Annotated in this window: 109 protein-coding genes and 1 pseudogene (1 of these 110 cut by a window edge); 46 read left to right on the top strand and 64 right to left on the bottom strand. The window is 68.2% G+C overall.

All coding sequences use genetic code 11. The annotated features are described in order from the left end of the window. On the top strand, positions 1 to 756 hold the 3' portion of the coding sequence (locus tag ACSQ3N_RS24670; RefSeq protein ID WP_436147721.1) for a phosphatase PAP2 family protein. The gene continues 9 nt to the left of window position 1, outside the view; the window shows 756 of its 765 coding nt (coding positions 10-765); the start codon falls outside the window, past its left edge; its stop codon occupies positions 754 to 756. A 120-nt stretch (positions 757 to 876) separates the two neighbouring features. On the opposite strand, the gene pyk is transcribed toward ACSQ3N_RS24670, so the two are convergent. From pyk to ACSQ3N_RS24685, 3 genes are all read right to left on the bottom strand, one after another. Beyond that, positions 877 to 2,316, bottom strand: a complete 1,440-nt coding sequence (pyk, locus tag ACSQ3N_RS24675) for a pyruvate kinase (protein WP_056170863.1) — start codon at positions 2,314 to 2,316, stop codon at positions 877 to 879. Positions 2,317 to 2,422: 106 nt separating this feature from the next. Next, entirely contained in the window at positions 2,423 to 3,229 is an 807-nt protein-coding gene (locus ACSQ3N_RS24680; protein ID WP_235507437.1) for a CPBP family glutamic-type intramembrane protease, read from the bottom strand. After that, the gene (locus ACSQ3N_RS24685; RefSeq protein ID WP_056170866.1) at positions 3,226 to 4,629 is read right to left on the bottom strand and encodes an aminopeptidase P N-terminal domain-containing protein; all 1,404 of its coding nucleotides are present in this window, start codon (positions 4,627 to 4,629) and stop codon (positions 3,226 to 3,228) included. The genes ACSQ3N_RS24680 and ACSQ3N_RS24685 overlap by 4 nt, the downstream gene beginning before the upstream one ends. A gap of 150 nt (positions 4,630 to 4,779) precedes the next feature. Here ACSQ3N_RS24685 and ACSQ3N_RS24690 point away from each other — a divergent pair, with 150 nt between their 5' ends. The 5 genes from ACSQ3N_RS24690 (at position 4,780) to ACSQ3N_RS24710 (ending at position 9,265) form a co-directional block, all read left to right on the top strand. Next, positions 4,780 to 5,292 carry a hypothetical protein gene (locus ACSQ3N_RS24690; RefSeq protein ID WP_056170869.1) on the top strand — a complete coding sequence of 171 codons (513 nt, stop codon included), beginning with the start codon at positions 4,780 to 4,782 and terminating at the stop codon, positions 5,290 to 5,292. Position 5,293: 1 nt separating this feature from the next. Further along, entirely contained in the window at positions 5,294 to 5,965 is a 672-nt protein-coding gene (locus ACSQ3N_RS24695; RefSeq protein ID WP_056170873.1) for a PspA/IM30 family protein, read from the top strand. After that, complete coding sequence (locus ACSQ3N_RS24700; RefSeq protein ID WP_056170875.1) at positions 5,962 to 6,594, top strand: YqiJ family protein; 633 nt, start codon at positions 5,962 to 5,964, stop codon at positions 6,592 to 6,594. The genes ACSQ3N_RS24695 and ACSQ3N_RS24700 overlap by 4 nt, the downstream gene beginning before the upstream one ends. A 52-nt stretch (positions 6,595 to 6,646) precedes the next feature. After that, positions 6,647 to 8,356 (top strand): flotillin family protein, encoded by a 1,710-nt coding sequence (locus ACSQ3N_RS24705; RefSeq protein WP_056170878.1) that lies wholly within the window; start codon positions 6,647 to 6,649, stop codon positions 8,354 to 8,356. Between the two features lie 150 nt (positions 8,357 to 8,506). Then, positions 8,507 to 9,265, top strand: coding sequence for a hypothetical protein (locus tag ACSQ3N_RS24710; RefSeq protein WP_056170881.1), 759 nt, complete (start codon positions 8,507 to 8,509; stop codon positions 9,263 to 9,265). A gap of 19 nt (positions 9,266 to 9,284) precedes the next feature. Here ACSQ3N_RS24710 and ACSQ3N_RS24715 read toward each other — a convergent pair whose 3' ends face one another. Further along, complete coding sequence (locus tag ACSQ3N_RS24715) at positions 9,285 to 10,046, bottom strand: nucleotidyltransferase family protein (protein WP_156372154.1); 762 nt, start codon at positions 10,044 to 10,046, stop codon at positions 9,285 to 9,287. A 5-nt stretch (positions 10,047 to 10,051) separates the two neighbouring features. Next, positions 10,052 to 10,441: an S-adenosylmethionine decarboxylase family protein gene (locus ACSQ3N_RS24720; RefSeq protein ID WP_056170887.1), complete on the bottom strand. Its 390-nt coding sequence runs from the start codon at positions 10,439 to 10,441 to the stop codon at positions 10,052 to 10,054. Between the two features lie 143 nt (positions 10,442 to 10,584). Here ACSQ3N_RS24720 and tkt point away from each other — a divergent pair, with 143 nt between their 5' ends. The 3 genes from tkt (at position 10,585) to ACSQ3N_RS24735 (ending at position 14,384) form a co-directional block, all read left to right on the top strand. Continuing rightward, positions 10,585 to 12,669, top strand: coding sequence for a transketolase (gene tkt, locus ACSQ3N_RS24725; RefSeq protein ID WP_436147722.1), 2,085 nt, complete (start codon positions 10,585 to 10,587; stop codon positions 12,667 to 12,669). 93 nt (positions 12,670 to 12,762) lie between these two features. Further along, positions 12,763 to 13,761 (top strand): type I glyceraldehyde-3-phosphate dehydrogenase, encoded by a 999-nt coding sequence (gene gap / locus ACSQ3N_RS24730; protein WP_056170891.1) that lies wholly within the window; start codon positions 12,763 to 12,765, stop codon positions 13,759 to 13,761. Positions 13,762 to 13,913: 152 nt separating this feature from the next. Beyond that, positions 13,914 to 14,384, top strand: a complete 471-nt coding sequence (locus ACSQ3N_RS24735) for a hypothetical protein (RefSeq protein WP_056170894.1) — start codon at positions 13,914 to 13,916, stop codon at positions 14,382 to 14,384. Here the strand turns inward: ACSQ3N_RS24735 and ACSQ3N_RS24740 are convergent. Continuing rightward, a complete protein-coding gene (locus ACSQ3N_RS24740; protein WP_082517028.1) occupies positions 14,356 to 15,543 on the bottom strand; it encodes a mechanosensitive ion channel family protein in 1,188 nt (395 codons plus the stop codon). The two genes, ACSQ3N_RS24735 and ACSQ3N_RS24740, sit on opposite strands and share 29 nt — an antisense overlap. Positions 15,544 to 16,271: 728 nt before the next feature. On the opposite strand from ACSQ3N_RS24740, the gene ACSQ3N_RS24745 reads away from it, so the two are divergent. Continuing rightward, a complete protein-coding gene (locus tag ACSQ3N_RS24745; protein WP_056170897.1) occupies positions 16,272 to 16,649 on the top strand; it encodes a DUF4398 domain-containing protein in 378 nt (125 codons plus the stop codon). A gap of 71 nt (positions 16,650 to 16,720) precedes the next feature. After that, positions 16,721 to 17,641, top strand: coding sequence for an OmpA family protein (locus ACSQ3N_RS24750; RefSeq protein ID WP_056170900.1), 921 nt, complete (start codon positions 16,721 to 16,723; stop codon positions 17,639 to 17,641). A 105-nt stretch (positions 17,642 to 17,746) separates the two neighbouring features. Here the strand turns inward: ACSQ3N_RS24750 and ACSQ3N_RS24755 are convergent, their stop codons facing one another. From ACSQ3N_RS24755 to ACSQ3N_RS24770, 4 genes are all read right to left on the bottom strand, one after another. Further along, on the bottom strand, positions 17,747 to 18,232 hold the full coding sequence (locus ACSQ3N_RS24755; protein ID WP_162241090.1) for a DUF4279 domain-containing protein: 486 nt from the start codon (positions 18,230 to 18,232) through the stop codon (positions 17,747 to 17,749). 78 nt (positions 18,233 to 18,310) lie between these two features. Beyond that, positions 18,311 to 19,330 (bottom strand): aldo/keto reductase, encoded by a 1,020-nt coding sequence (locus ACSQ3N_RS24760; RefSeq protein ID WP_056170907.1) that lies wholly within the window; start codon positions 19,328 to 19,330, stop codon positions 18,311 to 18,313. 57 nt (positions 19,331 to 19,387) lie between these two features. Then, positions 19,388 to 19,771 carry an iron chaperone gene (locus ACSQ3N_RS24765; protein ID WP_056170909.1) on the bottom strand — a complete coding sequence of 128 codons (384 nt, stop codon included), beginning with the start codon at positions 19,769 to 19,771 and terminating at the stop codon, positions 19,388 to 19,390. A 73-nt stretch (positions 19,772 to 19,844) separates the two neighbouring features. Beyond that, positions 19,845 to 20,477 carry a YdeI/OmpD-associated family protein gene (locus ACSQ3N_RS24770; protein WP_436147723.1) on the bottom strand — a complete coding sequence of 211 codons (633 nt, stop codon included), beginning with the start codon at positions 20,475 to 20,477 and terminating at the stop codon, positions 19,845 to 19,847. Positions 20,478 to 20,671: 194 nt separating this feature from the next. Between ACSQ3N_RS24770 and ACSQ3N_RS24775 the strand changes: the two genes are divergently transcribed. After that, on the top strand, positions 20,672 to 21,196 hold the full coding sequence (locus ACSQ3N_RS24775; protein ID WP_436147724.1) for a hypothetical protein: 525 nt from the start codon (positions 20,672 to 20,674) through the stop codon (positions 21,194 to 21,196). Here ACSQ3N_RS24775 and ACSQ3N_RS24780 read toward each other — a convergent pair. Beyond that, on the bottom strand, positions 21,102 to 22,130 hold the full coding sequence (locus ACSQ3N_RS24780) for an N-acetyltransferase family protein (protein ID WP_436147725.1): 1,029 nt from the start codon (positions 22,128 to 22,130) through the stop codon (positions 21,102 to 21,104). The genes ACSQ3N_RS24775 and ACSQ3N_RS24780 overlap by 95 nt on opposite strands. 156 nt (positions 22,131 to 22,286) lie before the next feature. On the opposite strand from ACSQ3N_RS24780, the gene ACSQ3N_RS24785 reads away from it, so the two are divergent. Both ACSQ3N_RS24785 and map read left to right on the top strand, forming a co-directional pair. Beyond that, on the top strand, positions 22,287 to 22,541 hold the full coding sequence (locus ACSQ3N_RS24785; protein ID WP_396505716.1) for a ParD-like family protein: 255 nt from the start codon (positions 22,287 to 22,289) through the stop codon (positions 22,539 to 22,541). Further along, a complete protein-coding gene (gene map / locus ACSQ3N_RS24790) occupies positions 22,541 to 23,332 on the top strand; it encodes a type I methionyl aminopeptidase (RefSeq protein WP_436147726.1) in 792 nt (263 codons plus the stop codon). Before ACSQ3N_RS24785 ends, map begins: the two co-directional genes overlap by 1 nt. Before the next feature lie 232 nt (positions 23,333 to 23,564). On the opposite strand, the gene ACSQ3N_RS24795 is transcribed toward map, so the two are convergent. The 10 genes and pseudogenes from ACSQ3N_RS24795 to ACSQ3N_RS24840 form a co-directional block, all read right to left on the bottom strand. Further along, a complete protein-coding gene (locus tag ACSQ3N_RS24795; protein ID WP_255354975.1) occupies positions 23,565 to 24,164 on the bottom strand; it encodes a PDDEXK nuclease domain-containing protein in 600 nt (199 codons plus the stop codon). Then, positions 24,153 to 24,614, bottom strand: a pseudogene (locus tag ACSQ3N_RS24800) (DUF1016 N-terminal domain-containing protein); the annotation flags it as partial. The pseudogene ACSQ3N_RS24800 and the gene ACSQ3N_RS24795, both read right to left, overlap by 12 nt. Before the next feature lie 311 nt (positions 24,615 to 24,925). After that, positions 24,926 to 25,876, bottom strand: coding sequence for a Gfo/Idh/MocA family oxidoreductase (locus ACSQ3N_RS24805; protein WP_436147727.1), 951 nt, complete (start codon positions 25,874 to 25,876; stop codon positions 24,926 to 24,928). Positions 25,877 to 25,892: 16 nt separating this feature from the next. Further along, positions 25,893 to 26,750 (bottom strand): class III extradiol dioxygenase subunit beta, encoded by an 858-nt coding sequence (locus tag ACSQ3N_RS24810; RefSeq protein WP_436147728.1) that lies wholly within the window; start codon positions 26,748 to 26,750, stop codon positions 25,893 to 25,895. Position 26,751: 1 nt separating this feature from the next. Continuing rightward, on the bottom strand, positions 26,752 to 27,198 hold the full coding sequence (gene ligA / locus ACSQ3N_RS24815; RefSeq protein ID WP_436147729.1) for a protocatechuate 4,5-dioxygenase subunit alpha: 447 nt from the start codon (positions 27,196 to 27,198) through the stop codon (positions 26,752 to 26,754). 11 nt (positions 27,199 to 27,209) lie between these two features. Beyond that, positions 27,210 to 28,148, bottom strand: a complete 939-nt coding sequence (locus ACSQ3N_RS24820; protein ID WP_436147730.1) for an amidohydrolase family protein — start codon at positions 28,146 to 28,148, stop codon at positions 27,210 to 27,212. Between the two features lie 31 nt (positions 28,149 to 28,179). Then, positions 28,180 to 29,196, bottom strand: coding sequence for a Bug family tripartite tricarboxylate transporter substrate binding protein (locus tag ACSQ3N_RS24825; protein WP_436147731.1), 1,017 nt, complete (start codon positions 29,194 to 29,196; stop codon positions 28,180 to 28,182). 103 nt (positions 29,197 to 29,299) lie between these two features. Beyond that, positions 29,300 to 29,983: a 4-carboxy-4-hydroxy-2-oxoadipate aldolase/oxaloacetate decarboxylase gene (gene ligK / locus ACSQ3N_RS24830; RefSeq protein ID WP_436147732.1), complete on the bottom strand. Its 684-nt coding sequence runs from the start codon at positions 29,981 to 29,983 to the stop codon at positions 29,300 to 29,302. 162 nt (positions 29,984 to 30,145) lie between these two features. Then, entirely contained in the window at positions 30,146 to 31,180 is a 1,035-nt protein-coding gene (locus ACSQ3N_RS24835; RefSeq protein ID WP_056170941.1) for an amidohydrolase family protein, read from the bottom strand. A 58-nt stretch (positions 31,181 to 31,238) separates the two neighbouring features. Next, entirely contained in the window at positions 31,239 to 31,928 is a 690-nt protein-coding gene (locus tag ACSQ3N_RS24840) for a substrate-binding domain-containing protein (protein WP_436147733.1), read from the bottom strand. Positions 31,929 to 32,113: 185 nt separating this feature from the next. On the opposite strand from ACSQ3N_RS24840, the gene ACSQ3N_RS24845 reads away from it, so the two are divergent. After that, positions 32,114 to 33,034, top strand: a complete 921-nt coding sequence (locus ACSQ3N_RS24845; RefSeq protein WP_436147734.1) for a LysR substrate-binding domain-containing protein — start codon at positions 32,114 to 32,116, stop codon at positions 33,032 to 33,034. 152 nt (positions 33,035 to 33,186) lie between these two features. On the opposite strand, the gene ACSQ3N_RS24850 is transcribed toward ACSQ3N_RS24845, so the two are convergent. From ACSQ3N_RS24850 to ACSQ3N_RS24880, 7 genes are all read right to left on the bottom strand, one after another. After that, on the bottom strand, positions 33,187 to 34,167 hold the full coding sequence (locus tag ACSQ3N_RS24850) for a tripartite tricarboxylate transporter substrate binding protein (protein ID WP_436147735.1): 981 nt from the start codon (positions 34,165 to 34,167) through the stop codon (positions 33,187 to 33,189). Positions 34,168 to 34,186: 19 nt separating this feature from the next. Continuing rightward, complete coding sequence (locus ACSQ3N_RS24855) at positions 34,187 to 34,918, bottom strand: ABC transporter ATP-binding protein (protein WP_436147736.1); 732 nt, start codon at positions 34,916 to 34,918, stop codon at positions 34,187 to 34,189. Beyond that, positions 34,911 to 35,771, bottom strand: a complete 861-nt coding sequence (locus ACSQ3N_RS24860) for an ABC transporter ATP-binding protein (protein WP_235507438.1) — start codon at positions 35,769 to 35,771, stop codon at positions 34,911 to 34,913. Before ACSQ3N_RS24860 ends, ACSQ3N_RS24855 begins: the two co-directional genes overlap by 8 nt. Position 35,772: 1 nt before the next feature. Further along, entirely contained in the window at positions 35,773 to 36,768 is a 996-nt protein-coding gene (locus ACSQ3N_RS24865) for a branched-chain amino acid ABC transporter permease (protein WP_436136666.1), read from the bottom strand. Between the two features lies 1 nt (position 36,769). Further along, positions 36,770 to 37,642 (bottom strand): branched-chain amino acid ABC transporter permease, encoded by an 873-nt coding sequence (locus tag ACSQ3N_RS24870; protein ID WP_436147737.1) that lies wholly within the window; start codon positions 37,640 to 37,642, stop codon positions 36,770 to 36,772. Positions 37,643 to 38,027: 385 nt separating this feature from the next. Beyond that, a complete protein-coding gene (locus ACSQ3N_RS24875) occupies positions 38,028 to 39,218 on the bottom strand; it encodes an ABC transporter substrate-binding protein (RefSeq protein WP_436147738.1) in 1,191 nt (396 codons plus the stop codon). Positions 39,219 to 39,511: 293 nt separating this feature from the next. Then, complete coding sequence (locus ACSQ3N_RS24880; protein ID WP_436147739.1) at positions 39,512 to 40,291, bottom strand: GntR family transcriptional regulator; 780 nt, start codon at positions 40,289 to 40,291, stop codon at positions 39,512 to 39,514. A gap of 278 nt (positions 40,292 to 40,569) precedes the next feature. On the opposite strand from ACSQ3N_RS24880, the gene ACSQ3N_RS24885 reads away from it, so the two are divergent. Both ACSQ3N_RS24885 and ACSQ3N_RS24890 read left to right on the top strand, forming a co-directional pair. Further along, entirely contained in the window at positions 40,570 to 41,628 is a 1,059-nt protein-coding gene (locus ACSQ3N_RS24885) for an aromatic ring-hydroxylating dioxygenase subunit alpha (protein WP_056170965.1), read from the top strand. After that, positions 41,625 to 42,590 carry a PDR/VanB family oxidoreductase gene (locus ACSQ3N_RS24890; protein ID WP_056170967.1) on the top strand — a complete coding sequence of 322 codons (966 nt, stop codon included), beginning with the start codon at positions 41,625 to 41,627 and terminating at the stop codon, positions 42,588 to 42,590. Before ACSQ3N_RS24885 ends, ACSQ3N_RS24890 begins: the two co-directional genes overlap by 4 nt. 215 nt (positions 42,591 to 42,805) lie before the next feature. On the opposite strand, the gene ACSQ3N_RS24895 is transcribed toward ACSQ3N_RS24890, so the two are convergent. Further along, positions 42,806 to 43,174 carry an HPF/RaiA family ribosome-associated protein gene (locus ACSQ3N_RS24895; protein ID WP_056170970.1) on the bottom strand — a complete coding sequence of 123 codons (369 nt, stop codon included), beginning with the start codon at positions 43,172 to 43,174 and terminating at the stop codon, positions 42,806 to 42,808. Between the two features lie 420 nt (positions 43,175 to 43,594). Here ACSQ3N_RS24895 and ACSQ3N_RS24900 point away from each other — a divergent pair, with 420 nt between their 5' ends. Further along, positions 43,595 to 44,485, top strand: coding sequence for a gamma-glutamyl-gamma-aminobutyrate hydrolase family protein (locus ACSQ3N_RS24900; RefSeq protein WP_056170973.1), 891 nt, complete (start codon positions 43,595 to 43,597; stop codon positions 44,483 to 44,485). A gap of 134 nt (positions 44,486 to 44,619) precedes the next feature. Here ACSQ3N_RS24900 and ACSQ3N_RS24905 read toward each other — a convergent pair whose 3' ends face one another. Continuing rightward, positions 44,620 to 44,781 carry a hypothetical protein gene (locus ACSQ3N_RS24905; protein ID WP_156372136.1) on the bottom strand — a complete coding sequence of 54 codons (162 nt, stop codon included), beginning with the start codon at positions 44,779 to 44,781 and terminating at the stop codon, positions 44,620 to 44,622. A 279-nt stretch (positions 44,782 to 45,060) separates the two neighbouring features. On the opposite strand from ACSQ3N_RS24905, the gene ACSQ3N_RS24910 reads away from it, so the two are divergent. Both ACSQ3N_RS24910 and ACSQ3N_RS24915 read left to right on the top strand, forming a co-directional pair. Then, positions 45,061 to 46,344, top strand: a complete 1,284-nt coding sequence (locus ACSQ3N_RS24910) for a putative DNA modification/repair radical SAM protein (RefSeq protein ID WP_436147740.1) — start codon at positions 45,061 to 45,063, stop codon at positions 46,342 to 46,344. Positions 46,345 to 46,357: 13 nt separating this feature from the next. Beyond that, positions 46,358 to 47,257: a TIGR03915 family putative DNA repair protein gene (locus ACSQ3N_RS24915; protein WP_436147741.1), complete on the top strand. Its 900-nt coding sequence runs from the start codon at positions 46,358 to 46,360 to the stop codon at positions 47,255 to 47,257. A 51-nt stretch (positions 47,258 to 47,308) separates the two neighbouring features. Here the strand turns inward: ACSQ3N_RS24915 and ACSQ3N_RS24920 are convergent, their stop codons facing one another. From ACSQ3N_RS24920 to ACSQ3N_RS24935, 4 genes are all read right to left on the bottom strand, one after another. Beyond that, the gene (locus ACSQ3N_RS24920; protein WP_436147742.1) at positions 47,309 to 47,797 is read right to left on the bottom strand and encodes a hypothetical protein; all 489 of its coding nucleotides are present in this window, start codon (positions 47,795 to 47,797) and stop codon (positions 47,309 to 47,311) included. Positions 47,798 to 47,845: 48 nt separating this feature from the next. Continuing rightward, the gene (locus tag ACSQ3N_RS24925; protein ID WP_436147743.1) at positions 47,846 to 48,334 is read right to left on the bottom strand and encodes a YcxB family protein; all 489 of its coding nucleotides are present in this window, start codon (positions 48,332 to 48,334) and stop codon (positions 47,846 to 47,848) included. A gap of 230 nt (positions 48,335 to 48,564) precedes the next feature. Further along, complete coding sequence (locus ACSQ3N_RS24930) at positions 48,565 to 49,551, bottom strand: flavin-nucleotide-binding protein (protein WP_436147744.1); 987 nt, start codon at positions 49,549 to 49,551, stop codon at positions 48,565 to 48,567. Next, positions 49,548 to 50,192 carry a glutathione S-transferase family protein gene (locus ACSQ3N_RS24935; protein ID WP_436147745.1) on the bottom strand — a complete coding sequence of 215 codons (645 nt, stop codon included), beginning with the start codon at positions 50,190 to 50,192 and terminating at the stop codon, positions 49,548 to 49,550. Before ACSQ3N_RS24935 ends, ACSQ3N_RS24930 begins: the two co-directional genes overlap by 4 nt. Positions 50,193 to 50,300: 108 nt before the next feature. On the opposite strand from ACSQ3N_RS24935, the gene ACSQ3N_RS24940 reads away from it, so the two are divergent. Further along, entirely contained in the window at positions 50,301 to 51,254 is a 954-nt protein-coding gene (locus ACSQ3N_RS24940) for a LysR family transcriptional regulator (protein ID WP_436147746.1), read from the top strand. Between the two features lie 81 nt (positions 51,255 to 51,335). Here ACSQ3N_RS24940 and ACSQ3N_RS24945 read toward each other — a convergent pair whose 3' ends face one another. From ACSQ3N_RS24945 to ACSQ3N_RS25010, 14 genes are all read right to left on the bottom strand, one after another. Continuing rightward, a complete protein-coding gene (locus ACSQ3N_RS24945; protein ID WP_436147747.1) occupies positions 51,336 to 52,628 on the bottom strand; it encodes an MFS transporter in 1,293 nt (430 codons plus the stop codon). Further along, entirely contained in the window at positions 52,621 to 53,169 is a 549-nt protein-coding gene (locus ACSQ3N_RS24950) for a hypothetical protein (protein WP_436147748.1), read from the bottom strand. Before ACSQ3N_RS24950 ends, ACSQ3N_RS24945 begins: the two co-directional genes overlap by 8 nt. 118 nt (positions 53,170 to 53,287) lie before the next feature. Continuing rightward, positions 53,288 to 54,256, bottom strand: coding sequence for a hypothetical protein (locus tag ACSQ3N_RS24955; RefSeq protein ID WP_436147749.1), 969 nt, complete (start codon positions 54,254 to 54,256; stop codon positions 53,288 to 53,290). Between the two features lie 181 nt (positions 54,257 to 54,437). Continuing rightward, positions 54,438 to 55,610 (bottom strand): SLC13 family permease, encoded by a 1,173-nt coding sequence (locus tag ACSQ3N_RS24960; protein WP_436147750.1) that lies wholly within the window; start codon positions 55,608 to 55,610, stop codon positions 54,438 to 54,440. A gap of 376 nt (positions 55,611 to 55,986) precedes the next feature. Further along, on the bottom strand, positions 55,987 to 57,393 hold the full coding sequence (locus tag ACSQ3N_RS24965; protein WP_436147751.1) for a sigma-54-dependent transcriptional regulator: 1,407 nt from the start codon (positions 57,391 to 57,393) through the stop codon (positions 55,987 to 55,989). Beyond that, the gene (locus ACSQ3N_RS24970) at positions 57,378 to 58,955 is read right to left on the bottom strand and encodes a sensor histidine kinase (protein WP_436147752.1); all 1,578 of its coding nucleotides are present in this window, start codon (positions 58,953 to 58,955) and stop codon (positions 57,378 to 57,380) included. Before ACSQ3N_RS24970 ends, ACSQ3N_RS24965 begins: the two co-directional genes overlap by 16 nt. 340 nt (positions 58,956 to 59,295) lie before the next feature. Continuing rightward, positions 59,296 to 60,936: an S-layer protein gene (locus ACSQ3N_RS24975; protein ID WP_436147753.1), complete on the bottom strand. Its 1,641-nt coding sequence runs from the start codon at positions 60,934 to 60,936 to the stop codon at positions 59,296 to 59,298. Positions 60,937 to 61,275: 339 nt separating this feature from the next. Continuing rightward, complete coding sequence (locus tag ACSQ3N_RS24980; protein ID WP_436147754.1) at positions 61,276 to 61,812, bottom strand: prolyl hydroxylase family protein; 537 nt, start codon at positions 61,810 to 61,812, stop codon at positions 61,276 to 61,278. Between the two features lie 45 nt (positions 61,813 to 61,857). Then, positions 61,858 to 62,331, bottom strand: a complete 474-nt coding sequence (locus tag ACSQ3N_RS24985) for an FKBP-type peptidyl-prolyl cis-trans isomerase (RefSeq protein ID WP_436147755.1) — start codon at positions 62,329 to 62,331, stop codon at positions 61,858 to 61,860. 166 nt (positions 62,332 to 62,497) lie between these two features. Next, positions 62,498 to 63,583: a pirin family protein gene (locus tag ACSQ3N_RS24990; protein ID WP_436147756.1), complete on the bottom strand. Its 1,086-nt coding sequence runs from the start codon at positions 63,581 to 63,583 to the stop codon at positions 62,498 to 62,500. Between the two features lie 295 nt (positions 63,584 to 63,878). Further along, positions 63,879 to 64,247, bottom strand: a complete 369-nt coding sequence (locus ACSQ3N_RS24995; RefSeq protein WP_056171024.1) for a DUF1428 domain-containing protein — start codon at positions 64,245 to 64,247, stop codon at positions 63,879 to 63,881. A gap of 95 nt (positions 64,248 to 64,342) precedes the next feature. Beyond that, on the bottom strand, positions 64,343 to 64,828 hold the full coding sequence (locus ACSQ3N_RS25000) for a DUF1579 domain-containing protein (protein ID WP_436147757.1): 486 nt from the start codon (positions 64,826 to 64,828) through the stop codon (positions 64,343 to 64,345). A 54-nt stretch (positions 64,829 to 64,882) separates the two neighbouring features. Next, positions 64,883 to 65,542, bottom strand: coding sequence for a glutathione S-transferase family protein (locus ACSQ3N_RS25005; protein WP_436147758.1), 660 nt, complete (start codon positions 65,540 to 65,542; stop codon positions 64,883 to 64,885). Positions 65,543 to 65,550: 8 nt separating this feature from the next. Further along, positions 65,551 to 65,979: a VOC family protein gene (locus ACSQ3N_RS25010; RefSeq protein ID WP_056411656.1), complete on the bottom strand. Its 429-nt coding sequence runs from the start codon at positions 65,977 to 65,979 to the stop codon at positions 65,551 to 65,553. 100 nt (positions 65,980 to 66,079) lie between these two features. Between ACSQ3N_RS25010 and ACSQ3N_RS25015 the strand changes: the two genes are divergently transcribed. Both ACSQ3N_RS25015 and ACSQ3N_RS25020 read left to right on the top strand, forming a co-directional pair. Next, the gene (locus tag ACSQ3N_RS25015) at positions 66,080 to 66,727 is read left to right on the top strand and encodes a TetR/AcrR family transcriptional regulator (protein WP_056411284.1); all 648 of its coding nucleotides are present in this window, start codon (positions 66,080 to 66,082) and stop codon (positions 66,725 to 66,727) included. A 305-nt stretch (positions 66,728 to 67,032) separates the two neighbouring features. Beyond that, positions 67,033 to 68,652 carry a methyl-accepting chemotaxis protein gene (locus tag ACSQ3N_RS25020; protein ID WP_156372137.1) on the top strand — a complete coding sequence of 540 codons (1,620 nt, stop codon included), beginning with the start codon at positions 67,033 to 67,035 and terminating at the stop codon, positions 68,650 to 68,652. 70 nt (positions 68,653 to 68,722) lie between these two features. Here the strand turns inward: ACSQ3N_RS25020 and ACSQ3N_RS25025 are convergent, their stop codons facing one another. Then, the gene (locus ACSQ3N_RS25025; protein ID WP_056171038.1) at positions 68,723 to 69,793 is read right to left on the bottom strand and encodes a helix-turn-helix transcriptional regulator; all 1,071 of its coding nucleotides are present in this window, start codon (positions 69,791 to 69,793) and stop codon (positions 68,723 to 68,725) included. A gap of 167 nt (positions 69,794 to 69,960) precedes the next feature. Between ACSQ3N_RS25025 and ACSQ3N_RS25030 the strand changes: the two genes are divergently transcribed. Continuing rightward, the gene (locus ACSQ3N_RS25030; protein WP_436147759.1) at positions 69,961 to 70,779 is read left to right on the top strand and encodes an NIPSNAP family protein; all 819 of its coding nucleotides are present in this window, start codon (positions 69,961 to 69,963) and stop codon (positions 70,777 to 70,779) included. 21 nt (positions 70,780 to 70,800) lie between these two features. Next, entirely contained in the window at positions 70,801 to 71,337 is a 537-nt protein-coding gene (locus ACSQ3N_RS25035; RefSeq protein ID WP_056171041.1) for a hypothetical protein, read from the top strand. Positions 71,338 to 71,436: 99 nt separating this feature from the next. Here the strand turns inward: ACSQ3N_RS25035 and ACSQ3N_RS25040 are convergent, their stop codons facing one another. Both ACSQ3N_RS25040 and ACSQ3N_RS25045 read right to left on the bottom strand, forming a co-directional pair. After that, on the bottom strand, positions 71,437 to 72,441 hold the full coding sequence (locus ACSQ3N_RS25040) for an SDR family oxidoreductase (RefSeq protein ID WP_056171044.1): 1,005 nt from the start codon (positions 72,439 to 72,441) through the stop codon (positions 71,437 to 71,439). A 170-nt stretch (positions 72,442 to 72,611) separates the two neighbouring features. Beyond that, the gene (locus tag ACSQ3N_RS25045; RefSeq protein WP_436147760.1) at positions 72,612 to 73,517 is read right to left on the bottom strand and encodes an oxidoreductase; all 906 of its coding nucleotides are present in this window, start codon (positions 73,515 to 73,517) and stop codon (positions 72,612 to 72,614) included. 169 nt (positions 73,518 to 73,686) lie between these two features. Between ACSQ3N_RS25045 and ACSQ3N_RS25050 the strand changes: the two genes are divergently transcribed. Next, the gene (locus tag ACSQ3N_RS25050) at positions 73,687 to 74,670 is read left to right on the top strand and encodes a LysR family transcriptional regulator (RefSeq protein ID WP_436147761.1); all 984 of its coding nucleotides are present in this window, start codon (positions 73,687 to 73,689) and stop codon (positions 74,668 to 74,670) included. 30 nt (positions 74,671 to 74,700) lie between these two features. On the opposite strand, the gene ACSQ3N_RS25055 is transcribed toward ACSQ3N_RS25050, so the two are convergent. Beyond that, positions 74,701 to 75,513: an SDR family oxidoreductase gene (locus ACSQ3N_RS25055; RefSeq protein ID WP_436147762.1), complete on the bottom strand. Its 813-nt coding sequence runs from the start codon at positions 75,511 to 75,513 to the stop codon at positions 74,701 to 74,703. 156 nt (positions 75,514 to 75,669) lie between these two features. On the opposite strand from ACSQ3N_RS25055, the gene ACSQ3N_RS25060 reads away from it, so the two are divergent. Then, on the top strand, positions 75,670 to 76,593 hold the full coding sequence (locus ACSQ3N_RS25060) for a LysR family transcriptional regulator (RefSeq protein WP_056411267.1): 924 nt from the start codon (positions 75,670 to 75,672) through the stop codon (positions 76,591 to 76,593). A gap of 158 nt (positions 76,594 to 76,751) precedes the next feature. Here ACSQ3N_RS25060 and ACSQ3N_RS25065 read toward each other — a convergent pair whose 3' ends face one another. Continuing rightward, positions 76,752 to 77,393, bottom strand: coding sequence for an exopolysaccharide biosynthesis protein (locus ACSQ3N_RS25065; protein WP_436147763.1), 642 nt, complete (start codon positions 77,391 to 77,393; stop codon positions 76,752 to 76,754). Between the two features lie 151 nt (positions 77,394 to 77,544). Here ACSQ3N_RS25065 and ACSQ3N_RS25070 point away from each other — a divergent pair, with 151 nt between their 5' ends. Together ACSQ3N_RS25070 and ACSQ3N_RS25075 are read left to right on the top strand one after the other, a co-directional pair. Beyond that, positions 77,545 to 78,261, top strand: a complete 717-nt coding sequence (locus tag ACSQ3N_RS25070) for an aspartate/glutamate racemase family protein (RefSeq protein WP_436147764.1) — start codon at positions 77,545 to 77,547, stop codon at positions 78,259 to 78,261. Positions 78,262 to 78,405: 144 nt separating this feature from the next. Next, positions 78,406 to 79,476 carry a serine hydrolase domain-containing protein gene (locus ACSQ3N_RS25075; RefSeq protein WP_056171062.1) on the top strand — a complete coding sequence of 357 codons (1,071 nt, stop codon included), beginning with the start codon at positions 78,406 to 78,408 and terminating at the stop codon, positions 79,474 to 79,476. Between the two features lie 156 nt (positions 79,477 to 79,632). Here the strand turns inward: ACSQ3N_RS25075 and ACSQ3N_RS25080 are convergent, their stop codons facing one another. Further along, a complete protein-coding gene (locus ACSQ3N_RS25080; protein WP_056171065.1) occupies positions 79,633 to 80,211 on the bottom strand; it encodes a hypothetical protein in 579 nt (192 codons plus the stop codon). A gap of 177 nt (positions 80,212 to 80,388) precedes the next feature. Here ACSQ3N_RS25080 and yjjJ point away from each other — a divergent pair, with 177 nt between their 5' ends. Further along, a complete protein-coding gene (gene yjjJ / locus ACSQ3N_RS25085) occupies positions 80,389 to 81,729 on the top strand; it encodes a type II toxin-antitoxin system HipA family toxin YjjJ (RefSeq protein WP_056171068.1) in 1,341 nt (446 codons plus the stop codon). Positions 81,730 to 81,903: 174 nt separating this feature from the next. Here yjjJ and ACSQ3N_RS25090 read toward each other — a convergent pair whose 3' ends face one another. Continuing rightward, positions 81,904 to 82,155, bottom strand: coding sequence for a hypothetical protein (locus ACSQ3N_RS25090; protein WP_056171071.1), 252 nt, complete (start codon positions 82,153 to 82,155; stop codon positions 81,904 to 81,906). A gap of 157 nt (positions 82,156 to 82,312) precedes the next feature. Next, the gene (locus tag ACSQ3N_RS25095) at positions 82,313 to 82,813 is read right to left on the bottom strand and encodes a GNAT family N-acetyltransferase (protein ID WP_056171074.1); all 501 of its coding nucleotides are present in this window, start codon (positions 82,811 to 82,813) and stop codon (positions 82,313 to 82,315) included. Between the two features lie 406 nt (positions 82,814 to 83,219). Between ACSQ3N_RS25095 and ACSQ3N_RS25100 the strand changes: the two genes are divergently transcribed. Next, a complete protein-coding gene (locus ACSQ3N_RS25100) occupies positions 83,220 to 83,882 on the top strand; it encodes a DNA-3-methyladenine glycosylase (RefSeq protein ID WP_082517035.1) in 663 nt (220 codons plus the stop codon). A 44-nt stretch (positions 83,883 to 83,926) separates the two neighbouring features. Here ACSQ3N_RS25100 and ACSQ3N_RS25105 read toward each other — a convergent pair whose 3' ends face one another. Genes ACSQ3N_RS25105 through ACSQ3N_RS25115 form a run of 3 tightly spaced genes read right to left on the bottom strand, consistent with a single transcriptional unit; the run spans position 83,927 to position 86,228 of the window. Further along, positions 83,927 to 84,802 carry a PA4780 family RIO1-like protein kinase gene (locus ACSQ3N_RS25105; protein WP_056171078.1) on the bottom strand — a complete coding sequence of 292 codons (876 nt, stop codon included), beginning with the start codon at positions 84,800 to 84,802 and terminating at the stop codon, positions 83,927 to 83,929. A 60-nt stretch (positions 84,803 to 84,862) separates the two neighbouring features. Beyond that, on the bottom strand, positions 84,863 to 85,630 hold the full coding sequence (locus ACSQ3N_RS25110) for a tRNA-uridine aminocarboxypropyltransferase (RefSeq protein WP_235507440.1): 768 nt from the start codon (positions 85,628 to 85,630) through the stop codon (positions 84,863 to 84,865). Then, entirely contained in the window at positions 85,623 to 86,228 is a 606-nt protein-coding gene (locus ACSQ3N_RS25115) for a class I SAM-dependent methyltransferase (RefSeq protein WP_056171694.1), read from the bottom strand. The genes ACSQ3N_RS25110 and ACSQ3N_RS25115 overlap by 8 nt, the downstream gene beginning before the upstream one ends. A gap of 122 nt (positions 86,229 to 86,350) precedes the next feature. Between ACSQ3N_RS25115 and ACSQ3N_RS25120 the strand changes: the two genes are divergently transcribed. Then, positions 86,351 to 87,586 carry a helix-turn-helix domain-containing protein gene (locus tag ACSQ3N_RS25120; protein ID WP_436147765.1) on the top strand — a complete coding sequence of 412 codons (1,236 nt, stop codon included), beginning with the start codon at positions 86,351 to 86,353 and terminating at the stop codon, positions 87,584 to 87,586. Between the two features lie 57 nt (positions 87,587 to 87,643). Next, on the top strand, positions 87,644 to 88,429 hold the full coding sequence (locus ACSQ3N_RS25125; RefSeq protein WP_436147766.1) for a Vgb family protein: 786 nt from the start codon (positions 87,644 to 87,646) through the stop codon (positions 88,427 to 88,429). A gap of 31 nt (positions 88,430 to 88,460) precedes the next feature. On the opposite strand, the gene ACSQ3N_RS25130 is transcribed toward ACSQ3N_RS25125, so the two are convergent. Further along, positions 88,461 to 88,853: a VOC family protein gene (locus tag ACSQ3N_RS25130; protein ID WP_436147767.1), complete on the bottom strand. Its 393-nt coding sequence runs from the start codon at positions 88,851 to 88,853 to the stop codon at positions 88,461 to 88,463. 356 nt (positions 88,854 to 89,209) lie between these two features. Between ACSQ3N_RS25130 and ACSQ3N_RS25135 the strand changes: the two genes are divergently transcribed. The 11 genes from ACSQ3N_RS25135 (at position 89,210) to ACSQ3N_RS25185 (ending at position 104,230) form a co-directional block, all read left to right on the top strand. Further along, positions 89,210 to 90,838 carry an ABC transporter substrate-binding protein gene (locus tag ACSQ3N_RS25135; protein WP_056411253.1) on the top strand — a complete coding sequence of 543 codons (1,629 nt, stop codon included), beginning with the start codon at positions 89,210 to 89,212 and terminating at the stop codon, positions 90,836 to 90,838. A 390-nt stretch (positions 90,839 to 91,228) separates the two neighbouring features. Further along, the gene (locus ACSQ3N_RS25140) at positions 91,229 to 92,203 is read left to right on the top strand and encodes an ABC transporter permease (RefSeq protein WP_436147768.1); all 975 of its coding nucleotides are present in this window, start codon (positions 91,229 to 91,231) and stop codon (positions 92,201 to 92,203) included. 18 nt (positions 92,204 to 92,221) lie between these two features. Beyond that, positions 92,222 to 93,190, top strand: coding sequence for an ABC transporter permease (locus ACSQ3N_RS25145; protein ID WP_436147769.1), 969 nt, complete (start codon positions 92,222 to 92,224; stop codon positions 93,188 to 93,190). Continuing rightward, a complete protein-coding gene (locus ACSQ3N_RS25150; protein WP_436147770.1) occupies positions 93,190 to 94,197 on the top strand; it encodes an ABC transporter ATP-binding protein in 1,008 nt (335 codons plus the stop codon). The genes ACSQ3N_RS25145 and ACSQ3N_RS25150 overlap by 1 nt, the downstream gene beginning before the upstream one ends. Then, positions 94,194 to 95,204 (top strand): ABC transporter ATP-binding protein, encoded by a 1,011-nt coding sequence (locus ACSQ3N_RS25155; protein WP_436147771.1) that lies wholly within the window; start codon positions 94,194 to 94,196, stop codon positions 95,202 to 95,204. Before ACSQ3N_RS25150 ends, ACSQ3N_RS25155 begins: the two co-directional genes overlap by 4 nt. Positions 95,205 to 95,252: 48 nt before the next feature. Further along, the gene (locus ACSQ3N_RS25160; protein WP_436147772.1) at positions 95,253 to 96,185 is read left to right on the top strand and encodes an alpha/beta hydrolase; all 933 of its coding nucleotides are present in this window, start codon (positions 95,253 to 95,255) and stop codon (positions 96,183 to 96,185) included. Positions 96,186 to 96,260: 75 nt separating this feature from the next. Beyond that, positions 96,261 to 97,388, top strand: coding sequence for a M20 family metallopeptidase (locus tag ACSQ3N_RS25165; protein WP_056171102.1), 1,128 nt, complete (start codon positions 96,261 to 96,263; stop codon positions 97,386 to 97,388). 41 nt (positions 97,389 to 97,429) lie between these two features. Beyond that, entirely contained in the window at positions 97,430 to 98,053 is a 624-nt protein-coding gene (locus ACSQ3N_RS25170) for a flavin reductase family protein (protein ID WP_436147773.1), read from the top strand. 139 nt (positions 98,054 to 98,192) lie between these two features. Then, on the top strand, positions 98,193 to 99,323 hold the full coding sequence (locus tag ACSQ3N_RS25175; protein WP_056171107.1) for a PDDEXK nuclease domain-containing protein: 1,131 nt from the start codon (positions 98,193 to 98,195) through the stop codon (positions 99,321 to 99,323). 87 nt (positions 99,324 to 99,410) lie between these two features. Further along, complete coding sequence (gene sbcD / locus ACSQ3N_RS25180; RefSeq protein ID WP_436147774.1) at positions 99,411 to 100,652, top strand: exonuclease subunit SbcD; 1,242 nt, start codon at positions 99,411 to 99,413, stop codon at positions 100,650 to 100,652. Further along, positions 100,649 to 104,230, top strand: a complete 3,582-nt coding sequence (locus tag ACSQ3N_RS25185; protein WP_436147775.1) for an AAA family ATPase — start codon at positions 100,649 to 100,651, stop codon at positions 104,228 to 104,230. The genes sbcD and ACSQ3N_RS25185 overlap by 4 nt, the downstream gene beginning before the upstream one ends. A 99-nt stretch (positions 104,231 to 104,329) precedes the next feature. On the opposite strand, the gene ACSQ3N_RS25190 is transcribed toward ACSQ3N_RS25185, so the two are convergent. Continuing rightward, entirely contained in the window at positions 104,330 to 105,250 is a 921-nt protein-coding gene (locus ACSQ3N_RS25190; RefSeq protein ID WP_436147776.1) for a LysR family transcriptional regulator, read from the bottom strand. A 136-nt stretch (positions 105,251 to 105,386) separates the two neighbouring features. Between ACSQ3N_RS25190 and ACSQ3N_RS25195 the strand changes: the two genes are divergently transcribed. Next, a complete protein-coding gene (locus tag ACSQ3N_RS25195) occupies positions 105,387 to 106,223 on the top strand; it encodes a pirin family protein (protein ID WP_056171119.1) in 837 nt (278 codons plus the stop codon). A gap of 119 nt (positions 106,224 to 106,342) precedes the next feature. Next, positions 106,343 to 106,987, top strand: coding sequence for an NADPH-dependent F420 reductase (locus tag ACSQ3N_RS25200; protein WP_056171126.1), 645 nt, complete (start codon positions 106,343 to 106,345; stop codon positions 106,985 to 106,987). Between the two features lie 45 nt (positions 106,988 to 107,032). Here ACSQ3N_RS25200 and ACSQ3N_RS25205 read toward each other — a convergent pair whose 3' ends face one another. The 3 genes from ACSQ3N_RS25205 to ACSQ3N_RS25215 form a co-directional block, all read right to left on the bottom strand. Beyond that, on the bottom strand, positions 107,033 to 107,977 hold the full coding sequence (locus tag ACSQ3N_RS25205) for a hypothetical protein (protein ID WP_156372139.1): 945 nt from the start codon (positions 107,975 to 107,977) through the stop codon (positions 107,033 to 107,035). 440 nt (positions 107,978 to 108,417) lie between these two features. Continuing rightward, the gene (locus ACSQ3N_RS25210) at positions 108,418 to 108,654 is read right to left on the bottom strand and encodes a hypothetical protein (RefSeq protein ID WP_056171129.1); all 237 of its coding nucleotides are present in this window, start codon (positions 108,652 to 108,654) and stop codon (positions 108,418 to 108,420) included. A gap of 376 nt (positions 108,655 to 109,030) precedes the next feature. Then, on the bottom strand, positions 109,031 to 109,498 hold the full coding sequence (locus ACSQ3N_RS25215; protein WP_369817178.1) for an STY0301 family protein: 468 nt from the start codon (positions 109,496 to 109,498) through the stop codon (positions 109,031 to 109,033). Between the last annotated feature and the right edge of the window lie 116 nt (positions 109,499 to 109,614).

Here is a 109,614-nt window from a genome sequence, read left to right on the forward strand (position 1 = left end):
GCCACGCCCCCTTCCTATTCCGCTTCCCCGTTCTCGTCCTCTTCAGACGCTGCCCGCCACCGCGCCACCTTGTGGTGGACGCTCGGGGCCCTGGCGTGCGTGGTGGCCTGGGACGCAGCCGGGCAGGACCTGCAGGCGGCCCACCTGTTCGGCACGGGCTCCGGCTTTCCGCTGCGCGACCATTGGCTGCTGGTGCAGGTGCTGCACGAAGGCGCACGCTACCTGGCGTGGCTGGTGGCATTGCTGCTGGCGCTGGGCGTGTGGTGGCCCTGGGGCATGCTGCGGCGACTGGACACGGCCGGGCGGCTGCAGATCGCGGCGAGCGCGCTGCTGGCGCTGGCGGTGGTCAGCGTGATGAAGAACCTCAGCACCACCAGCTGCCCGTGGGATCTGGCGGAGTTCGGCGGCGTGGCACGCCATGCCTCGCACTGGGCGCTGGGCACGCTCGACGGCGGCAGCGGACGGTGCTTTCCGGCGGGCCACGCGTCGGCAGGTTTTGCGTTTGTCGGCGGCTACTTTGCGCTGCGGCGCACGGAGCCTGGCGCGGCCCGCTGGTGGCTGGGCGCCGCCATGGCTGCGGGTTTCGTGCTGGGCGCCGCGCAGCAGATGCGGGGCGCCCACTTCATGAGCCACACCCTGTGGACGGGCTGGCTGTGCTGGACCACCGGCTGGATCTGTGACATGGCGGCCACCGCGCTGCGCCAGCGCCTGTCGGCCTGGGTGGGCGGGCCCGTCGGCATCGGGGCGGCGTCTTAGCCGCGGGGTAGCTGCCCGGACTGGGCCGGCTGGACGGTAAGCGCTAGGACAGATGGCTCGCCACCAACCGATCTGCCGCAGGCTTGCAGCCCCCGGCCATCCATCGGCCGTCGGCGGGGATCAACCGGCCACGCAGATCTTCAGCATGTTGGTGCCGCCCGGCGCGCCCATGGGCTCGCCGCAGGTGATCGCGTACACGTCGCCCTTTTGCACGATGTTGCGGCTCTTCAAGTGCCGCTCGGCCTGCTCCAACGCGGTGTCGCGGTCTGCGCTGGTGTCCATGAGCAGCGGGCGCACGTTGCGGTACATGGCCATCTTGCGCTGCGTGGCCACCTTGGGCGTCAGGGCGTAGATCGGGATGTCGATGCTGTGGCGGCTCATCCACAGCGCCGTGGCGCCGCTGTCCGTCATGGCCACGATGGCCTTGGCGCCCAGGTGGTGGGCGGTGAACAGCGCGCCCATGGCGATGGACTGGTCGATGCGGCCGAAGGTCTGGCCCGTGAAGTCGGCGTCGAGCTGGTGGTCTTCGGCCGCTTCAGCGGCAGCGCAGATGGTGGCCATTTCTTCCACGGTTTCGAGCGGGTAACGGCCGGCAGCCGTCTCGGCGCTCAGCATCACGGCGTCGGTGCCGTCCAGCACCGCATTGGCCACGTCGCTCACCTCGGCGCGCGTGGGCACGGGGTTGGTGATCATGCTTTCCATCATCTGCGTGGCGGTGATCACAACCTTGTCCAGCTCGCGCGCCATGCGGATCATTTTCTTTTGCAGCGCAGGCACCGCTGCGTTGCCCACCTCCACCGCCAGGTCGCCACGGGCCACCATGATGCCGTCGCTCACGCGCAGGATGGACTCCAGGTGCGGGATGGCCTCGGCACGCTCGATCTTGGCGATCAGGCCCGGCTTGTGGCGGTACTCGGACGCGGCCACGTTGCACAGCTGGCGCGCCATCTCCATGTCGGTCGCGTTCTTCGGAAAGCTCACGGCCACGTAGTCGGCCTGAAAGCTCATCGCCGTGCGGATGTCCTCCATGTCCTTGGCCGTGAGGGCCGGCGCCGTGAGGCCCCCGCCCTTCTTGTTGATGCCCTTGTTGTTGGACAGCTCGCCGCCCACCTTCACGGTGGTGTGGACTTCTTCGCCGCGCACCGCATCCACCGTGAGGACGATGAGGCCGTCGTTGAGCAGCAGCAGGTCACCCGCTTTCACATCGCGCGGCAGCTCCTTGTAATCGAGGCCCACGCCTTCGATATCGCCCGGCTCGGTGCGCGATGCGTCCAGCACGAACTTGGCGCCGTGCTCGAGCTGCACCTTGCCCTCGGCGAACTTGCCCACGCGGATCTTGGGGCCCTGCAGGTCGGCCATGATGGCGACCTCGCGGCCTGCGCGCTGGGCGGCAGCGCGCACCGTAGCGGCGCGGTCGATGTGGTCTTGCGCCTTGCCATGGCTGAAGTTCAGCCGCACCACGTTCACGCCCGCGCGGATCATGGCCTCCAGCAGTGCCGGGTCGCTCGATGCGGGGCCCAGGGTGGCAACAATCTTGGTGGCGCGGCGGGTACTGGGCATGGTTTTGTCTCTTTCTTTGTGTGGCGGATGTAATCGAATTTCAATTCTCACACGAAGCGGTTACGGGCCGGTTACCTCTCGGAAACCCCTGCTGAGCGGTGCGGAGTTACAGCAACGGTTGCGAGAGCAGATGGGCCAGCACGTGTGCGATGACGGCAGCCTCCAGGCCCTGGCGCGCAAAGAGCCAGCCCGCCACCAGCCCGAACGCCGTGTTGCCCACCAGCACAAAGGCGATGACCGGCACCGTCAGCACGCCCGCCATGGCCTGCGCCGCCGGCAGGTGCCCCAGCGCAAACAGCAGTGCGCTGACCAAAACCGCAACGCCCACCACGCCGCCGCCCGGACGACCCAGGCCGCGCTGCGCGATGCGCCAGCCCAGCCACAGCAGCAGCGTCATCACCCCCCAGCGCACCAGCAGCTCTTCGGTCACACCGCCGTACAGCAGCTTGACCACCAGGGGCATCGCGCTGCCCGGGTCCGACGGTTTCAGCGCTTCCGGCGCCAGCCGCGACAGCGCCCAGAGCCAGGCGGCGCCGGCCACACCGCCCAGCACGCCCGGCAGCCACTGCGCGCGCAGCACCGGGCCCACGGGCTGCCCGGCCAGCCATGCCGATACCGCCGGTGCCGTGAGCCCGACACGCGGCGCCAGCCACACGCCCACGCCCACGGCCAACGCCAGCAGCACCGCGGTCTGCAGCCCGCTGAGCAGCACGATGGCCCACAGCGGCAGCGGAAACATCGCCGCGTTGGCGGCCAGGGGCGGCAGCAGCGCCCACACCACGGCCACTACGCCGGGTAGGCCCAGCAGCCACAGGGCCCCGGCCAGCCGCCACCTGGAGACTTTCGAAGACGGCTCCGGCGGGCTCGCCGGCACGTCGTCGCGCGCGGTGCTGCCGAGCGGTTGCGGGTTCAAGCGCTGTCGCGCATCAGCGCTTCGATCTCGTCGGCCTTCACGGGCACGCCGCGGGTGATCAGCTCGCAGCCCGCGTCATTGACGATCGCATCGTCCTCGATGCGGATGCCGATGTTGTGGAACTGCGCGGGCACCCCGTCGGCCGGGCGCACGTAGATGCCGGGCTCGATGGTGAGCACCATGCCCGGGCGCAGCACGCGGCTCGGGCGGTTGGTGATGGTCTCGCCGGACAGCGGGTCCCTGCGCTCGCTCACCTGGCCCACCTCGCCGGGCTCCACGTAGCTGCCGCAGTCGTGCACGTCCATGCCCAGCCAGTGGCCGGTGCGGTGCATGTAGAACTGGAAGTACGCGCGCGTGTCGATCACGTCCTGCGCGCTGCCCACCTGGTTGCGGTCCAGCAGGCCCAGGTCCAGCATGCCCTGCGCCAGCACGGCCACGGTGGCGTCGTGCGGGTCATTGAAGCGCGCGCCCGCCTTGGTGGCCGCCACGGCCGCGTCCTGGCTGGCCAGCACCAGGTCGTACAGCGCGCGCTGCGGCCCGGTGAAGCGGCCGTTGGCCGGGAAGGTGCGTGTGATGTCGCTGGCGTAGCCGTCGAGCTCGCAACCCGCGTCGATGAGCACCAGCTCGCCGTCGCGCACCGGGGCGGCGTCAGCGCGGTAGTGCAGCACGCAGGCGTTGGCCCCGGCCGCCACGATGGAGCTGTACGCCGGGTACTGCGAGCCCTCGTCGCGGAATGCGTGCAGCAGCTCGGCATCCAGGTGGTATTCGCGCACGTCCTGCCCGGCGCGCAGCATGCGGGCCGAGCGCTGCATGGCGCGGATGTGCGCCCGGGCACTGATGTCGCTGGCGCGGCGCATGATGTCCTGCTCGTGCGCATCCTTGATGAGCCGCATCTCGTCGAGCAGCGTGCACACATCGTTCTGCTCGGCCGGGCACAGCGCGCCGTAGCGCACCCGCGCCCGCACCGCGTTCAGCCAGCCCTCCACCCGCGCCGCCAGGCCGGCGTGCGTGGCAAAGGGGTACCACACGCAACTGCGGTTCTCCAGCAGCCGGGGCAGCTTGGCATCGAGCTCGGCGATGGAATGCGCCGCATCCACCCCCAGGCCGCCCGGTGCCGCCGCGGGGCCTAGCCGGTAGCCGTCCCAGATCTCGCGCTCCAGGTCCTTGGGTTGGCAAAACAGCGTGCTGCGGCCGTCCGCCGCCACCACCAGGCAGGCGCCGGGCTCGATGAAACCGGTCAGGTAATAGAAATAGCTGTCGTGCCGGAACAAAAAGTCCGTGTCCCGGTTGCGCGGCCGCTCGGGCGCGGTGGGGATGATGGCGATGCCCCCGGCGCCCAACTGGGCAGCAAGGCGCGCGCGGCGCTGGGCGTAGATGGAATGCGAGGACGTTGAGCTCATCCGCTATTTTTATCGCGAAACCATGGCCGGACGCGGGGCAGTGACATCTGCCGATCCAACAATTCCAAAAATCCCTCCGCACCCCTCCTGTCTGTTGACAAACGAATTCAAATGAATACCATCGCATTCAACACTGCATGAGGTTCACACATGTCCGCCACGCCCACCACCACCATGGAGCCCCTTTCCGCCCGGATACCGAGCGACCTTTACCTGTGGCTGGCCCAGCTGCAGGTCGAGGGCGCCACCACGAACAGCGACAAGCTGCGCGTGCTGCTGGGCCAGCTCAAGCGCCACCACGACGGTGCGCTGGACTATGTCGCCGCGCATGCCTGGGCGCGGGACATCACCGGGCGGCTGCGCGAATCGCTGGTGCGCACCGAAGGCCAGACGGGGCGGCATTCCGATGTGCTCAACGCCATGCTGGACCATGTCACCACCTGCCTGGCGATCATCGTGAGCAACGCCCCCGCCTCCGAGCAGGAGGCCTCCCGGCTGGAAGACCTGCTGGTGCGCCGGGGCTTCGCGCTCAGTGAGATGCTGCTGCGCCAGGCGACCACCAGCCAGGCGAGCGCCTACGATCCGGCCGTCGTGCAGCGGCATGCGGCAGCGACACTGGAGCTGGCCCGCACCATTCACCCCCCTGTTTCAAAAGGAGCTTGAGATGGCAGATTCCCTGAAGACCCGCGTTGGACGCGTGATCACCGGCAGCGTCCACGCGCTGGTGGACCACCTGGAGAACCAGGCCCCCGTGGCCGTGATGGAGCAGTCGCTGCGCGAGGCCGATGCCGTCATCGGCGAGGTCCGCCACGAACTGGGCCTGGCCAGCGCCAACCGGCACCTGGCCCAGCAGCAGCACGCCAACCTCAACGGCCAGCACGGCAAGCTCGGCGAGCAGATCGAGCAGGCCCTGGCCGCAGGCCGCGAGGATCTGGCACGCGCTGCGGTGGCCCGCCAGCTCGACATCGAGGCGCAGATCCCCGTGCTGGAGACCACGCTGGCAGAGCTGGCGCGGCAGGAGAGCGAGCTCACCGGCTACGTGGCCGCGCTGCTGGCCAAGCAGCGCGAAATGGCCGAAGCGCTCGAAGCCTTCCGCAAGAGCCGCGCCAGCGCCGTGCCATCCGCTGCTGCGCAGCCTGGCGGTGCCAACCCGGCGCAGCGCATGGAGGCGGTGGCTGGCGCGTTCGACCGCGTCTACGCCCGCCAGACCGGCCTGTCGGGCACGGACCGCAGCAATACGCTGGACCAGGCCGCCAAGCTCAAGGAGCTCGATGACCTGGTGCGCGACAACAAGATCGCCGAGCGCATGGCACAACTGAGGGCCGTCAAGTCGTGATCGTCGGCCTGTTCACCGCCCCGGAGACCTGGCCCTTCGGCGTGGCCTTTGCGCTCATCGTCGGCATTGCGCTGATCGAGGGCCTGGGCATGCTGATCTCGCTGAGCCCCAGCAACTGGATCGACGACCTGCTGCCCGACGTGCATGGAGAAAGCGGCCTGGACCGGGTGCTGGGCTGGCTGCACCTGGGCAAGGTGCCTTCGCTGGTGCTGATGGTGCTGTTCCTTGCGGGCTACGCCGTGTTCGGCTACAGCCTGCAGAAGGTCGCGCACGGCCTGCTGGGGTTTTACCTGCCGGTGTGGGTCGCAGGCCTTGCGGCCGTGGCCCCGGGTATGGCCACGGTACGCAGCCTGGGCGCGCTCATCGCCCACATCATCCCGCGCGACGAGACCTCGGCCGTGAGCGAGATGTCGCTCATCGGCCGCCCGGGCGTCGTCTCCGCCGGTGCGGCGCGCCGCGGCCTGGCCGCGCAGGCCCGCGTGCGCGACACGCATGGCCGCACCCACTACCTGATGGTGGAGCCCGATGTGGATGACGAGGTCTTCGACGAAGGCGCGCAGATCCTCATCGTGCGCAAGGTGGGCGCCTTCTACCGCTGCATCGCCAACCCGCATCCAGCGCTGATGTAGCCCCGCTGATCACCCAAATCCAACAGACATCCAAAGAGGGAGAACCTAGAAAATGACCAACCTGATCGAAATGGGCACCATCGCAGGCATTGCCCTGCTGGCCCTGCTGACCATCGGCATCGTGTTTTCGCGCCTGTACAAGCGCTCCACCAAAGAGACGGCCTTCGTGCGCACGGGCCTGGGCGGCCAGAAGGTCATCATGGACGGCGGCGCCATCCTGCTGCCGGTGTTTCACGAGCGCGTGCTGGTGAACATGAACACCCTGAAGCTCGAAGTGGTGCGCCGCGCCAAGGAAAGCCTGATCACCAAGGACCGCATGCGCGTGGACGTGACCGCCGCCTTCTTCGTGCGCGTCAAGCAGACCGAAGAGGCCGTGAGCATCGCCGCCCAGACGCTGGGCGCCCGCACCATGAGCCCCGAGGAGCTCAAGGCGCTGGTGGAAGACAAGTTCGTCGACTCGCTGCGCGCCACCGCCGCCACCATGACCATCCAGGAGCTGCAGGACAAGCGCCGCGACTTCGTGCAGGCCGTGCAGAACGCCGTGGCCGAAGACCTGGAGAAGAACGGCCTGGAGCTTGAATCCGTCTCGCTTACCAGCCTGGACCAGACCGAAAAGCAGTTTTTCAACCCCAACAACGCCTTCGACGCCGAGGGCCTGACGCGCCTGACCGAGCAGACCGAGGCACGCCGCAAGCAGCGCAACGACGTGGAGCAGGACACCGAAGTGCAGGTGCGTACCAAGGACCTGGAAGCCACCCGCCAGAAGCTCACCATTGAGAAGGACCAGGAGTTCGCGTCGCTGTCGCAAAAGCGCGAGATCGAGAACTCCCGCGCCGAGCAGGCCGCCCTCATCGCCACGCAACAGGCCGAGCGCAACCGCGAGGCCGAGGCCGCCAAGATCGAAGCCGAGCGCCAGGTGAGCCAAAAGCGCATCGAGGCCGAGCGCGAGATCAAGGCTGCCGAGATCGAAAAGAACCTGGTCATCCAGACCCGCGAGATCGAACTGGAACGCCACACCGAGACCAAGCGCGCCGAGCAGCGCAAGCAGGTGGAAATCGCCCGCCAGGACACGCAGATCGCCATTGCCACCAAGTCGCGCGAGCAATCGGATGCGGACGCCGCCGCCAACCTGGCCCGCGCAGAGGCCGTGAAAGCCGAAGAAGCCGTGAACACCGCGCGCCAGGTGGCCGTGGCCGAGCGTGACAAGAGCATCCAGCTGATCGAGGCGTCGAAAGACGCCGAGCAGAACGCCATTTCCGTTCGCGTGTCCGCGTCGGCCGAAAAGGAAGCGGCGATGGACCGCGCCGAAGCGATCACCATCGAGGCCCGCGCCCGCCAGGCGGCGGCCCTGGCCGAGGCCGAAGGCAAGCGCGCTCTGAACGAAGCGCTCAACACCTTGTCTGCAGCGCAGGTGGACCTGCAGGTGCGCAGCCTGCTGCTGCAGCAACTGCCGCAGATCATCGAGCAGGCCGTGCGCCCCATGGAGAAGATCGACTCGATCCGCATCGTTCAGGTGGGCGGCATGCCCGGCAGCCAAGGCGGCCAGGGCCCAGCGGCAGGCGGCAATGGAGCGCAGGGCACCTTCCCGGAGCAGGTCATGAACTCGGCCCTGCAGTACCAGATCGCCAAGCCCATCGTCGATGCGGTGATGAAGGACGCAGGCTTGTCCAACGAAGGCATCACCGGCATGGCGCAGAGCCTGGCAGGCATGCTGGGCGGACAGCCGACGGCCGAGCGCGCTGCCGCCCGGCCCGCAGAGTAAGCGGCAAGGTCAGAAGCCGCGGACGCTGCCCGCCGCCGACCGAGCAGGCCGGGCGGCCCGCGGCTCATGGCAGACTCGACGCCTCACGATGCGCCGCCGCCCCGGGCGATGGTCTCGAAGGCGCCCTGCTCTGCCACTTTCCCTGCAACCATGCTCAACCTGCTCAATGCCCTGCTGCACCTCATCGTGGCCGTCCTGCTGCCGCTGCTCGGCCTGCTGCTGACCAGTGCGCTGCTGATCTATGCGATGTATGTGCGCTGGGTCGACATCCCGAACAAGTGGCTGCTCACCCGCCGGGGCCTGGTGATCGCCTGCGCGGTGGCGGCAGCCTGCAACCTGCTGCTGATAGCACAGCTCTTCCTGTCGCACAGCGCCAAGCAGGCGCGGCAGGATGGCGCGGTGGTGCGTGCGAGCCGGGAGAAGTTTGTGCTGCCGCAGGACTTTCAGTACGGCGAACTGCTGATCCCTGCGGGCAGCCTCATCAACCGCAACGACCCGTTCGACAAGGGCGCGCCGGGCCGTCCTTTGGCGCTCTACGGGCTGGAGGCCGTGCGGTTCGCGGAACCGGTGCAGGTGGCCTCCGTCTGGGCCAGCGCGCTGCAGGTGGTGCCGATGCGCGTGGAGCTGGCCCAGGACCAGCAGATCGGGCCGCTGTACCGGTACGACAACGCGAGCCAGGCATGGGTGCCCCACAAGCTCATTCCGGCCATGGCGTGCAAGAAGGGCCAACTGGCCCTTTTCCAGGTGCCGCACATCCCCTACGACGTGCAGGCGGAGGTGGGCAAGCCCGCGCCCGACGGCCCGGATGCGCGCTTCATGCCCAGCCAGTGGCTGTTTCGCGGGTGTGAAAATGGCCCTGCCATTGCGGTGCAGCCTGCCTACTCCGGCCCCGCCACGGCCACGCAGTGACCGCGCCTGCGCCGCCGCGTCAGCGGTTGAGCTCTGCCAGCCGCTCGGGCGTGCCCACGTCGGTCCAGCGGCCGGTGTAGATCTCTGCGCTGACACGGCCCTGGTCCATGGCGCGGCGCAGCAGCGGGGCCAGCGGCGCCTGAATGCCGTGCGGGTTGCCGGCCGGAATGTCGCACCAGGGCTCGGCGAACAGCTCTGCACGCAGCAGGGCGATGGTGCTGTAGGTGTAGCGGGGGGCTGGGTCGCCGGGTGCGAGGTTCAACGCCAGCCCCTCTGGCGACAAGCCGAAGTCGCCGCGCGGGTTGTGCGCCGGGTTGGGCACCAGCCACAGGTGGGCCAGGCGGTCGCTGGCGGCAAAAGCCTGCACCGCGGCGCTGTCGAACACGAAGTCGGGCGCAAACACATCGCCCGCCGCCAGCCAGAACACGGGGCCCAGCTGGGGTAGCGCGCGGGCGATGCCGCCGGCGGTTTCAAGCGCCCCGCCAAAGTCCACACCCTCGTGGGAGTATGAAATTGATAGCTGCTCGCGTTTGTCTATCAAGCGGTGGAGGCCAAAAACATCTGCAAACCGCTCGCTGATCTGCGACCCGAGCCAGGCGGTGTTGATGACAGCCCGCTGCACGCCCGCATCCTGCAACGCCTGCAGGTGCCACTCCAGCAGCGGCAGCCCCTGCACCGCGAGCAGCGGCTTGGGGGTGCTGTCGGTCAGCGGGCGCATGCGCTCGCCGCGGCCGGCGGCGAGCAGCAGCGCCGGGACCTGGGTAGGGATGGCAGGGTTCATCGCGCTCATGCCGCCAGCTCCGGCACGGCGCCCCGCTGCAGCGCATGGCGCTGCACCGAAGACGGCTCGAACAAGGCCAGCAGTGCATCCATCAGCGACCGTGCCTTGTCCGAATGGTCGGCGCCGAAATTGCACACGTAGACATCGAGCGTGACGGCGCGCTGCTCGGGCCAGGTGTGCACGCACAGGTGCGACTCCGCTAGCAAAATAGTAGCTGTCACCCCGCCCGGGCCGTGCGCTGTGGCAGGGAATTCATGAAACACCTGGCCCACGGGTTGCAGCCCGGCGTGGCGCACGGCGTCGGCGCAGGCCTGGCCCAGCGCGGCGGCGTCCAGCAGCCACACGGGGGCGCAGCGGCAGTCTCGGAGATCGGCGGTGAGGTGCAGTCCTTGCATGGCCCGCACTGTAGTGCATCGCAGTGCCGGCGCCGCTTCGCCAAGGGTTCGACCCTGCCGGTTCGGGCGCGGGAAAGCAGGGCCGGTAAAATGCCGGGTTTCCCCCTGAAATCCCACCCCTCCCACCCGAACCCGCACACCCCATGGCCCATACCCCGCAGCAATCCCAACAGATGGCAAATGCAATCCGCGCATTGGCCATGGACGCAGTTCAACAAGCCAACTCCGGCCACCCCGGCGCCCCCATGGGCATGGCCGACATGGCGGCGGCACTGTGGGGCCGCCACCTCAAGCACAACCCCGCCAACCCCCAGTGGTTCGACCGCGACCGCTTCGTGCTCTCCAACGGCCACGGCTCGATGCTGCTGTACGCGCTGCTGCACCTCACCGGCTACGACCTGCCGATCGAAGAACTCAAGAACTTCCGCCAGCTGCACAGCAAGACCCCTGGCCACCCCGAAGTGGGCTACACCGCCGGCGTCGAGACCACCACCGGCCCGCTGGGCCAGGGCATCACCAACGCCGTGGGCTTTGCGCTGGCTGAAAAGCTGCTGGCCAGCGAGTTCAACCGCGAAGGCCACGCGGTGGTGGACCACAACACCTACGTGTTCCTGGGCGACGGCTGCCTGATGGAAGGCATCAGCCACGAGGCCGTGTCCCTGGCCGGCGCCTGGAAACTCAACAAGCTGATCGCCCTGTACGACGACAACGGCATCAGCATCGACGGCCAGGTCGCCCCCTGGTTTGCCGACAACACCCCCTTGCGCTTTGTGGCCAGCGGCTGGAACGTGATCGGCCCCATCGACGGCCACGACGCCGACAAGGTGGCCGCCGCGATTGCCGAGGCCAAGAAGCAGACCGAGCGCCCCACCCTCATCGTGTGCAAGACGCACATTGGCAAGGGCAGCCCCAACCGCGCCAACACCGCCAAGGCCCACGGCGAGCCGCTGGGCGCCGAAGAAATCAAGCTCACGCGCGAAGCCTTGGGCTGGAGCAGCGAGCCCTTCGTCGTGCCGCAAGACGTGTACGCCGACTGGGACGGCAAGGCCAACGGCCAGAACGTCGAAGCCGAATGGAACGAGCGCTTTGCCGCGTACACCGCCGCCTTCCCCGAGCTGTCGGCAGAACTGACGCGCCGCATGGAGGGCAACCTGCCCGCCAACTTCGCACAAGTGGCTGTGGACACCGTGGTCGCCGCCCACACCAAGGGCGAAACCGTGGCCAGCCGCAAGGCCAGCCAACTGGCGCTGGAAGCCTTCACCGCGGCCCTGCCCGAGCTGCTGGGCGGCAGCGCCGACCTGACCGGCTCCAACCTCACCAACACCAAGAGCACGCCCAACCTGCGCTTTGACATGCAGGGCAACGTGGTGCAGACCGAAGTCGAAGGCGGCCAAAAAATCGGCGGCCGCCACATCAACTACGGCGTGCGCGAATTCGGCATGGCCGCGATCATGAACGGCATCGCGCTGCACGGCGGCTTCATCCCCTACGGCGGCACGTTCCTGACCTTCAGCGACTACAGCCGCAACGCCATTCGCATGGCTGCGCTGATGAAGCAGCGCGTGATCCACGTGTTCACGCATGACTCCATCGGCCTGGGCGAAGACGGCCCCACCCACCAGTCCATCGAACACGCCGCCAGCCTGCGTCTGATCCCCAACCTCGATGTGTGGCGCCCCGGTGACACGGCCGAAACCGCCGTGGCCTGGAGCGTGGCCCTGTCCAACCGCAACAAGCCCACCGCCCTGCTGCTGTCGCGCCAGAACCTGCCCTACGCCCCCAAGCGCGACCTGGGCGACATCAGCCGCGGCGCGTACGTGCTGTCCGAGCCCGCCGACGTGGGCCTGAACAAGAAGGCCGTGGCTGTGATCATCGCCACCGGCTCCGAAGTGCAGCTGGCCCTGAAGGCCCAGCGCCTGCTGGCCGACAAGAAAGTTGCGGTGCGCGTGGTCTCCATGCCCAGCACGACCACGTTCGACCGCGAAGACGCCAAGTACAAGAGCAGCGTGCTGCCCGCCGGCGTGCCCCGCGTGGCGGTGGAAATGGGCGTGACCGACGGCTGGTGGAAGTACGGCTGCGCCGCCGTGGTCGGTATCGACACTTATGGCGAATCGGCTCCCGCGCCCGTGCTGTTCAAGCACTTCGGCTTTACCGAAGAGAACGTCGCCGACGCCGTACTGGTTGCCATCGGCGCCGCACGGCTCAAGCCCGCCAAGAAGGCACGCTGACCCGTCCAGCCCGCCGCGCGCCCTGCCGCCGGCGGGCGCGTTGCGGCAGATTCCTGATTTTTCGACTTTGCAACCTTGGAGAGATGACAAGCTATGACGATCAAGATTGGTATCAACGGCTTCGGCCGCATCGGCCGCAACGTGCTGCGCTCCGCCGTCCAGAACTTCAGCGACATCGAAGTCGTGGGCATCAACGACCTGCTGGAGCCTGACTACCTGGCGTACATGCTGCAGTACGACTCGGTGCACGGCCGCTTCCAGGGCACCGTGTCGGTCGAGGGCAATACCCTGATCGTCAACGGCAAGAAGATCCGCCTGACGCAAGAGCGCGACCCCGCCAACCTGAAGTGGAACGAAGTCGGCGCCGATGTGGTGATCGAATCCACCGGCCTGTTCCTGGACAAGGTCACCGCGCAAAAGCACATCGATGCCGGCGCCAAGAAGGTCATCCTGTCGGCTCCGTCCAAGGACGACACGCCCATGTTCGTGTTCGGCGTGAACCACGACACCTACGCTGGCCAGGCCATCGTGTCCAACGCATCGTGCACCACCAACTGCCTGGCCCCCGTGGCCAAGGTGCTCAACGACAAGTGGGGCATCAAGCGCGGCCTGATGACGACGGTGCACGCTGCCACCGCCACGCAAAAGACCGTGGACGGCCCGTCCAACAAAGACTGGCGCGGCGGCCGCGGCATTCTGGAAAACATCATCCCTTCGAGCACCGGCGCTGCCAAGGCTGTGGGCGTGGTGATTCCGGCGCTGAACAAGAAACTGACCGGCATGTCCTTCCGCGTGCCCACCTCCGACGTGTCGGTGGTCGACCTGACGGTGGAGCTGGAAAACGCCGCCACGTATGATGAGATCAAGGCCGAGATGAAGGCACAGTCCGAAGGCGCTCTGAAGGGCGTGCTGGGCTATACCGAAGACAAGGTGGTGGCCACCGACTTCCGTGGCGACACCCGCACGTCGATCTTCGACGCGGACGCCGGCATTGCGCTGGATGGCACCTTCGTGAAGATCGTGTCTTGGTACGACAATGAGTGGGGCTACTCGAACAAGTGCCTGGAGATGGTGCGCGTCGTCGCCAAGTGATGATGAAGTGATGGATGATCAGTGGTCCGTCACCAGTGATGGACACAGGATTTAGAAAGAAGCGATAAGTCTGCAACTACCCGTTCAGGCCGGCTGTCCGCAAGGGTCGCCGGCCTTTTTTTTTGACACCCTGCAGCTGCTCGTGCCCCGTAATGAATGACCAAATACCGAACCCACCAGCATGGGTGAAGGGCCTCGTTCTCGCGGGCCTGATCCTCCCGCCGACCGCCCTGCTGGGCCTGTGGATGCTGTTCGAAGTCGGCGATGTCAGGCCCGGATGGCCGCTGTACTACATCGGCGTGCCTCAAAGCATCCGCGATGCCACGCCCACCTTTGCAGAATGCCGCCCAGCGCGCTTTCACTGGAAGGGGCGCGATGGCGAAGGCGTGCCGTATGTCGCCATGGACTACGGCAGCTACATGAATCCCGATGTGGCGTTGCTGAAACACGCTGCCGCCATGGCGCCCCTGGCTTGTAGCGGCGACCGGGCCCAGGTTTCGGGCGCCGGGACTCACTTTCGCCACATGCGCTGCGAGCACGCCGATGTGTGGAGCGCCGACATCAGCGTGGAAGAACGCGGCCCCTGCCGTGAGGTCAAGGTTGGCTTTGTGTTGAACGACTGAGGTCTTCACCCGCGACCGCCTGTTTCACCGGGTCTGCTTCTTCCACCGGCTGGCCTCCTGCTGCCGTTCTGGCCGCTGCAGCAGGCCGGTCTCTCGCAATGTGGACCGTGCTCGTCGGGAACGCAAACTCCACCCCCATGGCCTTGAACTCGCGCATCAGCGCCAGATTGACGGATTGCTGCAAATCCATGTAGAGATTGAAGGCCGGGTCTTGCACGATGTAGACGACTTCATAGTCGAGCGAACTCTCGCCGAACGACTTGAAATGCGCCCGGTCCAGGCGCAGCTCCGGGTGCGCTTCGATGAGCCTGCGCACCACGCCGGGGATGGCCTCGGCCTGCTCAGGGGTGGTGGCGTACGACACGCCGAATTGGAAGACGATGCGCCGCTTCTCCAGCATGCGGTAGTTGCTGATGGTCTGCTTGAGCAGATCGGTGTTGGACATCACGATCTGCTCGCCCTGCAAGCTGCGGATGCGCGTGGTCTTGAGGCCGATGACCTGCACCGTGCCCGACACGTTGCCCACCACGATGAAGTCGCCCACCTCGAAGGGCTTGTCGACCGCGATGGCCAGCGACGCGAACAGATCGCCCAGAATGTTCTGCACCGCAAGCGCCACCGCAATGCCGCCCACGCCCAGGCTGGCGATGAAGGCGGTGATATTGACCCCGACGTTGGACAGGATGGCCAGCAGCACCACGCTCCACAGCAGCGTGCGCAGGCCCCAGGACAGCAGCGTGGCCGAGGCGCTGACCTGCGTCATGCCGCTGGAGCTGTGCCGCTGCACGTAGCGGCCCACGCCAAGGCCGATGGCGCGCATGCCCCACAGCCCCATCTGCAGGGCCACGGCCACGAACCACAGCTGGCTCAACCGCGTTTCCCAGCGCGGGGGCAGGTCCAGGAAGTTGGCCCCCACCAGCACCGCGACCAGCAACACCAGCAGCCGGCTGGTGCCGGCCAGCACGTCGGCTGCTGTGTGCGCGGTGGCGCTACCTGAGCGGCTGGCCCAGCTGCGGGCGCGCCGAGTGAGCAGGTGCAGCACCACCATGATCGCAAAGTAGGTGGTGACGGCTGCGGCCAGTGCCAGCAGCAGGCTCCACAACGGAATGCCGATGACGGTGGTCTCGCGGACCCAGGTCATGAAGGGGAAATCTTGCATGCTCAACGCTGCTCCTTGCATTGGATCGGCACAGGGCCCGCGCTGCACGCGCTGCACCCGGCCGATGTTCACGAAAAGCGAAGAGCGCCCGCTACTGCCAGCGCGACGACCACGCCGCACATGGCGCCAGCGCAGGCTGGCACAGCCGATCTACCGGATGGCCAGCAAGCAAAAACCCAGGCGCAGCCACAAGGTGCTGGCGTGCAGAACAAGCCCGTTTGACAAGCCGCTTCAACAATCTTTGGAGCCTGCTTGCAAGGCTTTGAGCGTGGTCCGCACACGCTTGCGTGTGGGCACGTCGCTGGTCGCCCGCACAGCACCACACTACACACGCTGCACTGCGGGCCCTCGCAGTTGCGCCGGTAACAACCCACCGCTGCGTTCACGCAATACGCCGAGGCACCCCGAGCATCACGGGCCCTTTCGCTGCCAAGTACCTAGCGTGCCACGTTGATGTCCGCAGAGCCGTAGGACTCAGCCGCGCACACCTGCTCCGCCCTCTAATGCAAAGCTGCCAATGCAAGAGCGAATGCAATTGCAAGAGTTCGTAAGACTTCGCCCACAGGAATACAGAGGCAGTACCTACGCCCCCTCCACGGTCCGCCGCCAACAATGCATACACACCAGGGCCACCCCTGGTCTCCGGTGCCAGCACCGCACAACGTGCCCTCGCGGCACAGCCGCTGGCCACCGTCACTACACCACTTTCAGCAGGAGTTCACTACACCATGCACTCGACCGCACTCATCCGAACCACCGCTGCAGCCCTTGCGCTGGGCACCCTGGCGGCATGCTCTTCCACCCCCGCGCCCACCGAGCAGATGGCCGTGACCCGCACCACGGTGAACCGCGTTGCGGCTGCACCCGCAACGGCCGCCAATGCACCGGTCGACCTGCAGCGCGCGCAGGAAAAGCTCATCCAGGCCGAGAAGTCGATGACCCAGGGCGACTACAAGAACGCCCGCCGCCTGGCAGCCGAAGCCGAGGTCGATGCCCGCGTGGCCGAGACCCGTGCCGATGCGGCCCGCAACGCCACCAACCTGGCCCAGGTGCAGGACAGCATCCGTGCGCTGCAGGAAGAAATCAACCGCCGGTCTCCGCGCTGAGCGCTGTCGCACCCTCTGCGCCGCGCCTCACCTACTGACCGCCTGAACGACATTTGAAGGGACATCCCACCATGCGCCAATTGATCCACCGTACCACCGCCCTGTGCTCCAGCCTGATCGCCGTGGGCCTGCTCGCCGCCTGCGCTAGCACCGCCCCCCTGCCCGCCCTGGAACAAGCCCGCTCTGCCGTCACCGCCGCGGCGGGCGACCCTACCGTGAACCAGTACGCCGCTGTGGAGCTCAAGCAAGCCACCGACGCCCTGGCCCGCGCCGACCGTGAATGGGCCGACGACCACGACGAATCGGAAACCAACCACCTGGCATACATCGCCCGCCAGCGCGCCGAGATCGCGACCAACACGGCCCGCGCACGCCAGCTCGATGCCAACATCCAGCAAGCCGGCAGCGAGGCCGACCGCATCCGCCTGCAGGCCCGCACCCAGGAGGCCGACCAGGCCCGCCTGCGCGCCCAGCAGGCCCAGGCCCAGGCCATGAGCGCCGAGCAACGCGCCGCCCAGCAGCAGGCCAACGCCACCGCTGCCATGGCCCAGGCCAACGCCGCCCAGGACCGCGTGCGTGCGCTGGAAGCCCAGTTGCGCGACATGGAAGCGCAGCAAACCGAGCGCGGCCTGCTGGTCACGCTGGGCGACGTGCTGTTCGCCTTCAACAAGGCCGAGCTGTCGCCCCAGGCCGCACCGCGCCTGGAAAAGCTCGCCAACTTCCTCAAGCAGTTCCCGGACCGCAAGCTGCTGATCGAGGGCTATACCGACAGCGTGGGCTCCGACAGCTACAACCAGGACCTGTCCGACCGCCGCGCGCAGGCCGTGCGCGACGCGCTGGTGGTGCGCGGTGTTGACACCAGCCGCATCACCGCCCGCGGCTACGGCAAGGTCTACCCGGTGGCGGACAACGCATCGCCGGAAGGCCGCGCCATGAACCGGCGCGTGGAGATCGTGATTGCGGATGACAAGGGGAATCTGCGCGGCCGTTGAGTCTTGCGATGAACCCACAAAAAGGCCCTGGAGCTTCATTGCTCCAGGGCCTTTTCTTTTCAGTGCAAGTAAACGCAGCCAGTCAATCGAGCGCGAGCCCAGCTTCTATACGCAGGTGAAGTTGAATGAAACGCCCACGCCCAGGTTCATGAGAAGACGCAACGGCTCATTCTTCACGGTGAAGTACGGGTAGGGGCTTTCCGAGAAGCATCCAAGAACGATGTCAGTGCTCGTGGACTGGAGAATGACCTCTCGAAAGTAATCTTGGTGGGGAGCGATGGTGTCCCAAAGCCATTGGACATGCTCATCCAGAGAGGCATCGCCACCCAACGGCGATGCCAGCAGCCACACGTCCTCGGACCACAGTTTCTCCGCTGCCCGTAGTTCGCCCTTGCGAGTCGTACGAGTGGGCAGGATTCCCGTCTTCAATGAAACGATGTCGTGGAGCAGACCAACACCAGCAATCCGCAGCGATGCATCAAAGCTGTAGAAACGAGGCCTGCCTCGATAGGCAGGATTGCCATTGATCTTTTTCTGCCGACGCCGGCCGCGCTCCAAGCGGCGTCGAACCGAAGTAGTGATACGTGCCATCTTTGTTTCTCTCTGATGCTGTCGCATGGGTGGCATCGCTGCATATTGAGATCATGACCACAGGTAGCGCTTCTGCGACTACCCCCCGCGACCCTCAAACGTCTCGGTATCTACCTCACCCGCACTCTGCGCGCTGTACCGCGGCCCCACCACTGTGCGCTCATTGATCAGCGCATCGAGCCGCGCGATCACCGCCGCATCAAGCTGCACGCCAGCAGCACCCACATCGTCCAGCAGGTGCTCCACGCTCGTCGTCCCGGGGATGGGGATGATGTGATCGCCACGGTGCAGCAACCACGCCAGCGCCAGCTGCGCCGGGGTGCAGCCGACCTCGCGCGCGATGTCTCGGTAGCCGCCTAGCAGTTGCAAGTTGGCCGCGTACGCATCGGGTGCAAAACGCGGCATGGCGCGGCGGATGTCCTTGGCGTCGAGGGTGCTGACGTCCGTGAGGTCGCCGCACAGAAAGCCCCGCGCCACGGGGCTGAAGGCGACGAAGGCGGTGCCCAGGTCGCGGCAGGCGTCGAGCACCGCGATCTCGGGGTTGCGGGTCCACAGCGAATACTCGGTCTGCACCGCAGCGATGGGGTGCACGGCGTGCGCGCGGCGCAGGGTGGCGGCGGACACCTCCGACAGGCCGATGCTGCGGATCTTGCCCGCGCGCACCAGGTCGGCCAATGCGCCCACGCTGTCTTCGATGGGCACCTTCTTGTCCCAGCGGTGCAGGTAGTACAGGTCGATCACGTCGGTCTGCAGGCGGCGCAGGCTGTCCTCGCAGGTCTGGCGCAGCGTGGCGGGGCGGCCGTCGATCACGCGCACCAGCTTGCCGTCGCCGGCCACGTCCACGCCCTGCATGCCGCATTTGCTCGCCAGGGTGAAGCGGCTGCGGTGGCTGTTCATCACGCGGCCCACCAGTGTTTCGTTGGCGCCGAAGCCATACAGCGTGGCGGTGTCGAACAGCGTCACGCCGGCATCCAGCGCGGCCAGCAGCACGCGCTCGCCCTGCTCGGCCGACACCGGCGCGCCGTAGGCGTGCGAGAGGTTCATGCAGCCCAGGCCGATGGCCGAGACGGAGAAAGGTCCAAGGTTTCTTTGTTGCATGGCGCAAGCTTAACGCCATGCATCCTCACACCAAGGGTCACCCGGGGCGCTGCGGGTTCACTCCCAGAAGCTGTCGGTAATGCGTGCCTGCACGCGCTGCACGCTGTACTGCGCGATCTGCCGCAGCAGCGCTTCCGGAAGGGGCTGGTCATACGGCAGCACGATGGTGCCTTGGGTGGTCTTCACCGCCTTGAGCTCCGCCTCGAAATGCGCCATGGCAGACGCGGGCGGTGCAAAGCTGGCGTGCGCCTTGTGCGCGGAGAAGCCGTACACAAACCGGGGCTCGATGAAGAACGGCGTGTTCCATTTGATGGCCTCTTGCGCATCGGGCGCGGCATGTTGAAGCAGCGTGTAGAGCGATTGCAATAGAGGCCGGCCCGCGGCAGGCGCCTGGTCGATGTAGTCGGCAATGCTGCGGTAGCGGGGTGCGGGTGCCGTCATGGTGAAAAGCTTTCCAAAAAAATGCTGGGGCGTTGTGCGTTGCAGCCATCGGCAGTTTTTGCACAGACGGACTTCAAGCCTTGGCAGCTGCCGCAGCGGCCCGCCCCTTCCACAGGTCGATCCGCTCGCCCGCCTGCGACGCCGTCAGAAGCTGGGCAAACCGCGCAGCGCGTGTCTCTGGCCGCTTGGCCGACGTCACCCAGTGCAGCATGGACTTGCGGTACCCCGCGGGCGCGGCCTCGAAGAACTGCCAGGCCTTCTTGTGGCGTTTGAACTCGCGCAATTGCGGCGCGGGCAGCTCGGCGGCTGCAGCCTGCTCGTGCGAATAGATGGAGGACTTGTGGGCCTGGCGATGGCTGAAGGCCGCCAGACCTGCAGGCGTCATGCGGCCAGCGGCTTGCAGCTGCTCCATCTTGGCGATGTTGACTGCACTCCAGATGGACGACGGCTTGCGCGGCGTGAAGCGGATGGAATAGGTGAGCTCGTCGATGCGCCGGCGCACACCGTCGATCCAGCCAAAGCACAGCGCCTCGTCCACCGATTCGGACCAGGTCATGCACGGGCGGCCGGTGCCGACCTTGTGAAAACCCACCAGCAGTTCGGCCGACTGCGCGGCATGCGTTTGCAGCCACTGCCGAAAGGCAGCGGGCGTGGCGAAGAAGGTGGGAGCGCAGGGCGGTGAAGCTAGGGCAGCAGGCTTGGGCATGGCGCCACCATTGTTGCCAACATCCACAGGTGTGTACAGCCAGCATGCCGCAGTGTGCGGTGTCGCCAAGGGCGGTGGCGGTGGCGGCCGCCAAGCCAGCGCGCCAAAACCTGCCCAGCGAGTCACCGCCAGCGCTACATTACGCGAGCCCACCGGCACCCCCAAAGTCGGCGAATCCGACCAGGAGAAGCGCAATGTCCTCCGCCATCTACCCCGCCTTGTTCTTCACCGTCGCGATGATGGTCAACACGGGCTACTTTTTGCTCGGCGGCCTGCCGCTGCTCATCCTCAAACACGACGAACCGCTGGATGCCCGCTTCGTGCGCGGCTTCTTCAACGTGTACTACCACGCGGCCTTCTGGGTGGCGCTGGGTGCGGCGGTGAGCTATGCGCTGTGGGGCCGGTTTGTGTTTGCCGTGGGGGCTGCGGTGCTGGCCGCCACCGCCACGATTTTGCGCAAGCGCCTTTTGCCGGCGATGCTGCAAGTGGGCAGCCAGATCGAAGCCGGAGATGCCAGTGCACTGCAGCGGTTTCGGCGGATGCATGCCACGGTGCTGCTGCTCACCTGGTACAGCTCGTGGTCATCGTCTGGGGGCTCATCGTGCTGTCGCAGGCTCTTTCACGCTAGGGTGCCGGGCGGCGCAACAGGCTTGTGGCCGAGCCTACCGCGCCCGGTTGCAGGGGCTTGCGGAACACGCAGTTGCGCTGCTCGACGATGAATCCGCAGTCTTCGTAGATGCCCTGGGCGCCGTGGGCGTTGGTGCTGTCCACGCCCAGCCCGGACTCGTGCATGCCCGCGTCGGCCTGCACCCGGAGGCTGCGCGAGATCAGCGCACGCGCCAGGCCCCGGCGGCGCCAGCGCTCGTCCACGCTGATGAATTCCGTCCAGCCGCGCTGGCGTGCGTTGCCCGCATTCCACGTGGTGTCGATGTACGCGCGCACCTGGCCCGCCACTTCGTTCGTGGCCACATCCCAGGCCACCTGCCACAGGTGCGGCTGGAACACGGGGCTGTCCAGCCAGCGTTCGTAGTCATCGTCGTCCGGCGGCACGGCACCCCAGTGGGACCGGAACGCACGGTGGTGCGCCTCGCGGATGGCGCGGTAGTGGTCGGGCTGCACCGCGCGCACTTCCACGCCGGCAGGCAGCGCGAAGTCGGCGATGTCGTTCAGCGTGGCGCGCACCATGGTGAAGAAGTAGCGCTCGGGCCGGTAGCCGGATTTTTCCAGCAGCGCCGCGCGCGCGGTTTCGCCTTGGGTGACGAAGGCGTGGTGCGCATGCGGGCCGGGGTGGCCCCGGGCCGCGGCCATGGCGCGCTGCCGCGCCTCCAGCCACGCATGCAGTTGCGTGCCGATGCCGCGCCTGCGCCACGGCGGTGCGACCACGGCGAACTGCCCGTACAGCTGCAGCCCGTCGACCTGCTCCCAGTGCCAGGCACGCACATAGCCTGCGATGTTGTCTCCCGCCTGCGCGATCCACACGTCGTGCTGCGGCACGCACGCGGTGAATGCGGCGTAGTCGCGCGCCACGTCGTCCACGGTGCGGAAGAACCGGGTCTCATCGAGCGCAAAGCTGGCGTTGGCGCAGGCGACCATGGCCGGAAAATCCGACGGCCCGGCGAAGGGGCGAAAGGTCACGGGAGGCGATGAACCCATGGGTGGCTGATCCTGGTGTTGCGGTGGCGTGCGTGGGCCGCAGAGGCAGCGGCACGGCGGACCGCCCATTGTGGTCAACCCATGCTGTGCGTCACCTTAAGACGTCGCTACACGTTTTATATATAATTCGTATACGTTTTATATAGAGACCAATCCATGGGTATCGTCAAAATTTCCGACCAGATGCACGAAAACCTGCGGGTCGCAGGCACGGCACTGAGCCGCTCCATCAACGCGCAGGCCGAGCACTGGATGCGGGTGGGCATGCTGACCGAGATGCACCCCGAGCTCGACCACCGCGAGATCTGCCAGCTGCTGGTGCGGGCCGAAATGGCGGGCGGCCTGGACATCGCCATGGCCGTGGACGGCCTGCCGGACAAGCCACGCGCCGTGGCGAACGGGAAACACTGATGGCGCGCAGCGTCCCCATCAAGTCGGCGGACGAGCTGGCCCTGTCGCGGCGCGCCGCGCAGTTGGCCGCCGAGGTGCTGCACATGATCGAGCCCCACGTGGTGCCCGGCGTGAGCACCGAGGAACTGGACCGCATCTGCCACGACCACATCGTGAACGTGCAGGGCGCGGTGCCGGCTAACGTGGGTTACCTGGGGTACCCCAAGACCATCCTCACCTCGGTCAACCAGGTGGTCTGCCACGGCATTCCGTCGCACGACAAGATCCTGAAGAAGGGCGACATCGTCAACATCGACGTGGCGGTGATCAAGGACGGCTGGTACGGCGACACCAGCCGCATGTATTTCGTCGGCGCGCCCAGCACGCTCGCCCGGCGCCTGGTGGAGACGACGTACGAAGCCCTGTGCGCGGGCATCCGGCAGGTGCGGCCCGGCGCCACGCTGGGCGACGTCGGCCACGCGATCCAGACCGTGGCGCAGCGCGAGCGCTTCAGCGTGGTGCGCGAGTACTGCGGGCACGGCATCGGGCAGATTTATCACGACGTGCCCAACGTGCTGCACTACGGCCAGCGCGGCACCGGCCTCACGCTGGAGGCCGGCATGGTCTTCACCATCGAGCCCATGCTCAACGCCGGCGGCCGCGAGACCAAGGAGCTGGCCGACGGCTGGACCGTGGTGACCAAGGACCGCTCGCTGTCTGCACAGTGGGAGCATATGGTGGCGGTGACGCCCGAAGGGTACGAAGTGCTCACGGCCTGGCCGGGCGGCACGGGCAGCTACGCGCCGATCTGAACCATCTGATCGACGGCGCGCCTTGCGTCCAGGCGCTGCGCAGGTGGCGTACGTCGGCCAAAAAAGAGCAGCTATTGATTTGATAGCTGCTTGCGCCCGTCAGATGCGCAGCAGGGGCCTTTTGGGGCATGAATATTGAGCGACGACCGTACCAAGAGCGCAATGACCGGCCGGCGGCTCCGTCATGGTTGTTCTTCAATTCGCCCAACTCGCCCAACTCGCCTTTGCCCGCTCATTCATTCCCGCCCCCCAACTCCTCCACGGCCCTGTGCAAGAAAGCCGCCATCTCCTCCGTGCCTGGTAGCTGCACCTGGTAGCGCGACACAAAGAGCTTGTTGCTCATGTCTGCCAACGCGTACTGCACCAGTTCGGTGTTCTTGCGCGTGCACAGCAATATGCCGATGGGCGCCTGGTCGCCCTCGGTCATGTGGTTGTGCTTGTAGTAGCTGACATAGGCGTTCAGCTGCCCCAGGTTTTCGTGTTTGAAGGCATCGTTCTTCAGCTCGATGAGCACATGGCACTTGAGCACACGGTGATAGAAAACCAGATCCACAAAGAAGTGTTCGCCGCCCATCACCACGCGCTTTTGCCGTGCCTCAAAGCAAAAGCCGTGACCCAGTTCCAGCAAAAAAGCTTGCAGCTTGTCGAGTAGCGCATCCTCAAGCTGGCCTTCGGTCACGGTCTCCTGAGGCTTCAGGCCCAGAAATTCAAAGACGTAGGGATCGCGGATGATTTGCTGAGGATCGGCCCGCTCGGCTTTGGCGTGGGCCCGCTGTGACAGGGTCGTCTTTTCGGTGGAGAGGCCGCTGCGCTGGTAGTACAGCGTGCTGATCTGGCGCTTGAGTTCGCGCACCGACCAGTTGCCGCGCAATGCCTCGGTTTCGTAGAAGCTGCGTTGCGCCGGGTCTTCCAGGCCTACCAGCTCCTCGATGTGGCTGTACGACAGGCGGGTGAGCAGCTGCAATGGGTCGCCAGCGCCCGCTTCCGTCCCCCAAAGTGGGGACGCTGTCCCCACTTTTACTTGCGCGTCGGCTGTAGGTGGCTGCAACTCGGCGAATTGTGGGGACAGCGCCCCCACAATGCCTGGATAAAGGCGATAGAAGCGCAAATAGCGGTAGAGCTGGCGCCGGTCGCAGTTGCTGACCTTGCCTTGTGTGAGTTGCTCGGCCAGTTTGTGAAGCAGCTTGTCGCCGTAAGTGGCGCGGTCCGCGCCCTGTAGTTCGTAGTGATGGATGTGCGCACCGATCAGCCAGTTGCGAAACGTCAGGCTGATGTTGACGGCACGTGTCGCCTGCGCGGCTCACTGTGCGTGCACATGACGGATGTCGGCCACCAGAGCCGAAAAGCTGCTGGGCGGTGGTTCGCGCTTGCTGAGACTGCGTTTAGATGCCATAGCCCAGTCCCACCCTGCTTTCGCGAATCTCGGCTTGCGCCGGTGGTCTACCAAGCTTGCCGGGACGTTGTTGTCCACGAATGTTCACGCCATGTTCCAAAAGCCGCCTCCGCAGTGCCCATAAAAAAGCCCACCCCGTTGACCGAATCATTCTATTCGGCGGGGTGGGCGATGGGCCCCATGGCGAGAACCGGGCGGCTCTAGCCGTTGAGCTGCTGCTCCAGCCCGTGCAGGACCTCGTAGCACGCCAGCACGCGGCCCACGCTAGAGTTGGGTTCGCGGCCTTCCTGGATTGCGGCGAAGAACTCGCGGTCCTGCAGCTCGATGCCGTTCATCGACACGTCGACATGGCTCACGTCGATCTTCTCGTCCTTGCCGTTGTACAGGTCGTCGTAGCGCGCCAGGTAGGTGGCGGTGTCGCCGATGTAGCGGAAGTACGTGCCCAGCGGGCCGTCGTTGTTGAACGAGAGCGACAGCGTGCAGATGGCGCCGTTCTCTGCCTTGAGCTGGATGCTCATGTCCATCGCAATGCCCAGCACGGGGTGGATGGGGCCTTGGATGGCGTTGGCTTTGACGATGGGGCTGCCTGCCTGGTAGGCGAACAGGTCCACCGTGTGCGCTGCGTGGTGCCACAGCAGATGGTCCGTCCAACTGCGGGCCTGGCCCAGCGCGTTGGTGTTGGTGCGGCGAAAGAAGTAGGTCTGCACATCCATCTGCTGGATGTTGAATTCGCCCGCCTGGACCTTCTGGTGCACGTACTGGTGGCTGGGGTTGAAGCGGCGCGTGTGGCCGCACATGGCCACCAGGCCTTTGTCCTTTTGCGTGGCGACGACTTCCTGCGCGCCCTTCAAGCTATCTGCCAGCGGGATCTCCACCTGCACGTGCTTGCCGGCCTTCAGGCACGCGATGCTCTGCTCGGCATGCATCTGCGTGGGGGTGCACAGGATCACGGCGTCCACTTCCTGGATGGCCAGCGCATCGTTCAGGTCGGTGCTGACGTGCTTGATGCCGTACTTGTCGGCCACTTCCTGGGTCTTGGCCAGGTCGCGGCTGATGAGGGAGATGACTTCGACGCCGTCGATGTTTTTAATGCCGTCCAGATGCTTGATGCCGAAGGCGCCAGCACCGGCGAGCGCGACTTTGATGGTCATGTCGGGTTCCTTGAAGTTATTGGTTCTCGAGGATCAGATGCCCCACCGCCGTATTGCTGGCGGGCACGTGGAAAAAGCGGTGCGCCACCTTGGGCGCGGGGCCGGTACCGGCCACGTCGCTCATGGCGCCACGGGCGATGAGCCACATCACGAGCTCGATGCCTTCGCTGCCGGCTTCGCGCACGTATTCGATGTGCGGCACCTGGGCCAGTTCGGCAGGCTCGGCGATCAGGCGGTCCAGGAACCGGTTGTCCCAGTCCTTGTTGATGAGGCCGGCGCGCGGGCCTTGCAGCTGGTGGCTCATGCCGCCCGTGCCCCAGATCTGCACGTTGAGGTCTTCATCGAACGACTCGATCGCCTTGCGGATGGCCTTGCCGATCTGAAAGCACCGGTTGCCCGAGGGCACGGGGTACTGCACGACATTGACCGCGAACGGGATCACCTTGCAGGGCCACTGCTCGGGCTGGCCGAACATCAGCGACAGGGGCACGGTGAGGCCGTGGTCCACGTCCATGCGGTTGACGATGGTGAGGTCGAAGTCGTCCTGGATGACCGACTGCGCGATGTGCGCGGCCAGCTCGGGGTGGCCGTACACCGTGGGCACGGGGCGCGGGCCCCAGCCCTCGTCGGCAGGCTGGTAGGAAGCTGCGGTGCCGATGGCGAACGTGGGAATCATGTCCAGGCTGAACGCGGTGGCGTGGTCGTTGAAGACCAGGAACACGACGTCGGGCTTGTTCGCCTTCTCCCATGCCTTGGAGAAGTCGTAGCCCTTGAACAGCGGCTGCCAGTAGGGCTCGTCCTGCTTGCCCAGGTCGAGTGCCGCGCCGATGGCGGGCACGTGCGAGGTGTAGACGGATGCGGTGATCTTGGCCATGTCAGTGTCCGGCCGGCTTCTTGCCGGCGGCTCCTTGGGGTTGTCGGTGCGCCTGTGCGTCGCCTTCTTCGCCGATGTAGCGGTTGCCCTCGGCCGAGCGGCCGCCGCCGATCATCATGTTGCGGTATTCCTCTTCCGTCATGCCGGTCATGGAGCCGGCCATCTGCTGGAAGGACCGTCCGTCGGTCGCGCCGATCTTGGCCAGGAAGTAGATGTTGCCGCCGAGCGCAATGCAGCGGTTGAGGTCGCGCGCGAGCACGGCCAGCTTCTGGTCTTCGGTCATGGGCCACTCGTCCAGGTAGCCGCGCTCGTTGGCCAGGAACCGCGCGCGGTTCTCGGCCTTCATGAGCGACATGCAGAACTGGTTCAGGTGGTAGCCCAGGCGCGACTGCTCGGCGTCGAAGATGGTCGTGCCGGGCACGTCCTTGTAGGGTTTGTGCAATGCCATGGTGTGCTCCTTCAGCCCTGGGCCAGTTCGGGCCAGTACAGGCGCGTGGGATTGTCCACCAGCAGCTTCTTTTGCAGCTCGGCCGTGGGCGCGATGTGCGGGATGAAGTCCACCAGCAGGCCGTCGTCGGGCATGTGGTCCTTGAGGTTGGGGTGCGGCCAGTCGGTGCCCCAGAGCACGCGGTCGGGGAACTCCTCGACCACCTTGCGCGCGAACGGCACCACGTCTTGGTAGGCCGCCTGCTCGCCGTTCAGTGCCTTGGGGCCGGCCAACGACAGGCGCTCGGGGCAGCTCACCTTGCTCCACACATTGGGGTGCTGGCGCATGAATTTCAGGAACAGCTCGAACTCGGACCCGTCCACGGGCTTGCTCACGTCGGGGCGGCCCATGTGGTCCACCACCACGGTGGTGGGCAGCTGGGTGAAGAAGTCCCACAGCTCGGGCAGGTCCACCGCCTCGAAGTAGATCACCACGTGCCATCCGAGCTTGTGGATGCGGCCTGCAATCTCCATCAGCTCGTCCTTGGGCGTGAAGTCCACCAGCCGCTTGACGAAGTTGAAGCGCACGCCGCGCACACCGGCGTCGTGCAATTCCTGCAGCTCGGCATCGGAGATGCTGCGCTTGACCGTGGCCACGCCCTTGGCCTTGCCGTGGCTGGCCTTGAGCGCATCGACCATGGCGCGGTTGTCCGCGCCGTGGCAGGTGGCCTGCACCACCACGTTCTTGTCGAAGCCCAGGTGGTCGCGCAGCGCGAACAACTGCGCCTTGGAGGCGTCGCACGGGGTGTACTTGCGCTCGGGGGCGTAAGGAAACTCCGCGCCGGGGCCGAACACGTGGCAGTGCGCATCCACCGCGCCTGGGGGCAACTGGAACCTTGGCTTGGTCGGGCCGGTGTACCAGTCGAGCCAGCCTGCGGTCTTCTCGAAAGGGCCGGAAGTGGGTTTGCTCATGATGGTGAAACTTTCACAAAGGTGGATGCCATCAGTCCAGCGAGACGTTGGCCTTTTTGATCACGTCGCCAAAGCGCTGGCTCTCGTCCTTCACGAACTGCGCGAACTGGGGGCGCGTGGTGGGGAACGACTCGTAGCCGAAGGTCTTGAACTTCTCGGCCACATCGGGGCCGGTCAGGGCCTGTTCGATGTCGCGCTTGATCTTGTCGGTGACGGCGGCAGGCAGACCGGGAGGCACGGCGATGGCGTTCCAGCCGGTCACGGTGAAGTCCTTGGGGCCGCCCGCTTCGGCCACGGTAGGCACGTCGGGGAACTCGACCGAGCGCTGGGGGCCGGCAAACGCCAGCAGGCGCAGCTTGCCCGCGCGGTACAGCGGGCCGGCGGTGGCGGCGCTGCCCAGCGCGAAGTCGATGTCGCCGGTGGCGACCGAGGTGTACAGCTGCGTGGTCTCCTTGAAGATCACGTGCTCCATCTGCGTGCCGGTGGCGGACTCGAACAGCTCCGAGCCCAGGTGCACCGGGTTGCCCACGGACCACGAGCCGTAGTTGAGCTTGCCCGGGCGTGCCTTGGCGTCGGCCACGATGTCGCCCACGGTCTTGTACTTGCTGGCCGTGCCCACGGTGAAGAAGAAGTGGGTCTTGAACAGCGGCAGCAGCGTGTCGAAGTCCTTGGCCACGTCGTAGGGCAGTTTCTTGAACAGGCTGGGGTAGGCGGCCAGGTGCACGTTGTCCAGCACGATCAGATCATGCCCGTCCTTGGCGCCGCGCTTGAAGGCGTCGATGGCGATGAAGCCATTGCCGCCCGGGCGGTTTTCGACCACCACGGGCTGGTTCCAGATGCGGCCGAGCTTCTCGGCCACGATGCGCGCCACGCCGTCCGGGCCACCGCCCACGGGGAAGGGCGTGATGATGCGCACGGGCTTGGTGGGGAAGGTCTGTTGGGCGTGTGCACCATGGGATGCGAGGCCCAGGGTGGCAGCCAGGCCGAGCGAGGCCACGGACGCGAGGCCGATGCGGCGACGCAGGGGAGAGACGGTGCGGAGGGTCATGGGATGCAATGCAGGTGGAATGCTATAAATAAGATAGCTGCTTGCGCTTGATAGACAAGCGGTAGCGACCAAAAATGGCGTGATTCAGGGCTCAGTCGATGTGTCAGTCGATGTACTTGAGGCCCGCCTTCTCCAGGCCGGGGCGCATGTTGTACATGTCGAGGCCCAGCACGCCGCTCGCCAGCTTGGCGCGCTTCTCGCCTTCGAAGCTCTCGCGCTTTCGCGCGGCGGCCAGCGTCTCGACCGCACGCGCGGCGGGCACGCAGACCACGCCGTCGTCATCGGCCACGATCACGTCGCCCGGCGTGACGAGCGCACCGGCGCACACCACGGGAATGTTCACCGAACCCAGCGTGGCCTTGATCGTGCCCTTGCTGCTGATGGCGCGACTCCACACGGGGAAGCTCATCTCCTGCAGCGTCTTCACGTCGCGCACGCCGGCATCGATGATGAGCGCGCGCGCACCGCGCGACTGGAACGACGTGGCGAGCAGGTCGCCGAAGTAGCCGTCGGTGCACTCGGACGTGACCCCTGCCACCACCACGTCGCCGGGCTGGATCTGCTCGGCCGCGACGTGCAGCATCCAGTTGTCGCCCGGCTGCAGCAGCACGGTCACTGCCGTGCCGCTGATCTGCTGGCCGCCATAGATGGGGCGCATGTACGGCTTGAGCAGGCCGACGCGGCCCATGGCCTCGTGCACGGTGGCCGAGCCCAGGGCAGCCAGACCGTCGGCGGCCGCGCGGTCGGCGCGGGTGATGTTGCGGTAGACAACGCCTAGTTCGTACATGGTGGTCTCTCTTCGTTTGTGTGGGTGGTGTTGGAACTTTGAGCGCACGGCGTTCGATCACCCTCCACCGTTCGGGCTGAGCTTGTCGAAGCCTCAGCGCGGCGCTTCGACAGGCTCAGCGTGAACGGGCGGGGTGGGGGTTGATCTCAACCGACTGCGAGATCAAAGCCCCTTGGCCTTCAGGCGCGCATCCAGGCGCGGGAACACGCGGCGCACATTGCCTTCGTAGACCTGGTGCTTGTCGTCCGCGCTCAGGATCTTGCTGGCCTCGATGTAGCGCTTGGTGTCGTCGTAGTAGTTGCCGGTGGTGGGGTCGATGCCGCGCACCGCGCCGATCATCTCGCTGGCGAACAGCACGTTCTTCACCGGGATCACCGTGTTCAGCAAATCGATGCCGGGCTGGTGGTAGACGCAGGTGTCGAAGAACACGTTGTTCATCAGGTGGTCGTCCAGCAGCGGCTTCTTCATCTCCTGCGCCAGGCCGCGGAACCGGCCCCAGTGGTAAGGCACTGCGCCGCCGCCGTGCGGGATCAAGAACCTGAGCGTGGGGAAGTCCTTGAACAAATCGCCCTGGATCAGCTGCATGAAGGCCGTGGTGTCGGCGTTCAGGTAGTGCGCGCCCGTGGTGTGAAAGCACGCGTTGCAGCTGGTGCTCACATGGATCATGGCGGGCAGGTCGTACTCCACCATCTTCTCGTAGATGGGGTACCAGTGCTTGTCGGTCAGCGGTGGGCTGGTCCAGTGGCCGCCCGAGGGGTCGGGGTTCAGGTTGATGCCCACGGCGCCGTATTCATGCACGCACTTTTCCAGCTCGGGGATGCAGGTGGCGGGGTCCACGCCGGGGCTTTGCGGCAGCATGGCCACGGGCACGAAATGGTCGGGGAACAGCGTGGAGACGCGATAGCACAGCTCATTGCAGATGGCGGCCCAGGTGCTGGACACCTCGAAGTCGCCGATGTGGTGGGCCATGAAGCTCGCGCGCGGGCTGAACAGCGTGATGTCGCTGCCGCGCTCTTTCATCAGCTTGAGCTGGTTGGTCTCGATGGACTCGCGCAGTTCGTCGTCGCTGATGGTCAGGTCTGCCACCTTGGGCATCTGGGCGGGGTCCTTGATGCCGGCGATCTGCGCGTTGCGCCAGTTCTCCAGCGCCTTGGGGGCCGTGGTGTAGTGGCCGTGGCAGTCGATGATGAGGCTCATGGGGTGGTGCTCCTGAAAGATGTTCTTGTCGAAGTGCTTGTGCTGTGGCGCAGGCCGGTCACGCGGGGCTCATGCCCTGCCTATGCTTGGCGTCCGCGGCTTGCGGCGACGCCATGTAGGCCAGCAGTTCGCGGGCGGCATCGGCCTGCTGCGACAACGCGCCGATGCCGGCGGAGAACGTGGTCGTGATCTGGATGGCGGGCGGCAGCGGCCCGACGATGGCGATGCCCTGCACGTGCAGCAGCTCGCTCAATTGCTGAAAACCCAGCTCCACCTCGCCCTTGGCCACCAGCGAGCCCACGGGCACGCCGGGCGGTGCCTGCACCATGCGGCCGGCGATCTCGCCGGCAATGCCCCAGCGCTCGAACAGTTTTGCCAGTGCCACGCCGCTCGGGCCGGTGGAATAGCTGATGCTGCGCGCCGCCAGCACGGCCTGGCGCACGGCGTCTTCGGAGCCGATGTCGGGCTGCGGCGCACCGGCAGGCACGGCCACCGCCACGCCCGAATGCACCAGGTCCACCACGCTGCCGGGCACGATGCAGCCCGCGGACAGCAGCTTGGCGATGCCGTCGGCAGCCAGCACCACCACGTCGAAGGCCTCGCCGGCCAACACGCGCTTGGCGGCGTCCACGCCGCCCACGGCCTCGATGCTGGCGCGGTGGCCCGTGGCCTGCTCGTAGCCCGAAGTCAGCTCGGCCAACACCTGGCGGGTGGCCATGGACGAGATTCCGCGAAGGTGTTGGGGCATGGTGGCGTGAATGTGGAGGGCAGGCAAAAGGGCCAGGGCGCCTTGCCCGCACGGGGCCTTGGAGCGCTGTCTAGGCCGGATTCTGGGCGAAGCCGAGCTATACAAAAAGTAGCTGCACCGTCTAGCAGGTATATCATTTACCGATAGGAAACATTTTTTGCCGAACACCGCTTCGCGCCTCCCCGATGGACCTCAAGCAGCTGGAATACTTTGTGCGCGTGGCCGAGCTGGGCAGCTTCACCCGCGCGGCCGCGGCGCTGGACGTGGCGCAGTCGGCGCTGAGCCGCCAGATCCGCCTGCTGGAGGTGGAGTTGCGCCAGAACCTGCTGGTGCGCAACGGCCGCGGCGCCACGCCCACCGAAGCGGGCAAGCTGCTGGTGGAGCACGGGCGCGGCATCCTGCACCAGATGGCGCGGGCGCGGGAGGACATGGACCGCATGCGCGGCGGGCTGTCGGGCCGCGTGGCCATCGGCCTGCCCAACAGCGTGGCGCGGGTGATGACGGTGCCGCTGACCCGCGCCTTCCGCCAGGAGCTGCCCGAGGCGCGCCTGTCCATCAGCGAGGGGCTGTCCGGCGCGATTCTGGAAGGCCTGGTCAGCGGGCGCCTGGACATCGTGGTGCTCTACAACGCCCAGCCATCGCGCGACATCGATGTGTCGCACCTCATCGACGAAGACCTGGTGCTGGTGCGCGTGCGCCCGCCCGGCCTGGCCGAAGACCCGCCGCCCGGCCCCATCCCGCTGGCCGAGGTGGCGCGGCTGCCGCTGATCATCCCGTCGCGGCCCAACGCGATCCGCATGCATGTGGAATCGGAGATGGCCAACATCGGCTGCCGCCCCGAGGTGGCGCTGGAGATCGACGGCGTCTCCGCCATCCTGGACCTGGTGGCCGACGGCGCGGGCTGCGCCATCCTCTCGCGCAACGCGCTGCTCAACTCGCCCCGGCCTTCGGCCTACACGGCCCAGGTCATCGGCACGCCGGGCAAGCCGCCGCTGCGCATCGCGCTGTCGCTGGCGACCAGCCTGCAGCGGCCGGCCACGCAGGTGCAGAAAGCGGCGCTGGAGCTGATCGAGCGCACGGTGCCGCTGGTGTTCGAGCACACGTGAGCGTCGCCGACAAACTCAACCGTTCACGCTGAGCTCGTCGAAGCGCAGCACCTGGCTTCGACAAGCTCAGCCCGAACGGAAAAGGGGGTGCGGCAAGGGGAGGCAAGCCAGCCCGACCGGTATCGGGCCGGCTGATCGAACGCGAACCCCGCCTACTGCCGCGCGATCTTGGCCCGCGTGATCACATCGCCCCAGCGCCGCACATCGGCCGCCAGGTGTTCGGCGGCCTGCGCGGGCGTGCTGCCCTGGGCCTGCAGGTTCAGCTCCAGCAGGCGCTTTTTCACGTCGGGCTGGGCCAGGGCCGATTGCACCTCGCGCGACAGGCGCTCCACCACGGCGGGCGGGGTGCGCGCGGGCACGGCCAGGCCGTTCCAGGACGTGACGTTGAAGCCGGCCAGGGGGCCGCCGCTCTCGCGCACCGTGGGCACGTCGGGCAGCTGCGGCGCGCGCTGGGCGCCCAGCACCGCCAGCGGGCGCAGGGCCCTGGAGCCGATCTGCGGCATCAGCCCGCCGAGGATGTCCACCATGGCATCGATCTCGCCGCCGCGCAGTGCGGTGATGACCGGCGGCGTGCCGTTGAAGGGCACCACCTGGGCGTCGATGCCGGCGGTCACCTTGAAGAGTTCGGCCGCCAGGTTCTGCGTGGTGCCGATCTGCGGCGTGCCGATGTTGAGCTTGCCCGGGTTCGCGCGGCCATAGGCCAGCAGCTCTGCCAGGGTGCCGAAGCGCCCGCCTTCGCGCACGACGATGGCTAGGTCGAACGTGGCCAGCAGCGACACCGGCACGAAGTCCTTCAGGGTGTCGAAAGGCAGCGTGTGGAACAGCGCGGCGCTCACCGCCGTGCCGCTGCTGATGAGCAGCAGCGTGTGCCCGTCGGGCTCGGCGCGTGCGACCTGCTCGCCGGCCACCACGCCGCCCGCGCTGGGCTTGTTCTCGATCACCACGCTTTGCCCCAGCGGGCCCGCGATCTTCTGGCCCACCGTGCGCGCAGTGATGTCGGCCGCGCCGCCCGCCGCATTGGGCACCACGATGCGGATCGGGCGCGAGGGGAACGCGGGCTGCGCGTGGGCGGCGGCTGCGCCCCAGGCTGCGGCCAGGGCCAGGAGGGTTCTGCGGTGGATGGTGAGGTTCATGCGCATGCCTTGGCCCCTGTCAGCGCGACACGCCCAGCAGGCGGTCCAGCAGCGCGGGCTGCGCGCTCAGCTCTGCCGCTGTGCCCGCATGCACCACCGTGCCCCGGTCCAGCACGGCGGCCTGGTCCGAGATGGCCAGGATGGCCTGCGGGTGCTGCTCCACGATGATGGCCGACAGGCCTTCTTCGCGCGTGATGCGGCGGATGGCGCGCAGCAGCTCTTCCACGATGATGGGCGCCAGGCCTTCGAGCGGCTCGTCCAGCAGCAAGAGGCGCGGGTTGAGCACCAGCGCGCGGCCCACGGCCAGCATCTGCTGCTCGCCGCCCGACAGCTGCGTGCCCAGGTTGGTCTTGCGCTCTGCCAGCCGCGGGAACATCTCGTACACCCGCTCGGGCGTCCACGGGCGCGCGGTGGAGCCCTTGCGCCCGGGGCGCGCCACGGCGGTCAGGTTCTCGTGCACGGTGAGCGACTTGAAGATGTTGCGCTCCTGCGGCACCCAGCCAATGCCCGCGGCGGCGCGCTCGTGCGATGGCAGCTTGTGCAGCGCCGCACCGCCGAGCATCACCGTGCCGCCGTGCTGGCGCGTGGCGCCAGCCAGGGTGTTGATGAGCGTGGTCTTGCCCGTGCCGTTGCGGCCCAGCAGCGCCAGCGTGTCGCCTTCGGCCAGCGACAGGGAGATGCCTTGCAGCACCACGGCTTCGCCGTAGCCCGCGCTAAGGCCTTCGATACGCAGCAGTTCGTTCTTAGACATGAAGACCTCCCGCCCCCACGCTCCCCGCTGCGCGTGGTTCGCTGCCCCCCAAGGGGGCCCTCGCGCCTTGGGGCGGCCCGGCGTCGCTCGATCCCTCCCCATGCCCCAGATACACCGCCTTCACCTGCGGGTCGTTGGCAATCGTGTCCGGGTCACCCTCGGTCAGCACCGTGCCGTTGACCAGCACCGTCATGCGGTTGGCAAAGCTGAAAACCAGGTCCATGTCGTGTTCGATCAACAGCACCGAGACATCGGCGGGCAGTGCCGCCACGGTTTGCAAAAGTTCTTCGCGCTCGCCCGCGGGCACGCCGGCCACGGGCTCGTCGAGCAGCAGCACGCGCGGCTCGCAGGCCAGCGCGATGGCGATCTCCAGCAGGCGGCGCTTGCCGTAGGCCAGCACCCGCGTTTCCTCGGCCATCACCGAGGTCAGGTGGAACTGCTCGAGCAGCTGCTCGCAGCGCTCGGTGACGGCGCGGCGCGCGCCCAGCGGCTGCCACCACTTGCCGCCCAGGCCCTGGTGCTGCGACACGGTGAGCGCCAGGGTCTCCAGCGGCGTGAGGCTGTCGAACAGCTGGTTGATCTGGAACGTGCGCACCATGCCGCGCGCCACACGCTGGTGCGGCGCCAGGCGCGAGATGTCCTGGCCTTCGAGCACGATGGCGCCTTCGGTGGGCTCCAGCACGCCGGTCAGCAGGTTGATCAGCGTGGTCTTGCCCGCACCGTTGGGGCCGATGAGCGCGTGGCGTGCGCCCTTTTTCAAGTCCAGCGTGACGTTGTTGGTGGCGGTGATACCGCCGAAGCGCTTGACCAGGCCCTGCGCCGACAGCACGGTGGTGGAGGTTGTCGTGTTCATATCAATGGCCTCCCGCGCTGGAGCTGGCACCGGGCTTGCGCCCGGCCCCGAACCAGGTCCAGGGGCGGAACAGGCGGTCGCGCCCGACCAGCACCAGCACCACGAGGAACAGGCCGATCCAGAACGTCCAGTACTGCGGCGTGACGGACGAGATCACGTCCTGCAGCAGCTTGAAGCCCACGGCGCCCAGGATGCCGCCGTAGAGCCAGCCGACGCCGCCGATCACCAAGATCAGCATCACGTCCGCCGAGCGGTGGAACTCGAACAGGTCGAGCGATGCAAAGCCCGTGGTCTGCGTGAGCAGCGCGCCCGCAGCGCCTGCCAGCGCGGCCGCCAGCGTGTACACCTGCGCCAGCTTGGCCGTGACGGGGATGCCGATGGCCATGGCGCGCAGCCGGTTGTCGCGGATGGCCTTGAGCGTGGCGCCGAACGGCGACTGCACGATGCGCCGCGCTATGAGGAAGAACACCAGCAGCACCGTGAGCGAATACCACGCCGCCGTGCGGCCGTACAGGTCGAACTCGAATTGGCCGAGCACTGGGCCCATCACCACGCCCTGCAGGCCGTCGGCGCCGCCCGTCAGCCAATCGAGCTTGTTGGCCAGCTCCAGCATGATCAGGCCCACGCCCAGCGTGACCATGAGCCGCGTGAGGTCGGTGCCGCGCATGATGGTGAACGAGGCCACCGCCCCCAGCACTGTGGCGGCTGCGATGCCCACGGCCAGGCCCACCAGCGGGTCGGGCATCACATGCTTGGCGAACAGCGCCGCCGCATAGCCGCCCATGCCGAAGAAGGCCGCGTGGCCCAGCGACACGATGCCGGTGTAGCCCAGGATCAGGTCCAGCGAGATGGCGAACAGCGCGACGATGGCGATCTCGTTGATGATGAGCGCGTGGCTGGGCAGGGCCAGCGGCGCGACGAAGGCCAGGATCCAGAAGATGGGTTCCCACCAGCGAAAGCGCCGGGCCTTCAAGAGGATGGAGGTCTGAGCGTTCATCTCATTTCCCTCCTTTGCGAACGAAGAGGCCTTGCGGGCGCCAGATGAGGATCACGATCATGAGGCTGTACACGATGAAGGCGCCCAGCTTGGGGATGTAGTACTTGCCCGCCACGTCGGCAATGCCCAGCAGCAGCGCGGCCAGCAGCGGGCCGGTGATGGACGAGGTGCCGCCCACTGCCACGACGATCAGGAAATAGATCATGAACTTGAGCGGGAAGCTCGGGTCCAGGCCCAGCACCTCGGCCCCCAGCGCACCGCCCAGCCCCGCCAGGCCCGAGCCGAACGCGAAGGTGGACAGGAACACGATGTTCACGTTGATGCCCATGCCCGCGGCCACGCGCTGGTCGTCCACCGACGCGCGCAGACGGCTGCCGAAGCGCGTCTTGGTCAGCACGTACTGCAGAGCCACCGTGAGCGCCGCGCACACCGCGATGATGAACAGCCGGTAGTGCCCCATGCCCAGCATGAAGGCGCCGCTGCCGATCTCGGTGCGGCCCTTGAGCCATTCGGGCAACTGCATGATCTGCTGCGTGGAGCCCACGAAGTAGTCCACGCTGGCCACGGCCATGAACACCAGGCCGATGGAGAACAGCACCTGGTCCAGGTGCGCCTTGTTGTACAGCGGCCGGTACAGCGTGCGCTCCAGCACCGCCCCCAACAGCGCCGTGCCCACGAACGCGATGGGCAGGCACACCAGAAACGGCACACCCAGCCGCTGCATCAGCAGCACCGTGATGTACCCGCCCGCCATGGCAAAGGCCCCGTGTGCCAGGTTGATGAAGTTCATCAACCCCATGGTCACGGCCAGGCCCACTGCCAGGATGAACAGCAGCATGCCGTAGGCAACGCCGTCGAAAAGAATGGTCAGCATGAAATCACTTCAATGAAGACGAACAAGAGTCATGGGTCCGCGCGTGGCGCCCTGGCTTCGACAGGCTCAGCCCGAACGGGTGGTGCCTCTCTACAAGGTCAGCCTCAACAGCAGCACCCCGGCTTCGACAAGCTCAGTCCGAACGGGTGGTGCGGTGGCTTCAACTGTCTGAGGCTGAACGTAACGCCCTGGTTTCGACAAGCTCAACCCGAACGGATGGTGGAAGAAAGCCTCCCCCCGAAAACTGGCGCGCCCCGCAACCGATTAGAAACACCCCGCCCGCAAAAACCGGCGCGCCCTAAAGCCAGTGCCACCGTGGAACTGGCTTCGCCAGCCCACGGGTGGCGTCCCCCTGTAGGGGGAAGGCGCGCAGCGCCTCAGGGGGTTACCGAGCTTTGCCGGGGTCCTTGACATCCTTGATCACATCGAACTCCACGTTGTAGAGCTGCCCGTTCACGCGCTCCACCTTGCGCAGGTACACGTTCTGCACGATGTCGCGCGTTTGCGCGTCGATGAACACCGGGCCGCGCGGGCTTTCGAACACCTGGCCCTTCATCGCGGCCAGCAGCGCGTCGCCGCCGCCCGCGCCCTTGGTGGTGCGCAGCGCTTCATAGATCACGCGCATGCCGTCGTAGCCGCCCACGGCCATGAAGTTGGGGCGCAGGCCCTTGTTGGCCTTCTCGAACGCGTCGACGAACTTCTTGTTCAGCGGCGAGGGGTGCGCGGCCGAGTAGTGGTGCGAGGTGACCACGCCCAGAGCGCCGTCGCCCATGTCGTTGAGCTGGTCGTCATCGGTCACGTCGCCGGTGGCGATGAGCTTGATGCCGGCCTTGTCCAGGCCGCGCTCCAGAAACTGCTTCATCACCGCAGCGCCCGCGCCCGAGGGCACGAAGACGAACAGCGCATCGGGCTTTCCGTCGCGCACCTTCTGCAAGAACGGGGCGAAGTCGGGGTTGCGCAGCGGCACGCGCAGGGCCTCGGTCACCTGGCCGCCGTTGAAGGTCAGGCGCTGGTTGAAGTATTTCTCGGCGTCGATGCCAGGGCCGTAGTCGCTGACCAGGGTCACGACTTTCTTGATGCCGTTCTTGGGCGCCCAGTCGGCCAGGGCCACCGACACCTGGGGCAGCGTGAAGCTGCTGCGCACCACATAGGGCGATGCCTCGGTGATGCTGGACGTGGCCGCGGCCATCACCACCAGCGGGGTCTTGGACTGCGTGGCCAGCGGCGCAGTCGCCATGGCCGACGGCGTGATGCCCATGCCGGCGAGCACGTTGACCTTCTCGTTCACCACCAGCTCCTGGGCCAGGCGGCGCGTCACGTCGGGCAGGCTGGTGTCGTCCTTGATGATGAGCTGCACCTTCTTGCCGGCCACGGTGTCGCCGTTCTGCGCCATGTAGAGCTTGGCGGCCGCTTCGATCTGGCGGCCGGTGGTGGCCTGCTGGCCCGTCATGGGCAGGATGAGGCCGATCTTGAAGACGTTGCTGTCTTGCGCAGCGGCGGGCAGTGCGGCGAGGCAGCTGGTCAGCACCAGGGCCGCAGCCGCGGAGGCACGAAGAAGGTGGCGTTTGGTGGGCATCGATGTCTCCTGGGGATGTCGTTGTATACAGAACAATGCTGGCCGCAGTGTGAATGGCGCTGGAGACTTCGACAAGCGGGCTTTCCCACTTTTAGATATCTCAGAACGGGATATCACCCCCTGAGTCGCCTGCGGCGCCTTCCCCCTCTCTCGCGCTGCGCGCGGGAGGGGGACGCAGCCAGCGGCCTGGCACAGCCAGTTCCGCGGCTACCTGGCGGAAGCCACGCCCTCTTCCTCCGCCGGCCGGCATCCGCCGACAGCGACCCGCTCGGAAGCCGTTTCTTGGCTGCAGATCACCCACGTTCACGAATGAGCCCGACACCCGGCAAGCCCTGCACCTGGGCCGCCTGCACCGCAGCCAGCAGGTTGCGCCGCGTGATGCGGGAATGCTCGCGCAGGATGGCTTCGGCCCGGGCGCCCTCGCGGCGCTCGATGGCGTCGAGGGCCTGGCGGTGCTGGTCTTGCGCCACGATGAGCATGTCGCGCGCTTCATGGGAATGGGTCTGCACCACGACGAAGGCCGATGGCGATGCGAACGGCAGGCCCTTCACCCGGTCCAGCTCGCGCGCGATCACATCGCTGCCGACCATGCGGCTGAGCAGCAGGTGAAAGCGCGCGTTCAGCTCCACATAGCGCGAGAAGCCCTCGTCGTCCAGCGTGCGGGGTGCGAGGGCCGTGTCGATGGCATCCAGGCAGGCGTGGGCTTCGGCCAGCAGCGCGGCCTCCACGCCGCGCTCGGCCGCCAGGCGCGCGGCCAGCCCTTCCATGGTGCCGCGCAGCTCGATGGCGTCGGCCACGTCGGTCTCTGAAAACGTGCGCACCGCGTAGCCACCGCCGGGCAGGCGGTGCAGCAGCCCCTCCTGCTCCAGCCGCATCAGCGCGGCGCGGATGGGGGTGCGTGAGACGCCCAGCTTTTCCACCAGCGTCAGCTCGGCAATGCGAGCCCCCCCGGGCAGCTCGCCCGCCAGGATCATCTCGCGCAGGCGCAGCTGCGCCTTGACGGCCTGCGAGGTGGCGGCGTCGCTAGCGGGCGCTGAAAGGGTTGCGATCTGCGGATCGTCGGTCAGGTGCATGGCTGGCGGGACGGGTGGACGGAGGGAGAACGGCAGCCTGGCTGGGCCGCAACGAGCCCTGAATGTATACAAGAACCTGCATCAAATCCAGACGACGCGAAGACAATCCGATTTAAAACAACGACTTACAAGCTATGCCGGCGTGCGATAGCTGGTTTTCAGTATTTTTATGTATACAGCACCACGCTCCTTTCGCACAATCCGCTGTATCCCAGTGCGCGGATTTCGGGCGCGCACTGGCCCCACGACAAGCCATCGACACCCACGAGACAACCACTATGTATCCCAAGAACGCCTGGTACGTTGCCTGCACCCCCGACGAGATCGCCGACAAACCCCTGGGCCGCATGGTCTGCGGCGAGAAGATCGTGTTCTACCGCCCCGCCCCTGACAAGGTGGCTGCGCTGGAGGACTTCTGCCCGCACCGGGGCGCACCGCTGTCGCTGGGCACGGTGTGCGAGGGCGAGCTGATGTGCGGCTACCACGGCCTGCGCGTGGGCTGCGACGGCAAGGCGGTATCCATGCCCGGCCAGCGCGTGCAGGGCTTTCCGCGCACGCGCAGCTTTCCGGTGGAAGAGCGCTACGGCTTCATCTGGGTGTGGACGGGCGATGCCGCCTTGGCCGACCCCGCCCAGATCCACCACCTGCCCTGGGCCGAGAGCGACGAATGGGCCTACGGCGGCGGGCTGTACCACATCGCCTGCGACTACCGCCTGATGATCGACAACCTGATGGACCTCACGCACGAGACGTATGTGCACGCCACCAGCATCGGCCAGAAAGAGATCGACGAGGTGCCCTGCAAGACCCGGGTGGAGGGCGACGAGGTCATCACCAGCCGCTTCATGGAAGGCATCCAGGCGCCGCCGTTCTGGCAGATGGCGCTGCGCATGAACGGCCTGCCCGACGACCAGCCGGTGGACCGCTGGCAGATCTGCCACTTCTCGCCACCGAGCCATGTGCTCATCGAGGTGGGCGTGGCGCTGGCCGGCCACGGCGGCTACGACGCGCCTGCGGACAAGAAGGCATCGAGCATCGTGGTGGACTTCATCACGCCCGAGACCGACACCTCCATCCACTACTTCTGGGGCATGGCCCGCAACTTCAAGCCGCAGGACGCGGAGCTCACCGCCAAGATCCGCGAAGGCCAGGGCGGCATCTTCGCCGAGGACCAGGAGATGCTGGAAAAGCAGCAGCACAACCTGCTGCGCTACCCCGATCGCAAGCTCTTGATGCTCAACATCGATGCCGGCGGCGTGCAGTCGCGCAAGGTGCTGGACCGCGTGATCGCCGCCGAGCGCGCGCCCGCAGCCCCGCAGCCGGTGGTGGCCGCATGACCGCGCAGGAGACCTTCCAGGTCCGCGTCGCCAAGAAGACCGCCGAGGCCGAGGGCATCGCCAGCTTCGAGCTCGCGCGGCTCGACGGCCAGCCGCTGCCGCCGTTCAGCGCGGGCTCGCACATCGACGTTCATGTGCCCGGTGGCACGGTGCGCCAGTACTCGCTGTGCAATGCGTCGCACGAGCAGCACCGCTACCGCATCGCCGTGCTGCGCGACCCTGCCTCGCGCGGCGGCTCGGTGGGCATGCACGACCGCGTGAACGAAGGCGACGTGATCACCATCAGCACGCCGCGCAACCACTTTGCGCTGCACCCGGCGCAGCACACGCTGCTGCTGGCCGGCGGCATCGGCGTGACGCCGCTGCTGTGCATGGCCGACCGCCTGGCGCGCACCGGCGCGGGCTTTGCGCTGCACTACTGCACGCGCTCGGCCGAGCGCACCGCGTTTGCCGGCGAGATCACCGCCTCGCCCATGGCACCGCACGTGCACTTTCACTTCGATGCAGGGGCGCCCAAGCAAAAGCTCGACCTGGCGTCCGTGCTGGCAGCGCCGGGAGACGACAAGCGGGTGTATGTGTGCGGCCCGGCGGGCTTCATCGACCATGTGGTGGCCACTGCGCAGGCCATGGGCTGGGCGCAGGACCGCATCCACCTGGAGTACTTTGCCGCGCCCGCGCAGGACACGTCGGGTGATGAGGGCTTCGAGGTGCGCATCGCGAGCACCGGCAAGACCTATGCGATTGCGCCGGATGTGTCGATCGTGGAAGCGCTGCGCGGCCAGGGCATCGACATCATGACGTCGTGCGAGCAGGGCGTGTGCGGCACCTGCATCACCCGCGTGCTGGAGGGCGAGGTGGACCACCGCGACATGTACTTGACCGATGAAGAGAAGGCGAGCAACGAGCAGTTCATGCCCTGCTGCTCGCGTGCACGCAGCAAGCTGCTGGTGCTGGATTTGTGAGCGCTGCGGCGGCGATGGCCGCAGGCTGATGCGAATACGCCGGCGCCATGCCGCACGGCGCGGGGTGGCTGTGTGCCGAGCTGCGCCGCGCGCCAGCCCCAGCCAGCGAAGGCGCGCCCGCGCAATGCAGGCGCCGCCTTCGGTTGCTATCGTTCACATAGCAACAAAATGATGAACGGAGAGCGGTAGCGGGGCATGGGTTGCAACATTCAAGCTCAACCTGCGGCGGCGGCATCCGACGCGTCCAGCGTGCGGATGGTGTCACGCCCGTGGCGGTCTTTGGCGCGACCCAGGTCGGTGTCGAGCGCGCGGGCCAGCTTGTCGATCGAGGAGATGAACGCCCGGCCCATCTCGCTGGCGTCGTCGGCCACAGAGATCGGCTGGCGGCCGGTGACGCGCGCCTCGATGCGGCAGCGCTTGTCGTTGGCACCGGACTTGCCTGCATCCAGGTCTTTGAGAAACACATCCAGCCGCGTCACATGGTCCTGAAAGCGCGACAGCCGGCTCTTGGCTTCGGTGGCGATCCACTCGCTCAGAGATTCGCCGCCTTCGATGTGGTCATCCGTGTTGACTTGTACTTGCATGGTGATGCTCCTTGAAGAATTCAAGCGAAGGACCGTGCCCGCCGTCCCGGCTGGCAGCCGTCCCGTGAACCACCATGGTCGCACCTTCGGGGCTCTGCGCCCGTAAGAACCTGTTAGTCGGCGGGTCTTGTGGGGCCAGGCACTGCATGTGCCTTCGCGATTGGCTATGCGCGCGCGGCCGGCTTGTCTGTGGTGTCGACGAAGCCTGCGTTGCCGCAAGGTACTCAGGTATTCGGGTGCTGCCTGCGTACACGCATCGTGTCGTGGACTGCATCGCGATCCCAGCGCAAAAAGTTTGGCACGCGCAGGGGCGCAGGCCGCTCTCCTACAGACGCCGGCCCATCCGCAGTGCTACAAATTGGATACCTGTTCACTGCAATCGCAGCACCGTTTCAGCGTGCTGCCCGGAGCCCCCCATCCATGCCCGCTGATCGCCGCCTCAAGATTGGTTTGTCCGCCTGTTTCCAGCACGCCGACCCCACCCGCCCGCTGTTCACCAACAAGACCTTGCAGTACGTGGAGCAGTCGATCGCCCACTGGATCATGTCGGCCGGCGCCATGGTGGTGATGGTGCCCTGCCCCACAGGCGAGACCGCACGCGGCGACGTGACGCTGGCGCACTACGCAGAGTGGCTCGACGGTGTGGTCATGCACGGCGGCGCCGACGTGTGGCCGGGCAACTATGGCGAGGAGCCGCTGCGCGAAGAGTGGATCGGCGACCGCGTGCGCGACCTGTACGACCTGGCGGTGGTGAAAGCCTTTGCCGAGGTTCGCAAGCCCATCTTCGGTGTCTGCCGCGGCCTGCAGCTGATCAACGTGGCCTTCGGCGGCGCGCTGTACCAAGACCTGCAGACCCAGCACCCCGGTGCGCTGCAACACCGCAATGCATCCACCTACGACCAGCACTTTCACGACATTCACATCGTCGAGGGCACGCGCCTGGCGCAGCTGTACCCCGACCATCCACGCGCCCGCGTCAACAGCATTCACCACCAGGGCATCAAGACCGTGGCCCCGGAATTCGTGGTCGAAGCGCTGAGCGAGCCCGATGGCGTGCCCGAAGCCATCCGCCTGCAATCGGCGCCAGGCCGCGGCTACATCGCGGCCACCCAGTGGCACCCCGAGTTCCACAAGTTGGGGGCGGACACGCTGGACGACACCGCCATCCTGCAGGACTTTCTGGCGGCGTGTGCCGAGGCCAAGGCCAGCCCTCCGTCGGTGAGCCACCCTCCCGGCATCCGCGACCGTGCCACGCGTCTGCTGCGGCAGGCGCTGCGCAGGGACCGGAGCCGGGCTTCGTCGTCGACGTAAGTCAATTCAACGCGCTGCGGTGTGCGGCGCGCAGTGCGCTGCATGCGACTTGCGACTTGCGACAAGCCGTTCAGCAACGCATCAACTGCACTTCGCCAGCACAGATTGAATCGCTTGCGCGCATCCGCGCACTTCTACAGGGCCACCTCCCGCCACAGCTGCAGGATGTCGTCGCGCGGAATCGGGCGGGCTTCGACCGTCTTGAGACTGTAGGGCTCCTGGGCCACGGCGCCCGCGACCAGGCTGGCCAGCGCCATGACCACCACCAACGCACAGGCGGGTCTGCAATGTTTCATGGTTCAAGGTCCTTCAGAGGCGGGGGCAAGTACGGAGCCCGCATGTGCATATGCGATGCGGAAGGCGGAAGGCGGAAGGCGCTGCTGGGCGCGCCGGGCCCTGTCCGTCGCCACGGAAGGCACGCGGCTTGAGGAAGACACTGGCATCCGAAATTAAATGCTTTTGTGCCGCTACCGCTCTATGAGCAAGCGCAAGCAGCTACGAATTTAATAGCAAATGGCATTGTCAGCGATGCCCCTGCGCTGGCCTCGGAGATGAAAATACTGTAAATTCATCCAGTGCAATTACAGTCCAAACTCGCCATCCTGGCCGACGCCGCCAAGTACGACGCCTCGTGCGCATCCAGCGGCGCGGCGCCGCGCGATTCGGTCGGCGGGCGGGGCATGGGCTCCACCGAAGGCATGGGCATCTGCCACAGCTACGCGCCAGACGGGCGCTGCATTTCGCTGCTCAAGATCCTGCTGACCAACTTTTGCCAGTACGACTGCCTGTACTGCGTGAACCGGGTGACGAGCAACGTGCCGCGCGCGCGCTTCACGGTCGATGAAGTGGTGCAGCTCACGCTCGACTTCTACCGGCGCAACTGCATCGAAGGCCTGTTCCTGTCCAGCGGCATCATCCAGAGCCCGGACTACACCATGGAGCAGGTGGTGGAGGTGGCCCGCGTGCTGCGCGAAGTCCACGACTTTCGCGGCTACATCCACCTCAAAACCATCCCGGATGCGTCGCCCGAGCTGATGGAGCGTGCCGGCCGCTATGCCGACCGGCTGAGCATCAACGTGGAGCTGCCCACGCCCGAAGGCCTGGCCGCCCTGGCACCCCAGAAGGACGGCGCGGCGATTGAACGGTCCATGGCGCGCATGGCGGTGCGCATCGAGGACGCGCGGCAGGCGCGCAAGGAGCAGGCCGCCGCCAAGGTGGTGTCGATGCCCGCCACCACACGCACCCTCACGCGGCGCGCTGCGGCGCCCCACTTCGCCCCCGGCGGGCAGAGCACGCAGATGATCGTGGGCGCCGACGCCACCGACGACCGCACCATCCTGGCCACCAGCGCGGGCCTGTACGGCGTGCACCGGCTGCGGCGCGTGTACTACTCGGCCTTCAGCCCCATCCCCGATGCAGCGCGCGCGCTGCCGCTCATCGCCCCGCCCACCGTGCGCGAGCACCGGCTGTACCAGGCCGACTGGCTGATGCGCTTTTATGGCTTCACCCACGGCGAGATCGTGCCCGCCAGCCAGGGCGGCATGCTGGCGCTGGACATGGACCCCAAGCTCGCCTGGGCGATTGCGCACCGCGAGCGCTTCCCGGTCAACCTGAACACCGCCCCGCGCGAGCTGCTGCTGCGCGTGCCCGGCTTCGGCGTGCAGACGGTGGACCGCCTGCTGGCCGCCCGCCGCGTGCGCCGACTGCGCCACGCCGACCTGACGCGGCTGCATGTGCCGCTCAAGAAGGTGTTGCCGTTTGTGGAAGCGGCCGACTACCGCCCGGGCAGCACGCTGGATGCTGCCGACCTGGCCGCCCGCCTGGCACCGCCACCTGCGCAGCGCGGCCTGTTCGACTGAGGAAGGCCGCACCATGGGCCCACACGCCGTCACGCTGGCACACGCAACCGACTGGGCGGGCTTTCGGCAGGCCGCGCGCCAGCTGGTGCAGGCGGGCGTGCCGCCCCAGCAGGTGGAATGGTTCACTCCCCAGGACGCCGCGCAGGACCTGTTTGCCAGCCCGACCGCCGCGCCACCCGCACCTGCCGCGCCAGCCTCCACCGGTACACCGCCCGACCCCGCGTCACTGCCGCCCCGCACCGGCCACCCAGCGCCGCGCGTGCCCGAGGATTTCGTGCGCCTGTGCGAGCGCCTGGTCTTGCACCGCAACCCCGCGCGCTTCGCGCTCATGTACCGCCTGCTGTGGCGCCTGGCGCACGACCGCGCGCTGCGCCACGACCCGCTGGACGCCGACCGCATGCAGGCCCACCACATGGTGCGCGCGGTGGCGCGCGACATGCACAAAATGCACGCCTTCGTGCGCTTTCGCCCGGTGACCGACAGCGACGGCCACACCGTGCAGGTCGCCTGGTTCGAGCCCGACCACTTCATCACCGAGGCCAACGCCGGCTTCTTCGTGCGGCGCTTCACGCAGATGCACTGGGCCATCCTCACGCCCGATGCCAGCGTGCGCTGGGACGGCACCGACCTGCACGTGGGCCCCGGCGGCCAGCGCAGCGACGCCCCGCCGCCCGATGCGGGCGAGGCGCTGTGGCTCACCTACTACCGCCACATCTTCAACCCCGCGCGGCTCAAGACCACGATGATGAAAAAGGAAATGCCCACCCGCTACTGGCGCAACCTGCCCGAGGCAGCGCTGATCACCGAGCTGGCCCACGGCGCGCACGAACGCAGCGGGCACATGGTGGAGGCCGAGGCGACCACGCCGCGCAAGCGGATCGAGCCGATGCGGCGGGGTGCATCAAGCGCGTAGCGCGGCAGGCACTGCAGGTGCGACCCGATGACCCGGGACGATGACCGTCAGTCAGTCAACAGCACGGTGACGGCCTGCTCTGAAAACCATCCAGAACACTGCAGCCGCACAAGCGCCGCAGATCCCGAACAACGCAACAACAGCCACGTACTGTTGCCAGCCAGCGGTGGTCGGAACCCCGCTGATGACGGTCTGGACATGGCCGATCGTCACTGAACTTTTCATGTCCGAATCGCGCTGCGGCCAAGAAAAAACGGCCATGGGCATGCACCCCAGAACAAAGCCTGCCAACAACACGCTCCACCACTTAAGGACGTCCATCCAGCGCAGCAGCCAAAAGGCTGGAATCCCGAGAAGGACCACGTGAGCTGCCGACACGAGCGCGCACAGGGACATGAACCCCAGTGTTCGAATCCACAGGGATGAGTCCCCTGTCCCCACCATCTGAAACTGCTCGAAGAGATACCCGAACGCCAGCGCGATGACGGGCGCCATCGCCGCTGCTACGAAGGCGATGACGATTCTCAGGAGCGGCGTCACCACGGACTCAACCCGCAGACGGTACGCAGCACCCAGCCACCCGTCCAGCTACAGGATTTTTCCGCCATGGCTTTTGACCCTGTCCAGAACGATGTGCCGCACCTCGTCGCTCAGGTCGGCCAACGGCAGCGTGACGAACTGCGCACGCGAGAAGAACAGCAACCAAAAGTCATTGAAGCGCCAGACCTCCGTCACGGCAGACCAGTCCACGTCCGAGCTACCCATGTCCGACGACAAGCGCAGGCGGTCCGGCGTCGTCTCCAAACAAGCCTGCTTCACCCGCATCCGTCGAAACCGGGCGAGCGAGCCGCGCAGATGGACCACGTACAGCGATCCAATCAGTACAAGGCCCAGTATCAGCAGCACGCCCAATGCCGCAGTGGTCCACGAATGCATGCCACTGGCTAGCGCGTAAGCAAAGTAAGCCGCCAGGAAAACAAGGGAAGCTATGAACTTCCAGCCCACGGTTCGCCACCAGAACGCAGAGACCGCGTTTTTCACCAGCTTGTCGGTGTAGTGCAGCGTGGCCTTGGTCATGGGGCGGTGCCACTTTGCGCGTCGCCGAAGAAGAACCTGGTTGGCTGCGGAGAGGCTGGTGGGTAAATGAACTGATGGAGAGGCATGAATGGCCCAAGCCACGCCGGATGAGAGCGCTTGGGTGCACGAGATTCTGCAGCGTGCCAGACCGGTTTGCGGCTCAGAGCCGCGTCTTTTTGCTCAATCGCAAACGACGGTGCGGGCGCCCGACGCGCACATGCCCCATTGCGCTACCCCGCTGCCCGCGCCCGCAGCACCCCGAACTGCGGCGCAGCCTGTGCCGCCGTCCAGCGCCACGGCAATGCATTGGCCCGCCACACGCCCCCCAGCACATGCAGCCGCAGTACCCGCTGGGCGCCGGGCCAGGGCGCGCGGCTTGCGTCGTCCCACAGCAGCTCGGACCGGGCCGCCACGTGCAGCAGGCCGCCGCCGTCGTAGTCCACCCACAGCAGCCCCGCCAGCGGGTGCAGGGCCAGGTTGCCCAGCGTGTTGAAGAATAGATTGCCCGGGTAGTCGGGCACCGACAGCACCACGCCGCCCTCCTCCCTGTGCGCGATATGCACGAAGCCCGGCTCGCCGCCGCGGTGCGATACGTCCACGCCTTCGTTGCGCGCTGCGCCGGGGCGCGCGGCCGAGGCGCTGGCGATGAACAGCGTGTCGCTGCGGGCGATGAGCGCGAGCGCGGCGGCGTCGAGCTGCGGGCCTAGGGCCTGTGGGGGTGCGGGCCGGGTCACCACCTCCCGCAGGCCGGGCGCGCGCGCCTGGATGTACTTGGGGCAGTTGCCGAAGCTCTGCACCACGTCCACCGCCAGGCCCTGCGCACCGAAGGCGGCCACGCGCCCGTTCATGCGGTTGCGGCGGCGCGTGTGGGGCTCCAGGCCCAGCACGCCCACAGGGGTGTCGGGCGCGAGCTGCGCAAGCGCCGGGTCCGCCGCATCGGGCGGCACCGCGACCTGCATGCTGTGCGCATCGGGCGTGTGCACAAAGCCCGGGGGCCCCGCCACCATGGTGGCCCAGGGCTGGCCGTGGGCGTCGATGGCACCCAGCAGCAGCGTGGGCAGCTTCTCGAACAGCTCGCGGTGCGGGTCGGGCATGTGGTCGCGCAGCACCATGGGGCCGATCTCGCCCATGCGTTCGCGCACGCCCACGCGGTCCTGCAGGGCCTGCTCGCCCGCGTGGAAGGCCGGGGCTTCAAGAGGCGGCAGGCCGGCGCTCATGCGGGTACCGCTGCAGCGGCCTCGGGCAGGCGGTCGGCCAGCGGCACGTAGCCCGGCAGGGCCTCCATGCGCGCCACCCACGCGGCCACGCGCGGGTGGGCGGCCAGCGGCAGGCCACCGATGGGTGACTGCGAGATGTAGCTCACCATGGCGATGTCGGCCAGAGTGGGCGCGTCGCCATCCAGCAGCCAGGTGCGGCCCTGCAACTCGCCCTCCATGAAGGTCAACAGCCGCTGGCCGATGGCCTGGGACGCCGCATTCAAGGGCTTGCCTGTGATGGCGGCAAAGCGCGGCACCGCCACGCCCGGTGCCAGCAGGCCGGCGGCCAGGCTGAACCAGCGCTGCAGGCGCGCCTGGCCCACCGGGTCCTGCGGCATCCAGGCGCTGCCGGGGGCGTAGCGCTGCACCAGGTAGACCAGGATGGCGGTGCTGTCGCTCAGCACCACGGTGCCGTCGACGATGACGGGCACCTGGCCCAGGGCGTTCAGGGCCAGGTGCTCTGCGCGCTGGTGCTCGCCCTGCAGCAGGTTCACCTCGGCCAGCTGGTAGGGCAGGCCCAGCAGGGACAGCATCAGTTCGACGCGGTGGCAGTGGCCGGACACGGCCATGCGGTACAGCGTGATGGGTTGGGTGGGGGCCATGGTGTCGTGTCCTTGGTGTCAGAAGTTGTGCAGGACTCGACCTTATCTATTGCGCACCACGGTGTGAATAGCGATAGTGCGACTTTCAAAATTGCAAAAATCGAAACAATGGACCATCTGGAGACCCTGCGCTGCTTTGTGGCGGTGGCCGATGCGGGCGGCTTTGCGGTGGCGGGGCGGCGGCTGGGCTGCTCGGCGGCGGCGGTCACGCGCGCCATCGCGGCGCTGGAGGCACGCCTGTCGGTGCTGCTGTTTCAGCGCAGCACGCGCATGGTGCGGCTGACCGAGGCGGGCGAGCGCTTTCTGGCCGACTGCCGCCCGCTGCTGAGCGACCTGCACGAGGCCGAGCAGGCCGCGCGCGGCGCGCAGGCCGAGGCGCAGGGCCTGCTGTCCATCACCGCGCCGCAGATGTTCGGCATTCAGCATGTGGCGCCCATCGTGCTCGACTTTCTGCAGGCGCAGCCACGGGTGCAGGCGCGCACGCTGTTCGTCAACCGCGTGGTGCACTTGCTGGAGGAGGACATGGACGTGGCCGTGCGCATCGCGCACCTGCACGACTCGGGCTTGACCGCGCTGCATGTGGGATCGCTCCGGCAGTTGGTGGTCGCGTCACCGGAGTATCTGGCGCGCCACGGCGAGCCGCGGCACCCGCACGAGTTGAGCCAGCACCGCGCGATTGCGTTTTCGTTCGACGCGCGGGCCCCCTCGCCCTGGCGGTTTCGCGATGGCACCACGGGCACGCCGCAGCAGGCCTGGCTCAGCAACAGCAACGAGGTGGACATCGCCGCGGCCGAGGCGGGCCTGGGGCTCACCCGCTGCCTGGCCTACCAGGCCGCGGCCAGCCTGCGCGCCGGGCGCCTGCGCATCGTGCTGGCCGAGCATGAGCCCGACCCCGTGCCCGTGCACATCGTCTACCCCGCGGGGCGGCGCGCACCGGCCAAGGTGCGGGCCTTTGTAGAGTTCGCGCGGCACCGGCTGGCCGCCGAACCGGTGCTGCAGGGCCGCGGCCTTACACGGCGCAGCGGCGGCAGCAGCAGCAACAGCACCCGCAGCAAGGGGTGAGCGCTGGCGGGAGCGTGGTGGGCCACGCAGTTCACAGCGATTTCATGGCCTTCCGCTTGTTGCCATTGCGCAAGCAGCTATCTAATCAATAGCAACCGCACCATCGATGGCCGGCGCATACCGTTGCGCCCACCAGAACATCGGCAATGCCACCAGCGCCGCCACCGACAGCGCGACGAAGGCCAGGCCGAAGTGCTGCCCCGCGCCCACCACCGAGTTGGCCAGCGTGGGGCTGAGCGCCGCGCCCACGCCCTGCAGCGTCATCACCAGGCCCAGCGCGGTGTTGAACCGGCCGCTGCCCTGCGTGAAGCGCTGCACCATGAGCGGCGTGGCCACCCCCAGCGCGCCGGCGGCCAGGCCGTCCAGGATCTGCACCGGCACGTTGCCCCAGTCGGCGGCGATCAGGTAGGCCAGCGCGCCGCGCACCGGCAGCACCAGGATGGCGGCGTACACGAACCACGCCACATCGAAGCAGCGGCTGCGCGACACCCAGAGCGCCACCGGGATCATCGTGACCTGGGCCACCACGATGGCGATACCGGTCCACAGCAGCGGCGACGAATCGGCCACGGTGGCGGCCAGCCGCTGGTTGAGCAGCGGCAGCATCGCGGCATTGCCCAGGTGAAAGAACAGGCAGGTGATGCCGAACAGCAGCAGCGGCTTGTTGGACAGCAGTGCGCCCCAGCCGGTGCCGCGCTCGACATGCTCGCCCAGCGTCTCGGGCGACTCGCAGCCGCGCGCGGCCTGGTGGTCAATGTCCCCCGCTCGGATCGACAGCACCGCCAGCACCGCGCCCACGGTCATCGCCGCCATCACGGCCAGGATCCAGTGCGCGCCGAACCAGTGCGCCACCAGCCCCGCGCCGATGGCCGACACCATGTTGCCCGCGTGGCTCCAGGCCTCGTTGCGGCCCGTCTGGTGCTTGAAGCCCGAAGCCCGCGCCAGCCCCAGCGTGAGCGCGGCCATGGTGGCCGCCAGCAACGCCCCGGCCACGCCGGTCACCACCTGTGATGCGATCAGCCACGTGCCCTGCAGCGTCGAAAACGCGAGCGCGCTGGCCGCCAGGATGGCGAGCGCCGCCACCACCGTGAGCAGGCGCTTGGCGCGCGAGCCGTCCACCCACGCGCCGGCCAGCGGCGTCATGGCCATGCCCGCCAGGCCGCCAGCGGTCATGGTGTAGCCGATGAGCTCCTGCTGCACCTGGCTCTTTTGCAGGTAGGTGGCCAGGAACGGCCCCAGGCCGTCGCGCACATCGGCCATGAAGAACGCCAGCAGCGCCAGCGCCATCAGCGAGCCCGGCACCGCTGCCAGGCCCGCGCCAGCGTTGCCGCCAGCGGGCAGACCGCCGGCAGTTACCGCGCCAGCATCAGCCATGGCCGGGCCCCACGGGCTTGCCGTTCACCGTGCGGGCCTGCACCACCTGGCCGCCGCCGTTGGCCAGAGGGCGCACATCGCCCTCGGCCTTGACCTTGTCGCCGACCTTCAGGCCCAGGTGTTTCAGGCCATCGGGCTTGGTGTGGATGAAGTCGCCGGTGTCGAGCACCACGCCGTTGGGCTCGCCGTGCTTGGCGTAGTTCAGGCGCGCCACGGTGCCTGCCACGTGGCCGGGGTGGTGGTGCGGCGCGGCGGGCTTGCCGTCGACCGAGACCACGCGCTCCAGTTGGTAGACCTCGTGCTCGGCTTCACCCTTGGGCGAGGGCTCGGCGACGGTGCCTTCGATGACCACGGCCTGGCCGGGCTTCAGGCCCGCCAGTGCGGCGTGGGCCGCGCTGTCGTGCGCGTCGCACACGAACTGGGCGGGGGCGCCTTCGCTGTCGATCAGCACACCTTCGATGGTGCCCTTGGGGCTGTAGATCAGGTGCTGGAACTGGCCTTCGACGGACCAGACGTCGATGTCATGGGGTTGGGCGGGCATGGGAATCCTTGTGTGAAGTGAACGAAAAACGGGAAAGAAAAATGCAAGAGAAAAAGGACTGACAACGCTGCAGGGACCCGTCAGGCGGCGGCTGGGACACCGCCGGCCTGACGACAGGTCACGACGCGGGTTGCGGGGCTGGCACAGGTGGTGCTGGCGGCGCCATGGGCGCTCCCGGCCCGGCTGCCGGCGGGACACCGGCAGGACCTGCAGGTCCGGCGCCTGGCTCGCGGGGGCCCTTGGGGCCGGCAGGACCGCGTGCTCCGGGGCCGCCCTTGGGACCGGCCTGGGGCGGCTGGGCTCCGCGCGGACCGGGCAGCGGGGGCTCCACGCCAGGGCCTGCGAACAGCTCGCGGGCGGTGTCGGCAGCAGGGCCCATCGCCGTGGCCTCCAGCGCACTGCCATGCGGCCCGCGAGAGCCCCAGCCGCGTGCGAACAGCGTGCTGCCCGGCTGCAATAACGCCGCCATGGCCGTGCCCACATGCGGCGGAAAGCGCACGATGGTGCCGCTGTCCATCAGCACGCCGTTCGCCTCGCCGCCGGGGGCGTACAGCACCTGGGCCACGCGGCCGCTGGCGCTCATCGCGGCCAGCGCAGCGGGGTCGGGCCGCGGCGCAGGGGCGCTGCCCCGGGCGGGTGGCGTGTCTTCGACCGTGCGGCCACCGACGGTCAGCCGCACGGCACGCAGCACCGGCGCATTGGGCGCGCGCCAGCCGCTGACCTGCACCGTGTCGCCGGGCCGCGCGGCCTGCAGCAGGGCTGGCGAGAGGTGGGGTGGCAACTGCACCTGCGTGCCGTCGGCCAACAACAAGCCGTCCACGTCGCCGCCGGGGTTGACCAGCCATCGCTTGAGCTGGCCGGAGACGACGGGCGCCGTGCCTTGCTGCGCCGCATCGGGCGGCGGCGGCAGCGGCCGCGCGGGGCGTGCGCCGGGCGGTGGCAGGGCACCGGGTGCGCCTGCGAGACCGGGGACCGCTGCGCCGGCTGGTGGCGGCGCGAGAGGCGGTGGTGGGGGCTGCTGGGCCCAGGCAGCACCTGCCAGGCACAGGCCTGCGCACAGGGCAAGGGGACGAAGGGAATGTCGCATGGATCAACTCCAGTGGGTGGGAATGCCCTGGCTGTACTCACATTGCGTGCCAGGCACGATTCACTTTCAAATCAACCACTTGCATCGTTGCACCGCCGGCTGGCTGCATGCGCGGGGGACACCCTGGCGTCCGCTTTGCGGACAGGTGGCACAGGCCATACCCCCCATCGCCGCCCCCGCATCACCCCATCCGCAGCCACAGCGCCGACAGCGCACACACGATGAGGAAGGGAATGCTGATCTTGTGGAACTCGCGCAGGCCGTGCGGCAGGCGCGCCAGCCGCAGCGCGATCAGGTTGGCCAGCGACCCCAGCACACAGCCGAAGCCGCCCACGCTCACCCCGGCGGCGAGCGCGGGCAGGTCGCGCACCGGGCCGTCGAGCAGGATGGCCGCAGGCACGTTGCTGATGAACTGCGAGGCGACGATGGCCGCCAGGTACGCGCGCCAGCCCTCGGCAATGGGCGCGTGCTGCAGCAGGCTGGCCACCGCGGGCAGCTCGGCCAGCTGGCGCAGGTCCACGAACATGAGCGCGATGATGGCCAGGAGCGCCCAGTCCACCCCCTTGAGCACGCGCGGGTAGAACACCACGAACGCGCCGAACACCAGTGCCAGGCCGGCCACCAGCCAGTGCCGCTCCAGCGCCACCACGAAGGCGACGAAGAGCACGCCGGCCAGCGTCAACAGCCGGGGCTTCACGGCCGGGGCCTCGGTCGCAGGGCGCAGCGTGATCGCGGTGCGCGGCACCAGTACCCACACCGCCACGAAGAGCCAGAACAGCATGATCGCCACCGTGGGCGCCATCATCCCCATGAAGCCGACAAAGCTCTCGCCCGAGCGGTGCCAGAGGTACAGGTTCTGCGGATTGCCGATGGGCGTGAGCGCAGAGCCCGCATTCACCGACAGTGCCTGCAGCACCACCAGCCGCGCGAGCGGCAGGTCGGCCTGGGTGGCGAGCACGCGGGTCAGCGGCACCAGCAGGAACAGGCTCACGTCGTTGGTGACCAGCGCCGACAGCACCGCGGCACCGGCCGTGAGCAGCATCGCCAGGCTGCGCAGATCCGTCATGCGGCCCAGCAGGCGCTGGGCGGTGGCCTGCAGCATGCCGCTTTTCTCCACGCCCTGGGTGATGGCCAAAAGACCCGCCAGCGCGCCCACGGTCTGCCAGTCCACCAGCCGCAGGTAGTCCATGGGTGCGCGGGGCCGCAGCACGGCGAAGAGGACGGCCACGGCCACCAGCACCCACAACAGGCCGTTGCCGCCGCCGGGCGCCTCATCGGCTGCAGAGGACGCGCTGTGGGAAGGCGCAGTGGATGTGGCAGGTGCGGTTGCGCGGGCGGGAGAGGAGTCGGTCATGGACGGGCGAAGGTAAGAAAACGAGGCGCGCTGAGCGATGAGAACGCGACAGCGACATCGAAACCGACATCGAGAGCGGCAACGACGGCGGCGGACACAGAGGCAGGCATGGGCCGGTCACAGTGCCAGCCCAATGGCCAGTGCGTGCAGCGCGCAGGACGTGGTGTGGCACTCAAGACCCGTGCCCGCTGCTTGACACCGCACGAACGCCGCCCCGTACAGGGCGGCCGGGCTGCCAGGCACGTTGGCGTGGATGCAATGCGGACAGGCGGTGTCCGCGGATGAGACACCTGGGCGCGTGACGGCGACAGCTTGTAGCCGCACTGGCGGCGCGCGCAGGCCGTGGGCTGCGCGGACGGAGTGCTTATCGCCATCGCTACTCCAGCCCGTACTGCGACAGCTTGCGGTACAGCAGCTGCCGGTGGATGCCCAGGCGCCGCGCGGCCTCGGCGCGGTTGCCCTGGGCGCGCTGCAGCGCCTGCTCGATCAGCAGCCGCTCCAGCCGCTCCACCGCCACGGGCAGCTCGGTGTCGAACCAGTCGGCGGGCAATGCGCTGGCGGCGCCTTCCGCGCCCACAGCATGGGCATCGGTGGGCGCGGAGCCGTGTGCCAGGTCGCCCTGCAGGTCCGCCGCGCTGATCACCGGGTGGCGCACCAGCGCCTGGCAGCGCTCCATGCGGTTGCGCAGCTCGCGCACATTGCCGGGCCAGCGGTACTGCAGCAGCGCCTGCGCCGCGTCGGCAGACAGCGCCTTGGGCACGCCGTGGCCCGCTGCCAGCCGCAGGAAATGCTCGGCCAGCGGCACGATGTCGGCCAGGCGCTCGCGCAGCGGCGGCACGCGGATGGACAGCACGTCGAGCCGGTAGTACAGGTCTTCGCGAAAGCGCCCGGCGCGCACCGCGGCGGCCAGGTCGTGGTGGGTGGCGGCCACCACGCGCACGTCGACCTTCACCGTACGGTGGCTGCCCAGCGGCGTCACTTCGCCCGCCTGCAGCACGCGCAGGATCTTGGCCTGCACCGGCAGCGCCATGTCGCCGATCTCGTCGAGCAGCAGCACGCCCCCGTCGGCCGCACGGAAGCACCCGGGCCGGTCGCCGGTGGCGCCGGTGAAGGCGCCGCGCACGTGGCCGAACAGCTCGCTCTCCAGCAGCTCGGGCGGAATGGCCGCGCAGTTGATCGCGACGAAGGGCGCGTGGGCGCGGTCCGAATGCCGGTGCAGCGCCCGCGCCACCATGTCCTTGCCGGTGCCGGTCTCGCCCAGCACCAGAACGGGCACGTGGCTGGCCGCCGCCAGGCCGATGCGCTTGTGCACCTCGCGCATCGCCTGGCTGGGGCCGACGAGGGTGTTCTCGTCGTCGTTGCCATCGCGGCTGTCGTCCGCGCCGTGGGCGAGCTGCCGCACCGTGTCGGGCGACGCCGTCTCCTGCCGCAGCGCGCGGGCCAGCACCTCGATCACCGCGTCGCGGCCGATGGGCTTGGCCAGGTGGTCGAAGGCGCCCAGGCGCATCGCGTCGATGGTGTTGGCGCCGCTGGCATACGCCGTCAGCACGATGACCGGCGGCAGGCGGGGCAGCCGGGCCTGCAATGCGGCCAGGGTCTGCAGGCCGTCCATGCCCGGCATGCGGTGGTCCAGAAAGACGGCGTCGTAGCGCTGGCGCAGCATGCCTTCGAGCGCTGCATCGCCGCTGGCGGCCTGGTCCACCGTGTGGCCCAGGCCCTCCAGCGTCTCGGCCAGGGTTTCGCGGAAGGCGTCGTCGTCGTCGACGATCAAGAGGCGTGCCATGGCAGCTCCAGTGCAAAGCGGGTGCCGCGGGGCGATGCGGCGGCAGGCGGGGCGGCGCCTGCGGGGTCGTGGCGGGGCGCTGCGGTTGCCTCGGTTGCCTCGGTTGCCTCGGTTGCTTCGCGTGCGTCGGTTGAGTCGGCTGAGGTGGCGCCGCCCAGCGGCACATGGTGCAGGTCACCGCCATGGGCCAGCGCCACCTCGCGCGCCAGTGCCAGGCCCAGGCCGGTGCCGTCGGCGCGGCCGGTGGCAAAGGGCTCGAACAGCCGCGCCTGCAGCGCCTCGGGCACGCCGGGGCCGTCGTCGTCCACCTGCAGCACCACGCGGTCGGCGGGCTGCACCACGGCACCCAGCGTGACAGTGCCCCCCTGCTGCGCGTGGCGCACCGCGTTGTCGAGCAGGTTGTCGATGGCGCGGCCTACGTGCTGCGGGTCGAACTCGGCGTGTGCGGGGGCGCCGGGCCGCAGCACCAGCGCCACGCCGCGCCCGGCGGCGCGGGGGGCGGCGGCATCGAGCCGCTCCTGCAGCCAGGCGGGCAGGTCGATGCGCCGGGGGGCCAGGTTCAAGGGCTGCACCAGCGCGAGCAGGCTTTGCACCAGGCCTTCCAGCCGTTCGATCTGGCCGAGGATGGCGCGCAGCGCCGCCGGGTGGCGGTCGGGCGCGGCGGCCAGTGCGTTCTCGGCCTTCAGGCGCATCGCGGCGATGGGGTTGCGGATCTCGTGGGCCAAGCCGCCGGTCATGCGGCCGAGCGCGGCCAGGCGCTGGTCGCGGCTGCGCTGCTGGGCGGCGGCGCGCAGCTGGGCCCGCGTTTCCTCGAAGCGCAGGCGGTAGCGGTTGAAGCCGTCGACGATGCGGTCGATCTCGCGCACGCCCGTGGGCTCCAGCACCGGCACCGCGTCACCCTCGGCGGCGGCCAGGCGCGCCTCCAGCCGCTGCACCGCCCGCAGGCCGCGCAGCAGGATCAGGCCCAGCCAACCACCCGAGGCCAGCACGCCCACCAGCAGCACCGCCAGGCCGATGCGCAGGCTGTTCTCGGCCGCCAGCGCGCCCGCATGGGTGCGCGTCATGGTCCAGGCGGCCAGGTCGTTGCCCGGCGCGGCCAGCGGGCAGGCGGTGACGATGAGCGCCTCGCGGCTGCCGCGCACCACGTCGGTCTGGGGCTGGCGGGTGCGGGCGGCCAGCTCGGCCATCTCCAGGATCAGCGGCTGCTCGGCCGCAGGCACGTCGCGCTTGACGCCGCTGCCTTCGTAGGTGGGGTAGGCATACGCCAGGAACCCGCCCTGGGCCTGCCACACGCCGCCCTCGACATGCGGCACCTCGATCAGCACTAGCTGCAGCAGCACCTGCAGCAGGTCGATCTGCGGCTGCGCGGGCGCGGGCTGCGGCACCGACCGCGCATAGCGTGCGGCGATGGCGCTGCACGAGCGCTCGGCCGCCGTGCGGCCGGCCGCCAGCTGGGCACCGGCACTGCCCCGGTAGACCGACACCATCACCACCGCCAGCGTGGCGCAGATGGCGAACAACAGGACCCAGAAGAAAACCAGCTGGCTTCGGAGCGATCTCATGGCAGGCGGGCGGTGAAGGGTGGCGGGGTTCGCGTTCGATGAGTTCGACGATCAAGACCAGCAATGGAAGCTGCCAGGGGCTGCGCCAGCGCCTGAGCGGACTCTGGAGGCAGCGCAAGCAACACGGCAGTCATCGTACCCAAGCCGGGGCCCGCGGCGTGTGGGGCAAAAGGGCCAGAGGCGTGGGCAAGGCGCCTACAGGCAGCCAGGGCCAGGGCTATGCACCCGAGCGTCACAGCCCTGCTGTGCGCCCGGACCTCCTGGCAAGGTTCGGACGCCCACTGTCAACGCCCGCAGTCCCGCTGGATGGCGGCCAGCACCACAACGTTGCCCAACGCCCTCAGCGCACCGACACGAAAATCGGGTTCGAGTAGAACCACAGGTTGCCGTAGTTCCGGTCGTTGATCTGGTCGTGCCGGGTGGCCGCGTCGGCGGTCTTGACGGGCTGGTCGGCCAGCGGCTCGCCTTTCAGCGTAAGGCCCGCGACGTTCTCGCCCAGGTTGGTGCCGCGCAGCCGGAAGTACTGGCTCTTGGTAGCGGGCAGCGTGATCTCCATGGCGTAGTAGCCGTCGCTCTCCTGCGTCCAGTCCGCCGCGGTGAAGCGCTTGACGACGCGGGTGCTCGCGTTCGTGGCCTGCTGGTAGGCGGCCGTGCCGGGCTGTGCCCGGGGGCCCACGTCGCCTGCGATCAGGTCGATGTGGTCCACCTTGGGCGTCATGTTGCCCAGGTTGCCGCTGCTGACCGGGCGCTGGTAGTTGTTGACCGGCGGGCTCTTGAAGCGGATGCGCACGGTGACGGTCTCGCCCTTGGTGGCCTTGAGGTCCTGGCCCATGGTGGCGGTGCCCTCGGCGCCCGTGGCGTTGAAGTCCAGGCCGTTGATCAGGTCGCCGAACACGCCGAAGCTGCGGCCCGCGCGCAGGCTGTCCACCACGCCGGAGATGCCGGCCTGCGACTGCGACTTGGTCTGCCAGACGTAGTTCTTGGCGTATTCGCCCGGGTAGTAGCCGCTGCTGTTGTTGTTGGCGTCGATCTCGAAGTGCGAGTCCGAGTTGGCGATGTTCCAGATGCGCCGGCCTTCGCCCAGCAGCGCATCCCACGTGCCGCCCAGTTGCGCCACCACGTAGTCGACACCGCCGTAGGTGCGGTTGGGCTTGTTGGCGTCGATGTAGGCCGAGGTGTAGCCGCCGCGGTCGGGTTCGAGCTGGTTGCCGACCATGCCTTCGATCGCGAAGACGATCCGGGGCGCCACGTCGTGCATCTCGCGGAAGTTGGCGATCGTGTACTTGCCGGGGTTGCGCGAGGGGTGGTTGATGGTGGCGTAGCTGGTGTTCGGGTACTTGTCTTTGAGCCAGGCGATGGCCTTCATCGCGTCTTCGCCGGTCTTGTTGTAGCGCTCGGGCGACTGCGCCCTCCACCGCGCGACGTCGGCCGCATCGAACAGCGACTCGTCGCCCGTGGTGAAGCGGTACTGGAACTCCTTGGCCGCGCTGGCCGAGGTCTTGAAGGTGGGGCTGCCTTCGAAGATGCCGACGTTGACGTGGTCGCGTGTGGGCATGTCCCACTCGAAGGCCGAGAAGATGGTCTTGTCGGCGTAGGTGCCCGCGGCCTGCAGTGCGGCCACGCGGGGCATCTCGTAGGCCTCCATGCCGTAGGCAAAGGCCTTGGGCGCCGGCAGGGGGTTGGCAGCGTGGTCGTACTTGGACGAGCGCAGGTGGTTGCTCAGCGACATCCAGTCCAGGTGGTAGGTGCCGAACGCCTTGCCCAGCACAAAGTCGAGCGTCTGGGTGGTGCGCGAGTCATCGGACTGCACCGTGTGGACGTGCAGGTCGCCCGTGGTCCAGCGGCCAGGTTCAGCGGCCGGCGTGCCGGTGCCATCGCCGGAGCTGCCGCACGCGCCGAGCAGCAGCAGGGAAAGGATGGCAGCAGACGCCAGGGGCGCTCGGAGCGCAGGGGGGACGCGGGAAGGGAATGGGGAGTTCATGAATCTAAGGGATGGTGAAGTGGCGGTGGGGCCAGTCCGCCATGGAGCCCGCACAGCGCGTGGTTATAGGCAGGGCATATGAACGTTCCGTGACGCCGTCGGGAGGCTCTTTCAGCGTTGAAAAAGGCGCTTTTCAAGCGCTGCGCGCCTATGGGCAGGCGTGTTTTCGGAGGGTGCTGGCGGGCCCTGGCACACACACTGCGATGCTGAAACCACGGGTTCCTTCAACAGGAAATGGGGAGCGTGCGCCGCACTTCAGCGCAAGTTGCGGCAGCCGAAACCGGGCCGTCGGTGCGGGTGGCAGGCGCCAGGGGATTGGTGCTGGGTATGCCCCGGGCCTCAGCCGTACAGCACGTCCGAGCGCAGCACGTACTTGGTGCCCTCGGTGACGGCGGTGCCTTCGTGCCAGGTGTCGTGGACAAAGAGCAGCGCGCTGCCCGTGCGCGGTGCCACGGCGAACTCGCGGAAGTCGGTGGTGCCGCCGGAAAAGTCGTCGTTCAGATACACCAGCAGCGTGAGCTGGCTGGTCAGCCCCGACTCCATCCACGGGCCGCCCTTGTGCATCTTGAAGCGCTGGCCGGGGGCGTATTTGTAGAACCGCAGGTCCTTGGGCAGCCCCTGCGCCACCTGCGTGCCCACGGCGGGCAGGGCCACCTGGCCGAGCCGCTGCCACAGCAGCGCCACCCAGCCGGGCGCCTCGACCATCACGCGCTCGTTGTTCCGCACCAGGGGCATCGCCTTGGGGCCGCCGGTGGTGCGCACGCCCGCGGCGCTGAAGCCGCCCGCCTCCGCCAGCTCGACCAGCTGGGCGCATTCATCGGCCGACAGGAAGTCCTGCAGCGAAAAGGCCCGCTCGGAGTGACGGATCAGGCGCATGGGTCGTGCGGCGCGGTGCGGGGGTGTGGTGCCAGGTGGCCGCTCTCAATGCTGGTGGCCGTGGTCGCCGTGCACGTGGCGGTGGGCGATCTCTTCAGCGCTGGCGGCCCGCACTGCGGTGACCTTGCAGCTGAAGGTGAGCGCCTGCCCGGCCAGCGGGTGGTTGCCGTCCAGGTGGACTTCGGGGCCCTTGATCTTGACCACGTTGAACACCGCGGGCTGGCCGTCGGTGCCCACGCCCTGCAGCTGGCCGCCGACCTTCACGCCGGGCGGGAACTCGCTCTTGGGGATGGTGCGCACCAGGCCTTCGTCGCGCACGCCGAAGGCGTCTTCCACCGCCAGTTGCAGCGTGGTGGCAAAGCCCACGGCCTGGCCTTCCAATGCGGCTTCGACATTGGGGAAGATGTTGTCATAGCCGCCATGCAGGTAGGCCAGGCTGCCGGCATCGAGCGGCTTGCCTTGGGGCGTGGTCACCTTGTAGGTGATGGTGACGGCGGAGTCTTTGGTGATGGTGGTCATGGCTCGCTGGCGCTTTCGTCTGGGTGTCTAAAAAAGAGGGCGCAGCGCAGCGGTCGGCCAGCGGGCACCAACCCCTGGCAGCGCTGCGCGCGTCGAAACCCTGGATTGTCCACGAGCCGCCCGGCGCCTGCCGGGCAGCCCCGGCGACCCCACCGGGCGAAGGTGTTCAGGCCTGCACCGCCGCTGCGGCGTCCTCGCCCGGGCGCTCTTCCTCGGCTTGGCCGGGGTAGCGCGCAAAGCGGCGGGCCTCGGTGCCGTGCACAGGGTCCTGGTCGTCCCAGGGCCAGCCGCCGAACTGGGTGCGGCGGTAGTCGTTCATGGCCTGCATGATCTCGGCCTGCGTGTTCATCACGAACGGGCCGTACTGCGCCACGGGCTCGCCGATGGGGCGGCCCTGCAGCACCAGGCATTCCACGGTGGTGGGGCCGGTGTTGGCCAGCAGCCAGTCCTCGGTGGCGCGCACCTGCAGCGCGGCGTGGCGGTCCACGTCCTGCGGGCCCACGCGCAGGCTGTCGCCGACGAAGAAGTACAGCATGCGCTGCGTGCCTTCGCCCTGCGCGGCGGGCAGGGTCCACTCGGCGCCCGGGTCCATGCGCAGCGTCCAGATGGCGACGTCGCCCTCGGGCTGCGAGGCCCAGGACTCGGGCGGCGGCGCCAGGGGGTCGGGCGCGCCGGGCAGCGCACCCGCCACCACGGTGACGGTGGTCGCGCGGCCGGCGGCGTCGTTGTGCACCAGGCGCGGAATGCGCTCGTCCCACAGCATGGTGAAGTGCGGCTCCACCATCTTGTTTTTGGCGGGCAGGTTCAGCCAGATTTGGAACAGCTCCAGCGGGTTGGGCTCGGTGGCGTTGAGCAGCGGGAACATCTCGGAATGCACGATGCCCTTGCCGGCCGTGACCCACTGCACGTCACCGCCGCCAAAGCGTGCAGCCGCACCCAGCGAGTCGGAGTGGTCGATCAGGCCCTTGCGCACCAGCGTCACGGTCTCGAAGCCGCGGTGCGGGTGGCCGGGAAAACCGGGCACGGTGTCGCCGTGGTACATGCTCCAGCCGTCCTTGCCGCTGAAGTCGCTGCCGATCTGGCGGTCTTCCACCGGCACGGCGGGGCCGAACGCGGCGTTGCCCGCGGGGTAGGCATCGTCGTGGTGGGCGCAGAAAAGAAACGGGTCCATGGTGGGCCACTGCGGGCCCAGCAGCTGGGCCCGGACGATTGGGACCAGCGTGGCGGTGGTGGCAGGGGTGGACGACGACATCAGGGGGCTCCTCGTGTTGTGCACCGCCACTATCGGACGGTTGCCTGTCGAATATGGAGCCCATGGTGCCTGAACAGAAGTGCGGCGGATAGGACAGTGCGGTGCGCCGGGCGGGACAGTGGGGGCTTGGCGGCTCACCCAGCCATGCCGGAGATATTTGACAAAATTCGGCTCCAGCGCTTGTCTGGCAAGCGCAGATAGCTATGGTTTTGATATCAGGACAGCCATCGTGATGGTCGCCCTTCTCGTCCCATGGCCCGGGCCCGGGCCCGGGCGGCACGACTGCGACAGCGGCTCAGGCCTTCACCTCGACCACCGGTACGAAGCCGCCGAAAATCATGCGTTTGCCATCAAACGGCATGGGCGGGTTGCCGGGTGTGGAGGGGTCCATGCGCGGGTCTTCCATCATCTTCTTCATGCCCGCATCGCGCGTGGCTTTGTCCGGCCATTCGATCCAGGAGAAGGCCACCGTCTCCTCGGCCGTCGCCTGGACCGCGCGGCGGAAATCGGTGACTTTGCCGTCGGGAACGTCATCGCCCCAGCCTTCGATCACGCGCAGAGCGCCGAGCTCGATGAATATCGGGTCGAGCTGGCGTGCGTGCTCAATGAATTTCTGCTTGTTGGCGGTGGGGACCGCGATCACGAAACCATCGATGTAAGACATATCCTGACTCCTGTGAGGTTGACTGTTCGAACTGCCCACCTGGGGCGTCTCATCCCGTATTCACCCGGCCCGGCGGACCGGAGCCCGCCTTGCCATCACTTGCGACGGTACGTCGCCTGCATGAACTGCTTCCAGCTTCCATCCGGCTGCTGGCCGAATGAGGTGAGCGTGCGTTCATGGGGGCCGACAAGGGTGATGACGTCGCGGTAGCGCGCCGTGGCGCCATCGCCCTTGAAGCTCGGGCCTTCGGTTTCCAGCGTGAGCACCTTCTGGCCGGCGTCCAGCGTGCCGCGGTACACCCACATGTGGGTCATCATCGAGCCGACCCAGGTGCCGAGGAACACGTTCTGCTCAGGGTCATAGCCCAGCGTCATCTGCATGCGGGCCTCGCCGCCACCGCCGGGCATGGTGCCTGTGCCTTCCATGATGACCCACAGGTCGCCGAGCGCGCGCACGTGTTCCGTGCCGGTGCCCTTTTCGGCCGGCTGGTCGGGCCCCATGTCGCAGTCGGACGTGCAGGTCCACTCGCCCAGCAGTTGCTGCAGCCAGCGGTGCATGGCGTGGGGTTCGGTGTTCATCATGGCGGTCTCCTTGGTGGTTTGATCCTTGGGGGTCGAAGGCGGAGCGCGCTGCGCTCAATCGCGGTCTGGTGCGCCCAGCGGAAAGTAGTGGCGGTACGGACGTCCGCCATCCACCGCCTGCGCAAACGACGGGCGGGCCAGCAGCCGGGCCCGGTAGGCCCGCAGCATGGGGTAGGCGTCGGCAATGGGATGCGTCCAGTCGGCGTAGAACAGCGCGGGTGCCGCGGCGCAGTCCGCCATCGTGAAATCGGCGCCTGCGGCCCAGGTCCGGCCGCCCCACTCGCCTTCCAGCCACGCGTAGGCCTTTTGCAGCTTGTCGGCCGCCGCGGCCACGCCCTCTGCGCGGCGGGCCGGGTCGCCGGTGAGCGCCGCGCTCACGGCCTGCTGCACCGGGGCCATCACGTGCAGGTCGAAGAAGCGGTCCATGAACCGCACCTCCAGCGCGGCCTTCGGGTCGAGCGGTATCAGGCGCACGGGGCCCGGGTGGGCCAGTTGCAGATGCTCGATCACGATGCTGCTCTCCACCACCGTCCGCTCGCCGTCCACCAGCACCGGGAACATCGCCAACGGCCAGTGGCGCAGCCACTCGGCGGCGTGGCCGCCCGGCGCGGCGCGGTCGAGATTGCGCAGCTCGTACGGTGTGCCGGTTTCATGCAGCGCGGTCAGCACCTTCTGGGTGTACGACGAGAAGGGGTGCCCGTAGAGGGCAAGCATCGGCGCGCTCATTCGGGTGCCACCACCATCCACGACACGCCGAAGCGGTCGGCCACCATGCCGAAGGCCTTGGAGAAGAAGGTCTTGGTCAGCGGCATCTGCACCTGGCCGCCGTCGGCCAGCGCATCGAAGTAGCGCCGGGCCTCGGCTTCGTCGGCAGGGCTCAGGGCCAGCGAGATGCCCTGGAAGCTGGCCTTGCCCGAGCCCATGCCGTCGGACGCCATGAGCTGCGTCTCGCCCACGGTGAACGCGGCGTGCATGACCATCTCCGGCGTGGGGCCGGGCCCGCCGCCCTCGGCGCAACCCGGGCCGGCGGCGGGATCGGGGTTGTCCTTGTAGCGCATGAGCGTGGTCACCTGGGCGCCCAGGGCGCTTCGGTAGAAATCCAGGGCCTCTTCGCAGCGGCCTTCAAACATCAGGTACGGCTCGATCTTCATGGCGGTCTCCTTGGGGTCGTGTGGGGTGCGGCGCGCAATTGTGAACACCGTCCACAAACAATACCAAAGATAATGGACAGTGTCCACATCTGCCCCACCCATGAACGTAAGCACCCGCAACACCCCGGCCGCACGCAGCACCTACCGCCATGGAGACCTGCGCCGCGCCCTGCTGGATGCCGGCATCGAGCTGGCCCGCCAGGGCGGCCCCGACGCGGTGGTGCTGCGCGAGGCCACGCGCCGCGCGGGTGTGGCGCCCAACGCGGCGTACCGGCATTTCGCCAACCGCGACGATCTTCTCGATGCCGTGCGCGCCGCCGCCGTGGCCTCGGCCGCGCGCTTCATGGAGGACGAGCTGTCCCGGGTGCCCGCCACCGGTACGCCCACCGAGCAGGCCCACGCCCGGGTGCGCGCCGTGGGCGCGGGCTACATGCGGTTTGCCCACGCCGAGACCGGGCTGTTCCGCACGGCTTTCGGCGGCCGGTTCACGGTGCAGCACGACCCGGACCCGGCCATGGGCGGCGCCACGGGGCTCAACCCTTTCGAGCACCTGAGTGCGGCGCTCGATGACCTGGTGGCCGCTGGCGCGCTGCCCGCCGAGCGCCGCCCCGGCGCGGAGTACCTGGCCTGGTCCACCGTGCACGGCATGGCGCTGCTGGCCATCGACGGCCCGCTGCGGGGCACGCCGCAGCCGATGCTGGACGCCCTGGGCCAGCGGCTGCTGGACATGGTCGAGCGCGGGCTGTAGACCGCGGCGCACACGGCGCAGCCCACACTCCCCTCCGACCCGCATCGCCTGGAGGCGGCCCCTTCGCTGCGGCCAGGGACCGCTCAATGGGGCCTGCACACCCTCCCATCGCCACCCGATGCCCCCTTTTTAGACTGGGTTGTCGAAGTTCGCCTACACACCCGCGCCGCCTGCGTACCAATAATTCACATATTGAAACCAAAAGTCACAAACAAAACCAATTGGTCACAAAGCCGCTAACCGCCAGTGCGCCCCCCGGGAGCCGCACGCCGATGTGACCGTTGCAGCGCCCCTTGAGCACCACCATGAACTTCCACAGCAAAACCGTCACCCAGAAACTGACGATGGCATTTTTTGTACTGATCGCGTTGTTGATCGGTGTCTCCATCCTGTCGCTGCGCAGCCTGGGGACCGCGCAGGCGGAGTTCCAGAGCTTCGTCAGCAACGAGTTCACCCGCGGCAGCTTGGCGCGCGATGTGCACGCCGCCGCCAGCGCACGGGCGATCTCGGCGCGCAACCTGATCCTGCTCACCGGTGCGTCCGACATCGCGATGGAAACCGCCGCCGTGAAGGCGGCGCACGAGCGGGTGCAGGACGGGATGTCCCAGCTGCGCGCGGCACTGGCCCGCGGCACGCACGTCGATCCCGGCGAGCGCGCGCTGTTCCAGCGGCTGGAGGCCATCGAAAGCCAGTACGGCCCGGTGGCGCTCGACATCGTGGCGCTGGCGCTGGCCGGCAAGAAGGACGAAGCCACGCTCAAGATGAATGCGCAGTGCCAGCCGCTGCTGCAGCAGCTCATCGGCACCACGTCGCAGTACACGCAGCTCATCACCACATCGGGCGCGACCGAAATCCGCGTTGCCGCGGAGCACTTCAGCACCAACCGCCTGGCGCTCGTGGCACTGGCGCTGGTGGCCATCGGTGCGGCCGTGGGCCTGGCCCTGCTGATCAACCGCAGCCTCATGCGCTCGCTGGGTGCCGACCCTGTGGAGCTGAGCGCCGCGGCCCGCCGCGTGGCATCGGGCGACCTGGGCCCCGTGCCTGGCGGCGCGGCGGCGCCTGCCGACAGCGTGCTGGCCTCGCTGGGCGGCATGCAGTCTGCGCTGGCGCACATCGTGGGTCAGGTCCGCGCTGCGGCCACCGCCATCGAGGCGGGCTCGCACGAGATCGCCACGGGCAACACCGACCTGTCCCACCGCACCGAGCAGCAGGCGCGCAGCCTGCAGCAGAGCGCGTCGTCGATGGAAGAAATGACGGCCACCGTGCAGCAAAACTCGGACACCGCGCACCAGGCCAGCCAGTTGGCCTCCGTCGCACGCGCCGCCGCTGAGAACGGCGGCACGGTGGTGGCCCAGGTCGTCACCACCATGAACGACATCGCCACCAGCTCGCGGCAGATCGCAGAGATCACCAGCGTGATCGACGGCATCGCGTTCCAGACCAACATCCTGGCGCTGAACGCTGCGGTCGAGGCCGCGCGGGCGGGCGAACAAGGCCGCGGCTTTGCCGTGGTGGCCAGCGAGGTGCGCACGCTCGCACAGCGTAGCGCGCAGGCCGCCAAGGAGATCAAGTCGCTCATCGAGGCGAGTGCTGCCAAGGTGAAAAGCGGCTCGACGCTGGTCAACACCGCAGGCGCGGCCATGACCGAGATCGTGGGCGAAGTCCACCGCGTGGCCGACCTGATCGGCGAGATCAGCGCCGCCACGCGCGAGCAGTCCACCGGCATCGCGCAGATCGGCAGCGCCGTGGCCGAGCTGGACCAGTCCACCCAGCAGAACGCTGCGCTGGTGGAGCAGATGGCCGCCGCCGCCCACACCCTGAACCAGCAGACCCACGGGCTGGTGGAGTCCGTGGCCGTGTTCCGCGTGGACACCCGCGTTCAGCTGACGCACGCGCACGCCGCGCCAGCGCTCCTTGGTGCCTGAGCTTGAAGCGTTTGAGGCCCCTGCCGCGCACCCATCAAGCGCTACCAGCTACCAATTTGATAGCGCCTCGTCATCCATCGACCGACTGGCCGTAGAGCGTTGCCGTGCTGCGCACCCGCTCCACCACCGCACGGCGCAGCGCGGCGGGCCGCAGCACCTCGACCTGGGGCGACAGGCGCAGCAGCTGGCCGCAGGCGTGCTCCACCGATTCGATGGGCACGGTCACCGCCACCCGCCCGTCCTGGCGGCGTGAGGCAGGCGCTGCCGCCACCGCCCGCGCCACCGCGCTGCTGAGCATGCGCAGCCCCTTGAGCCCTGCCGGCGTGGCCAGCAGCGCGGCTTTGCCGGTGTAGAGCGAGGATTCGAAGCGCTGGATCGACGCCGCCCAGTACGCGGGCAGGTCAAACCTCGCGGGCCGGCGCACCGGCGCATCGAGCGCCTGCGCCGCCAGGATGTTGGAGACGCGGTAGGTGCGCGGGCCGCGGTCTGCCGGCGCGCCCGCGGTGGCTGCGCCTGCGGCCTGGGCCGCCTTCCGCACTTTCGCCGCCTTGCCCACCACGCCATCCGCCGCATCACCGGTCGGCAGTGCCACCAGGTACCAGACCCCGGCCTTGAGCACCAGGCCCAGCGGGCTCACGGTGCGCTGCACGGTGTCGGCCCAGCTTTCGTAACGCATCGTGATCTGGTGGCCGTTCCACACGGCGGCGGCCACGGTGGCCAGGTGGGGCGTGGGGTCGCTCTCGCGGTACCAGTCCACCGGGTCCAGGTGCAGGCGCGTGCTCACGCGCTGGGCGTCTTCGCGCCAGGCTGCGGGCAGCGACGACAGCAGCTTCAGCCGCGCGCCTTCCACCTCGTCGCCCAGCCCCAGCTGCTGCGCAGGGCCGGGCAGGCCACTCAGGAATACGGCCTGCGCCTCTGACGGCGTGAGCCCGGTGAGCGTGGTCTTCCAGCCGGGCAGCAGCGCAAACCCGCCGTGTCGCCCGCGCTCGGCGTAGATGGGCACGCCGGCTGCGCTGAGTTGGTCCACATCGCGGTACAGCGTGCGCACCGAGATCTCCAGCGCATCGGCCAGCGCGGTCGCGCTCATGCGGCCCTGGGTTTCGAGCAGCATCTGAAGGGACAACAGGCGGCTGGCGCGCATGGTGGATGTTGGGTCTGGGTGGGGAGAACCGGGAATGCGGGCAGGCGGCCACCTGCAACCCCCCCCCCCCCGCAAAGATAGCCTAAATACCTGCCATCAGGTGGCAGGTATGGCGGCGCAGACTGCAGTCCTGCTCGATTCCACACCCCATCGCCCCAGGAGCCCACATGTGTGAAGACACCCTCACCGCCCCGCCGTCAGGCACCGCCGACGTCACAACCACGGCAACCGCAGCAGCACCCTCTGCCCCCATCGCTGCCGACGCATGCGCCGTCGTCGAGCTGCGCCAGTACACGCTGCACCCGCAACAGCGCGAGGTGCTCATCGACCTGTTCGACCGCGAGTTTGTGGAGACGCAGGAGGCCCAGGGCATGCGCGTGCTGGGCCAGTTCCGCGACCTGGACCGGCCCGACCTGTTCGTGTGGCTGCGCGGCTTTGCCAGCATGCAGGCCCGGCGCCAGGCGCTCGAAGCCTTCTACGGCGGGCCCACCTGGGCGGCGCACCGCAGCGCCGCCAACGCCACCATGATCGACTCGGACAACGTGCTGCTGCTGCGCCCCGCCTGGCCCGGTGCCGCGGCGGCATTGCCCCAGCACCCGCGCCCCGCACCGGGTGCCGCCGCTGCCAGCGGCGCAGCCCCCGGCCTGCTGGCGGCCACGGTGTTCCACCTGCACGAGGCCGCGACGCCTGCGCTGCTGGACTTTTGCCGCCACCGCATGGCGCCCCTGCTGCAGCGCAGCGGCGCGCGGCAGGTGGCGTGGTACTGCACCGAGACCAGCCCCAACACCTTTCCGCGCCTGCCGGTGCGCGAAGGCGAACACGTGCTGCTGGCACTGGCGCTGTTTGGCAGCGAATCGGCGGCGCAGTCGTTTGCCACCAGCGGCGCCTGGGAGCGCGGTGTGGCGCCGAGCTTGGCGCCCTGGTTGTCGCGCCCGAGCGAGACCCTGCGCCTGCAGCCCACCGCGCGCAGCGCGTTGCACGCCTGAAGCCCCCACAGGAGCACCACCATGGCCATGACACCCCACCTCATCACCATCCCCTCGCCCACCGTGGCACCCAGCGCCGCGCGCGACTTTGATTTCCTCATGGGCCCCTGGCGCATCCGCAACACGCGGCTGGTGCGGCGCCTGGCGGGCTGCAACGACTGGGAGGTGTTCGACGCCACCGGCCATGCGCGGCCCTTGCCCGGTGGCATCGGCAACTGCGACGACTTTATGCCCCTGGCCTGGAAGCCCGGCTTCGTGGGCATGACGCTGCGGGTGTTCAGCCCCGCCGCGCAGCGCTGGAGCATCTACTGGCTGGACAACGCCACCGGCGGGCTCGATGCGGCCACGGGCCTACTGATGCCGCCCGTGGTGGGCGGCTTCGACAACGGCGTGGGTATTTTTGAAGGCCAGGAGCTGCTGGACGGGCGCCCCGTGCAGGTGCGCTTTGAATGGACGCAAACCGGCACACCGACGCCCCGCTGGCAGCAGGCGTTTTCAGGTGACGGTGGCGCGACGTGGGAGGTGAACTGGGTGATGGAGTTCTCGCGGCCCGTGTAGCGCACGTGCTCTGCGCATGTTCGCTGTCGCCCGGTTCGCTGCGCCTGGGCAGCCTCGGCGCTATCTCGGGCTGCGGTGCCGCAAGCCCGTTCAGACAGATCAGCGGCGGCGGCCCGCCCACGCGCCCAGGGCCACGCCTGCGATGCCCATCGCGGCCACCAGGCCCAGGCTGTTGCGCTGCGCACGGCGCTGGCCGCCGTCGATGGCGGTGCCGCGCGAGGGCTCGAACAGGTTGCCGTCACCGGACGGCACGGCGCGCGCGCTGCCCAGGGCGCGCTCGGTCACCCAGCGCATCACCGCACCCAGGCGCTCCGGCGCCAGCGTGTGGGCCACGCGCCCCGGCACGGCGGCAGCGCCGAGCCAGGTGACAGCCCGGGGGCGGTCGACCAGCGCCACGATGGCGTCGGCCACGCGGCGTGGGTCCAGCAGCGGAATGCGCGGCTGCAGGTTGCGCCCGGTGTAGTTGGCGCCGTGCGACAGGCCCGGCGAATCGACGAAGGTGGGCGCCACATCGCACACGTGCACCCCGGGCAGGTCGGACACCTCGGCGCGCAGCGCCTCGGACAGGCCGCGCAACCCGAACTTGCTGGCCGTGTACGCGGCCGCATAGGGCGACGGGATCCAGCCGCCCGCAGAAATCATGTTGATCAGCGTGCCCTCGCCGCGCTCGCGGAAGTGGCGCAGCGCTGCATGTGCGCCGTGCAGGTGCCCCAGCAGATTGGCCTCCAGCACGCGGCGGTGCGATGCCACCGGTGTCTCGTCGAACCGGCCCACCGCTCCCACGCCCACGCCGTTGATCCACACGTCGATGCGGCCATGGTGGCGCAGCGCGGTATCGGCCAGTTGGGCCACGGCGTCGGGGTCGGTCACGTCGGTGGGCACGCCCAGCGCGGTGTTGGCGCCGGCCTCGCGGCAGGCCATGGCCACGGGGGCCAGGGTGTCGGGGTTGCGGGCCGCCAGCACCAGGCGCGCGCCGCGGCGGGCGAAGGCCAGCGCGGTGGCGTGGCCGATGCCGCTGGAGGCACCGGTGATGACCACCACCGGCGCCACCCGGGCGCTGGCGGTACGGAAGGCGTTGGAAGTAGCGGGGGATGGAGATGCCATGGCAGAAGGGGGATCAGCGCCGGCCGGTGTGTCGGCAGGGCATGGACAACAACGATGTCCGGTTGTAATCCACGCGCTGCCGCGCCGCTGTAGGACGGTTGCCAGAACCCCCAACCGATGCGGCGGGCGGGGCGCACGCCGCCCAGCCCGCGCCGTGCATGCGGCCTGCTTCAAGCCGCGCGCAATGCCGTCTCTGCGGGAAAGTCCGTGGACGCCGCCACCGCCCGCCACTGCGCGGTTTCGCGCTCGACGAAGGCGTGCTTGTCGGCAATGGTCTGCAGCGTGTCCGTGCCCAGCGGCAGGCGCAGCGGGGGCGTGGGGCTGGCCACCAGTTGCATGATGGCCTGGGCCAGGCGCACCGGGTCGCCGGGCTGGTTCAGGTTGATGCGGCGCGCGGCCTCGCGCACGGCGCCGGCGCTCATGGCGTAGTCGTCCATCACCTGGGGTGACACGGCCAGCGAGCTGCCGTCCAGGAACTCGGTGCGAAAGTACCCCGGCTCCACCACCGTGGCGTGGATGCCCAGCGGCGCCAGCTCGGCGTGCAGGGCCTCGGTCAACCCTTCGACCGCGAACTTGGTCGAGCAGTACACGCCGAACCCCGCGGCCGACTGCACGCCGCCCAGCGACGAGATGTTGACCACGTGCCCGGCGCGGCGTGCACGCAGGGCGGGCAGCACCGCGCGGGTCACGTGCAGCAGGCCGAACACATTGGTGTCGTACAGGCGGCGCACCTCGTCGGCGGTAGCTTCTTCGACCGCGCCCAGCAGGCCATAGCCCGCGTTGTTGACCAGCACATCGATGCGGCCGAAGTGCGCCAGCGCGCGCTGCACGGCGGCCTGCGCCTGGGCTTCGTCGGTCACATCCAGCGCCAGGGGCAGCAGCGCGTCGCGGGCGCCCAGGCGCTGTTCGACCGATGCGGCGCTGCGCGATGTGGCGACGACGGCATCGCCCTGGGCCAGCGCGGCCTCGGCAATGCGCGCGCCGATGCCGCGCGAGGCGCCGGTGATCATCCAGACGCGGGGATACGAGGAATGGGTGGTGGTGGCTGTGGTGGGGGTAGTGCTTGCGGCAGTCATGGCAGGTCCTTGAGGTGGTGTTGAGCAATGGGCGGTACCCATGGCGGTGGACTGTAGGCACATCATTGCCATGCGACTAGCCCATAATCTCTGGATTCATTCGCAAGCATTGCTTGCCAATCCACCCCACAACCTACACCGCATCCACCTCGCACAATGCCTGCCCACCATGGCCATCAATGAACTGCGCGCCATCGCCAATTTCGCCAAGGCCGCCGAGCTGGGCAGCCTGCGCCAGGCCGCCGCCACGCAGGGCATCACGCCCCAGGCGGCCAGCCAGTTGCTGGTGCAGCTGGAGTCGCACCTGGGCGTGCGGCTGTTTCACCGCACCACGCGCAGCCTGAGCCTGACCGAGGAAGGCCGGCAGTTTCTGGCGTCGGCGCAGCCGGGCCTGGCCACGCTGCAGCATGCGGTGCAGGGCGTCCGGCGCGGGCGCGAGGAGATGGCCGGGCCGCTGCGCATCGCGGCGCCGCGCTCCATCGTCCTGGAGGTGATTTGGCCGGTGCTGCACGAGTTTTGTCGCCGCCACCCGCGGGTGGAGCCCGATGTGCAGCTGGACGACCGCATCGGCAACTGGGTGGAAGACCGCGTGGACGTGGGCTTTCGCTCGGGCTACCCGCCCGAGGGCGGCGTGGTGGCGCGGCGGCTGATCACCCTGCAGCTCATCGTGTGCGCCGCGCCCGCCTACATCGCCCGCCACGGCGCACCCGCCAGCATCGACGACCTGGCGCAGCATCGCTGCAGCGGGTTTAGGCACCCGTCCACCGGCAAGCCCATGCCGTGGGAGTTCCAGGTGGGCGACGACATCGTGGCGCGCACGGTGCACCCCACGTTCTGCACCAACGACATCGAGGTCGAGGCGCGCGCGGTGGTGGGCGGCCACGCGGTGGGCCAGCTGGTGGGCGTGACGGCAGCGCCGCTGGTGCGCAGCGGCCAGCTGGTGCCGCTGCTGCCCCAGCATGTGGCGCAGCACCTGGCGCTGTACGCGTACTACGGCAGCCGCACCGCGCTGCCCGCGCGGGTGCGGGCCTTCATTGACCTGGCGGTGGAGATGGTGGCGGGCAACCCGGCCTACACCCTCACGCAGCAAGAGCTGGCGGCCCACCGCCCCGCCGTTCAGAAAAAGCCCCGCGCACGCAAGCCGGCGCAGTGACGGTGGCACACCGGGCGATGCAGCGGCGAGTCAGGCCGCGAAGCCGCCGTCGATGAGCAGGCTGGCGCCCGTGACCATGCCCGACTCGGGCCCCGCCAGGTAGGCCACCATGCCCGCGATCTCGTCGGGGTGCGCGTGGCGGTCCAGCGCCATCATCGAATGCATGTTGCCGGCCAGTGGGCCGTCAGCCGGGTTCATGTCGGTATTCACCGGCCCGGGCTGCACGTTGTTCACGGTGATGCCGCGCGGGCCCAGGTCGCGCGCCAGGCCCTTGGTCAGCCCCACGATGGCGGCCTTGCTCATGCCGTACACGCTGAAGCCCGCCCATGGAATGCGGTCCGAGTTGGTGCTGCCGATGGTGATCACGCGGCCATAGGCGCCGCCCTGCCCCATGTGGCGCACGGCGGCCTGCGTGGCGACGAACACGGCGCGCACGTTCACGTTCACCGTGTGGTCGAAGTCGGCCAGCGAGAAGCTGTCGATCTCGCCCGCCACGGCCACGCCCGCGCTGTTGACCAGGATGTCGATGCGGCCCAGCGTGCGCGCAGCGGTATCGATGGCCGCTGTGAGGGCCGCGGCATCGGTGCTGTCGGCGCGCAAGGCCAGCGCACGGCCACCGGCGGCTTCGACCGCTGCGGCCACGGCCTGGGCCGGTGCCTCGGAGCTGCTGTAGGTGAAGGCCACCGCAGCGCCGTCGCGCGCCAGGCGCCGCACGATGGCCGCGCCGATGCCGCGCGAGCCGCCGGTGACGAACGCCACCTTGCCGGCCAGGACGCCTGCGGTGGATGCGGGGGACGATGAAGGCTGCACGGACGCAGGGGCAGGGGCAGAAGTGCTGGTCATGTGTTCTCCAGGGGAATCAGGGGGTTGCAAAAGAGCGGCTGAGGAAGCCGCGAAACACCTGCAGTGTCGGCAAACCATTGCACCGGCGGTAGCCATGAATCGGCTGTATTTATTTCAACCCTTGGTTGAAAATGGCGCGCCACACCGAGACCCACCATGCAGCCCTTGAGCCACCTCGAATCCTTCGTCAAATCCGCCGAGTCCGGCAGCTTCTCGGCCGCTGCGCGGCTCATGGGCCTGACGCCTGCGGCCGTGAGCAAGAACGTGGCGCGGCTCGAAGCCGGCCTGGGGGTGCGGCTGTTTCAGCGCAGCACGCGGCGCCTGGCGCTGACCGAGGGCGGGCAGCGGCTGCTGGCGCAGATCAGCGAGCCGCTGGGCACGCTGGCCGACGCGGTGGCACACGCGGCCGAGGCCGACGGGCAGCCGGCGGGCACGCTCAAGGTCAGCATGGGCCTGGCGTTCGGACGGGCCTACCTGGTGCCGCTGCTCGATGAGTTCTTGCAGCGCTACCCGGCCATCCAGCCGGACTGGCGCTTCGAGAACCGGCAGGTCGACCTGATCGGCGAGGGCTTCGACGCGGGCATTGGCGGTGGCCTCAACCTGAACCCCGACATGGTGGCGCGCACGCTGGGGCAGATCCACCTGGTGGTGGTGGCCGCGCCCGCGCTGCTGCGCGGCCGGCGTGCGCCGCGCCACCCCGCCGACCTGGCGCGCTGGGACGGCATTGCGCGCCGCACCATCCGCACCGGGCGCGTGCAGGTGACCACCCTGCGCAACAAGGCGGGCGATGCGGCCCCCGCGGAGCTGCGCCCGCGCATCGTCTTCGACGACCCCGAGGCCATGTGCCAGGCCGCGATGATGGGCCTGGGCATGGCCGTGCTGCCCATGCCGTTTGCGCAGCCCTGGCTCGCGCGCGGCGACCTGGTGCGCGTGCTGCCCGGCTGGTGGGCCGACTCGGGCCCCACGTCGCTGTACTACCCCAGCAAGAAGCTGCTGCCCGCGCGCACCCGGGTGTTCGTGGACTTCATCGTCGAGCAGTTCGCGCAGCGGGGCTTTGCGCAGCGCGTGCGGGGCGATTGAGGTGCTGTGTACCTGATACTGTGGACCTGATGCTGGGTGCTGGGTGCTGGGTGCTGGGTGCTGGGTGCTGGGTGCTGGGTGCTGGGTGCTGGGTGCTGGGTGCTGGCCGGATGCTGGCCGGGTGAAGGGCGACGCCGGGCCATCAGCCCATCGGATCGTCAGAGCACCATCGACACCACCATCCACACCGCGCCGCAGGCCAGCGCCGACGCCACCACCATCAGCACGCCATCGCGCACCAGCAGGGCCAGGCCGATGAGCGCGATGGCGCCCATCGGGGCCGAGCTGGCGAACGGGAACAGTTCGAGCGGCGGCACCATCAGTGCCAGCCCGATGCAGGCCAGCGCTGCCACGCGCATGCCCACGCCGGAGGTCAGCGCACGCAGGCGGCCATGGAACCAGCGGTCCAGGCGCTGTGCCATCGGGCGCACCGCGGTCACCAGGCGTGCCAGCCGCTGCGCACTCAGGCTGCGGCGCGCTATCCAGCCCGGAATCCACAGCCTGCGCCGCCCCAACAGCATTTGCGCGGCAAACAGCACCACCACGGCCGCCAGGGCCGTGGGCACGCCGGGCACACCGCCCACGGGCGACAGCTCGATCAGCGCGGGCACCACCAGAAAAGGGCCGTAGCTGCGCGTGCCCACGGCATCGACCAGGTCCGCCACCGACACCCGGGCGTCCTGCTGCGCCAGCTCGTCGAACCGGTCGAGGATGTCGCCCAGGCTTTCGGGGGATGCAGAGGATGCAGGCTGGCGCTGGTGGGGCGCGCAGGCAACGGGGGATGTGGTCGACAGCGTCATCCGGCCAGAATGCGCAGCGGGCCAGCTGCCCCATGCCAGACACGGGCGCATGGTGGCGTGGGAGGCGGGGCTGGCATCATGGGGTTTTCGTCCCGCACCGCCTCTTTGCATGACCGCTGCCACGCACACCACAAGCCCTTCCCGTGACACCTTGCCCGCCCAGTGCCGGCCGCTGCACATCGGCATCGTGGGCTGTTCCGCCGAAGGCGCGGCCCTGTGCTACCGCACTCTGTGCACCGAAGGCGCGGCGCTGATGGGCCGTGCGCACGCGCACCCCGAGGTGTCGATGCACACGCCCTCGCTGGCCGACTATGTGGACTGCCTGGACCGCGGCGACCTGCAGGGCGTGGCCGACCTGATGCTCGCATCGGCCCACAAGCTGGCACGCGCAGGCGCGGACTTTCTGATCTGCCCGGACAACACCATCCACCAGGCGTTTGCGCTGGTGCAGCCGCGCTCGCCGCTGCCGTGGTTGCACATCGCCGAAGTGGTGGCGGCCGAAGCGGCAGCGCGGGGCTACCAACGCCTGGCACTGACGGGCACGCGTTGGCTGGTGGACAGCAGCGTGTACCCCGATGCCCTGTCCGCGCAAGGCATCGCCTGCGTGCGGCCCGCCGAGGCAGAGCGCACCGAGATCAACCGCATCATCATGGACGAGCTGGTGCCCGGCGTGATCCGCGCGCCGTCGGTGGCGACGTTTCAGCAGGTCATCGCGCGCATGCAGCGCGACGAGGGCTGCGACGCGGTGGTACTGGGCTGCACCGAGATCCCGCTCATCCTCAGCGACGCGAACTCGGCCCTGCCCACGCTGGATTCGACGCGGCTGCTGGCGCGCGCAGCGCTGCGCAGGGCTGTGGCGGGCCACTGAGCGATAGCTCCCCGGGTCCGGCTCACTTCAACGCACGACCGCGTGGGCGCGCGGCACAGCGCGCCGCCTTTGGCTGCCGCAAAGGTCTGCGCTTCTACACTGCGCGAACGCACCGTCCGCCCACCGCTTGATGAAGGAGTCTGCATGCGCACTCGTCGCTGGCCCATTCGCTCGATCGGCATCACCGTCGGCCTGCTGGCGTGTCTGGCCGGGCCAGCCGCGCAGGCGCAGGCGCAATCGCCCGGGACACCCTGGCGCGAAGACTCCACCCCCGAGGAGCAGACGCTGGATGCCGCGGCGTTCGAGGGCGTGCAGGCCACGCTGGCCACGCCCCAGTTTGCCGATGTCGACAGCGCCGTGGTGGTGCTGCGCGGCCGCGTGGTGTACCGCTTCTACCGCGATGGCGAGCCGGACAAGCTGCGCGACACGCAGTCGGCCTCCAAGAGCGCACTGTCGGCCCTGCTGGGCACGGCCATCGCGCAGGGCCGCATTGCCAGCGTGGACCAGCGCGTGGTGGACCTGGTGCCCGAGTGGGCGCCCCTGAACACCGACCCGCGCGCCGGCACCATCACGCTGCGGCACCTGCTGACACTGACGGCGGGCTTTTCGCTGCCCAGCGACCCGCGCACCCGGTCCGGCAACGCACCGCCGCTGCCCGCGCGCGAGGCGTGGGCCAGGCCGCTGGCGGCAGACCCGGGCCAGGCCTTCGCCTACGACAACTCCGTGACGCCGCTGCTGGCCGCCGTGCTGGAGAAAGCCACCGGCATGCCCCTGCCCGACTATGCGCACCAGCAACTGGTCGGCCCCATGGGGTGGGCCGCGCCGCGCTACCAGGGCAGCATCGTGCACCTGCGCACCCAGGACATGGCCAAGCTCGGCCAGCTGTACCTGCAGCACGGCCAGTGGGACGGCAAGCCGCTGGTGCCCGAGGCGTTCGCCGATGCCTCAGTGCAGGTGCAGAGCACCGGCGGCCCGCCGGTGGGGCTGTCGTACGGCTACCTGTGGTGGGTGGTACCCGGCAAGGCGCCGCGCCCCACCTTCATGGCCAGCGGGTTTGGCGGACAGTTCATCTGGGTGTATCCGCCGATGGACCTGGTGGTGGCCACCACGTCCACCGTGTCGGCCGAAAGCGGGCAACGCGGCCAGGCGCTGCAGTGGATTCGCCAGCATGCGTTTGCAGCGGCGCAGCGGCGGGTGGCGGCGGAGCGGAAGTAGCAAGGCGGGGCGTTGAATCCGCCCTTCCTGGCCTAAGGAGGGACAAGCGCCGCGCTCCCCCGCAAAAGCCCCCTCTCCCCGGCCCTCTCCCGCGGGGGGAGAGGGAGTCAGGCAGGGCGCTGCGGTGGTGGTTGATGGCAGCAGCGCCCCAGGGCGTCAAGGCTGCTTGTTCACGAACGCCACCGTGAGCCCCTTGGCCGTCACCGTGATGGCCCCCGGCTGCAGGCCCATGCCGTCGAACATGGCGGTGTCTTGCGGGCGCAGCTGGTGCAGCGTGACTTCGCCCAGCGACTGCTCGGCCAGCACCGGGCCGTAGGCGTTGAGCAGTTCGTTGACCGCCGGCTTGAGCGTGGGGAAATCCAGTTTGCCCAGCTTGATCTGGTGCGCCCGCAGCGTGCGGTCGCTGGCCTCGTAGCGCAGCGCAAACTCCACATCGAAGGTACCCGCGTGGCTGCGCCGCAGTGCAGCGCCGGCCGCGTCCACCGACATGGTGGCGCCGACGCGGTTCACCTCGGGCAGCAGGCGCAGCCGCGGCGCCTGCAGGGTCAGGTCGAACAGGCCCTGCACCGGCACGCTGCGCGGGAACTTGGTGGCCGTCATCTCCTGCAGCTGCGACAGCGGCACGGTGTAGCTGGGCTGGGCCCACGCGGCATGCCCCGCCAGCGTCAACACCGCGGCGCCGCCCAGGGCCAGGCTGCGGGAGGCGGTGGTCAGAAATCGTCGGCGGTGCAGCATGGCTGGTTCTCTCTTGAAGGGCTGTCGGACACACCGGCGATGAAAAGGTGCCGGGTGATTCACCGCCATCGTGCCACTTCTGCATGGCCTGCGTGCTAATTTATCTATTCATAAATGCATACAAACCATTGAATTCATTGGATTTTCAACGAAATCTATCCATTCATATAATCATTCATGGCCCGCCCACCAGAACTTACCTCCAGAGCCCTGACCGCCCTGCGCCGCCAGGGCGGCGTGCTCACCAGCGCCGAGCTGCAGGAACTGCTGGGCGTGAGCCAGCCCACCGTGTCGCGGGCGCTTGCGCCGCTGATCCACGCGGGCCAGGTGCAAAAGGTGGGCGCGGCACGGTCGCAGCGCTATGTGCTGCCGCGCACCGTGCCCAACGTGGGCAACGAAGTGCTGGTGATGCGCATCGACGCGCACGGCCGCCCGTCTCCGTTTGCACGCATGGTGCCGCTGGAGGGCGGCGCCTTCTGGGTGGACGAAGCCGACGGTGTGAGCGCGCGGCACGACGGCCTGCCCTGGTTTCTGGACGACATGCGGCCCCAGGGCTTCATGGGCCGCACCTTTGCGCACGCCCACCCCAAGCTGCAGCTGGGCCACGACCCGGGCCACTGGAGCGACGACGACGTGCTGCGCGCCATGACGCTGTATGGCGACGACCTGCCGGGCAACCTCATCATGGGCGAGGCCGCGTTCCAGCGCTTTCACACGCTGCCAGCACGCGCCTCGCGGGTGGACTCCGCCGCGGCCTACCCCGCGCTGGCCGAGCAGGCCATGCGCGGCACCCACCCCGGCTCGTCAGCGGGCGGCGAGCAGCCGAAGTTCTGCACCATCACCGCGGGGCGACACGTGATCGTCAAGTTCTCGCCCGCCGGCAACGCGCCCGCCGACCAGCGCCTGCGCGACCTGCTGGTGTGCGAGCACCTGGCACTGCAGACCCTGGCGCAGGCCGGGCTGCCGGCGGCGCCCACGCAGCTGTTCATGGACGCGGGGCGCGTGTTCCTGGAATCGGAGCGTTTTGACCGCACGCCGCTGGCGGGGCCGGGCGCCGACAGCCTGGGCGGCCGCATCGGCATGGTGTCGCTGCAGGTCTACAACGCCGAATACGTGGGCGATATCGACAACTGGGCCGCCACCGCCAACCGCATGGCCGCGCGCCACCTGCTGACCCCCGCCGACGCCCGCACCCTGCGCCTGCTGGAGGCCTACGGCCAGCTCATCGCCAACACCGACCGGCACTACGGCAACATCTCGCTGGTGCTGCAGGATGACGACTGGGCGCTGTCCCCTACCTACGACATGCTGCCCATGCTGTACGCCCCGGTGGGTGGCGAGCTGGTGCCGCGCGACTTTGCCAGCCGCCCCCTGCAACCCACCGCGGCCACGCTGGGCGAGTGGGCCGATGCGCGGGGCCTGGCGCTGGCGTTCTGGCGCGCAGCGGCGGTGGATGCGCGGGTGTCGGATCAGTTTCGGGGCATTGCGGCCGAGAATGCAGGCCATTTAGGCCGCTAGCGCTTATCCATCAAGCGCTGCCAGCTATTATTTCAATAGCTAACGATCTGCCAGCATCTTGGATGCGGATTACAAAATTCAGCGAAGCGGTTCTGGCTGGGCGCTGCGTCGCAGGCAGTACGAGTAGTACGACAAGACGCTGCAACGACGCCAGAAGAGTTTTGTGAGCCGCTCTTAGCGCCCCACCACCGACCAGCCGACCTTCTGATCAGTCTTGTCGTTCTCATACTCCCACGCGGTGCCGCAGCGGTCGCACACATAGCGGGTGATGGTGACGGTGCCGTGGTCGCGCTCTTCCTTGCGGTTGCCGCGCTGCACCAGCTCGGCGTGGCCGGGGGCCTTGCGCCAGTTGCGCTGGATGCCCTGGCACGGCTCGCACAGGGCCATGGGTTTGAGATCGTTCTGTCGGGCCAGGTCTTTGGTCATGGGTGGGGCAGCCTGGGGGCTGTGGTGTGGGGGTGGTTTGCGTGCTGCGGGGCGGCTACTGTAAGGCACCGGCGAACACGGGGGCCCGGCAGGGCGGGCAGGCTTCAAGCCAAATTGGCCTTGAGCGCACGATGATAAAGCGCCACCAGCTATCGAATCAGGAGTGACCACCCATCCCCACCACCAGCGCCTTGTCCATGCGCGCGTTGTGCAGCACCACGCCCGCGCGCTCCACCTGCTGGCGCGCCTGCACCACAAAGCCCTGTGCGGCAAAAAACGGCTCGGCGGTCAGGCTCACATGGGCGTGCAATCGGTTGATGCCACGCTCCACCGCCTGCGCATGGATGTGGGCCATCAGCGCCCGCGCCACGCCCTGGCCCGCAAACGCCGGGGCCACGAAGAACATGTCGATGGTGCCGTCGGCCTGCAGGTCCGCAAACCCGGCGATGGCGCCACCGTCGCTGGCCTGTGCGACGAAGGGCTGGTCGGCCTGCATGCGCTGGGCCCACTGCGCGGCGTCGTGCTCCAGCGGCGCCCAGGCTACGAGCTGTTCGGCGCAATAGTGCTTGCAGGCCAGGCCGTGCACCGACGCGTGAAACACGGCGCGCAGTGCGGTTTCGTCGCCCGTGCGGAAGTGGCGGATGAGGAGGGAGGGCATATGGTGACGATTGGATCAGCGACCTAGCGCGAAGCGCATGGCGGGCGGCACGCACAGGGCCTGTGGGTCGCATGGAAAAGCGCGCGATTGTGCATTAGTGGGCTGCATGCACTGCACACGGCCGCAACAGCAGCGCGCGTAGGCCATGGCGCACAGCACGACAGGCCGCGTCACCGCGCCTGCGCCGCGTGCGGTTCGCTAGTGTTTGGGGTGGCAATCGGTTGCGTCATGGCTCGTACCTGGGCAGGACAACACAGCACTTGTGCACTTGTGCACATGGCCTTGGTCACGCTCCACGCGGCCACCTTGCCCTTCGCTGACCACTCACCGAATCACCCGCCACTGCCTGTCCACCGACCGATCCACCGATGCACCGCGTTCAATTCAAGCCACCAGGATCGCCCACATGCCTCGCCCCTTTTCAACCACCGCACCGCCTGCTGCAGCGCCTTCGCCCAACCCACCACTGGTGCTGGCCACCATCGACTTTTCAGCGCCCGCACACGAGGTGGCGCGCCGCCTGATCGGCGTCACGCTGCTGGTGGACGGCGTGGGCGGGCGCATCGTGGAGACCGAGGCGTACGACCAGACGGATGCGGCGTCGCACACCTTTGGCGGCCCCACAACGCGCAATGCGGCCATGTTCGGTCCACCGGGTTGCGCGTATGTGTACCGCTCGTACGGCCTGCATTGGTGCGTCAACACCGTGTGCCGCGAGGCCGGGCACGGCGCCGGGGTGCTGCTGCGCGCGCTGGAACCCACCCATGGCATCGACACGCAGCAGGCACGGCGCGGGCTGCAGGATGTGCGCCTGCTGTGCGCGGGTCCGGGGCGCCTGGCACAGGCGCTGGGCATCGACGCCAGCTTCAACGGCCAGCCGCTGCACCTGCCGCCGTTCGCGCTGCTGGAGCCCGATGCGGTGGCTGCCGCAGGCATGCCGCCCAACGACGTGGTGACCGGCCCGCGCATCGGCATCTCCAAGGCGGTCGATGTGCCCTGGCGGTTCGGGCTGCGCGGCTCGCGCTACCTGAGCCGCGGGTTCGCAGCGGCACCAAGCGTCGGCAGGTAGCGCAGGCCCGGCTGGCGCGACCACGGCGCGTTGAACGCGGCGTCTCAGCCTGCGGCCATGCGCAGCCTGCGCGCCGCGTCTTCGTCGCGCGCATCGTCGATCTCGCGCAGCACGGCCTGCATGTCCACATCGACGTGCTGAGGCGCGTAGCGACCGGTGAGCGGCGTCTCGTTGGTCAGCAGACCGCCCTGGTACAGGCTCCAGATCTCGGGGCCGTACTGGGTGGTGCGCAGCTCGGGCGCGAACTGGCCGAAGAAATCGCGCAGGTTGGCCACGTCGCGCAGCAGCATGCGCTGGGCGTGGTTGTTGCCGGCAGCGTCCACCGCCTGGGGCAGGTCGATGATGACGGGGCCGTCCGCCGCGGGCTGGCCGTCTTCGCCGGGCAGGTGCGCCAGCAAGATGTTGAACTCCGACAAATCGCCGTGCACCACGCCCGCACACAGCATGCGCACCACCTCGGCCACCAGCGTGGCGTGGTGGGCGCGGGCATCTTCGGGCGTGAAGCTCACGTCGTTCAGGCGGGGGGCTGCGTCGCCGTTGGCGTCGGTCACCAGCTCCATCAGCAGCACGCCGTCGTGAAAGTTGTAGGGCTGCGGCACCCGCACGCCCGCGGCGGCCAGGCGGTACAGCGCATCGACCTCGGCGCTTTGCCACGCGGCCTCCTGCTCTTGCCGGCCGAACTTGCTGCCCTTGGCCATGGCGCGGGCCGAGCGCGAGTTCTTGACCTTGCGGTTCTCGGTGTAATCGACCGCCTGCCGAAAGCTGCGGTTGTTGGCCTCTTTGTAGATCTTGGCGCAGCGGGTTTCGTCGCCGCAGCGCACCACGTAGACCATGGCCTCCTTGCCGCTCATGAGCTGGCGGACCACGGTGTCGATCAGGCCTTCTTCAACGAGGGACTGCAGGCGGGGGGGTGCTTTCATCGGTGCATTTTGCCCGTGTGGCGCCGCCTGCCGGGCCGCGCTGGTGGCGCGGGTACTTTTTCAGCGCGCGCTGCGCAGGCCCATGAGCCGCTGGTGCACGGCATCGCTGGCGTCCACCGGCAGCTGGTGCTTGGCCTGCAGGTAGTGGTCGGTGAACACGTCCAGGTAGGCCTCCAGCGTGTGCGCGGCGTGTGGCTCGCCGGCCAGCTCCAGGCACAGCGCGCCCACCTCGGACGTGCAGAAGTGGTCCATGCGCGTGGAGCGGCGCAGGTGGTAGCGCGACAGCTGCTCGGGCTGCAGGCTGAGCACGGGCAGGTGGTCGAGGTAGGGGCTTTTGCGGAACATCTTGCGCGCCTCGGGCCAGGTGGCGTCCAGCAGCACGAACAGCGGGCGCTTGCCATTCGATGGAGCGACCTCCGTGACCACGCGCTCCGGCGCCACGAACTCGCCGGGGAACACCACGTAGGGCTGCCACTGCGGATCGGCCAGCAGCGCCAGCAGGCCGGGGTGCACCTCGGTGCGCGCCCAGCCAAACGCAAACGTGTCGGCCACCACGTCGGCGATAAGCCATCCGGTGTTGCTGGGCTTGAGCGGCTCGATGTCGGCCATCAGCAGGCACATGCCCGCGCGCGTGGGCACCTCGGGGCTCAGCGCGCACATGCAGTGGCTGGGCACCAGCCGGCAGCCGGCGCAACGCACGCCCTTGGGGCCGCCGCGCGCGAGGAAGGGCTTGGCGCTGCGGGCCAGGCGCTCGGTGCGCAGGCGGGAGACGGCGTGGGGCGCCACGCTGGCCGGCAGGGCCGTGCCTGGCGCCTCGCTACTACCCACCCGATTGCTCCAGCGCAAACAGCGGCAGCTCGGCTTTGCGGCTGAGCCACACGCCGCCGCCCAGCTCGATCGCGCCCTCTTGCAGGCCGCGGCGGTACAGATCGGCACGGTGGCGGAACACGCGGTTGTCGGTCAGGTCCTCGTCGATGATGTCGCGCTCGTAGTCCTCGCGCGATACCGCCTCCACATACAGCGCGCCTTGGGAGAGGCGGCCCAGGTTGTGCAGCGCGGCCTTGAGGTCCGGCGGGCTCAGGTAGGGCAGCACGCCCTGGCAGATGACGAGGTCGAACGGCTTGTCCGCCGCGTAGTCCACCACCGAACCCTGCTCCCACCCGAAGCGCTCGCACAGGTAGCTGCTGATCTCCACGCCCTGGTAGCTGGCCTGCGGAAAGTGCTGCGCCACGATGCCCTTCCACAGCCCGATGCCGCAGCCCACGTCCAGCACGCGCTGCACCGGCACCCGCAGGTACTTGAGGTAGCTGCACACAAACGTGCCCAGCCGCTCCATGTGCGCCGGGTCCACCACGCTGGTCTTTTTGTCGAAGTAGAAACGCTGGTAGTAGGCCTCGTCAAAAGTGGTGGCGCTGGCGGATTTCAAAGGCGGGTCCTCGTGTCTGGGGGTGGTGCGCACCACCCGGCGGGCGGCAGCGCGAAGGCGCCAAGTATCCCCCACGGGCTGCCACACACCCTCGCGGCGGCACGCTGCGTTAGGCTGTCGCCATGGATTCGCTGATCTCCGCCGCGGCCCGCGCGCTGGCCGCAGGCGATGCCCTCGCCGCGTTGCAGCGCGTGGCACTGCGCGACGACCCATCGGCCCTGGCACTGCGCGGCATTGCCATGGCCCAGCTGGGCGAGCACCCACGCGCCCGCGAACTGCTGCGCCGCGCTGCACGCGGCTTTGGCGCGCACGAGCCCGTGGCCCGCGCGCGCTGTGTGGTGGCCGAGGCCGAGGTGGCCCTGGCCCTGCGCGACCTGGGCGGGCCCACCCACGCGCTGCTGACGGCCGCCGCCCTGCTGCAGGCCCACGGCGACACGGCCAACGCGCTGCAGGCCCGGCTGGTGGCGGCGCGCAAGCTGATCTTGCTCGGCCAACTGGACGCGGCATCGGCTGCGCTGGAAAGCGCCCAGGCCGCCGACCCGGCCACGCGCCGGCCCCCGTCGCTGGTCGCCGTGGCCGAGCTGGCCGCCGCGGAACTGGCGCTGCGCTCGCTGCACATCGGCGCGGCACGCACGGCCCTGCAGCGCGCGCAACAGGCCGCGGCGCAATCGGGGGTGCCTGCCCTGCTGGCCGAAGTGGCGCAGGCCCACGCGCTGCTCCACCAGCCTGCCGCGCGCCGCCTGGCCCATGGCGCCGAGCAGATGCTGCGGCTGGACGGCGTGGCGGCGCTGCGGGCCTCCCCCACGCTGATGGTGGTGGACGCCTGCCGCCATGGCGTGCGCGCGGGCGACACCTGGCAGCCGCTGGCGCGCCGCCCGGTGCTGTTTGCGCTGGTGCGCGCGCTGGCCGAGGCATGGCCCGGCGATGCGGACCGCGACGCCCTGATTGCCACCGTGTTCCGCACGCGCCACCCCGACGACACCCACCGCGCCCGGCTGCGCGTGGAAATCGGCCGCCTGCGCGCGCTGATGGCGCCGCTGGCCGGTGTGCAGGCCACGCCGCGCGGCTTTGTGCTGCAGCCGCTGGGCGGGCGCGACGTGGCAGTGCTGGCACCGCCGGTGGAGGGCGAGCAGGGCGCGCTGGTGGCGCTGCTGGCGGACGGCGCGGCCTGGTCCACATCGGCCCTGGCGCTGGCCCTGGGCGACAGCCAGCGCACCGTGCAGCGCGCACTGGCCGACCTGGAAGCCGCCGGGCGCGTGCGCGCCATCGGGCAAGCGCGGGCGCGGCGCTGGCTGGCCGCGCCGCTGGTGGGATTCACGACGATCTTGTTACTCCCTGCTGCGCAGCCGTTTGCCTAAAGTGGCCGCACCGCCCCAGCAACCCCTGCCACGGGCACCCACCCAGGAGCTACCGCCATGACCACCGCGACACCCCACGCCACGCCCAGTGCCACCCCCACGGCCAACTCCACCACCGCCGCAAACACTGCCGCAGACACTGCCTGCAGCAGCCAGCCCGGCGGCACCCCGCCATCGCACCTGCAGATTCCCATTGCCGCGCGCCAGCCGGCCGAGGTGGTGCGCGAGTACGGGCCGTTCGGCACCGCGAGCGCGGTCCACGGCGTGACGCACGACGGCCACCGTGTGTGGGCCGCCACGGGCGAGCAACTGGTGGCGTTCGACCCCGCCAGCGGCGCCACCGCGCGCACGCTCGACGTGGTGTGCGACGCAGGCACCGCCTTCGACGGCACGCACATCTACCAGATCGCCGAGTCGCGCATCGACAAGATCGACCCGGCCACCGGCCAGGTGCTGGCCACCATTCCGGCACCGGGCGGCGGCAACGACTCGGGCCTGACCTGGGCCGAAGGCAGCCTGTGGGTGGGCCAGTACCGCGACCGCAAGATCCACCAGATCGACCCCGCCACGGGTGCCATCCGCCGCACCATCGAATCCAACCGCTTCGTCACGGGCGTGACCTGGGTGGACGGTGAGCTGTGGCACGGCACCTGGGAGGGCGACGAAAGCACCCTGCGCCACATTGACCCCGCCAGCGGCGCGGTGCTGCAGCAGCTGGACCTGCCGCCCGGCGTGGGCGTGAGCGGGCTCGAGTCCGACGGAGCCGGGCTGTTCTACTGCGGTGGCGGCGGCAGCGGCAAGGTGCGCGCCGTGCGCCGGCCCCCGGCCCGCACCGCGGCGTGAGGGTGAAAAAGAAGAAGAAGCAACGACGCCTTCAAGCCGCAGCGGGCTTGGGCGGGCGGTGCAGCGCGCACAGCTTGTTGCCGTCCGGGTCGCGCAGGTAGGCCAAGTACAGCGCGCCCGACGGGCCTTCGCGAAAGCCCGGCGGGTCTTCGCACGTCGTGCCGCCGTTGGCCACGCCGGCTGCGTGGAACGCGTCGGCCTGCTCGGGCGACTGCACCGCAAAGCCGATGGTGGCGCCATTGCCCTGCGTGGCGGGCTCGCCGTTGATGGGGGTGGAAATGGCGAAGGTGCCGTTGGGGCCGCGGTAGAAGTAGCGGTTCTTGTTGGCCACGCCGGGCGGCACACCGAGCGTGCCCAGCAGCGCGTCGTAAAACTTCTTGGACACTTCCAGGTCGTTCACACCGACCATCACATGACTGAACATTGTTGTTGTCTCCGTTGGGCCCCTGCAGGGGCGGGTTGTGGGCAGGGGGATGTTACTGGCTCATCGGTGCGTGAGCCGGTCGCCAGCGTGCCACGTTGCGCGCATGCGGGACGCCCGGATGACCTCCACCGCCTGTCCCGCATGCACCACATGCTATTGAATACATAGCATGCCACCCAGGCAGCGCCATGTTGCCCACGCCCCGGCAGGCGACTGCGCGCACGCGCACTGCGGAATACCCGAGTGGGGTTCTGCCCCTGGATGAACCGATAATATGCATACATAGCGAACGCGGGCCCCACGGCCGGTTCGCTGCGTGTGTTTCATCGAGTGGTTGATAAAAAAGGAATCCGAAAATGAATGTAGGCATCCGAAAGACCGTGTCCGCCCTGGCGGGTGGTGTGGCAGTGTCGGTGTGTGCGGTGGGCGTGGTGCACGCGCAGTCGCTCACCATCGCGTTGGCCGCAGAGCCGACGGCGGCCGACCCGCACTATCACAAGATGACGGCGAACGATGCCTTTTCGGCGCACGTGTACGACTCGCTCGTGGCGCGCAACGCCAAGATGGAGCTGGTGCCCTCGCTGGCCACGTCGTGGAAGAACCTGGACGACCTGACGTGGGAGTTCAAGCTGCGCCCCGGGGTCAAGTTCTCCAACGGCAAGCCGTTCACGTCCAAGGACGTGCTGTTCACCATCTGCCGCACGCTGAACAACGAGACCAATGTCTCGGAGTCGTACACCGACACCACCAAGCGCATTACCGATGTGAAGACGCCCGATGACCTGACCGTCATCATCAAGACCATCGCGCCGCTGCCGCTGCTGCCCGCTGAAATGGCGCGGTCGTTGCCCATCGTGTGGAGCGGCATTGCGCAAAGCGGCAAGCTCGCGTTCGCCCCCAAGACGGGCTGCGGCGTGACCGGTGCCTGGCCCACCGTGACCGACTTCAACACCGGCAAGACGGCCATCGGCACCGGCCCGTATTTGATGAAATCCTACGTCAAGGGAACCGGCATCCAGCTGGAGCGCAACGATGCCTACTGGGGCGAGAAGCCGCACTGGAAGACCGTGAAGATGGTGCCCGTGCCCAGCGCCGGCCCGCGTCTGACGGGCCTGCTGTCGGGCGACTACGACGTGATCGAAAACCCCGCCGCGCGCGACCTGACCCGTGTGAAGGACAACGCCAAGTTCGACTTCGTCGCCACGCCGTCGACGCGCCTGGTGTTCCTGCAGCCCGACATCGGCCGCAACCCCAGCCCGCAGGTGAAGGCCGCGGACGGCAAGAACCCGCTGCAGGATGTGCGCGTGCGCCGGGCCATGAACATGGCCATCGACCGCAAGGCCATCGTGCAGCGCATCATGGACGGCATGGCCACGCCCGCCTACCAGTACATGCCCGACGGCATGTTCGGCGCGCTGCCCCAGGCCCCCGAGATCAAGTTCGACCCCGAAGGCGCCAAGAAGCTGCTGGCCGAAGCCGGCTACCCCAATGGCTTCGAGCTGACGCTGTCGTCCACCAACGACCGCTACGTGAACGACGCCCAGGTGGCCCAGTCGGTGGCGCAGTACTTCACGCGCATCGGCATCAAGACCAACGTGGATGCGATGACGGCATCGATCTACTTCCCCAAGCGCGCCAAGCGCGAGTTCAGCCTGCCCATGGGCGGCTGGCCTGCGGAAACGGGCGAGGCATCGGCGCTGTTCCAGCTGTGGGTGGCATCGCTGGATGCGCCCAAGGGCCAGGGCACCAGCAACTACGGCGCGAACTACAACCCCGAGTTCGACAAGCTGTACCTGCCGGCTGCCGACCTGGTGGACCCCGCCAAGCGCAAGGCCGGCCTGGAAGCCGCGACCAAGTTCGCGCTCGACAACGTGGCGCTGATCCCGCTGCACTTTGAAAGCAGCATCTGGGCCTTCAAGAAGGGCCTGAGCTACGAAGGCCGCCGCGACCAGTACACGCTGGCCACCTCGGTCAAGCCCAAGTAAGCCGTCGCGGGTCAGTGAACGATACGGGGTGCGCCTAGGAGCCTGGCGGACTTGGAGCGTCGAAGCGAAAATTGGCCCCAGCAAGGACAGTTTTTGCCGGATTTGCAGCCTCATAGCACGGCTATGGGGCAAAAAGACGGTAAGAAATGGACCGCTGCGGTCAATTTGCAGCCGACGATTTCCAAGTCCGACAGGCTCCTAGAGCACTCCGTATTTTTATTTTTCCTTCAGCGCCACGTCGCGCCCTCCTCGCGCAATGCCGCGCAATGCCGCGCCCAGCCACGTCGTCACAGGCCAGCCATGTCCAAAGCCCCCTTCTTCACCCTGCCCAGCGGCAGGCGCCGTGCCGCTGAGCCGAGGCTTCCATCCATTTCGCGAGGGGGTGCCTGAGTGTTCATCTTCATCCTGCGAAGGCTCATGCAGAGCCTTTTTGTCCTGCTGGCCGTGTCGCTGGTGGTGTTCTTTGCGGTGTATGCCGTGGGCGACCCGATCGAACTGCTGGTCAATGCCGAAGCCAGCGAGGCCGACCGCCTGGCGATGATCAAGCGCCTGGGGCTCGACCTGCCCATCTGGCAGCAGTACACGAGCTTTCTGGTGCGCGCGCTGCAGGGCGACCTGGGCACCTCGTTCGTGCACGGCATCCCTGCCATCGAGCTGATCGTGCAGCGCATTCCGGCCACGCTGGAGCTGGTGCTGGTGGCGATCACGCTGACCATCGTGGTGGGTATTCCGCTGGGCCTGATCGCCGGCCTCAAGAACGACAAGCCCACCGGGCGCGGGCTGATGGCGGGCTCGGTGCTGGGCTTTTCGCTGCCCAGCTTCTGGCAGGGCATGGTGCTGATTTTGTGTTTTGCGGTGTGGCTGCAATGGCTGCCCGCCGCGGGGCGCGGCGACACGGTGGCGGTGTTCGGCGTGCCGCTGTCGCTGCTGACGGCCGACGGATGGAAGCACGTGATGCTGCCGGCCGTGAACCTGGCGCTGGCCAACATCGCGCTGGTGCTGCGGCTCACGGCCACGGGCGTGGTGGACGCCAAGACGCAGGAATACGTGAAGTTCGCGCGCGCCAAGGGCCTTAAGCCCCGGCGCATCCTGACCCGCCACATCCTGCGCAACATCTTGATCCCGGTGGTCACCGTGATCGGCATGGAGTTCGGCACGCTGATCGCCTACTCCACCATCACCGAAACGGTGTTCGCCTGGCCCGGCATGGGCAAGCTGCTGATCGACAGCATCTACCAGCTGGACCGCCCGGTGGTCGTGGCCTATGTGCTGCTCGTGACCTTCATCTTCGTGATGATCAACATGCTGGTGGACATGCTGTATGCCGCGCTCGACCCGCGCGTGCAGCTGCAGGAATCGGAATAACCGCGGGCACCGACAACGATGACAATTCCAGAATCTCCCCCCACGCCGGTCGCGCCGATCACCCCGAAGACGTCGAACACACCGATCACACCCGCCCCATCCGCCGCGACACCGCTGTCGGACACGCCGCGGCGCCGCGCCATCCTCAAACATCTGCGCAGCCGCCCGTCCGTCAAGGGCTCGGTGATCGCGCTCATCGTCCTGCTGCTGGTGGTCATGCTGGCGCCGTTCCTGGCGCCGCAGAACCCGTATGACCTGGCGGCCCTGGACCTGATGGACGGCCGCTTGCCGCCAGGCTCCAAGAGCATGGACGGCCTGACCTACTGGCTGGGCACCGACAGCCAGGGGCGCGACATGCTCAGCGCCATCCTGTACGGCCTGCGCATCAGCCTGACCGTGGGCCTGGCCGCCGTGGCGCTGGCCACGGTGATCGGCAGCCTCGTCGGCCTGGTGGCGGCCTACATCGGCGGTTTTGTCGACACGGTGCTGATGCGCATCGTGGACTTCATCCTGGGCTTTCCGACCATCCTGGTGGCGCTGGTGCTGCTGGCCATGCTGGGCCGCGGGGTGGACAAGGTGGTGATCGCCATCGTGACCGTGCAGTGGGCGCACTACGCGCGCATCATGCGCAGCCGCGCGCTGCAGGAGCGCCGCAAGGAATACATCGAGGCGGCGCAGAACCTCGGGTTCCCAGCGTGGCGCATCATGCTGCGCCACCTGCTGCCCAACTGCCTGGGCCCGGTGATGGTGTTCGCCACCATCCAGATCGCCAATGCCATCGTGCTCGAAGCCACGCTGTCGTTCCTGGGCGTGGGCGTGCCCATCACCGAGCCGTCGCTCGGCCTGCTCATCGCCAACGGTTTTCAGTACCTGCTGTCGGGCGACTACTGGATCAGCATGTTCCCGGGCCTCGCGCTGCTGCTGTTGATCCTGACGATCAACGTGATCGCCGACCGCCTGCGCGCCGCGCTGGACCCGAGGGGCTGATGATGACCACGACGACGACCACAACAACCCCTTTGCTTGAAGTGCGTGGCCTGCACACCGTTTTCCATACCGAAGAAGGCGCCTGGCCTGCCGTGAGCGGTGTGGACCTGTCCATCCAGCCCGGCGAGATCGTGGGCCTGGTGGGGGAGTCCGGCTCGGGGAAATCGGTCACCGGTTTTTCCATCTTCGGCCTGATCGACCCGCCGGGCGAGGTGATCGCCGGCGAAGTGCTGTTCCAGGGCCAGGACCTGCGCGGCCTGACCGAAGAACAGATGCGCCGGTTGCGCGGCAACCGCATCGCGATGATCTTCCAGGACCCGCTGATGACGCTGAACCCGGTGCTGCGCATCGAGGAGCAGATGCTCGAAGCCATCCAGACGCACCACCCCGAGGTCTCGCGCGCGGCGGCCCTGCAGCGCTGCGTGCAGGCGCTGGAGATGGTGGGCATCCCCGCCCCCGCATCGCGCCTGCGCAACTTCCCGCACGAGTTCTCGGGCGGCATGCGCCAGCGCGTGGCGATTGCCATTGCGATGCTCAACCAGCCCGCGCTGATCATCTGCGACGAGCCGACCACGGCGCTGGACGTGACCATCCAGGGCCAGATCCTGTACCGCATGCAGGAGATCTGCCGCACGCACGGCACGGCGCTGGTCTGGATCACGCACGACCTGGGCGTGATCGCCGAGCTGGCCGACAAGGTGGCCGTGATGTACGCGGGCAAGATCGTGGAGTCCGGCCCGGTGGCGCAGGTGCTGGACGCCCCGGCGCACCCGTACACCCGCGGCCTGCTCGATTCGCTGCCCGGCGCCATCCAGCCCGGCGAGCGCCTGCGCCAGATCAGCGGCATGGCGCCCACGCTGAGCAACCGCCCCGCAGGCTGCGCCTTTGCACCGCGCTGCAGCCGGGCCCTGCCGCAGTGCGCCACCACCGAGCCCGACCGCACGGTGGCCGGCGGCCGCACCTACCGCTGCTTTGCCCCCCTCGTTGCCCTGGACCCTGCCGCATGAGTACGACCCTGCCTCCCGTCATCGAGCTGCGCAACGTCCACAAGCGCTTTACCAAACACCAGGACCTGATCGGGCGCGCGCTGGAGCTGGCGCGCAAGAAGCCCGTGCCCCGCACCGTGCATGCCGTCAACGGCGTGAGCCTGTCCATCGCGCCCGGCGAGGTGCTGGGCCTGGTGGGCGAATCGGGCTGCGGCAAATCCACCCTGGGCCGTGTGGTGGCCGGCCTGCACCACCAGACCGAGGGCGAGCTGCGGTACCAGGGCGCCGACGTGGCGGGCCTGAACCGCGCCGACAAGCTGGCCTACACGCTGGGCGTGCAGATGGTGTTCCAGGACCCGCAGGCCTCGCTCAACCCGCGCCAGCGCCTGCACCAGATCCTGGGTGAGGCGCTGCAGGTGCACAAGCTCGCGCCCGCAGCCGAGATCCCCGCGCGCATCGACCAGGCGCTGGCCGAGGTGGGGCTGGCCGCCGAGTACCGCGACCGGCTGCCGCACCAGCTCTCGGGCGGGCAGCGCCAGCGCGTGGGCATTGCCCGGGCGCTGATGGTGTCGCCGAAGTTTCTGGTGTGCGATGAACCGGTGGCGGCGCTGGATGTGTCCATCCAGGCGCAGGTGATCAACCTGTTCATGGACCTGCGCGCGCAGCACGGCCTGACCTACCTGTTCATCAGCCACGACCTGGGCGTGGTGCGGCATATCTCCGACCGCGTGGCCATCATGTACCTGGGCAAGATCGTGGAGATGTCGACCACGGCCGAGATCTTTGCGCGCGCCAACCACCCCTACACGCAGGCGCTGATGGCCGAGGTGCCGGACCTCGCGCGGCGCAAGCGCGTGTTCGTGCCGATAAAGGGCGAAATCCCCTCGCCGCTGAACCCGCCATCGGGCTGCACCTTTCACCCCCGCTGCCCCCACGCCATGCCGCGCTGCCGCGAAGAAGTGCCGCCGCTGGAAGCCATTGCGCCCGGCCACTGGTCGGCCTGCCACCTGAACCACACGGCCCCTTGAACCCGCCTGACCCCACCTGATCCACCCGACCCACCCGCCCCACCTGACATGCCCCACGAACCACGCCTTCAAAACCTGCGCGACGCCGTGCTGCGCGTGGGCCGCCACGCGGTCGACTACGGCAACGGCGTTGCGACCGGTACACCCGATGCGCGCACCATTACCCTCCACACCTACAGGCCCGCGCACGCCACCGCCCAGAGCCCCGTCGTGCTGGTGCAGCACGGCGTGATGCGCAACGGCGACGACTACCGCGACTTCTGGATTCCGGCCGCCGAGGAGCACGGCCTGGTCATCATCGCGCCCACGTTCTCCGACGCGCAGTGGCCCGACGTGGTGAGCTACAACAACGGCAACCTGCTGGCCACCACCGACCGCGCCGCGCTGGCCGACACCGCCCCCACCACCGCGCCCGAGGCCTGGTCGTACACCGTGGTCACCCGGCTGGTGGACGACCTGAAAGCCGCCGGGGTGCTGGCGGACCAGCCGCTCTACCTGTTCGGCCACTCGGCGGGCGGGCAGTTCGTGCACCGCCTGCTGAGCGTGCTGACCCCTGGCGTGTTCACCCAGGTCGCCGCGGGCAACCCGGGGTGGTACACGCTGCCGCTGCTCGACCTGCCCTTCCCCGAAGGGCTGAGCGGCACCCCGGCCGATGCCGACAGCCTGGCCCGCTTGTTCGCTGCCCCGCTCACGATCCTGGCGGGCGACCAGGACACCGAGACCCACGACCCGCACCTGCCGTCCGAGCCCGCCGCGCTGCGCCAGGGCCCGCACCGCTATGCGCGCGCGCTCAACTACTTCGCAACGGCCCAGGCCGAGGCGGCGCGCCGGGGCCTGCCGTTCGCGTGGCAACTGCACACCGTCGCAGGCATCGGCCACGACGGCGAAGCCATGTCGGCCGTGTGCGCGCACCTGTGGTTTCACCACCGCCTGCCCGACGCTGCGCAGCTGGCCGCGCTGGCGGGCCGGCACACGGCCTGACCGCGTCCGACCCGAAGCCGAACGCCAACGCGTCGCCCATCGCCCATCGCCACACCCTTTTTCGGAGCCGCCCCCATGACCTCACCCACCACCCAGTCCCTCGTCGATGGCATCACCGCGTGGATGCAATGCGAGTCCCCCACCAGCAGCCCCGAAGGCCTGGCGCGCATGGTCGCGGTCATGCAGGGCTATGCAGCAAGCGCCGGCCTGCAAGCCGCGGTCACGCCGCTGGGCGCTGCGGTGGGGCCGCTGCTGCACATCAGCAACCGGGCTGCGGGCGACGCACGACCGGGCCTCTTGATCCTGGGCCACTCGGACACCGTGCACCCCATCGGCACGCTCCAGGACAACCCCTGCCGCATCGAGGGCGACCGCTTCTATGGCCCCGGCGGCTATGACATGAAGGCCGGCATCTACCTGGCGCTGACCGCGCTGCGCGACCTGGCCGCCGCAGGCGCCACCGCGTTGCCGGTGGACTTTGTGGTGGTGCCCGACGAAGAGACCGGCAGCCACGCCTCGCGCGCACACATCGAGGCCTTTGCACGCAACGCGCGCTACACCCTGGTGTGCGAGCCCGCCCGCGCCAACGGCGGCAAGTGCGTGACGGCGCGCAAGGGCACCGGCATGCTGCGCCTGGGCGTGAAGGGCCGCGCCGCGCATGCCGGCGTGCAGCACGAGAAGGGCCGCAGCGCCATCCGCGAAATGGCGCACCAGATCCTGGCGCTGGAGGCCATGACCGACTACGCGCGCGGCGTCACCGTCAGCGTGGGCACCATCGAAGGCGGCACCGCCACCAACACCGTGCCCGACCGCTGCCGCTGCGTGGTGGACTTTCGCCTGCCCGACCTGCAGGCGGCGGACGAGCTGGTGGACAAGATGCAGGCGCTGCGCCCGGTGGGTGCCGACATGGAACTCGATATCGACGTCGAGGTGAACCGCCCGCCCATGGTCAAGAGCGAAGCCGTGCAGGCCCTGCTGGCCCGTGCGCAGGACTCGGCCCGCCACGCGGGCTTCACGCTGGAAGACGCCCCCATGACGGGCGGCGGCAGCGACGCCAACTTCACCTCGGCCCTGGGTGTGCCCACGCTCGATGGCCTGGGCGCCGATGGCGACGGCGCGCACACGCTGCACGAGCACATCCTGGTGTCCACGCTGGAAGCACGCTTGAACTTCTGGCGCCATCTGCTGGCGCATCTGGCGTAGGCTTCGGGGGAAGACCTCCACCACCGTCCAGCACAGCCCGCATGTCCACCACCACCTCCACCATCGCCACCGCTGCCCCCGAGCACTTCACCCCCGTCCCGCTCGACAAGGCCTACCGCCTGCTCAACCACGGCCCCACCGTGCTGGTGTCGGCCGCGCACGCCGGCCAGCACAACGTGATGGCCGCAGCCTGGGCCTGTGCGCTGGACTTTGCGCCGCCCAAGGTGACGCTGGTGCTGGACAAGGCCACGCGCACCCGCGAGCTGGTGGAGGCCAGCGGCGAGTTCGCGCTGCAGCTGCCCACCGTGCCCATGGCGGCGATGACCGTGGCCATCGGCACCGACAGCGCCAAGACCCACCCAGACAAGCTGCAGCAGCATGGCGTGCAGCTCTTCCACGCCCCCGGCCACGCCAGCACCCACATCAGTACCCACATCCCGCTGGTGCAAGGCTGCGCCGCCTGGCTGCTGTGCCGCGTCATCCCCGAGCCCCACAACCAGCAGACCTACGACCTCTTCATCGGCGAAGTGGTGGCCGCCTGGGCGGACGAGCGCGTGTTCCGCCACGGGCACTGGGAGTTCGACACTGCACCCGATGCGCTGCGCACGCTGCACTACGTGGCGGGTGGGCAGTTCTATGCGACGGGGGCGTCGGTCAGGGTGTGAGCGGTGGTGGTGGTGCGCGGGTGATGCACAGGTGATGCGCATGGGCCTGGAGCGCGCGGAGCAGATGAGGCTGGCCGCGCAAAACACTGTGCAAAAATACAGTCATCTGCGCATTTCACCCCCCGCCTGAGGACCCGCCATGACGAAGACGCCCCGCGCTGCTTCCGCCCTGACCGACCCCGAGTCGGCGCTGTTTGCCAGCATCCGCACGCTGATCGAGTCGGCCCGCAGCACGGTGGCCCGCGGCGTCGACCTGGTGCAGGTGCACACCCACTTCGAGATCGGGCGGCACATTGTCGAGTTCGAGCAGCAGGGGGAGCAGCGGGCGGGCTATGGAAATGCCTTGCTCAGTCTCTTGTCCGAGCGGCTGACCGCAGAGTTCGGCAAGGGCTTCGGGCGCAGCAATATCGCCTATTGCCGCAGCTTCTACCTGGCGTACCGGGAGCGCGTGCTGATTGTCCAGACAGCGTCTGGACAATCATCGCTGGCGCTTGGCACCGCGCCGTTTCAGATCGGCCAGACAGCGTCTGGACAATCTGAGCGCCCCTTCACCCTCAGCTGGTCCCACTACGTCTTCCTGCTGGGCATCAAGCATGCCGAGGAACGCAGCTTCTACGAAATCGAGTCCACCCAGCAGCAATGGACCTTGCGGGACCTCAAGCGCCAGTTTCAGAGCGGGCTCTACGAGCGCCTGGCCCTGAGCCGCGACCAGGACGGCATTCGCCAGCTGGCGCACCAGGGGCACACCGTCAGCCGCGCCAGCGACCTGCTCAAGGAACCGCTGGTGCTGGAGTTTCTGGGGCTGTCCGAGCAGGCCCGGTTTTCCGAATCGGACCTGGAGGCAGCCATCATCAGCCAGATCGAGCGCTTCCTGCTGGAGCTGGGCAAGGGCTTTCTGTTCGAGGCGCGCCAAAAGCGTTTCACCTTCGACGACGAGCATTTCTTCGTGGACCTGGTGTTCTACAACCGCCTGCTGCACTGCTACGTACTCATCGACCTGAAGCTGGGCAAGCTCACGCACCAGGACCTGGGCCAGATGCAGATGTACGTCAACTACTTCGACCGCCACGTCAAGACCGACACCGAAGCGGCCACGGTGGGCATCGTGCTGTGCAAGAAGAAGCACGAGGCGCTGGTCGAGATCACCCTGCCCCAGGGCGCCAACATCCACGCCAGGGAGTACCAGCTGTACCTGCCCAGCAAGGAAGAGCTGCAGCAAAAGCTGGCGGAATGGGCGGATATTGAGACGAAACAAGCCCCTGCCGCTTGATCAGCAAGCGCCAGCAGCTATCAAAAGCATAGTATTCGGCCTATTCGGCTCGTACAGTTCATTCAGCCCATTCCACCCACCCATCCCATGCGCATCCTCCACACCTCCGACTGGCACCTGGGCCAGCATTTCATGGGCAAGAGCCGCCAGGCCGAACACCAGGCGCTGATCGACTGGCTGCTGGTCCAGGTCGATGCGCATGCGGTGGATGCGGTGCTGATCGCGGGCGACATCTTCGACACCGGCGCACCGCCGAGCTACGCGCGCGAGCTGTACAGCCACCTGGTGGTGAGCCTGCACCGCCAGGGCGTGGCGCTGTTGCTGCTGGGCGGCAACCACGACTCGGTCGCCACGCTGGGCGAAAGCCGCTCGCTGCTCGCGGTGCTGAACACCACGGTGGTGGCGGCCGTCAGCGACCCGGCCGACCATGTGGTGGTGCTGCCCCGGCGCGGCGGTGATGGCAGCCACGTGCCGGGGTGCATCGTCTGCGCCGTGCCGTTCATCCGCCCGCGCGATGTGTGGCAAAGCCAGGCCGGGCAGAGCGCTGAGGACAAGCAGCAGTCCCTGCAGGCAGCCATCCAGGCGTACTACCAGGGCGTGCATGACGCGGGCCTGGCCCTGCAGGCGCAGCTGCAGCAGACGCTGGGCCGGCGCGTGCCCCTCATCGCGACCGGCCACCTCACCACCGTGGGCGCCAGCAGCAACGAGTCGGTGCGCGAGATCTACGTGGGCTCGCTCGACGCCTTTCCCACCGCCGCATTTCCGCCGGTGGACTACATCGCGCTGGGGCACATCCACAAGCCGCAGAAGGTGGGCGGCCTCGCGCACATCCGCTACTGCGGATCGCCCATTCCGCTGGGCTTTGACGAGGCGCGGCAGCACAAGGAAGTGCTGCTGGTGGACCTGGATGCCACCGGCCTTGCAGGCGTTACGCCGCTGCCCGTGCCGCGGTTTCAGGCGCTGGTGTCCGTGAGCGGCAACCTGGCCGCCTTGCCCGCGGCCATCGCCGCCGCCGCATCGGAAGGCACGGCCGACAAGCCGGCCTGGCTGGAGGTCACCGTGGCCGAAGACGACTACCTGCAAGACCTGCCCGAGCGCATCAACACCATGACGCAGGGCCGGCCGGTGGAAGTGCTGCGCGTGCGCCGCCAGCGCGCCAGCGCCACCGCCACGCTGTTCTCCGAGGCGCTGGAAACCCTGGACGAACTGAGCCCGGGCGACGTGTTTGCACGGCGGCTGTCGCAGGAAGACCTGTCGCCCGACCTGCGGCAGGCCCTGAACCAGCGGTACACCGACGTGGTCCGCAGCATCACCGAAGGCGCGGCATGAAGATCCTGAAGCTGCGCCTGAAGAACCTCAATTCGCTCAAGGGCGAATGGGCCATCGACTTCACCCGGCCGCCGTTCACCGAGAACAGCCTGTTCGCCATCACCGGCCCCATGGGCGCGGGCAAGTCCACCCTGCTCGACGCGATCTGCCTGGCGCTCTACCACCAGACGCCGCGGCTGCCCAGCGTCTCCAAGTCGTCCAACGACCTCATGACGCGCCACACCGCCGACTGCCTGGCCGAGGTGGAATTCGAAGTGAAGGGCGTCGTGTACCGCGCCTTCTGGAGCCAGCGCCGCGCCCGCGACAAGGTGGACGGCGCGCTGCAAGACCCCAAGGTGGAGCTGGCCCAGGTCGACCCCGCCACCGGCCTGGGCACCGTCCTGTGCAGCCAGAGCAACGACAAGCTGCGCCGCGTGGCCGACATCACCGGGCTGGACTTTGGCCGCTTCACCCGGTCCATGCTGCTGGCGCAGGGCCAGTTTGCGGCCTTCCTGAATGCCAGCGCCAACGACCGCGCCGAGCTGCTCGAAGAGCTGACGGGCACCGAGATCTATGGCGACATCTCCCGCCGCGTGTTCGAACAGGCGCGCGACGCCCGCGAGCAGCTGAACCAGCTCAAGGCCCGCGCCGACGGCGTGGAGCTGCTGCCCGCAGAGCGCAGCGCCGCCATGCAGGCCGAGTTGCAGGAATGGACCCGGGCGCTGGCCGAGGTGCAGCACGCCCACGCCGCCACCAGCACGCAGCGCCAGTGGCACATCGACATGGACCACAGCGCGCAGGCCGTGCTGGCCGCCACCACCGGCCAGCAGCAGGCCGCTGCCGCACTGCAGGCCGCCGCCCCCGACCTGCAACGCCTGGCCGACAGCGAGCCCGCCCAGGCCCTGCGCGCACCGCACGCGGCGTGGCAGCAGGCCCAGGCCGCCTGCGAAGCCAGCGACACCCTGCTGGCCAGCCTGCAGGCGCAGCACCAGCACGAGTCCGCGCAACACGCCCAGCACCACCACGCCGCCGCCGTGCTGACCCACCGCGTGGCCGACGCCGCGCAGACCGAGCTGGCGCAGGCCGAGGCCGCGCAGCAACGCCACACCGACTACTGCACCACCCGCGCGCAGCACGCCCACCTGGGCGAGCGCCTGGGCGAATGGCGCCAGCAGCTATTGCAACGGCAGCACCTGCAGGGCAAGCTGGCCGAGCACCACACGGCACTGCAGGCGCTGCAGGCAGACATCGCCCAGCGCAGCGACCAGGTCACCGCCCAGAGCGCGCGCGTGGACGCCGCCACGCAAGACCAGGCCACCGCCACCGCCGCACTGCGCACCGCCCAGGCAGAGCAGCAGCAACAGCTGGGCGGCCACACCATCGCCACGCTGCGCGAGCGCTGGCAACACGCACAGGGCCATGTGGCCGCCTGGCGCCACGCTGTGCAACTGGGCGAGCAGCGCCGCGAACTGGCAGAGCAGCAGGCCGCACTGGGCACGGAAATGCAGCGCATCGAAGCGGCCACCGCCAGCCAGGAGGCCGCACGCCTGGCACTGCGCGCGCAGTACAACGGCCTGAAAGAACAGGTGGCCGACAAGCGCCAGCTGCTGGAGCAAGAGCGCCGTATCCAGAGCCTGGACCAGCACCGCCACGCCCTGCAACCCGGCGAGCCCTGCCCGCTGTGCGGCGCCACCGCGCACCCCGCCATCGACGCCTACCAGGCGCTGGACGTGTCGGCCACCGAGGCCGCGCTGCAGCACAAACAGGCCGAGCTGGAGGCGCTGACCGCCCAAGGCCAGGCCGTGGCAGAGTCGCTGGCCACCAGCAAGACCCGGCTGGCCGAGCGCATGGACCAGCAACAAAAGACCGCCCAGCGCATCGGCCAGTGGGATGCAGAGTGGGCCACCTGCATCGAACCCCTGAATGCGCCGAACGTGCAGAGCGAACAGAACGGGCTGAACGCAGCGGCCCCCTCCGAAGCGCCGAACGCGCTGACCTCATTGCCCGCGCTGCGCACCGAAGACTGGCAGCACGCCGACCAACTCGCAGCCGGGCACGCAGCCGCCCAAGCCGCTCAAGCACGCCTGGCCGACGCCCTGCACAACGCAGAGGCCGCAGAGCAGCGCGTGCAGCAAGCCCAGGCCGCTGCCAGCCAGTGCGACCAGAGCCTGCAAGCCGCCACGCACCAACTGGCCCTGCAGCAGCAAGCCGTGCACGAAGCGCACGCGCGGCAGGCCACGCTGGCAGACACCATCGGCACCGCCCAGGCCGAATGCACTGCGCTGGACACCCGCCTGCGCGCCGCCGTGCAAGCCGCTGGCTACGACCTGCCCGCCGACCACGCGCCCTGGCTGCAGGCGCGCGACGCCGAATGGCAACGCTGGCGCCACACCCAGGCCGAGCTGCAGACGCTGGCCCAGAGCATCACGCGCCTGCAAACCCAGTGCGACGCAGCACAGGCGCAGGCTGAACTGTGGTCGCAACGATGGGCTGCGTTGCAAGCCACTTCCGCTGGCGGTGCAGACCAGCCCGCCGACGCGAACCTGCAGCTACCCCTGTCGGCAACCCTGGACGACGACGGGGCCCACGATGGCGCGGCCGATGCAGCCGCAGCCTTGCAGGCCAGCGTGGCGGAAATAGAGCGCCTGCAACGCACCCTGGCGGCTTTGGAAGGCCGCCAAGCCCAGGCACAAACCACCCGCACCCAACAAGCCACGGCCCTGGAGGCCGCGGCCCACGCATGGCACGCCGCGCTGCAGGCCAGCCCCTTCGCCGACTTGGGCCGATTCAACGCCGCCCTGCTGCCCGAGCCCGAGCGCCAGCGCCTGGCCGCCCAGCGCGACGCCCTGCTGGCCGCACAGCAACGCACCGACGCCCTGCTGCAGGCCGCGCACGCCCGCCATGAAGAGCTGCAGGCCCAGGCGCTCACACCGCAGTCACTGGACGAGCTGACCGCCCGCCTGTCCGAGCTGGAAGCGCAGCGCAGCGCCGTCAGCGAACAGATCGGCGCCCACCGCGCCCTGCTGACGCGTGACGACCAGCTGCGCACCACCCAACAAACCCTGTTCGCGCAGATCAGCCAGCAGACCGCCGACAGCGACGTGTGGCAGCGGCTGGACGCGCTGATCGGCTCCTCCAAAGGCGACAAGTTCCGCAAGTTCGCCCAGGGCCTCACGCTGGACCACCTGCTGCAGCTGGCCAACCAGCACCTGGCCCGCCTGCACGGCCGCTACCTGCTGCGCCGCAAGTCCACCGGCGAGCTGGAGCTGGAGATCGTCGACGCCTGGCAAGGCGACGTGGCGCGCGACACGCGCACCCTGTCCGGCGGCGAAGGCTTTCTGGTCAGCCTGGCGCTGGCCCTGGCGCTGTCGGACCTGGTGAGCAACAAGACGTCGATCGACTCGCTGTTTCTGGACGAAGGTTTCGGATCGCTGGACGGCGACACGCTGGAGGTGGCGCTCACGGCGCTGGATTCGCTCAACGCCAGCGGCAAGATGATCGGCATCATCAGCCACGTGGAGGCGTTGAAGGAGCGGATACCGGCGCAGATCCGCGTGGTGAAGGGCGGGGGCGTGGGGTACTCGCGGCTGGTGGTGTAGGGCGCTCGCCGGCAACATCCGCTCGGGTTGGGACTGTCGATGCCTGGCGCGGCGCTTCGACTGGCTCAGCGTGAACGGCTCAGGTGGATGCCTGCCGCATCAGCCGCAGGCCTGCGGCGGCAGCTCCTGCACCGCGCCCATCTTGTCGATGACCAGATCCATGAACGCCGACACGGCCAACGGCAGGTAGCGCCTGCTGGGGTAGACCATGTGCACGCCGTGGCCCACCTGGTGGTAACCGGGCAGCACCGGCACCAGCAGGCCCGCGCGCAGGTCGCGTTGCGTCAGCGTGGAGGGCAGCAGCGCAATCCCCAAGCCCGCCAGCGCGGCCTTGCGCAGGGCCTGCGCCGTGTTGCCGCTGAAGCGGCCGGACACCTGCGCCTCTGCCGGTGCGCCGTCCGGCCCCGTCACGCGCCAGGTGGCCTTGCCGCTGGGGTGGCCGAACACCAGGCAGTCATGGGCTGCCAGGTCTTGCAGCGTGGCCGGCACGCCCTGGCGCGCCACGTAGGCGGGGCTGGCCACCAGGCCGTCGGTGCCCGCGTCCAGCACCTTGCGGGCAAACAGGCCCGAGTCCTCCAGGATGCCGCCCCGAAACGCCACGTCGATCCGGTCTGCGATCAGGTCTGCGCGCCCATCGCTCAGCACAAAGTCCACCCGTACCTTGGGGTGCGCCACCAGAAACTCGGTCAGCCACTCCATCGCAAAGAAATCAAAAAAGTCCGCTGGCGCCGCCACCCGCACCAGGCCGCTGGGCTCCTGGTTCACCGCCAGCAGCTCCTCGCCCGCATCCATCAGGCCCTCCACCGCGCCGCTGCAGCGCTCCAGAAACACCTGGCCCGCGCTGGTGAGCGTGAGATGGCGGGTCGAGCGCTGCATCAGCCGGGTGCCCAGGTGTGCCTCGAGCTGCTGCACCCGGCGGCTCAGGGTGTTGGGCGGCACGCCCAGGCGGCGCGAGGCCTCGGCAAAGCTGCCGCAGCGCACCACCTGCACAAAGACCGCAACGTCGTTCAGATCCAGCATGGCTGCACTCGCTCGCTCATTCACGTATTCATTCATTCGATTAATGGACGAGTGCAATCATATTGCGCTATCTAGTCAATCAATCGATGAATTTTTAAGCTACAGGCATCACTTCAACACCTTCAGGGTTTTCAGGATGTCTGCACCAGCTTCAGCCCCACGCGCCATCGCCCACCGCACGCGCGGCACCACGCACGGCCCCATCACCCGCCTCATGAGCCCCGGGGACCTGGGCCAGGTGCTCAAGCCCTTCATCTTTCTGGACCTGGTGCACTTCCAACCCGGCGCGGCGCAGCAGGGCTTTGGCATGCACCCCCATTCGGGCATCGCCACGGTCACGTTCTTGTCGGAAGGCGATGTGCGCTACGAAGACAGCACCGGCCAAGCCGGCCTGTTGCCCGCAGGCGGCGTGGAATGGATGCGTGCTGGCAACGGCGTGTGGCACACCGGTGCCCCGGTGGGCGACACGCCGGGCCGCGGCTTTCAGCTGTGGGTGGCCCTGCCCGCCGCGCTGGAGAACGCCCCCGCCCAGAGCCAGTACCTCGCCCCCGAGCTGGTGCCCCAGGTCGGCCCGGTGCGGGTGCTGATGGGCACCTACGGCCCGGCGCGCAGCCCGGTCGCGGCGCCGGGCGGCATGACCTACCTGTCGGTGCAACTGGCCCAGGGCGAACGCTGGACCTACACCCCGCCCCAGGGCCACACGGTGGCGTGGGCAGCGGTGGCTACCGGGGCCCTCACTGCAGGCGAAGGCCTTGACGCAGGCGAGCTGGTGGCGTTCGAGCCCAGCAGCCAGAGCATCGACTTTGTCGCCACCGAACCCACCCGGTTCGTGCTGGGCTCTGCCGTGCCGCACCCGCACGACCTGGTCATGGGCCGCTACTCGGTGCACACCAGCCCGGCCGCACTGGCACAGGGCGCCACAGAAATCCGGCGCATTGCAGGGCAACTGCGCCAGGCCGGGCGGCTGGCCTAGGGCGGGGCTGAACAGGGCCGGCGCATCGCGCAGGCCTGTCCAGCGTCGCCTTGGCTCCACTCACTTTCCATCACGTTCTTTCAACCCACTTCACTCACTCACTCACCCAAGGAAACATCATGAACATCGGCATCATCGGCTCTGGCGGTCTCGGCTCCAACGTGGCCCGCGCATTGGCCCGCAAGGGCCTGTCGGCCACCCTCTCCAACCGGCGCGGTCCGCAATCCCTGGCCGCTCTGGTAGCCGAACTGGGCCCCACCATCCAGGCATGCACCGTCGCAGAAGCTGCCACCGCAGACATCGTGCTCATCGCCGTGCGCTGGGAAGACCTGGGCCAGGCGCTGGGCCCCCTGCCCGCCTGGAACGGCCGCATCGTCATCGACGGCACCAACCCCGTGGAGTTTCTGGACCCCAACTCGCCCGATGCGCAGGACCCCACCAACCCACTGGCAGCCTACGGCATCAAGGCCATCGACCTGGGCGGACGCTCATCCAGCGAAGTGTTCAGCGAATTCGTGCCCGGCGCCCGCGTGGTCAAGGCGTTCAACCACCTGGACGTGAACGTGCTGGCCCAGCCCCAGGTCTCCGGCGGCCAGCGCGCCATGTTCTACGCCGGCGACGACGCCGCCGCCAAGGCTGCAGTGCGCGAAGTACTGGACGCGATTGGCTACTTCCCGGTGGACCTGGGCACGCTGGCGGTGGGCGGGCGGCTGTCGGAGCTGCCGTTTGGGGCGTTGTCGAGTACGCAGTTCGTCAAGATTTGAGTGGGGGGCGTGCCAGGGCGCTTTGAGAGCTCCAGCCGCCCCTTCTTACAGGCCGTCTAAAAAATCCGTTAAAGATCCATTCGTTGGGGTCATCCATCGCCGGGCAGGATAAATGGACAATAATTTGTCTTCTGGACTATAAACTGAAACTTTATCAAAAACATTATTCAACAACCCATCTTGAATATTGGAAACTATATGACTATCCTCATCCCTGAACCCAAACCCGATAATCGCAAGATTGTTTTCAGTCGCCAAACCTCTATTTCCGCAGATGGAATTGAAGTATTGCTTATAGAAAAGCAGCGCCTCATTTCCAGCGATAATTCCCTTTTTCACACCTTGATCCCCGACTACTAGCACTGGCCAACGATAAGGGGGAGTATGATATTGGGTTTTCTTCGTGGGCTTATATCGAAGATCACCATGCAAATGCAATATTTTGAATTTCGCCGCGGCACTGCGATTCATCTGACCATTTCCGGCCCAAAAATCTGTGACGTCTGTACCTCTGGAGTATCTCGGCCCATAAACGATGTGATCAAATAGTCCATCAAAATTAAGGGTAAAATAATTTATCGAATCATAATCCGAAAAAATTCGAGCAATATGACGATCAAAACGGTTGACCACTGACATCATCTGCCGCAAAGATATCGTAAGCTTTTCCTCGATGTCATCTAGCGCGCTCCCTATTGAGCCCTGCAACTCCGATTGCCTAAACAAGGCAGAAAATGCATGCGGGTCCATCCGAAATCGCTGCAATTCAGATTTTGTTCTTTCTATAACTAAATTTATCGTCAATAATCCACCCAATATATAATCAAAAGAATCCGGGGAAAACATTGCCCTAATTTCAGGTGTAACTCTTTCGTAAACGCTTGTGCTGATTTTTTGGTAGGTAAAATTTGTAATCTCAGTCGCTTCAGGGCAAACCGCAGAGATGCCCAAATTGATGCCCGCGCCACTAATGATGTTCAATTGCCTCATCACCCCTCCTTGGATAATATCGAAAAAATTATCGCCCGATCGCTATAAATTGCGCCCAACGACTAACTGCCATATACAGCACCCTAGTTGCGTTTTGACAGGCACTTGAGTGCGGGGTACGCGACTCCGCGCCAATTGAAACTGCTCACACGTTTGTGGAGTTGCCGCCACCGCCCCTCCAACCCCTTAATCGAATGCATCGTCATCAACTTAATGGTGTACTCCTCCGGCCCGTAACCCCCGACCGACGAATCACCCGATGCTTGCGCACCAGCGCCACCGAACACACCTCCATATCGCCCCATACGTGCCTTAGCGCATGCTGATCCCCAGCAAATCGCCACGTTTGCCGCCCGCTCAAGCAGCGTCGGCAGGTCGATCAAAATGGGCTCCGAACCTCGCGCCCGCAGCTTATGAGTTGCGGTAACGGGATGCCGTCATCACTGTCCCCTGACGACTTCGGGTTTCAGAATGTCGTCGGCCATACGGTGGTCCAGTTGTCGTCGCCCCAGGCTGCGGGCCAGCTGCTCTTGCTGGATGTCCATCACGCGCATGATGCCGGGCAGCTGGGTGTCGGCGTCGTTGTCGTCAAACAGGGCGCCCTGGGTTGCACGCGCACCTGCGGGAACATGATCCAGCGCATCCGGTCGAGCTACGGCAGCCTCAGACGCCGCCAAAGCGGTGGGCGAACATGGGGCCTATTGGCACGTTGTGTCACAGCAGATACTCGTCATCGAGCTTCTGCTCAAGCCCCTCGGCCAGCCGCCGCTCACCAGTGGAATCAAACGCGGACGAGCCTATCGCCGGTATCAATGTCGCCATGCCTGCACTTGCCTTCCCCCTTTGCCTGCTGATCTACTTATGTGTCCATTTGTAAATCCAATGTAGGGTGGTGCGGCGAATGCGGCAACTATCAAATGTCAGAGGGTGGGGGCGAGCTGCTGTGCGAGCGGTTGGTGGGCCTTGGTGGCGGTGCCCATCGGAAATTGGCATCAAAGTGGCCTCCACCGCTTGTTGAATAAGCGCTAGAAGCTACCAATTCAATAGCAATTGTCAGTGGCGCACTTGGCTCTGGCAGCTCCACCGTTTGACGGTGGGCGGTGATATATTGAGGTCATGTTCTGCCTTGCACCCAGTAACGCTCTTGTCGAGAGGCCTCGTAGCCACCGCAGAGGTGCCTGAGTATTCACAGGCCACCCAATACTGCTGCGTGGAGGGCGGGAAAGCCCATTGCAAGTACAGCGTCTTGCCTCGACTGTGCGTGCGGTGCGGCACCTTTTGCATGAGCAGCTCCGGCGGGCCTTCATAAAAACCCACGTTGTCCAGGGGGTAGCTGCTATTGCTGCCGCGGACTTGCCAATCAGGGGGCACCTTGTCCGAAGGCGTTTGCTGGACTTGCAGAGATTGCGGACACGGGCTGCCCGTTGGCGTTGCGTCGGGGCCAGGTGCTGATTGCGCTATAGCGAGAGCCATTGAGCCGGGAGCGATGAGCAGGAAGACGATGTGGCGGTGGATGTTCATGGCGACGGCTGCACTTAGTGTCGACGGGAGAGCGTGGGGTAAAAACTAAGCCAAATTGGCCTCTGCCGCTTACTTCGAAAGCGCTAGCAGCTTCAACTTTATGAGCAAAGGCATGA

Source organism: Acidovorax sp. LjRoot194, from assembly GCF_964253015.1.
Taxonomy (GTDB): domain Bacteria; phylum Pseudomonadota; class Gammaproteobacteria; order Burkholderiales; family Burkholderiaceae_C; genus Acidovorax.

Excerpts from the sequence above, each read along its gene's own strand:
- ACSQ3N_RS24825 (WP_436147731.1), bottom strand. The coding sequence starts at position 29,196 with ATGACCCTCCGCACCGTCTCTCCCCTGCGTCGCCGCATCGGCCTCGCG.
- ACSQ3N_RS24940 (WP_436147746.1), top strand. The coding sequence starts at position 50,301 with ATGGACCATCTGGAGACCCTGCGCTGCTTTGTGGCGGTGGCCGATGCG.
- ACSQ3N_RS24955 (WP_436147749.1), bottom strand. The coding sequence starts at position 54,256 with ATGCGACATTCCCTTCGTCCCCTTGCCCTGTGCGCAGGCCTGTGCCTG.
- ACSQ3N_RS24755 (WP_162241090.1), bottom strand. The coding sequence starts at position 18,232 with ATGGCACGTATCACTACTTCGGTTCGACGCCGCTTGGAGCGCGGCCGG.
- ACSQ3N_RS25215 (WP_369817178.1), bottom strand. The coding sequence starts at position 109,498 with ATGAACATCCACCGCCACATCGTCTTCCTGCTCATCGCTCCCGGCTCA.
- ACSQ3N_RS24810 (WP_436147728.1), bottom strand. The coding sequence starts at position 26,750 with ATGGCCAAGATCACCGCATCCGTCTACACCTCGCACGTGCCCGCCATC.
- ACSQ3N_RS25135 (WP_056411253.1), top strand. The coding sequence starts at position 89,210 with ATGAATGTAGGCATCCGAAAGACCGTGTCCGCCCTGGCGGGTGGTGTG.
- ACSQ3N_RS24805 (WP_436147727.1), bottom strand. The coding sequence starts at position 25,876 with ATGACCATCAAAGTCGCGCTCGCCGGTGCTGGCGCCTTCGGCATCAAG.
- ACSQ3N_RS24860 (WP_235507438.1), bottom strand. The coding sequence starts at position 35,771 with ATGAACACGACAACCTCCACCACCGTGCTGTCGGCGCAGGGCCTGGTC.
- ACSQ3N_RS25190 (WP_436147776.1), bottom strand. The coding sequence starts at position 105,250 with ATGCTGGATCTGAACGACGTTGCGGTCTTTGTGCAGGTGGTGCGCTGC.
- ACSQ3N_RS25090 (WP_056171071.1), bottom strand. The coding sequence starts at position 82,155 with ATGACCAAAGACCTGGCCCGACAGAACGATCTCAAACCCATGGCCCTG.
- ACSQ3N_RS24750 (WP_056170900.1), top strand. The coding sequence starts at position 16,721 with ATGCGCCAATTGATCCACCGTACCACCGCCCTGTGCTCCAGCCTGATC.
- ACSQ3N_RS24760 (WP_056170907.1), bottom strand. The coding sequence starts at position 19,330 with ATGCAACAAAGAAACCTTGGACCTTTCTCCGTCTCGGCCATCGGCCTG.
- ligK (WP_436147732.1), bottom strand. The coding sequence starts at position 29,983 with ATGTACGAACTAGGCGTTGTCTACCGCAACATCACCCGCGCCGACCGC.
- ligA (WP_436147729.1), bottom strand. The coding sequence starts at position 27,198 with ATGGCATTGCACAAACCCTACAAGGACGTGCCCGGCACGACCATCTTC.
- gap (WP_056170891.1), top strand. The coding sequence starts at position 12,763 with ATGACGATCAAGATTGGTATCAACGGCTTCGGCCGCATCGGCCGCAAC.
- ACSQ3N_RS24885 (WP_056170965.1), top strand. The coding sequence starts at position 40,570 with ATGTATCCCAAGAACGCCTGGTACGTTGCCTGCACCCCCGACGAGATC.
- ACSQ3N_RS24965 (WP_436147751.1), bottom strand. The coding sequence starts at position 57,393 with ATGGCACGCCTCTTGATCGTCGACGACGACGACGCCTTCCGCGAAACC.
- ACSQ3N_RS24950 (WP_436147748.1), bottom strand. The coding sequence starts at position 53,169 with ATGCCCGCCCAACCCCATGACATCGACGTCTGGTCCGTCGAAGGCCAG.
- ACSQ3N_RS24870 (WP_436147737.1), bottom strand. The coding sequence starts at position 37,642 with ATGCTGACCATTCTTTTCGACGGCGTTGCCTACGGCATGCTGCTGTTC.
- ACSQ3N_RS25175 (WP_056171107.1), top strand. The coding sequence starts at position 98,193 with ATGACGAAGACGCCCCGCGCTGCTTCCGCCCTGACCGACCCCGAGTCG.
- ACSQ3N_RS25055 (WP_436147762.1), bottom strand. The coding sequence starts at position 75,513 with ATGACCAGCACTTCTGCCCCTGCCCCTGCGTCCGTGCAGCCTTCATCG.
- ACSQ3N_RS25035 (WP_056171041.1), top strand. The coding sequence starts at position 70,801 with ATGGCCATGACACCCCACCTCATCACCATCCCCTCGCCCACCGTGGCA.
- ACSQ3N_RS25105 (WP_056171078.1), bottom strand. The coding sequence starts at position 84,802 with ATGAAAGCACCCCCCCGCCTGCAGTCCCTCGTTGAAGAAGGCCTGATC.
- ACSQ3N_RS25050 (WP_436147761.1), top strand. The coding sequence starts at position 73,687 with ATGGCCATCAATGAACTGCGCGCCATCGCCAATTTCGCCAAGGCCGCC.
- ACSQ3N_RS24710 (WP_056170881.1), top strand. The coding sequence starts at position 8,507 with ATGCTCAACCTGCTCAATGCCCTGCTGCACCTCATCGTGGCCGTCCTG.
- ACSQ3N_RS24930 (WP_436147744.1), bottom strand. The coding sequence starts at position 49,551 with ATGAGCGCCGGCCTGCCGCCTCTTGAAGCCCCGGCCTTCCACGCGGGC.
- sbcD (WP_436147774.1), top strand. The coding sequence starts at position 99,411 with ATGCGCATCCTCCACACCTCCGACTGGCACCTGGGCCAGCATTTCATG.
- ACSQ3N_RS24720 (WP_056170887.1), bottom strand. The coding sequence starts at position 10,441 with ATGCAAGGACTGCACCTCACCGCCGATCTCCGAGACTGCCGCTGCGCC.
- ACSQ3N_RS24770 (WP_436147723.1), bottom strand. The coding sequence starts at position 20,477 with ATGCCCAAGCCTGCTGCCCTAGCTTCACCGCCCTGCGCTCCCACCTTC.
- ACSQ3N_RS24715 (WP_156372154.1), bottom strand. The coding sequence starts at position 10,046 with ATGAACCCTGCCATCCCTACCCAGGTCCCGGCGCTGCTGCTCGCCGCC.
- ACSQ3N_RS24960 (WP_436147750.1), bottom strand. The coding sequence starts at position 55,610 with ATGACCGACTCCTCTCCCGCCCGCGCAACCGCACCTGCCACATCCACT.
- ACSQ3N_RS24975 (WP_436147753.1), bottom strand. The coding sequence starts at position 60,936 with ATGAACTCCCCATTCCCTTCCCGCGTCCCCCCTGCGCTCCGAGCGCCC.
- ACSQ3N_RS25125 (WP_436147766.1), top strand. The coding sequence starts at position 87,644 with ATGACCACCGCGACACCCCACGCCACGCCCAGTGCCACCCCCACGGCC.
- ACSQ3N_RS24775 (WP_436147724.1), top strand. The coding sequence starts at position 20,672 with ATGTCCTCCGCCATCTACCCCGCCTTGTTCTTCACCGTCGCGATGATG.
- pyk (WP_056170863.1), bottom strand. The coding sequence starts at position 2,316 with ATGCCCAGTACCCGCCGCGCCACCAAGATTGTTGCCACCCTGGGCCCC.
- ACSQ3N_RS25170 (WP_436147773.1), top strand. The coding sequence starts at position 97,430 with ATGTCCACCACCACCTCCACCATCGCCACCGCTGCCCCCGAGCACTTC.
- ACSQ3N_RS25030 (WP_436147759.1), top strand. The coding sequence starts at position 69,961 with ATGTGTGAAGACACCCTCACCGCCCCGCCGTCAGGCACCGCCGACGTC.
- ACSQ3N_RS24845 (WP_436147734.1), top strand. The coding sequence starts at position 32,114 with ATGGACCTCAAGCAGCTGGAATACTTTGTGCGCGTGGCCGAGCTGGGC.
- ACSQ3N_RS25130 (WP_436147767.1), bottom strand. The coding sequence starts at position 88,853 with ATGTTCAGTCATGTGATGGTCGGTGTGAACGACCTGGAAGTGTCCAAG.
- ACSQ3N_RS25155 (WP_436147771.1), top strand. The coding sequence starts at position 94,194 with ATGAGTACGACCCTGCCTCCCGTCATCGAGCTGCGCAACGTCCACAAG.
- ACSQ3N_RS24690 (WP_056170869.1), top strand. The coding sequence starts at position 4,780 with ATGTCCGCCACGCCCACCACCACCATGGAGCCCCTTTCCGCCCGGATA.
- ACSQ3N_RS25015 (WP_056411284.1), top strand. The coding sequence starts at position 66,080 with ATGAACGTAAGCACCCGCAACACCCCGGCCGCACGCAGCACCTACCGC.
- ACSQ3N_RS25185 (WP_436147775.1), top strand. The coding sequence starts at position 100,649 with ATGAAGATCCTGAAGCTGCGCCTGAAGAACCTCAATTCGCTCAAGGGC.
- ACSQ3N_RS24980 (WP_436147754.1), bottom strand. The coding sequence starts at position 61,812 with ATGCGCCTGATCCGTCACTCCGAGCGGGCCTTTTCGCTGCAGGACTTC.
- ACSQ3N_RS24780 (WP_436147725.1), bottom strand. The coding sequence starts at position 22,130 with ATGGGTTCATCGCCTCCCGTGACCTTTCGCCCCTTCGCCGGGCCGTCG.
- ACSQ3N_RS25120 (WP_436147765.1), top strand. The coding sequence starts at position 86,351 with ATGGATTCGCTGATCTCCGCCGCGGCCCGCGCGCTGGCCGCAGGCGAT.
- tkt (WP_436147722.1), top strand. The coding sequence starts at position 10,585 with ATGGCCCATACCCCGCAGCAATCCCAACAGATGGCAAATGCAATCCGC.
- ACSQ3N_RS25005 (WP_436147758.1), bottom strand. The coding sequence starts at position 65,542 with ATGCTTGCCCTCTACGGGCACCCCTTCTCGTCGTACACCCAGAAGGTG.
- ACSQ3N_RS25020 (WP_156372137.1), top strand. The coding sequence starts at position 67,033 with ATGAACTTCCACAGCAAAACCGTCACCCAGAAACTGACGATGGCATTT.
- map (WP_436147726.1), top strand. The coding sequence starts at position 22,541 with ATGGCGCGCAGCGTCCCCATCAAGTCGGCGGACGAGCTGGCCCTGTCG.
- ACSQ3N_RS24905 (WP_156372136.1), bottom strand. The coding sequence starts at position 44,781 with ATGAAACATTGCAGACCCGCCTGTGCGTTGGTGGTGGTCATGGCGCTG.
- ACSQ3N_RS25040 (WP_056171044.1), bottom strand. The coding sequence starts at position 72,441 with ATGGCATCTCCATCCCCCGCTACTTCCAACGCCTTCCGTACCGCCAGC.
- ACSQ3N_RS25080 (WP_056171065.1), bottom strand. The coding sequence starts at position 80,211 with ATGCTGCACCGCCGACGATTTCTGACCACCGCCTCCCGCAGCCTGGCC.
- ACSQ3N_RS25100 (WP_082517035.1), top strand. The coding sequence starts at position 83,220 with ATGCCTCGCCCCTTTTCAACCACCGCACCGCCTGCTGCAGCGCCTTCG.
- ACSQ3N_RS25200 (WP_056171126.1), top strand. The coding sequence starts at position 106,343 with ATGAACATCGGCATCATCGGCTCTGGCGGTCTCGGCTCCAACGTGGCC.
- ACSQ3N_RS24915 (WP_436147741.1), top strand. The coding sequence starts at position 46,358 with ATGGGCCCACACGCCGTCACGCTGGCACACGCAACCGACTGGGCGGGC.
- ACSQ3N_RS25000 (WP_436147757.1), bottom strand. The coding sequence starts at position 64,828 with ATGATGAACACCGAACCCCACGCCATGCACCGCTGGCTGCAGCAACTG.
- ACSQ3N_RS24695 (WP_056170873.1), top strand. The coding sequence starts at position 5,294 with ATGGCAGATTCCCTGAAGACCCGCGTTGGACGCGTGATCACCGGCAGC.
- ACSQ3N_RS25045 (WP_436147760.1), bottom strand. The coding sequence starts at position 73,517 with ATGACTGCCGCAAGCACTACCCCCACCACAGCCACCACCACCCATTCC.
- ACSQ3N_RS24985 (WP_436147755.1), bottom strand. The coding sequence starts at position 62,331 with ATGACCACCATCACCAAAGACTCCGCCGTCACCATCACCTACAAGGTG.
- ACSQ3N_RS25205 (WP_156372139.1), bottom strand. The coding sequence starts at position 107,977 with ATGAGGCAATTGAACATCATTAGTGGCGCGGGCATCAATTTGGGCATC.
- ACSQ3N_RS24895 (WP_056170970.1), bottom strand. The coding sequence starts at position 43,174 with ATGCAAGTACAAGTCAACACGGATGACCACATCGAAGGCGGCGAATCT.
- ACSQ3N_RS24990 (WP_436147756.1), bottom strand. The coding sequence starts at position 63,583 with ATGTCGTCGTCCACCCCTGCCACCACCGCCACGCTGGTCCCAATCGTC.
- ACSQ3N_RS24850 (WP_436147735.1), bottom strand. The coding sequence starts at position 34,167 with ATGAACCTCACCATCCACCGCAGAACCCTCCTGGCCCTGGCCGCAGCC.
- ACSQ3N_RS24735 (WP_056170894.1), top strand. The coding sequence starts at position 13,914 with ATGAATGACCAAATACCGAACCCACCAGCATGGGTGAAGGGCCTCGTT.
- ACSQ3N_RS25195 (WP_056171119.1), top strand. The coding sequence starts at position 105,387 with ATGTCTGCACCAGCTTCAGCCCCACGCGCCATCGCCCACCGCACGCGC.
- ACSQ3N_RS25065 (WP_436147763.1), bottom strand. The coding sequence starts at position 77,393 with ATGACGCTGTCGACCACATCCCCCGTTGCCTGCGCGCCCCACCAGCGC.
- ACSQ3N_RS25150 (WP_436147770.1), top strand. The coding sequence starts at position 93,190 with ATGATGACCACGACGACGACCACAACAACCCCTTTGCTTGAAGTGCGT.
- ACSQ3N_RS24925 (WP_436147743.1), bottom strand. The coding sequence starts at position 48,334 with ATGACCAAGGCCACGCTGCACTACACCGACAAGCTGGTGAAAAACGCG.
- ACSQ3N_RS24995 (WP_056171024.1), bottom strand. The coding sequence starts at position 64,247 with ATGTCTTACATCGATGGTTTCGTGATCGCGGTCCCCACCGCCAACAAG.
- ACSQ3N_RS25010 (WP_056411656.1), bottom strand. The coding sequence starts at position 65,979 with ATGAAGATCGAGCCGTACCTGATGTTTGAAGGCCGCTGCGAAGAGGCC.
- ACSQ3N_RS24705 (WP_056170878.1), top strand. The coding sequence starts at position 6,647 with ATGACCAACCTGATCGAAATGGGCACCATCGCAGGCATTGCCCTGCTG.
- ACSQ3N_RS24855 (WP_436147736.1), bottom strand. The coding sequence starts at position 34,918 with ATGTCTAAGAACGAACTGCTGCGTATCGAAGGCCTTAGCGCGGGCTAC.
- ACSQ3N_RS24900 (WP_056170973.1), top strand. The coding sequence starts at position 43,595 with ATGCCCGCTGATCGCCGCCTCAAGATTGGTTTGTCCGCCTGTTTCCAG.
- ACSQ3N_RS24880 (WP_436147739.1), bottom strand. The coding sequence starts at position 40,291 with ATGCACCTGACCGACGATCCGCAGATCGCAACCCTTTCAGCGCCCGCT.
- ACSQ3N_RS24745 (WP_056170897.1), top strand. The coding sequence starts at position 16,272 with ATGCACTCGACCGCACTCATCCGAACCACCGCTGCAGCCCTTGCGCTG.
- ACSQ3N_RS25025 (WP_056171038.1), bottom strand. The coding sequence starts at position 69,793 with ATGCGCGCCAGCCGCCTGTTGTCCCTTCAGATGCTGCTCGAAACCCAG.
- ACSQ3N_RS24835 (WP_056170941.1), bottom strand. The coding sequence starts at position 31,180 with ATGAGCCTCATCATCGACTGCCACGGCCACTACACCACGGCCCCCAAG.
- ACSQ3N_RS25075 (WP_056171062.1), top strand. The coding sequence starts at position 78,406 with ATGCGCACTCGTCGCTGGCCCATTCGCTCGATCGGCATCACCGTCGGC.
- ACSQ3N_RS25095 (WP_056171074.1), bottom strand. The coding sequence starts at position 82,813 with ATGCCCTCCCTCCTCATCCGCCACTTCCGCACGGGCGACGAAACCGCA.
- ACSQ3N_RS24840 (WP_436147733.1), bottom strand. The coding sequence starts at position 31,928 with ATGCCCCAACACCTTCGCGGAATCTCGTCCATGGCCACCCGCCAGGTG.
- ACSQ3N_RS25060 (WP_056411267.1), top strand. The coding sequence starts at position 75,670 with ATGCAGCCCTTGAGCCACCTCGAATCCTTCGTCAAATCCGCCGAGTCC.
- ACSQ3N_RS24765 (WP_056170909.1), bottom strand. The coding sequence starts at position 19,771 with ATGACGGCACCCGCACCCCGCTACCGCAGCATTGCCGACTACATCGAC.
- ACSQ3N_RS24685 (WP_056170866.1), bottom strand. The coding sequence starts at position 4,629 with ATGAGCTCAACGTCCTCGCATTCCATCTACGCCCAGCGCCGCGCGCGC.
- ACSQ3N_RS24945 (WP_436147747.1), bottom strand. The coding sequence starts at position 52,628 with ATGGCTGATGCTGGCGCGGTAACTGCCGGCGGTCTGCCCGCTGGCGGC.
- ACSQ3N_RS25160 (WP_436147772.1), top strand. The coding sequence starts at position 95,253 with ATGCCCCACGAACCACGCCTTCAAAACCTGCGCGACGCCGTGCTGCGC.
- ACSQ3N_RS24740 (WP_082517028.1), bottom strand. The coding sequence starts at position 15,543 with ATGCAAGATTTCCCCTTCATGACCTGGGTCCGCGAGACCACCGTCATC.
- ACSQ3N_RS24875 (WP_436147738.1), bottom strand. The coding sequence starts at position 39,218 with ATGCCCACCAAACGCCACCTTCTTCGTGCCTCCGCGGCTGCGGCCCTG.
- ACSQ3N_RS24935 (WP_436147745.1), bottom strand. The coding sequence starts at position 50,192 with ATGGCCCCCACCCAACCCATCACGCTGTACCGCATGGCCGTGTCCGGC.
- ACSQ3N_RS24820 (WP_436147730.1), bottom strand. The coding sequence starts at position 28,148 with ATGAGCAAACCCACTTCCGGCCCTTTCGAGAAGACCGCAGGCTGGCTC.
- ACSQ3N_RS24970 (WP_436147752.1), bottom strand. The coding sequence starts at position 58,955 with ATGAGATCGCTCCGAAGCCAGCTGGTTTTCTTCTGGGTCCTGTTGTTC.
- ACSQ3N_RS25165 (WP_056171102.1), top strand. The coding sequence starts at position 96,261 with ATGACCTCACCCACCACCCAGTCCCTCGTCGATGGCATCACCGCGTGG.
- yjjJ (WP_056171068.1), top strand. The coding sequence starts at position 80,389 with ATGGCCCGCCCACCAGAACTTACCTCCAGAGCCCTGACCGCCCTGCGC.
- ACSQ3N_RS24890 (WP_056170967.1), top strand. The coding sequence starts at position 41,625 with ATGACCGCGCAGGAGACCTTCCAGGTCCGCGTCGCCAAGAAGACCGCC.
- ACSQ3N_RS25145 (WP_436147769.1), top strand. The coding sequence starts at position 92,222 with ATGACAATTCCAGAATCTCCCCCCACGCCGGTCGCGCCGATCACCCCG.
- ACSQ3N_RS24785 (WP_396505716.1), top strand. The coding sequence starts at position 22,287 with ATGGGTATCGTCAAAATTTCCGACCAGATGCACGAAAACCTGCGGGTC.
- ACSQ3N_RS24865 (WP_436136666.1), bottom strand. The coding sequence starts at position 36,768 with ATGAACGCTCAGACCTCCATCCTCTTGAAGGCCCGGCGCTTTCGCTGG.